This window comes from Streptomyces sp. NPDC030245 (assembly GCF_055572995.1).
In genome coordinates this window covers 227,476-342,818 of sequence record NZ_JBVICF010000005.1, presented here as the reverse complement: position 1 = coordinate 342,818, position 115,343 = coordinate 227,476, and the positions used below count along the sequence as shown (strand labels likewise).

Annotated in this window: 82 protein-coding genes (2 of these 82 only partly in view); 60 read left to right on the top strand and 22 right to left on the bottom strand. The window is 72.1% G+C overall.

The features are described from left to right. From ACZ4Z4_RS16180 to ACZ4Z4_RS16155, 6 genes are all read left to right on the top strand, one after another. Nucleotides 1–725, top strand: the 3' portion of a protein-coding gene (locus tag ACZ4Z4_RS16180; protein ID WP_468327325.1) for a glutamine synthetase family protein. The gene continues 646 nt to the left of window position 1, outside the view; only the last 725 of its 1,371 coding nucleotides appear in the window; its start codon lies off the left edge, out of view; the stop codon is at nt 723–725. 8 nt (nt 726–733) lie between these two features. Beyond that, complete coding sequence (locus ACZ4Z4_RS16175; protein WP_468327323.1) at nt 734–2,086, top strand: aldehyde dehydrogenase family protein; 1,353 nt, start codon at nt 734–736, stop codon at nt 2,084–2,086. Between the two features lie 3 nt (nt 2,087–2,089). Beyond that, a complete protein-coding gene (locus ACZ4Z4_RS16170) occupies nt 2,090–2,878 on the top strand; it encodes a 3-oxoacyl-ACP reductase (RefSeq protein WP_468327321.1) in 789 nt (262 codons plus the stop codon). A gap of 139 nt (nt 2,879–3,017) precedes the next feature. Next, nucleotides 3,018–4,337, top strand: a complete 1,320-nt coding sequence (locus tag ACZ4Z4_RS16165) for a haloacid dehalogenase-like hydrolase (protein WP_468327319.1) — start codon at nt 3,018–3,020, stop codon at nt 4,335–4,337. Between the two features lie 16 nt (nt 4,338–4,353). Further along, entirely contained in the window at nt 4,354–5,655 is a 1,302-nt protein-coding gene (locus tag ACZ4Z4_RS16160) for a haloacid dehalogenase-like hydrolase (RefSeq protein ID WP_468327317.1), read from the top strand. 28 nt (nt 5,656–5,683) lie between these two features. Further along, nucleotides 5,684–6,640, top strand: a complete 957-nt coding sequence (locus ACZ4Z4_RS16155; RefSeq protein ID WP_468327315.1) for a DUF2510 domain-containing protein — start codon at nt 5,684–5,686, stop codon at nt 6,638–6,640. 27 nt (nt 6,641–6,667) lie between these two features. Here the strand turns inward: ACZ4Z4_RS16155 and ACZ4Z4_RS16150 are convergent, their stop codons facing one another. Then, the gene (locus ACZ4Z4_RS16150) at nt 6,668–7,882 is read right to left on the bottom strand and encodes an amino acid deaminase/aldolase (protein ID WP_468327313.1); all 1,215 of its coding nucleotides are present in this window, start codon (nt 7,880–7,882) and stop codon (nt 6,668–6,670) included. Nucleotides 7,883–8,076: 194 nt separating this feature from the next. On the opposite strand from ACZ4Z4_RS16150, the gene ACZ4Z4_RS16145 reads away from it, so the two are divergent. The 3 genes from ACZ4Z4_RS16145 to ACZ4Z4_RS16135 all read left to right on the top strand — a co-directional run bounded on the left by ACZ4Z4_RS16145 (nt 8,077) and on the right by ACZ4Z4_RS16135 (nt 11,698). Then, nucleotides 8,077–9,729 (top strand): hypothetical protein, encoded by a 1,653-nt coding sequence (locus tag ACZ4Z4_RS16145; RefSeq protein ID WP_468327311.1) that lies wholly within the window; start codon nt 8,077–8,079, stop codon nt 9,727–9,729. Further along, nucleotides 9,726–10,895: a type VII secretion-associated serine protease mycosin gene (mycP, locus tag ACZ4Z4_RS16140; protein ID WP_468327309.1), complete on the top strand. Its 1,170-nt coding sequence runs from the start codon at nt 9,726–9,728 to the stop codon at nt 10,893–10,895. The genes ACZ4Z4_RS16145 and mycP overlap by 4 nt, the downstream gene beginning before the upstream one ends. Nucleotides 10,896–10,963: 68 nt before the next feature. Continuing rightward, entirely contained in the window at nt 10,964–11,698 is a 735-nt protein-coding gene (locus ACZ4Z4_RS16135; RefSeq protein ID WP_468327676.1) for an SseB family protein, read from the top strand. A gap of 44 nt (nt 11,699–11,742) precedes the next feature. Here the strand turns inward: ACZ4Z4_RS16135 and ACZ4Z4_RS16130 are convergent, their stop codons facing one another. After that, entirely contained in the window at nt 11,743–12,120 is a 378-nt protein-coding gene (locus ACZ4Z4_RS16130) for a DUF1844 domain-containing protein (protein WP_468327307.1), read from the bottom strand. Between the two features lie 472 nt (nt 12,121–12,592). On the opposite strand from ACZ4Z4_RS16130, the gene ACZ4Z4_RS16125 reads away from it, so the two are divergent. The 15 genes from ACZ4Z4_RS16125 to sbnB all read left to right on the top strand — a co-directional run bounded on the left by ACZ4Z4_RS16125 (nt 12,593) and on the right by sbnB (nt 48,388). Then, nucleotides 12,593–13,822, top strand: coding sequence for an ACP S-malonyltransferase (locus tag ACZ4Z4_RS16125; RefSeq protein ID WP_468327305.1), 1,230 nt, complete (start codon nt 12,593–12,595; stop codon nt 13,820–13,822). A 175-nt stretch (nt 13,823–13,997) separates the two neighbouring features. Beyond that, entirely contained in the window at nt 13,998–14,858 is an 861-nt protein-coding gene (locus ACZ4Z4_RS16120; protein ID WP_468327304.1) for a 3-hydroxyacyl-CoA dehydrogenase family protein, read from the top strand. A 15-nt stretch (nt 14,859–14,873) separates the two neighbouring features. Next, the gene (locus ACZ4Z4_RS16115; RefSeq protein ID WP_362993608.1) at nt 14,874–15,137 is read left to right on the top strand and encodes an acyl carrier protein; all 264 of its coding nucleotides are present in this window, start codon (nt 14,874–14,876) and stop codon (nt 15,135–15,137) included. A gap of 45 nt (nt 15,138–15,182) precedes the next feature. Continuing rightward, complete coding sequence (locus ACZ4Z4_RS16110; protein WP_468327301.1) at nt 15,183–16,331, top strand: acyl-CoA dehydrogenase family protein; 1,149 nt, start codon at nt 15,183–15,185, stop codon at nt 16,329–16,331. A 1-nt stretch (nt 16,332) separates the two neighbouring features. Continuing rightward, a complete protein-coding gene (locus tag ACZ4Z4_RS16105) occupies nt 16,333–18,462 on the top strand; it encodes a non-ribosomal peptide synthetase (protein ID WP_468327300.1) in 2,130 nt (709 codons plus the stop codon). Then, entirely contained in the window at nt 18,459–19,844 is a 1,386-nt protein-coding gene (locus ACZ4Z4_RS16100; RefSeq protein ID WP_468327298.1) for a class I adenylate-forming enzyme family protein, read from the top strand. Before ACZ4Z4_RS16105 ends, ACZ4Z4_RS16100 begins: the two co-directional genes overlap by 4 nt. Beyond that, entirely contained in the window at nt 19,841–20,599 is a 759-nt protein-coding gene (locus tag ACZ4Z4_RS16095; protein WP_468327296.1) for an SDR family NAD(P)-dependent oxidoreductase, read from the top strand. Before ACZ4Z4_RS16100 ends, ACZ4Z4_RS16095 begins: the two co-directional genes overlap by 4 nt. A 52-nt stretch (nt 20,600–20,651) precedes the next feature. Further along, entirely contained in the window at nt 20,652–21,041 is a 390-nt protein-coding gene (locus tag ACZ4Z4_RS16090; RefSeq protein ID WP_468327294.1) for a hypothetical protein, read from the top strand. Beyond that, nucleotides 21,038–26,620, top strand: coding sequence for a type I polyketide synthase (locus tag ACZ4Z4_RS16085; RefSeq protein ID WP_468327293.1), 5,583 nt, complete (start codon nt 21,038–21,040; stop codon nt 26,618–26,620). Before ACZ4Z4_RS16090 ends, ACZ4Z4_RS16085 begins: the two co-directional genes overlap by 4 nt. A 3-nt stretch (nt 26,621–26,623) precedes the next feature. Then, nucleotides 26,624–30,085: a non-ribosomal peptide synthetase gene (locus tag ACZ4Z4_RS16080; protein WP_468327292.1), complete on the top strand. Its 3,462-nt coding sequence runs from the start codon at nt 26,624–26,626 to the stop codon at nt 30,083–30,085. Further along, a complete protein-coding gene (locus ACZ4Z4_RS16075) occupies nt 30,078–34,496 on the top strand; it encodes a type I polyketide synthase (protein ID WP_468327291.1) in 4,419 nt (1,472 codons plus the stop codon). The genes ACZ4Z4_RS16080 and ACZ4Z4_RS16075 overlap by 8 nt, the downstream gene beginning before the upstream one ends. Beyond that, nucleotides 34,493–44,785 (top strand): amino acid adenylation domain-containing protein, encoded by a 10,293-nt coding sequence (locus tag ACZ4Z4_RS16070; RefSeq protein WP_468327290.1) that lies wholly within the window; start codon nt 34,493–34,495, stop codon nt 44,783–44,785. The genes ACZ4Z4_RS16075 and ACZ4Z4_RS16070 overlap by 4 nt, the downstream gene beginning before the upstream one ends. Next, entirely contained in the window at nt 44,785–46,320 is a 1,536-nt protein-coding gene (locus tag ACZ4Z4_RS16065; protein ID WP_468327288.1) for a condensation domain-containing protein, read from the top strand. Before ACZ4Z4_RS16070 ends, ACZ4Z4_RS16065 begins: the two co-directional genes overlap by 1 nt. Further along, entirely contained in the window at nt 46,317–47,354 is a 1,038-nt protein-coding gene (sbnA, locus tag ACZ4Z4_RS16060; RefSeq protein WP_468327287.1) for a 2,3-diaminopropionate biosynthesis protein SbnA, read from the top strand. Before ACZ4Z4_RS16065 ends, sbnA begins: the two co-directional genes overlap by 4 nt. Before the next feature lie 14 nt (nt 47,355–47,368). Next, nucleotides 47,369–48,388 (top strand): 2,3-diaminopropionate biosynthesis protein SbnB, encoded by a 1,020-nt coding sequence (gene sbnB, locus ACZ4Z4_RS16055; protein ID WP_468327285.1) that lies wholly within the window; start codon nt 47,369–47,371, stop codon nt 48,386–48,388. Between the two features lie 23 nt (nt 48,389–48,411). Here sbnB and ACZ4Z4_RS16050 read toward each other — a convergent pair whose 3' ends face one another. The 3 genes from ACZ4Z4_RS16050 to ACZ4Z4_RS16040 all read right to left on the bottom strand — a co-directional run bounded on the left by ACZ4Z4_RS16050 (nt 48,412) and on the right by ACZ4Z4_RS16040 (nt 52,120). Beyond that, complete coding sequence (locus tag ACZ4Z4_RS16050; protein ID WP_468327283.1) at nt 48,412–49,719, bottom strand: MFS transporter; 1,308 nt, start codon at nt 49,717–49,719, stop codon at nt 48,412–48,414. A 25-nt stretch (nt 49,720–49,744) separates the two neighbouring features. Then, nucleotides 49,745–51,769 carry a cytochrome P450 gene (locus tag ACZ4Z4_RS16045; protein WP_468327281.1) on the bottom strand — a complete coding sequence of 675 codons (2,025 nt, stop codon included), beginning with the start codon at nt 51,767–51,769 and terminating at the stop codon, nt 49,745–49,747. A gap of 108 nt (nt 51,770–51,877) precedes the next feature. Further along, complete coding sequence (locus ACZ4Z4_RS16040; RefSeq protein WP_468327279.1) at nt 51,878–52,120, bottom strand: phosphopantetheine-binding protein; 243 nt, start codon at nt 52,118–52,120, stop codon at nt 51,878–51,880. A 442-nt stretch (nt 52,121–52,562) separates the two neighbouring features. On the opposite strand from ACZ4Z4_RS16040, the gene ACZ4Z4_RS16035 reads away from it, so the two are divergent. Continuing rightward, nucleotides 52,563–53,588 carry a class-II aminoacyl-tRNA synthetase family protein gene (locus tag ACZ4Z4_RS16035; protein ID WP_468327277.1) on the top strand — a complete coding sequence of 342 codons (1,026 nt, stop codon included), beginning with the start codon at nt 52,563–52,565 and terminating at the stop codon, nt 53,586–53,588. Here ACZ4Z4_RS16035 and ACZ4Z4_RS16030 read toward each other — a convergent pair. Next, complete coding sequence (locus ACZ4Z4_RS16030) at nt 53,570–54,325, bottom strand: 4'-phosphopantetheinyl transferase family protein (RefSeq protein WP_468327275.1); 756 nt, start codon at nt 54,323–54,325, stop codon at nt 53,570–53,572. The genes ACZ4Z4_RS16035 and ACZ4Z4_RS16030 overlap by 19 nt on opposite strands. 302 nt (nt 54,326–54,627) lie before the next feature. On the opposite strand from ACZ4Z4_RS16030, the gene infC reads away from it, so the two are divergent. The 10 genes from infC to ACZ4Z4_RS15980 all read left to right on the top strand — a co-directional run bounded on the left by infC (nt 54,628) and on the right by ACZ4Z4_RS15980 (nt 65,690). After that, a complete protein-coding gene (infC, locus tag ACZ4Z4_RS16025) occupies nt 54,628–55,335 on the top strand; it encodes a translation initiation factor IF-3 (protein ID WP_468327674.1) in 708 nt (235 codons plus the stop codon). A 105-nt stretch (nt 55,336–55,440) separates the two neighbouring features. Then, nucleotides 55,441–55,635, top strand: a complete 195-nt coding sequence (rpmI, locus tag ACZ4Z4_RS16020; RefSeq protein ID WP_362993571.1) for a 50S ribosomal protein L35 — start codon at nt 55,441–55,443, stop codon at nt 55,633–55,635. A 95-nt stretch (nt 55,636–55,730) separates the two neighbouring features. Then, nucleotides 55,731–56,114: a 50S ribosomal protein L20 gene (gene rplT / locus ACZ4Z4_RS16015; protein ID WP_150165812.1), complete on the top strand. Its 384-nt coding sequence runs from the start codon at nt 55,731–55,733 to the stop codon at nt 56,112–56,114. Nucleotides 56,115–56,286: 172 nt separating this feature from the next. Next, nucleotides 56,287–57,132 carry a TrmH family RNA methyltransferase gene (locus tag ACZ4Z4_RS16010; RefSeq protein WP_468327273.1) on the top strand — a complete coding sequence of 282 codons (846 nt, stop codon included), beginning with the start codon at nt 56,287–56,289 and terminating at the stop codon, nt 57,130–57,132. Between the two features lie 51 nt (nt 57,133–57,183). Then, nucleotides 57,184–58,326 carry a sensor histidine kinase gene (locus ACZ4Z4_RS16005; protein ID WP_468327271.1) on the top strand — a complete coding sequence of 381 codons (1,143 nt, stop codon included), beginning with the start codon at nt 57,184–57,186 and terminating at the stop codon, nt 58,324–58,326. Between the two features lie 163 nt (nt 58,327–58,489). After that, nucleotides 58,490–59,620 (top strand): phenylalanine--tRNA ligase subunit alpha, encoded by a 1,131-nt coding sequence (gene pheS, locus ACZ4Z4_RS16000; protein WP_468327269.1) that lies wholly within the window; start codon nt 58,490–58,492, stop codon nt 59,618–59,620. After that, nucleotides 59,620–62,130 carry a phenylalanine--tRNA ligase subunit beta gene (pheT, locus tag ACZ4Z4_RS15995; RefSeq protein ID WP_468327267.1) on the top strand — a complete coding sequence of 837 codons (2,511 nt, stop codon included), beginning with the start codon at nt 59,620–59,622 and terminating at the stop codon, nt 62,128–62,130. Before pheS ends, pheT begins: the two co-directional genes overlap by 1 nt. Before the next feature lie 191 nt (nt 62,131–62,321). Continuing rightward, nucleotides 62,322–63,428, top strand: coding sequence for a PP2C family protein-serine/threonine phosphatase (locus ACZ4Z4_RS15990; protein WP_468327265.1), 1,107 nt, complete (start codon nt 62,322–62,324; stop codon nt 63,426–63,428). Between the two features lie 284 nt (nt 63,429–63,712). Further along, nucleotides 63,713–65,062 carry a transcriptional regulator gene (locus ACZ4Z4_RS15985; protein ID WP_468327263.1) on the top strand — a complete coding sequence of 450 codons (1,350 nt, stop codon included), beginning with the start codon at nt 63,713–63,715 and terminating at the stop codon, nt 65,060–65,062. Between the two features lie 85 nt (nt 65,063–65,147). Further along, nucleotides 65,148–65,690 carry an NUDIX hydrolase gene (locus ACZ4Z4_RS15980; protein WP_468327261.1) on the top strand — a complete coding sequence of 181 codons (543 nt, stop codon included), beginning with the start codon at nt 65,148–65,150 and terminating at the stop codon, nt 65,688–65,690. Here ACZ4Z4_RS15980 and ACZ4Z4_RS15975 read toward each other — a convergent pair whose 3' ends face one another. After that, the gene (locus ACZ4Z4_RS15975; protein ID WP_468327259.1) at nt 65,691–65,948 is read right to left on the bottom strand and encodes a hypothetical protein; all 258 of its coding nucleotides are present in this window, start codon (nt 65,946–65,948) and stop codon (nt 65,691–65,693) included. It lies immediately after the preceding gene. 226 nt (nt 65,949–66,174) lie between these two features. Then, nucleotides 66,175–67,035, bottom strand: a complete 861-nt coding sequence (locus ACZ4Z4_RS15970) for a 3-hydroxybutyryl-CoA dehydrogenase (protein WP_468327257.1) — start codon at nt 67,033–67,035, stop codon at nt 66,175–66,177. Nucleotides 67,036–67,217: 182 nt separating this feature from the next. On the opposite strand from ACZ4Z4_RS15970, the gene ACZ4Z4_RS15965 reads away from it, so the two are divergent. After that, nucleotides 67,218–68,462, top strand: coding sequence for a glycoside hydrolase family 10-like protein (locus tag ACZ4Z4_RS15965; RefSeq protein ID WP_468327255.1), 1,245 nt, complete (start codon nt 67,218–67,220; stop codon nt 68,460–68,462). A 35-nt stretch (nt 68,463–68,497) separates the two neighbouring features. Here ACZ4Z4_RS15965 and ACZ4Z4_RS15960 read toward each other — a convergent pair whose 3' ends face one another. Then, nucleotides 68,498–68,692, bottom strand: coding sequence for a DUF1918 domain-containing protein (locus ACZ4Z4_RS15960; RefSeq protein ID WP_468327253.1), 195 nt, complete (start codon nt 68,690–68,692; stop codon nt 68,498–68,500). 96 nt (nt 68,693–68,788) lie between these two features. After that, nucleotides 68,789–69,733, bottom strand: a complete 945-nt coding sequence (locus ACZ4Z4_RS15955; RefSeq protein ID WP_468327251.1) for a DMT family transporter — start codon at nt 69,731–69,733, stop codon at nt 68,789–68,791. Here ACZ4Z4_RS15955 and ACZ4Z4_RS15950 point away from each other — a divergent pair. Further along, nucleotides 69,732–71,168 carry an aminotransferase-like domain-containing protein gene (locus ACZ4Z4_RS15950; RefSeq protein ID WP_468327249.1) on the top strand — a complete coding sequence of 479 codons (1,437 nt, stop codon included), beginning with the start codon at nt 69,732–69,734 and terminating at the stop codon, nt 71,166–71,168. The two genes, ACZ4Z4_RS15955 and ACZ4Z4_RS15950, sit on opposite strands and share 2 nt — an antisense overlap. Nucleotides 71,169–71,238: 70 nt before the next feature. Continuing rightward, the gene (locus ACZ4Z4_RS15945) at nt 71,239–71,676 is read left to right on the top strand and encodes a GNAT family N-acetyltransferase (RefSeq protein WP_468327247.1); all 438 of its coding nucleotides are present in this window, start codon (nt 71,239–71,241) and stop codon (nt 71,674–71,676) included. A 30-nt stretch (nt 71,677–71,706) separates the two neighbouring features. On the opposite strand, the gene ACZ4Z4_RS15940 is transcribed toward ACZ4Z4_RS15945, so the two are convergent. Further along, nucleotides 71,707–72,213, bottom strand: a complete 507-nt coding sequence (locus ACZ4Z4_RS15940) for a DUF6314 family protein (protein WP_468327672.1) — start codon at nt 72,211–72,213, stop codon at nt 71,707–71,709. 151 nt (nt 72,214–72,364) lie between these two features. On the opposite strand from ACZ4Z4_RS15940, the gene ACZ4Z4_RS15935 reads away from it, so the two are divergent. Then, the gene (locus tag ACZ4Z4_RS15935; protein WP_468327245.1) at nt 72,365–73,942 is read left to right on the top strand and encodes an alpha/beta hydrolase; all 1,578 of its coding nucleotides are present in this window, start codon (nt 72,365–72,367) and stop codon (nt 73,940–73,942) included. Next, nucleotides 73,939–75,144, top strand: a complete 1,206-nt coding sequence (locus ACZ4Z4_RS15930; protein WP_468327244.1) for a serine hydrolase domain-containing protein — start codon at nt 73,939–73,941, stop codon at nt 75,142–75,144. Before ACZ4Z4_RS15935 ends, ACZ4Z4_RS15930 begins: the two co-directional genes overlap by 4 nt. Before the next feature lie 482 nt (nt 75,145–75,626). Here ACZ4Z4_RS15930 and ACZ4Z4_RS15925 read toward each other — a convergent pair whose 3' ends face one another. Further along, nucleotides 75,627–76,994 carry an MFS transporter gene (locus tag ACZ4Z4_RS15925; protein WP_468327243.1) on the bottom strand — a complete coding sequence of 456 codons (1,368 nt, stop codon included), beginning with the start codon at nt 76,992–76,994 and terminating at the stop codon, nt 75,627–75,629. Between the two features lie 221 nt (nt 76,995–77,215). After that, a complete protein-coding gene (locus tag ACZ4Z4_RS15920) occupies nt 77,216–77,803 on the bottom strand; it encodes a TetR/AcrR family transcriptional regulator (protein ID WP_468327242.1) in 588 nt (195 codons plus the stop codon). Between the two features lie 149 nt (nt 77,804–77,952). Between ACZ4Z4_RS15920 and ACZ4Z4_RS15915 the strand changes: the two genes are divergently transcribed. Next, nucleotides 77,953–80,172 (top strand): NADP-dependent isocitrate dehydrogenase, encoded by a 2,220-nt coding sequence (locus tag ACZ4Z4_RS15915; RefSeq protein ID WP_468327240.1) that lies wholly within the window; start codon nt 77,953–77,955, stop codon nt 80,170–80,172. Between the two features lie 98 nt (nt 80,173–80,270). On the opposite strand, the gene ACZ4Z4_RS15910 is transcribed toward ACZ4Z4_RS15915, so the two are convergent. Beyond that, nucleotides 80,271–81,050: a LysR substrate-binding domain-containing protein gene (locus tag ACZ4Z4_RS15910; RefSeq protein WP_468327238.1), complete on the bottom strand. Its 780-nt coding sequence runs from the start codon at nt 81,048–81,050 to the stop codon at nt 80,271–80,273. Nucleotides 81,051–81,107: 57 nt separating this feature from the next. Here ACZ4Z4_RS15910 and ACZ4Z4_RS15905 point away from each other — a divergent pair, with 57 nt between their 5' ends. Beyond that, nucleotides 81,108–81,515 carry a DUF5997 family protein gene (locus ACZ4Z4_RS15905; protein WP_468327237.1) on the top strand — a complete coding sequence of 136 codons (408 nt, stop codon included), beginning with the start codon at nt 81,108–81,110 and terminating at the stop codon, nt 81,513–81,515. A gap of 30 nt (nt 81,516–81,545) precedes the next feature. Here ACZ4Z4_RS15905 and ACZ4Z4_RS15900 read toward each other — a convergent pair whose 3' ends face one another. After that, the gene (locus ACZ4Z4_RS15900; protein WP_468327235.1) at nt 81,546–82,475 is read right to left on the bottom strand and encodes an RNA polymerase sigma-70 factor; all 930 of its coding nucleotides are present in this window, start codon (nt 82,473–82,475) and stop codon (nt 81,546–81,548) included. A 19-nt stretch (nt 82,476–82,494) separates the two neighbouring features. After that, the gene (locus ACZ4Z4_RS15895) at nt 82,495–82,965 is read right to left on the bottom strand and encodes a carboxymuconolactone decarboxylase family protein (protein ID WP_468327233.1); all 471 of its coding nucleotides are present in this window, start codon (nt 82,963–82,965) and stop codon (nt 82,495–82,497) included. Nucleotides 82,966–83,185: 220 nt separating this feature from the next. On the opposite strand from ACZ4Z4_RS15895, the gene ACZ4Z4_RS15890 reads away from it, so the two are divergent. The 7 genes from ACZ4Z4_RS15890 (at nt 83,186) to ACZ4Z4_RS15860 (ending at nt 90,594) form a co-directional block, all read left to right on the top strand. Then, entirely contained in the window at nt 83,186–83,647 is a 462-nt protein-coding gene (locus tag ACZ4Z4_RS15890; RefSeq protein ID WP_468327231.1) for a hypothetical protein, read from the top strand. Between the two features lie 54 nt (nt 83,648–83,701). Further along, complete coding sequence (locus ACZ4Z4_RS15885) at nt 83,702–85,636, top strand: YncE family protein (protein ID WP_468327229.1); 1,935 nt, start codon at nt 83,702–83,704, stop codon at nt 85,634–85,636. Nucleotides 85,637–85,742: 106 nt separating this feature from the next. Further along, nucleotides 85,743–86,771 carry an N-acetyl-gamma-glutamyl-phosphate reductase gene (argC, locus tag ACZ4Z4_RS15880; protein ID WP_468327228.1) on the top strand — a complete coding sequence of 343 codons (1,029 nt, stop codon included), beginning with the start codon at nt 85,743–85,745 and terminating at the stop codon, nt 86,769–86,771. Continuing rightward, entirely contained in the window at nt 86,768–87,919 is a 1,152-nt protein-coding gene (argJ, locus tag ACZ4Z4_RS15875) for a bifunctional glutamate N-acetyltransferase/amino-acid acetyltransferase ArgJ (RefSeq protein ID WP_468327226.1), read from the top strand. Before argC ends, argJ begins: the two co-directional genes overlap by 4 nt. Next, nucleotides 87,916–88,839, top strand: a complete 924-nt coding sequence (argB, locus tag ACZ4Z4_RS15870; protein WP_468327224.1) for an acetylglutamate kinase — start codon at nt 87,916–87,918, stop codon at nt 88,837–88,839. Before argJ ends, argB begins: the two co-directional genes overlap by 4 nt. Then, on the top strand, nt 88,836–90,041 hold the full coding sequence (locus ACZ4Z4_RS15865; RefSeq protein WP_468327222.1) for an acetylornithine transaminase: 1,206 nt from the start codon (nt 88,836–88,838) through the stop codon (nt 90,039–90,041). The genes argB and ACZ4Z4_RS15865 overlap by 4 nt, the downstream gene beginning before the upstream one ends. A 7-nt stretch (nt 90,042–90,048) precedes the next feature. Next, entirely contained in the window at nt 90,049–90,594 is a 546-nt protein-coding gene (locus ACZ4Z4_RS15860) for an arginine repressor (RefSeq protein WP_404755579.1), read from the top strand. Between the two features lie 54 nt (nt 90,595–90,648). Here ACZ4Z4_RS15860 and ACZ4Z4_RS15855 read toward each other — a convergent pair whose 3' ends face one another. The 5 genes from ACZ4Z4_RS15855 to ACZ4Z4_RS15835 form a co-directional block, all read right to left on the bottom strand. Next, on the bottom strand, nt 90,649–95,700 hold the full coding sequence (locus ACZ4Z4_RS15855; protein WP_468327220.1) for an HD domain-containing protein: 5,052 nt from the start codon (nt 95,698–95,700) through the stop codon (nt 90,649–90,651). Between the two features lie 47 nt (nt 95,701–95,747). After that, nucleotides 95,748–96,722, bottom strand: coding sequence for a bile acid:sodium symporter family protein (locus ACZ4Z4_RS15850; protein WP_468327219.1), 975 nt, complete (start codon nt 96,720–96,722; stop codon nt 95,748–95,750). An 87-nt stretch (nt 96,723–96,809) separates the two neighbouring features. Continuing rightward, complete coding sequence (locus ACZ4Z4_RS15845) at nt 96,810–97,424, bottom strand: hypothetical protein (protein ID WP_468327217.1); 615 nt, start codon at nt 97,422–97,424, stop codon at nt 96,810–96,812. Continuing rightward, nucleotides 97,421–97,825 carry a hypothetical protein gene (locus ACZ4Z4_RS15840; RefSeq protein WP_468327215.1) on the bottom strand — a complete coding sequence of 135 codons (405 nt, stop codon included), beginning with the start codon at nt 97,823–97,825 and terminating at the stop codon, nt 97,421–97,423. Before ACZ4Z4_RS15840 ends, ACZ4Z4_RS15845 begins: the two co-directional genes overlap by 4 nt. A gap of 19 nt (nt 97,826–97,844) precedes the next feature. After that, the gene (locus ACZ4Z4_RS15835) at nt 97,845–98,432 is read right to left on the bottom strand and encodes a pyridoxamine 5'-phosphate oxidase family protein (protein WP_468327214.1); all 588 of its coding nucleotides are present in this window, start codon (nt 98,430–98,432) and stop codon (nt 97,845–97,847) included. A 150-nt stretch (nt 98,433–98,582) separates the two neighbouring features. Between ACZ4Z4_RS15835 and ACZ4Z4_RS15830 the strand changes: the two genes are divergently transcribed. From ACZ4Z4_RS15830 to ACZ4Z4_RS15810, 5 genes are all read left to right on the top strand, one after another. Further along, the gene (locus ACZ4Z4_RS15830) at nt 98,583–99,776 is read left to right on the top strand and encodes an argininosuccinate synthase (protein WP_468327212.1); all 1,194 of its coding nucleotides are present in this window, start codon (nt 98,583–98,585) and stop codon (nt 99,774–99,776) included. 45 nt (nt 99,777–99,821) lie between these two features. Next, entirely contained in the window at nt 99,822–101,252 is a 1,431-nt protein-coding gene (gene argH / locus ACZ4Z4_RS15825) for an argininosuccinate lyase (protein WP_468327210.1), read from the top strand. Between the two features lie 56 nt (nt 101,253–101,308). Further along, nucleotides 101,309–102,283: an aldo/keto reductase gene (locus ACZ4Z4_RS15820; protein WP_468327209.1), complete on the top strand. Its 975-nt coding sequence runs from the start codon at nt 101,309–101,311 to the stop codon at nt 102,281–102,283. An 87-nt stretch (nt 102,284–102,370) separates the two neighbouring features. Then, entirely contained in the window at nt 102,371–102,922 is a 552-nt protein-coding gene (locus ACZ4Z4_RS15815) for a TetR/AcrR family transcriptional regulator (RefSeq protein WP_468327207.1), read from the top strand. After that, a complete protein-coding gene (locus ACZ4Z4_RS15810) occupies nt 102,919–104,466 on the top strand; it encodes an MFS transporter (protein WP_468327205.1) in 1,548 nt (515 codons plus the stop codon). Before ACZ4Z4_RS15815 ends, ACZ4Z4_RS15810 begins: the two co-directional genes overlap by 4 nt. 580 nt (nt 104,467–105,046) lie before the next feature. Here ACZ4Z4_RS15810 and ACZ4Z4_RS15805 read toward each other — a convergent pair. Continuing rightward, complete coding sequence (locus ACZ4Z4_RS15805) at nt 105,047–105,667, bottom strand: lysophospholipid acyltransferase family protein (RefSeq protein ID WP_223828252.1); 621 nt, start codon at nt 105,665–105,667, stop codon at nt 105,047–105,049. A gap of 436 nt (nt 105,668–106,103) precedes the next feature. On the opposite strand from ACZ4Z4_RS15805, the gene ACZ4Z4_RS15800 reads away from it, so the two are divergent. The 6 genes from ACZ4Z4_RS15800 to ACZ4Z4_RS15775 all read left to right on the top strand — a co-directional run. Next, nucleotides 106,104–107,285 (top strand): glycerophosphodiester phosphodiesterase, encoded by a 1,182-nt coding sequence (locus ACZ4Z4_RS15800; RefSeq protein WP_468327203.1) that lies wholly within the window; start codon nt 106,104–106,106, stop codon nt 107,283–107,285. A 74-nt stretch (nt 107,286–107,359) separates the two neighbouring features. After that, nucleotides 107,360–107,887, top strand: coding sequence for an RNA polymerase sigma factor (locus ACZ4Z4_RS15795; protein ID WP_468327201.1), 528 nt, complete (start codon nt 107,360–107,362; stop codon nt 107,885–107,887). Between the two features lie 37 nt (nt 107,888–107,924). Beyond that, nucleotides 107,925–108,431 carry a GNAT family N-acetyltransferase gene (locus ACZ4Z4_RS15790; RefSeq protein ID WP_468327199.1) on the top strand — a complete coding sequence of 169 codons (507 nt, stop codon included), beginning with the start codon at nt 107,925–107,927 and terminating at the stop codon, nt 108,429–108,431. Between the two features lie 509 nt (nt 108,432–108,940). Continuing rightward, a complete protein-coding gene (locus ACZ4Z4_RS15785; RefSeq protein WP_468327197.1) occupies nt 108,941–110,446 on the top strand; it encodes a VCBS repeat-containing protein in 1,506 nt (501 codons plus the stop codon). 89 nt (nt 110,447–110,535) lie between these two features. Then, nucleotides 110,536–114,204 (top strand): LamG-like jellyroll fold domain-containing protein, encoded by a 3,669-nt coding sequence (locus tag ACZ4Z4_RS15780; RefSeq protein WP_468327195.1) that lies wholly within the window; start codon nt 110,536–110,538, stop codon nt 114,202–114,204. A gap of 96 nt (nt 114,205–114,300) precedes the next feature. Beyond that, nucleotides 114,301–115,343, top strand: the 5' end (the start) of a protein-coding gene (locus ACZ4Z4_RS15775) for a polymorphic toxin-type HINT domain-containing protein (RefSeq protein ID WP_468327193.1). It continues 5,857 nt past the right edge of the window; the window shows 1,043 of its 6,900 coding nt (coding positions 1–1,043); its start codon is at nt 114,301–114,303; its stop codon lies off the right edge, out of view.

The window sequence follows — 115,343 nt, the reverse complement described above, 5'->3', positions numbered from 1 at the left end:
AGATCGTGTTCAAGTACGACGAGGCCCTCGTCACCTGCGACCAGCACGCCATCTACAAGACCGGCGCCAAGGAGATCGCGGCACAGGAAGGTGTCTCCCTCACCTTCATGGCCAAGTTCAACGAGCGCGAGGGCAACTCCTGTCACATCCACCTCTCGCTCCAGGACGCCGACGGCACCAACGTCATGGCCGGCACGGCGGACGACCCCGGCGGCATGTCACCGGTCATGCGGCACTTCCTCGCGGGCCAGCTCGCCGCCCTCCGCGACTTCTCCCTCCTCTACGCGCCCAACATCAACTCCTACAAGCGGTTCCAGCCCGGCACGTTCGCGCCGACCGCCGCCGCCTGGGGGTACGACAACCGCACCTGCGCGCTGCGCGTGGTCGGCCACGGCCGCTCGATGCGCTTCGAGAACCGGCTGCCCGGCGGAGACGTCAACCCGCACCTCGCGGTCGCCGGACTGATCGCCGCCGGCCTTTACGGCATAGAGCAGAAGCTCGAACTGCCCGAGGAGTGCACCGGCAACGCCTACACCGGCGAGTACGAACACGTCCCCACCACCCTGCGCGAGGCCGCCGAGCTCTGGGAGAACAGCCCCGTCGCCAAGGCCGCCTTCGGCGACGAGGTGGTCGCCCACTACCGCAACATGGCCCGGGTCGAGCTTCAGGCCTTCGACTCCGCGGTGACCGACTGGGAGCTCCGCCGCTCCTTCGAACGCATGTGAGGAACGACTTGCTTCAGGTACTCAACCCGGCGACCGAAGAGACCGTCGCGTCCGTCCCGGCTGCCACCGCCGCGGACGTCGACGCCGCCGTCGCACGCGCCGCACGCGCCCAGGAGAAGTGGGCGGCCACCGCCCCCGCCGACCGCGCACGCCTCCTGCGCCGCTTCGCCACCACCGTCGACGAACACATCGAGGAACTGGCGCGGTTGGAGGTCCGCGAGGCCGGTCACCTCATCGGCAACGCCCGCTGGGAAGCGGGCAACGTCCGCGACCTGTTCGACTACGCCGCCGGCGGCGCCGAACGCCTCAACGGCCGGCAGATCCCCGTCGCGGGCGGCCTCGACGTCACCGTCCTCGAACCCCTCGGCGTCGTCGGCGTCATCGCCCCCTGGAACTTCCCGATGCCGATCGCCGCGTGGGGCACCGCCCCCGCTCTCGCGGCAGGCAACGCGGTGCTCCTCAAGCCCGCCGAGACCACCCCGCTCACCGCGCTCCGCCTCGCCGAACTCGCCCTGGCGGCGGGCCTGCCCGAAGGCCTCTTCCAGGTGCTGCCCGGCGAGGGCGGCGTCGCGGGCAACGCCCTCGTCGAGCACCCCGGCGTCGCCAAGATCGTCTTCACCGGCTCCACCCGCGTCGGCAAGCAGATCATGGCCAGGTGCGCCGACCGCGTGAAGCGCCTGACCCTCGAACTCGGCGGCAAGAGCCCCAACATCGTCTTCGCCGACGCCGACGTGGAAGCGGCGGCCCTCGCCACCCCCATGTCGTACCTCGACAACTCGGGCCAGGACTGCTGCGCCCGCACCCGCGTCCTCGTACAGCGTTCGGTGTACGACCGCTTCCTGGACATCGTGGCCCCCGCGATCGAGTCGATCGTCGTGGGCGACCCGTCCGACGAGAAGACGCAGATGGGCCCGCTGATCTCCCGGACCCAGCTGGACCGGGTCCGCTCCTACGTCACCCCGGGCGACGGCATCCACGGCACGGCGCCCGAAGGCCCCGGCTTCTGGTTCCCGCCGACGCTGCTCACCGACGTCGACCCGGACTCGCCCGTCGCCACGGAAGAGGTCTTCGGACCCGTCGCCGTCGTCATCCCCTTCGACGACGAGGCCGACGCGGTCCGCCTCGCCAACGCCACCGACCACGGCCTGTCCGGCTCCATCTGGACGCGGGACATCGGCCGGGCCCTGCGCGTCTCGACGGCCGTCCGCGCGGGCAACCTCTCCGTCAACTCGCACTCCAGCGTCCGCTACTGGACACCCTTCGGCGGCTACAAACAGTCCGGACTCGGCCGCGAACTCGGCCCGGACGCCCTGCACGCCTTCACGGAAACCAAGAACGTCTTCATCAGCACGGAGGCCTGACCCATGTCGACCACGTCCGAGAACATCTGCCGCCGCCTCGTCGGCCGCACCGCCGTCATCACCGGCGCGGGCAGCGGCATCGGCCTCGCCACCGCCCGCCGCCTCGCCTCGGAGGGCGCCCACGTCGTCTGCGGCGACATCGACGAGAGCGCGGGCAAGAAGGCCGCCGAGGAGGTCGGCGGGACCTTCGTGAAGGTCGACGTCACCGACGCCGAGCAGGTCGAGGCGCTGTTCAAGACGGCCTTCGACACCTACGGCTCCGTCGACATCGCCTTCAACAACGCGGGCATCTCGCCGCCCGACGACGACTCCATCCTGGACACCGGCCTCGAAGCCTGGAAGCGCGTCCAGGAGGTCAACCTCACCTCCGTCTACCTCTGCTGCAAGGCCGCCATCCCCTACATGCGACGCCAGGGCAAGGGCTCGATCATCAACACCGCGTCGTTCGTGGCCCGGATGGGCGCGGCGACCTCACAGATCTCGTACACCGCCTCCAAGGGCGGCGTCCTCGCCATGTCGCGCGAGCTGGGCGTGCAGTTCGCCCGCGAGGGCATCCGCGTCAACGCGCTCTGCCCGGGGCCGGTCAACACCCCGCTCCTCCAGGAACTCTTCGCCAAGGACCCCGAGCGCGCCGCGCGCCGCCTCGTGCACATCCCCGTGGGTCGCTTCGCCGAGGCCGAGGAGATGGCGGCCGCGGTGGCGTTCCTCGCCAGCGACGACGCCTCGTTCGTGAACGCCACCGACTTCCTCGTCGACGGCGGCCTCACCGGGGCCTACGTCACACCCCTCTAGGGCCTGTGTCGGAAGTCCCGTCTGCTCGGCGGCGTCACAGGCCCTAGCCGCGCCCGTGCAGTTCACCCTCCGGCCACCCCACCGTCAGCCGGGCGTCGCACGACGCCCGGCTGACCTGCGTAAACACGGGAGCGTGTACATGAACCTCAAGCGCCGCTGCACCGCCGCGGCCGCCGTGCTCGCCGTCGCGGGCGCCGGCCTCGCCGGCGTCCAGGCCACCGCCGAAGCAACGCAGCACCCCGCACGGCCGCAGGCCGCGAAGTGCCCCATGCCGACCGTCTCCCAGGGCTGGTACGGCGACAACAGGGCCAGACTCCAGAGCATGGTGGACCGCTACGGCACCTGTGGCGACCGCCACGGCCGCGGCGCCGCGCCGGTCGCCGTCTTCGACTGGGACAACACCGTCATCAAGAACGACATCGGCGACGCCACCATGTACTGGCTGCTGCGCAACGGCAAGATACGCACGCCGAAGGACGGCGACTGGCACACCACCAGCCGCTACCTGACCCGCCCGGCCGCCCGCGCCCTGACGAAGGCCTGCCCCGCCACCGGCACCACCCTGCCCACCCACCGGAACACCGCCTGCGCCGACGAGATCCTCTCCGTCTACGCCGAGGGCACCACCACCGCCGGCCAGGCGGCCTTCGCCGGCTTCGACCACCGTCGCATGGAACCGCAGTACGCCTGGCTCGCCCAGCTCACCCGCGGCTGGACCACCCGCCAGGTCAAGCAGTTCGCGGCCGCCGCGCGCAAGGAGAACCTCGCCGCGCCGGTCGGCGGCGAACAGCGGGTCGGCACCGGCGAGGTCACCGGCTGGGTCCGCTACTACGACCAGCAGCGCGACCTGATCCGCACGCTCAAGAAGGCCGGGTTCGACGTCTACATCGTCTCCGCGTCGCCCGAGCCGGTCGCCGAGGTGTGGGCCAAGGGCGTGGGCATCGACGCCAGGCACACCATCGGCATCCGCAACGTCACCGCCCACGGCAAGCACACCGCGCACCTCAAGGGCTGCGGCACCGTCGAGGACGGCGACGACTCGATGATCACGTACATCGACGGCAAGCGCTGCTGGATTAACAAGGAGATCCTCGGCGTGCGCGGCGCCGCCGCCGAGAAGGTCCAACCGGCCGCGAAACGCCAGGTGTTCGCGGCGGGCGACTCCGACACGGACGTCTCCTTCCTGCGCGACGCCACCGGCCTGCGGCTCGTCCTGAACCGCAACAAGAACGAAGTGATGTGCCGCGCCTACGACAACGGCGACGGCCGCTGGCTGGTCAACCCCATGTTCATCGAGCCCAAGGGCGAGAAGGCCGACCCCTACCCCTGCGCCTCCACCGGCTACACCGAACGGGACGGCCGCGAGGGCCCGGTGCGCCGTACGGACGGCACGGTGATCCCCGATCAGCGGGACACGGTGCACGGGACGTCCGTGACATCGTCAGCCCCGCAGGACTGATGTACGGTCCACTCACATGCGTAACAGAAACCTTTCGGCGCTGACCCTGGCCGCGGCCGCCACCCTGGCGGCCGTGCCGGCAGCTCTCCCCGCGGCCGCCGCCACGGCCGCGAACTCCCGCACCGCACCAGCGGATTGCCCCCAGCTGTCGAAGAAGCTGACCTGGTACGGCAACAACCGCGCCAAGCTCCAGCGCACCATCGACGAGCGGGGCACCTGCGCGAACCCGGACCTCGGCCACGGCGGGAACAAGCGCCCGGTCGCCGCGTTCGACTGGGACAACACCATCACGAAGAACGACGTCACCGACGCGACCATCGCCTGGTCCCTGCGGCACGACAAGATCCTGCGCCCCAAGAGCTGGAAGTCCACGAGCAAGTGGCTGACCGACGACGCCGACCGCGCGCTCACCGAGGCGTGCGGCACGAAGGTCCCCGTCGGCAAGCCGCTGCCCACCTCCAGGGACAAGGACTGCGCCGACGAGATCTTCGAGGTCCGCGAGGACGGGAAGACGATGAGCGGCGCCGCCGCGTTCGCGGGGAAGTGGGACCACCGCCACACCGTCCCGCAGTACGCCTGGGTGCCGCAGCTCTTCGCCGGGCACACCGTCCGTGAGCTGGAGTCGTACGCCGCGAAGGCCCGCAAGGAGGCGCTCGCCGCCCCCGTCGGCGCCACGCAGACCGTCGGCACGCACGAGATCCCCGGCTACGTCCGCTACTACGATCAGCAGCGCGACCTGATCCGCACGCTGAAGAAGGCCGGCTTCGACGTCTACATCGTCTCGGCGGGCTCCGAGCCGGTGACGGAGGTCTGGTCGAAGGGCGTCGGCATCGACCGGGCGCACACCGTCGCCATCCGCTCCGTCCTGGACCGCGAGGGCCGCATCACCACCTGGAACCAGGGCTGCGGCGGCGTCCCCGCCAACAAGGGCGAGGCCATCCCCTACATCGACGGCAAGCGCTGCTGGGTCAACCAGGAGATCTTCGGGGTCAAGGGCAAGAAGGCCTGGCAGAAGCAGGACTTCAGGCACCGCATCGCGCTCGGCGGCGGTGACGCCGACACCGACGTGACGTTCGTCGGCGACGCGACGGGCGCGCACCTCGTGCTGAACCGCAACAAGAGCGAGTTCATGTGCCGCGCGTACGACGACGCGGACGGCCGCTGGGTCGTGAACCCCATGTTCATCGAGCCGATGCGGCAGAAGCAGGACCGCTACCCGTGCGCGACGAGCGCGTACAACGAGCACGACGGGGACAAGGGGCCCGTCCGGCGCGCGGACGGCACCGTGGTCGCCGACCAGCGGGACTCGGTGTACTGATCTTCGCGGCACGTCTTAGAGTGCCGCAATGAGCATGTCGACGCCGCCCGGCTGGTACCCGGACCCGCACCAGTCCTCCGTCGAGCGCTGGTGGGACGGGGCCGCCTGGACCGAGCACCGGCGGACGCCCGAGCACCCCCAAGTCGCCGCGGCGCCCCAGGGGTTCGGGCCGCCGCAGGACACGACGTCGGTCATGCCGGTGGCGGCGTCCCGGGGCGGCGGCCGGGCGAAGCTCGTCGCGCTGGGCGTCGCCGGGGCCGTGCTCGTCGCGGCGATCGTCACGGGCGCCGTCGCCCTCACCAAGGACAACGGCGACCCGCAAGGCGGCACCCCGGCGCCGAGCGCCACCGCCGGGAGCAGCCCGACGCCCACCGAGTCGGAGAAGGAGTCGGCGTCCCCGAGTACCGACCCCGACCCGGACACCCTCGTCGACGACCTCAACGGCATCACGCTCCCCGTGCCCGACGGCTGGGAGAAGGACGACGACTCCTTCGGCGGCGGCGCCACCATCCAGACCCCCGACATCGTCGACTGCCCGGGCGACTCCGGGCTCTGCCGCGAGGGCACCGTCACGTCGAGCACCGTGACGGGCACGGACGAGACGGACCCCAAGGCCCTCGCCCTCGGCGACATCGAGGACGCGGCGGACGCGGCCTACGACAAGGACAAGCTGGACAACAAGCCCTACGGCGGCATCACCGGCCACGAGAAGGTCAAAGAGGGCCAGGTGGCCGTCGCGGGGCGCAGCGGCTACTTCGTGCGCTGGCGCGTGCACACGGCGAAGGGCGACGGCGGATACGTCCAGTCGCTCGCCTTCGCGTCGAGCGTCGGCTCGGAGTCGATGGTCATGGTCCGGTTCAACGTCGGCGCGGGCAAGGGCGCCCCGCCCGTCTCCGTCATGGACGAGATCACCGACGGGATCCGCTCGGTCGAGGACAGCGCGACGGGCGGCGGCGTGGGCGACGACGTCGGCGCGACGCCTTAAGGGCCTGGCGGTCAGAGGAACTTACTGTCAGAGGAACGTACGGCCCTCGCCGCGGTACGTCGGGACGCTCCCCGTCACCTTGTCGCCCTCGACCAGGTGCAGGGTCTCGAACCGCTCGCACAGCTCCCCGGCCTTGGCGTGCCGGAACCACACCTTGTCGCCGATCCGCAGATCGTCCGCCGGAAGGCCGTGCAGCGGCGTCTGCACCTCACCGGCGCCCTCCTGCGGGTCGTATCGCAGCCCCTCGGGGAGATACGGCACCGGTGAGCGGTCCGGGCCCGCGACGCCCGACGCCGGATAGCCGCCGCCGAGCACCGTCACCGTCCCCGGGCCGGGCCGCCGCACCACGGGCTGCGCGAACAGCGCGGCGGGACGGCCGCTGAACGACGTGTAGTGGTCGAAGAGGCGCGGCACGAAGAGCCCCGACCCGGCGGCGATCTCGGTGATCGCGCGCTCGGCCGCGGTGTGCTGCACGCTGCCGGTGCCGCCGCCGTTCACGAACTCCAGGTCCGGCGCGACCGCCCGGACGGCGGCGATGGTCTTCGCCCGGCGTGCGGCCAGTTCCCTGCGGGCCGCGGCCTGCATCGTCCGGACCGCCCGGGAACGCGCCGGGCGGCCCTCCACCGCGTCACCCACACCCGCCACATGCCCCTCGTACGCCATGACACCCACGAGCCGGAACCCCGGCCGCCGGGCGATGGCGCGGGCCAGGGCGGCGACCTGTGCGGGGGAGTGCAGCGGGGAGCGCAGCGCGCCGATCCGCACCTTGCCGCCGAGCACCCTGAGGGAGGTGTCCAACTCCAGACAGACCCGCACCTCCTCGGTGCCGCCGTCCCTCGCCTCGTCGATCAGCCGCAGCTGGGCCGGGTCGTCGACCATCACGGTCACCGATCGTGCGAGCTTCGGATCGCCTGCCAGCTCGGCGAAACCGGCCCGGTCCGCCGAGGGGTACGCGAGCAGCACGTCGTCGAAGCCGGAGCGGGCCAACCACAGGGACTCCGCGAGCGTGAACGACATGATCCCGGCGAAACCGTCGCGGGCGAGGACCCGTTCGAGCAGGGCGCGACAGCGCACGGACTTGCTGGCGACCCGGATCGGCTTGCCCGCGGCCCGGCGTACGAGATCGTCGGCGTTGGCGTCGAAAGCGGCCAGGTCGACGAGGGCGAGGGGGGCGTCGAGGTGTGCGGTGGCGCGGTCGTAGCGGGCGCGGTCTGCGGCTCGGTCTGCGGCACGGGCTGTCATGGCCGAAGCCTGCCAGACGCGATTACCAGAGGGTAGGGGGATGATCCGGGCAGATCGCCCGGGGGCGCGGACTGAGTTCCCGTGCGCCGTGGGTCTGCCCGTAGAGTGACGCGCACGGAGCCTGGCCGAGCGGTGCGTACGGAGCCTCGCCGCCCGAGCGCTCCGGCCGGCCGAGCGCGAGGAGACGGGGGAGCATGAGCACGGAGGCGCCTCACAGCCCCATCCCGCCCCGCCCCGCGGCCCCGCCCCGCCCCGCAGCACCGCCGGCCCCGGCCCGCCCCGCAGCACCGCCGGCCCCGGCCCGCCCCGCAGCACCGCCGGCCCCGGTGGCCCCGGCCGACGAGCCGGCCGAGCCGCCGCCCGCGCCGTCCGCCCGCTTCCCGGACGTCCGCCCCCCGGTAGACCAGGACTGGCTCCTGAACCGCCCCCGCCCCACCCCCGACCACGACGCGGAGGACCCGGACCAGGCGGCCCGCATCCAGGCCCTCCTCTCCCCCTTCGAAGAGGCCCGCCCCCAACACAACACCCCACCGCCCCCGGCTCCTCTGCCCGACGCGCTGGCTCCCGTCGACGGTGCGTCGCGTACGCGGCGTGAGGTGGCCGCCGAGATGTCGCCCTCGTCGGCCGGCGCGGGCCGTGTGCTCGGCGGTCCGGCCATCGGTGACGGCCCGTCCGGCGCGTCGGGTGATGCCTCCGGCGACGTGGAGTCGTCTCCGCCGTCCTCGGCCTGCCTGCCCGCCGCGGCGGCCCCCGTCGACGGTGCGTCCCGTGCGCGGCGCGATGTCTCCGGCGAGAGGTCGCCCTCGTCGGCGGGCGTGGGCCGTGTGCTCGGCGGTCCGGTCGGCGTGCCGGACGATGCCTCCGGTGACGCGGAGGCTCCGCCCCCGCCGTCGTCGGCTCGTCTGCCCGACGTGCCGCCGGTGGGCGCGGGCAAGGGCTCCTCGGCGGGGTCGGTTCGGGGGGATGAGGGGGTGTCCGACGCCGGTGGCGTGGGCGCGGTGGTGCCGGGGGGTGGTTTTGGGCGGCCCCTGGTGTTCTTCGCGCGGCCCGCGATGGGGGACGACCGGCCCACCCGGGCGCGACCCGTCGCTGCCTGGGCGCGCCCCCGTGCGGCCGCCGCCGCGGCCTGTGTCGTGCTCGGGCTCGGGCTCATCGGCGGTGCGGTGACCGGGAGTTGGCTGACCGGGGAGTCCGCGGCGGGCGGTGCCGCCCGGAGCGCGTACACGGTCACCGGGGCCCTGTGGCACAGCGTCCCCGTCGACCGGCTCTTCCCGCCGGAGCTGAAGGGCGAGGGCGCGGGACCCGGCGGCGCCGACCGCGCCTGGACCCGCATAGCCGTCGCCCCGGACAGCGGCTGCCGGGGCGCGTTCGACCCGCTCCTGAAGAAGGCGCTCGACCCGGTCGGCTGTCTGCGGCTGCTCCGGGCCACGTACACGGACGCCACCCGCAGCCATGTCACCACCGTGGGCCTGCTGTTCACCAAGGCGGACGCCGACGCGATGCAGACCCTGCGGAACCGTTTCACGGAGGAGGGCCTCGACCGGCGGACCGACCTCATGCCGCGGCCGTACGCCGCCAAGGGCACCGCCTCCCAAGGGTTCGGGGAGGCGCAGCGGGCGGCCTGGACCGTCTCCGTACTCCCGGACGCGCCCGTCGTCGCGTACTCCGTCTCGGGCTTCGCCGACGGCCGCGCCGTCACCGACCCCGAGCCCGCCACCGAGGCCATGGGCAGCAACACCACGTCGGCGCCCGCCCAGGCGGGTCTCGGCCACGAGGCGAAGGGCATCGCCGACCGCGTCGAGCGGGGCCTCCGTAAAATCATCGCGGCGGCGGAGAAGGCGGCATGAGGGGCCGCGGGCGGATCGTCGCCGTCCTGGCCGCCGCCGCGCTGGCGCTCGCCCCGACCGCCACCGCGTACGCCGACGACGGCATCCGCGCCCAGCAGTGGGCTCTCGACGCGATGCACACCAGCCGGGCCTGGCAGATCAGCAAGGGCAACGGCATCACCGTCGCCGTCCTGGACACGGGTATAGACGCCGAGCACCCTGACCTCGCCGGGAGTGTCCTTGAAGGCAAGGACATGGTCGGCTTCGGGGCCCGCCGCGGCGACCGCCCCTGGGCGCGGCACGGCACCGCGATGGCCGGCATCATCGCGGGCCACGGACACGGCGCGGGCGGCCGCGACGGCGTGCTCGGCATCGCGCCGGAGGCGAAGATCCTGCCGGTCCGCGTGATCCTGGAGGACGGCGACCCCGCCCGCAAGAAGGCCCGCAACACCCGCGGCAACGCCCTCGCCGAAGGCATCCGCTGGGCCGCCGACCACGGCGCGGACGTCATCAACCTCTCCCTCGGCGACGACTCCGAGTCCGCCCACCCCGAACCGGCCGAGGACGCCGCCGTGCAGTACGCCCTGAAGAAGGGTGTCGCCGTCGTCGCCTCCGCGGGCAACGGCGGCGAGCGCGGCGACCACATCTCCTACCCGGCCGCCTATCCGGGCGTGATCGCCGCGACGGCCGTCGACGAGAACGGCGCCCGCGCCTCCTTCTCCACCCGCCGCTGGTACGCCACCGTCGCCGCGCCCGGCGACGACATCGTCATCGCCGACCCGGACCGCAAGTACTACGAGGGCTGGGGCACCAGCGCCGCCTCCGCCTTCGTCTCCGGCGCCGTCGCCCTCATCCGCGCGGCCCACCCCGAGCTGCGGCCCGCGCAGATCAAGGAGCTCCTGGAGGACACGGCCCGCGACGCCCCGTCCGGCGGCCGTGACGACTCCCGCGGCTTCGGCCTGATCGACCCGGCGGCGGCGCTCGCCCGCGCCGGCCGGATCAAGCCCGATGAGCCGCGCACGGCGACGTACGGCACGAAGTACTTCGGCCGGGGCCCGGACGCGACACCGGGCGACGAAGGACCCGCGGGCTGGGTCGGCCCGGTCGCCGGCGGCCTCGGTGTCGTCCTGCTCGCCCTCGCGGTCCACCTGTGGCGGACCAGGTCCGGGGCGCCGCGGCGCGACTGACGCCACTCTGTAGGGTCGACACCGTGGCGAACACGGCGAACACCCCGAACATGGTGAACAAGGCGGACATGGCGAACAAGAACATTCCCGACCCGGGGTTCTCCGACGACGACGGGACGGCCGACCCCCGGCTGGCCGCGGCGCTCGCCGCCTGGTCCGCGGACCGCACGGCCCACGGCCCGGTCCTCGAAGCCCTCGCGGGGGCCCGTCTCCTCGTGCCCGTCGTCGCCGTGCTCGGCGAGGTCGAGGAGGACGAGAACGGGATGAGGAGGGAGAAGACCAGCGACATGGCCGTGCCCACCCTCAAGGCGGGCGACCGCAAGGCACTGCCCGCGTTCACCTCCATCGAGGCCCTCGCCCTGTGGGACCCGGCCGCCCGTCCCGTCGCCGTCCCGCTCCACCAGGCCTTGCAGGCCGCCGCCCACGAGCGGGCCGACACCATCGTCCTCGACCTCGCGGGTCCCGTCCCCTACGAACTGGGCCGCTCCGCCCTGCTCGCCCTCGCCGAGGGGCGCGCGAGCGCCGACCCGCTCGCCGATCCGGCCGTCACCGGAGCGGTCCGCGCCGCCGTCGCCGCCGAACCCGTCGTGCTCCGCGCCCACCTCGGACCCGGCCGCGCGGACGGCACCCTCGCCCTCGTCCTGGACCCGGCCGCGGACCCGGCCGAGGCCGCCCAGCGCGTGGCCCGGCGGATCGCCGCCGACGAAACACTGAGGGCCCGCCTGGTGCGCGGTCTCGACCTGGCACTGCTGCCGGCCGAGGCGACGCCACCGGGCGAGCCCCTCTACGTACGTACGGTGTGAAGGCCCTGCCGTGCGACGGAGAGCCGGTCGTACGGCTGTACGGGTCAGCCGTAGACAGGGCCCGTGTACTTCTCGCCAGGACCCTGGCCCGGCTCGTCCTTCACGATTGACGCCTCGCGGAACGCCAGCTGGAGCGACTTCAGGCCGTCGCGCAGCGGCGCCGCGTGGAACGAACTGATCTCCGTGGCGCTCGCGTCCAGCAGGCCGGCCACCGAGTGGATCAGCTTGCGGGCCTCGTCCAGGTCCTTGTGGCCCTCGCCGCCCTCGGCCAGGCCGAGGTTGACGGCGGCGGCGCTCATCAGGTGGACCGCCACGGTGGTGATCACCTCGACCGCGGGGACGTCCGCGATGTCACGGGTCAGGGTGTCGAAGTCGGGGGAGTCGCCGGCGGGGGACTCGGGGGCGGGGGTCGCGTCGCTCATGCTCACATCTTCCTGAGGGCCGAAACGGTGTAAGCCTAGTTGATGGCGGTTTCCGGGCCCCGGGCGGCGCCGCCCGGGGCCCGCGGGCCCGCCGGCCTCCCCGGCACGGTCGCACAGGTAAACAGAAGGTAATGTCGCGGCCGCCCGGCGTCCGGAAGCCGCAGGTGCCTGCCCGACTATCGACCCCCCGGCAACCCCAGAGTGTTTGCCTGCGCAACTACAGGTCGGCGAATGATCGATTCGAGGCCTCTCGGCCGGTCCCTGTCGCTGCTCACTCCGCGCTACGGAACGTCGCAACGGGCGAAGTCAAGTGTTGACTTGCCGCTATCAGTACAAGAAGGTGGCTCCAGCGGGGGGAGAGGCCATAGCGGCCTGGGGGGCGTAATGACTTGTATTGCGTCGCACGTTCGTCATGGGTTCAACCTCCGAACTGATTCAAATTTGATGACCGATTTGAACGGGGGGGTTATTCGTGGCAACAGGGACGGTCGCACTTTTTCCCGGCATCGGTGCCCAGCGCACCGGCATGGGGGAGCGACTCCACGGTAACCACTCCGTATTCCGCGACACGTTTACCGAGGCCTCCGACCACCTCGGTGAGAACTTCTCCGCGCTCATATTCGACAAGGCCAACAAGTCGAGGCTGAAGCGTCAGGAAGAAGCGCAGCTGACCACCTTTCTGGTCAGTGTCGCCATGTATAGGACCTACGCCGCCGAGTGGGGCCACGAGTTCGACCACTGCGTCGGGTACAGCCTCGGCGAGTATTCCGCCCTCTGTGCCGCGGGCGCTCTTCGTTTCACGGACGCCCTCGATCTCGTGCGGCGCAGGGCGGAGATCATCCGTGCCGTGGCGGACCGGGTCGACGGCACCATGATGTGGGCTCTCGACCTCGACGCGGAAACCGTCGAGCGGGTGTGCAGGAGGGTCGCCGGTGCGGAAGGCGGCCTTTTCGTCTCGGCGGTCGACGCGCCGCGGCAGGTCGTCATGTCGGGCAGGGAGGAACTGGTCGGACGCGCGGCCGAGATGCTGGAGGCGCGCGGCGGCCGTGTCTATCCCCTGCGGATGGAGGGCCCGTACCACAGCCCGCTGATGGCGGGGGCGAAGGGCGAGATGGCCGCCGTGCTCGACGCGGTCGACATCGCGCCGCCGCGTACCACCGTCCTCTCCACGGTCAACGGCCGGCCGCACCCGGGCGGTGACGAGAGCCGGCGACTCCTCGCCGACCAGCTCGTCTCACCCGTCCAATGGCTGTCCGTGCAGCGCAGGTTCCTCGCGGAGAACATCGGGAGCGCCATCGAATTCGGCCCCGGGAACGTACTGAGTTTCCTGCTCGAAAAGGTCACCGACCGCATCAGGCCCTGGCCGGCGGAGCGGTACGGGAGCCCCGCCGAACTGCGGGCGGCGATGACGCTCGGCCCGCAGGACCACGCGGGTCTCGTCGGCCGCTGTCTCGCGGTGGCGGCGGGCACCGGCTGTCGCGAACAGCCGTCCGCCGCCCAGCGGGACCGGATGGACCAGGCCTACGCCGCACTGCTCGCGATGGCGGACGGCGCGGCACAGGAGCGGCCGGGAACACCGGCCGAGACGCGCCGCGCGCTCGACTGGATCGGGCAGATCCTGGAGTGCAAGGGCTGGCGGGGCGCGGACAAGGAGAGCCGGCTCCTGCGTGTCCTCGACGGCCGGCTCCTGCCCGCCCGGTAGCGGCCCGCACCTCCCTCGGACCCTGACCGCACCTCCCTCGAACCCTGACAACACCCTCCCTCGAAGTCTGACCGCGCAGCACGGCTGCCCGGGCGACGCTCGGCGTGCCCGAAGACCATTCCTTCCTCTTCCGACCCAGGGGTGACGCGTGTCGAAAAGAAGTGCCGCACGGACGATGGGCGTCATTGGCGCAGGGGGCATCGGGCTCGGTGTCGCCGCGGACTTTGTTCTGCACGGCTTCGACGTGGTCCTCGTGGACACCGACGAGTCCCGGCTGAAGCAGGCGAGGGACGAACTCGTCGACGCCGTCCGCTACGGGCCGATGATCCGGCGCGAACTGCCCCGCCTGGACACCGATGAGGCCCTGCGCCGCGTGGTGTTCACGACCCGCGTCGAGGAGGTAGCGGAGTGCGAGTTCGTGGTGGAGAACGTCACCGAGTCCTGGGAGGTGAAGCGCGTCCTCTACGGCCGTCTCGACGCCGTGCTGCCGCCGGACGTGGGGATCGGGGTGAACACGTCCAGCATCCCCATCGGCAGGCTCGCCGCCGAGACGTCACGCGCGGAACGTGTCATAGGCATCCATTTCATGAACCCGTCCTACCTCAAGGACGCGGTGGAGGTCATGCGCGGCGACGCGACCTCCGAGGAATGCCTGTCCTACGTCCTGGAACTGCTCGACCGGCTCGGCAAGAGCGCGGTGGTCGTGGGTGACTTCCCCGGCTTCGTGAGCAACCGGATCTCGCATCTCTTCTTCAACGAGGCCATTCGCGTGGTCGAGGAGCAGGGCGTCGAACCCGCCACCGTCGACGCCGTTTTCAAGAAGTGTTTCGGCCATTCCATGGGCCCGTTGGAGACCGCCGATCTCATCGGCCTCGACACGGTGGCGCTGACCCTGGACCACCTGCACGACTCCTATGGCGAGGACAAGTTCCGCTGTGCCGGCCTCCTGCGCGACATGGTCGCGGAAGGACGGCTCGGCCGTAAGGCGGGAGAAGGGTTCTACCGCTACCGCCCGCAGCAACGCTCGGAAGACTGAGAGGACCAATTCTCCATGAGCATCAACCGTGACGAAGTCACTCAGATTGTCCTGGACTACCTGGCGCAGTACGACACGAGTGGTACGCCCGATTTCGACGAGAACCTCTTCGAGACGGGCCGGGTCAATTCCCTCTTCGCGATACAGCTCGTCGGATTCCTGGAGAGCACCTTCCGCATCAAGATGTCCGTCGACGACCTCGATTTGCAGAACTTTTCGACCGTCAACTGCATTGCCGACCTGGTCCAGGCCAAGTCGGCGACGGTCGCCGGTGCCTGACCACCGCCGAAGTCGGCGGCGCCGACGAGAGAGGGAACGACGGGCGTGAACCACCTACTGACCGCGGACGAGCAGCGTCACCACGCGGACCTCGTGCACCGCGTCGAGTCGGCCTGGGCCGACACCGCGGCCGACTGGGAACGGCAAGGCACGCTGCCGGACGACGTCGTCCGCTGGTGCGCCGACGAGGGACTGATGGGCGCGGCCCTCCCCGCGGAGCTGGGCGGCGGAGGGGCGACGGCGGTGCAGGCGGGGCTGCTGTACGAGGCGCTCGGCCGGGTCAGCGCGTCGCTCGCCTCCTATGTGAACGTCCACGGGATGGCCGCCCAGACCGTGGCCAAGTGGGGCACCGAAGAGCAGTGGCGGGAGGTCATGCCGGGGCTGGCCACCGGGAAGCGGGCGGCCGCCATCTGCATGACCGAACCCGGCGCGGGCAGCGACCTCAGCACCATCGCCACCGAACTGACCGAGCAGGACGGGAAGTTGGTGCTCAATGGCGGCAAGGTCTTCATCACCTGCGGCGAACTGGCCGACGTCTTCCTCGTGTTCGCCCAGCGCGCGGGACACTCCACGGTCTGTCTCGTCGAGCGGGACAACCCGGGCCTGGAGACCCGCCCCATGGGCGACCTGCTCGGCCTGCGGGCCGCCGCGCTCGCCCGGGTCGACTTCCGCGACTGCGTCGTACCGGAGCGGCACGTCGTGGGCCGGGACGGGTTCGGGCTCAGCATCCTGATGCCGCACGCGCTCGAACACGGCAGGCACGCCGTCGCCTGGATGGCCCTCGGCATGCTCCAGTCCGTGGTCCGTGAAGCCGCCGCCTTCGTGGCGGGCCGCCGCTCCTTCGGGCGGCACCTCGTGGAGCACGGGCAGGTCCAGTCCCTGGTGACGCGGATGGGCACCGACCTGGAGGCCGCGAAGCTGATGTGCCTCGCGGCGTCCCGGGCCGTGGACGACGGCGCCGGGGACGCCTCCGACCGGATCCTCATGGCGAAGTACTTCACCTGCCGGGTCCTGGAGGAACACGCCGCCCAGGCCGTCCAGCTCCTCGCCTCCCGCGGCGTCCTGGAGGCGGGCAGGGCGGCGCGTGCGTACCGGGACAGCAAGGTCCTGAACATCATCGAGGGCACCACCCAGATCGTCGAACGGATGCTTGCGCCCGGCCTGCTGCGGACGCACGCGAAGAAGGAGCTCTGACATGGCACGGGCAGCCAGAGGACTCGACCGGCGGACCCGCGAGAGGCTCGCCGCGCTGACCGCGGACGCGACGGGGGAGACGCTCGCCCTGACCGCCGCGGCGGCCGCGGCCGCGTTCCACTACGCCGGCTTCGTCACGGAGCTGACCCTGTGCGTCGCCGTGCCCGGCGCCGACGGCGCACAGGGCGACAAGATCCTCGTGGTGGAGACCGGCATCGACCCGGAGCTCTCCCTCGCGGACCACGCCGAGCGGATCGCCAAGGACCTGCGGCCGCGGAGCGCCGAGGAGGCCACCGCCGCCGGGGGCCACTGGCTCGTCCTCGGCCCCGGCACGGCCGACGAGGGCGCCCGGCACCCGCACGAGAGCGCCGCGGACGGGCCGCTCCTGGCACTCGACCCCGTCGACGGCAGACTGGCGGCCCGGTCGGACAGCGCGCCCAGGGCGGAGTGCGACGTGCTCGCGGGGCTCTTCGCCACGCTCCTCGGCCACGCGCTCGACGAGCCCGGCCGGCCCCTCGCCGAGTGCCCGGTCCTCACCGGACCCGAGCGGTCCAAGGTCCTGACGGAGTTCAACGCCACGGCACGCGACTTCCCCGAAGACCTCACGCTGCACGAGGTGTTCCGCGGCCAGGCGGCCAGGACCCCGGACCGGGTGGCGGTCACGACGGACGACGCGCGGCTGACCTACGCCGAGTTGGACGAGCGGTCGGACCGGCTCGCCCACGCGCTGCGCGGGCGCCTGGGCGACGGCACCGACGTGGTGGTGGCCGTCCTCGCCGAGCGCGGCCTCGAACTGCCGGTCGCGCTGCTCGGCGTACTGAAGGCGGGGTACGCCTACACGCCGCTCGACCCGCACGCACCGGCGCTGCGGATCCAGGACATCCTGGAGCGGAGCGGCGCGCGGGCGGTGGTCGGCCAGGAGCACCTCCTCGCGGGCCGCGAACTGCCCGTGGAGACGCTCGTCCTGGAGGCGCCCGAACTGACCACCGGGCCCGTTCCGGAAGTCGTCCGGCACGGCTCACCGGACGATCTCGCGTACGTCATCTACACCTCCGGGTCCACCGGCCGCCCCAAGGGCGTCATGGTCGAGCACCGCTCGGTGGTCAACCGGCTCTGCTGGATGCAGCGCGACCACCCGCTGGGCCAGGACGACACCCTGATCCAGAAGACCCCCGTGATCTTCGACGTGTCCGTGTGGGAACTGTTCTGGTGGATGTTCGGCGGCAGCAGGATGTACCTGCCGGCCCCCGGCGCCGAGAGGTTCCCGCTGGCGCTCGCGGAAGGCGTGCGCAAACACGGCGTGACCGTGATCCACTTCGTGCCCTCGATGCTGAACGTCTTCCTCGACGAGGTGGAGCGCAGCGGACTCGCCGACTCCCTCAGCGGTCTCCAAGTCCTCTACTCCAGCGGGGAGATCCTGCCCCGGCAGGTCGTCGACCACTTCCACACCGTGCTCGGCGCCCCCAACGGAACCCGTCTCGTGAACCTCTACGGACCGACCGAGACGACCGTCGACGTGACCGCCCACACCTGCGCTCCCGGCGACACCGCACCCCGGGTGCCCATCGGCGGCCCCATCGACAACACCCGGCTGTACGTCCTGCGGCACGGCCGTCCGATGCCCGTCGGGGTCTTCGGCACCCTGCACGTCGCCGGCGTCGGCGTCGCCCGCGGCTACCTCGGCGACGAGGAGCTGACCCGGGAGAAGTTCGTCCCCGAGTACGAGCGGCCGCAAGAACGCATGTACGACACCGGTGACGTCGCCCGCTGGCTCCCCTCCGGCGACATCGAGTTCCTGGGCCGCCAGGACCAGCAGGTCAAGATCCGCGGCATCAGGATCGACCTCCAGGAGATCGAGAACGTACTCCTGGAAGCCCCCGGCGTCGTCGAGTGCGCGGTCCGCCTGGAGCAGACCAACGCCTTCATCGCCGTGCTGCGCGCCGCCGTCACCGGCGGCGACGAACTCGACAGGAACACGCTGCGCGGATACGTCGCCGACCGCCTGCCCGCCTACATGGTGCCGGCGACGTACGACCGCTTCGACCGGCTGCCCCGCACCCCCAGCGGCAAGATCGACCGCCGCGCGCTGACCGAGGACCCGGACCTCACGGCACGAGGAAAGCGACTGTGAACGAACCCCGACAGGACGTGGCGATGGACTGGCTGCTCGACCGGCTGCGCGGCTTCGCCGGCCGCGAGGCGATTACCGGCACCGGCGGCACGGCCGACTACGGACAGCTCGTCGAGGCGGTCCTCGGCTGGCGCGGCGAACTCACCGCCGCGGGCGTGCGCCCCGGCACCTCCGTGGCCGTGGTCGCCGACACCTCGGCCGCCTCCGTGGCGCTGGTCCTCGCCCTGATCCGCGAGGGCTGCACCGTCGTGCCGCTGGCGCCGAACGACCCGCCGCCGGACGCCCGCGGCGCCCGCTTCGACATCGCCGAGGTCGAGACCGTCCTCACCTTCTCGGGCCCGGACACCTGGCGGGCGGAGACCCTGCCGCCCCGCAGCGGCGACCGCCACCCGCTCCTGGCATCGCTGACGGACGGGCGGGAAGCCGGCCTGGTGCTCTTCTCCTCGGGCAGCACCGGCGAGGTGAAGGCGGCCCTGCACTCCTTCCCGCAGCTGCTCGACCGGTTCCGCACCGAGCCGGGCCGCCCCCTGCGCGCCCTCCAGTTCATGGCGATGGACCACATCGGCGGCATCAACACGCTGTTCCACACGCTCTGTTCGGGCGGCACCGTCATCGTGGAGACCCGGCGCACCGCCGAGCACATCTGCGCCGCCGTCGAACGGCACCGGGCGGAACTGCTCCCGACCACCCCCACGTTCCTCAACATGCTGCTGATCTCCGGGGCGTACCGCAGCCACGACCTGTCGTCGCTCCGGATCATCACGTACGGCACCGAGCCCATGCGTGACGTGACGCTGAAGCACCTGGCGGCCACGTTTCCCGAGGCACGCCTCAAGCAGACGTACGGCCTGACGGAGACGGGCATCCTGCCGACCCGCTCGGAGGCCAACGGCTCGCTCCTGATGCGGGTGGGCGGCGGCGGCTTCGAGACCAGGATCGTCGACGGCACCCTCTGGATCCGCTCACCCAGCAGCATGCGCGGCTACCTCAACAGCCCCGACCCGTTCGACGGCGACGGCTGGCTGGACACCGGGGACGCCGTGGAGGAGGCGGGAGACGGCCTGCTGCGCATCATCGGCAGGCGCTCGCACTGCATCAACATCGGCGGCGAGAAGGTCTTCCCCGCCCAGGTCGAGAACGCCCTGCTCCAGGCCGACAACGTCCAAGACGTGGTCGTCGAGGGCCGCGCCAACGCCGTCACCGGGCAGATCGTGGCCGCGCGCGTCCAGGTCGTCGAGCCCGAGGACCCCCGCGCCATGGCCCGGCGGCTGCGCAAGCACTGCACCACGCTGCTCGCACCCCACCAGGTGCCCGCAGTCATCACACAGACCGAGGAACAGCTGCACGGCAGTCGTTTCAAGCGACAGGGGTGGACAGGATGAGCCGGGCTACCAACCAGGACGGGCGCCGGGTCGCCGTGGTCAGCGGCGGCAGCCGCGGCCTCGGCCTCGCACTGATCGGGCACCTGCTCGAACAGGACTACCGCGTCGCGACCTTCAGCCGCACGGAGTCCGACGAACTGGCCAAGCTCCGCGCGGGCCTCGACGACCCGGACCGGCTGCACTGGAGCGCCCTGGACGGCGCCGACACCGGCACGGCACCGCAGGAGTTCGTCCGCGGGGTGATGCGGCGCTTCGGACGGGTCGACGTGCTCGTCAACAACGCCGGAATCGGCCTCGAAGGGCTGCTCTCGACCACCCCGCCCGCGGACATCGACCACTCCCTGCTGGTCAACATGGCCCTGCCGCTCCAGCTGAGCCGGGCCTGCCTCAAGCCGATGCTCGCCGCCGGCGGCGGCTGCATCGTCAACATCTCCTCCATCAACGGACTCCGCGGCCAGCCCGGCGTCTCCGTCTACAGCGCCGCCAAGGCCGGGCTCGACGGGTTCACCCGCAGCCTCGCCCGGGAGGTCGGTCCCGTCGGCATCCGCGTGGTCGGACTCGCCCCCGGCTACTTCGAGAGCGACATGACCGCGGGCATGTCCGAGAAGACCCGCGACCGGGTCGCCAGGCGCACCCCCCTCGGGCGCCTCGGCACCCTCGACGACCTCGTCGGCGTCTTCGCCTTCCTCATCTCCGACCAGGCCCGGTTCATCACCGGCCAGACCCTCACCGTCGACGGCGGGTTCACATGCTGAGCGCCCTCCCGTCGTCCCCGTCCAGCAGCTTCACGCGTTCCGGAGGCCAGAGTTGAGTCGCAGAGAAGCCATCAAGGCAGCCGTGCTCGAAATGATCGAGGAAGTGGCGGGCGAGGACCGCGACGGCGGGCCGCTCCCCGAGGTCAAGGACACCGACCTGCTCGTCGACCACCTCGGGCTGCGCTCCCTGCACCTGGCGCGGATCACCGCCATGCTGGAGGTGGAACTCGACCTGGACCCGTTCAGCGAACTCGTCCCGATCACCGGCATCCGCACGGTCGAGGACCTGTACCGGGCCTACGACATCGCCGCCGAGGGCGGCACCGCCGCCGACTTCGCGCCCGCCCCCGCCGACGCCCCGACCGCCGCCGGCATGGCCGCGGGCCGCAGCGCCGCGCAGCGGGTCCGCGCACTGCGTTCGAAGGCGCGGGGACAGGCATGAGCGACGAACTGGCCGACGACGCGGCCGCAGGGTTCATCGCGGTCGTCGGCATGGCCGGGAGATTCCCCGGAGCAGCCGGCATCGGCCAGTTCTGGGAGAACGTCGTGGCCGGGCGGCCCGCCATGCGCGACCTCTCCGACGACGAACTGCGCCGCGCGGGCGTCGCCGAGCAGTGGATCGGCCACCCCGACTACGTCAAGACGGCCGCCGTGCTCGACGACGCCGACCGCTTCGACGCGGGCCTCTTCGACATCGCCCCGCGCGAGGCCGCGCTCATGGACCCGCAGCAGCGCGTCTTCCTGGAGACGTGCTGGGCGGCGCTGGAGCACGCCGGGCGCCTCGCGCCGTACGCCGGCCAGTCGACCGGCGTGTTCGGCGGCGCCGGCGGCGTCCTCGCCGGCTACCTGCCCGAAGTGCTCGGCACCGGCGGCAGGTTCCTCGACAGCACGGCCTCACTGGAGCACCTGGGCAACGACAAGGACTTCCTCGCCACCCGGGTCTCGTACAAACTGGGCCTCACCGGCCCCGGCCTCACCGTGCAGACGGCCTGCTCCACCTCGCTCGTCGCCGTCCACCTGGCCTGCCAGAGCCTGCTTCTCGGCGAGTGCGACACGGCCGTCGCGGGCGGCGTGACCGTGCGCGTCCCCGACCTCGCCGGCTACCTCCACCAGGACCAGGGCATCCTCTCCCCGGACGGGCGCTGCCGGCCCTTCGACGCCCGCGCCCGCGGCACGGTCTTCGGCAGCGGCGCCGGAGCCGTCGTCCTGCGCCCCCTGGCCGACGCCCTGCGCGACCGCGACACCGTCTACGCCGTGATCCGGGGCACCGCCGTCAACAACGACGGCGGCGGCAAGACGAGTTACGGCGCCTCCACCGTCGACGGCCAGCTCGCCGCCATGCGGCAGGCGCTCACCGTCGCGCAGCTCGCCCCGGCCGGCCTCGGCTACGTCGAGGCGCACGGCACGGGCACCCTGCTCGGCGACCCGCTGGAGGTCTCCGCCATCCGCCGCGCCCTGGGCGACGACGCGGTGTGCGCGCTCGGCTCGGTCAAGGCCCTCGTCGGCCACCTGGAGGCCGCCGCGGGCATCGCCGGCCTCATCAAGACCGTCCTCGCCCTGCACCACGGCGTCGTCCCGCCCAGCCCGCACGTCGAGGAGCTCAACCCCCGGCTCCGCCTCGACGGCTGTGGCCTGTACATCAACAGCGAACCCCGGGCGTTCCCCACCGAGGTGCGCAGAGCCGCCGTCAACTCCCTCGGCATCGGCGGCACCAACGCCTTCGCCGTCCTCGAACAGGCACCGGACCGCACACCCGCCGCCCCCGTCCTGTTGCCCCGGGAACTCCTCACCGTCTCCGCGAAGACGGCCGACGGCCTCAAGGCGGCGGCGGAACGCTGGGCCCGGGAGCTGAGCGACCGTGACCTGCCCGGCGAGCGCGACGCCGAGGAACTCGCCGACCTGGCCCACACCAGCCAGGTCGGCAGGCGCAGACTGCCGCACAGGGTGAGCGTGCTCGCCTCCTCCACGGCCGACGCCGCCGAGCAGCTGACGGCCTGGCTCGAAGGCCGCCCGGACGGCACGGCGGTGCAGGCCCGCGAGACGGCCCGCCCACCCAAGGTCGCCTTCCTCTTCTCCGGACAGGGCGCCCAGTACGCGGCCATGGGCGCCGACCTCCACGAGCGGCACAGCGGATTCCGCGCCGCCCTGGCCCGCCACGCCGACCTGTTCGAAGAGCTCACGGGCGTCGGCATCGAGGCCGCCCTCGCGGACAGGGAGCGCTCCGGCGCCCTGCTGCGGCGCGCCGAGGTCCTGCAACCCGCGATGTTCCTCCTCCAGGTCGCGACGGCCGAGCTGTGGGCCTCCTGGGGCGTACGGCCGCAGGCGGTCGCCGGGCACAGCCTCGGCGAGTACGCCGCCGCCTGCGCGGCCGGGGTGCTGACCGCGGAGGACGGCCTGCGGCTCGTCGCCGAGCGCGGCGCCGCGATCGCCGAGGACGCCGAGCCCGGCGGCATGGTCGCCGTACGCTGCCCCGACCTGGAGCAGCTGCGGGAGCTCGTCCGCCCGTACGGCCGTGACCTCGCCGTCGCCGGGCACAACGCGCCCGGCCGCTACACGCTCTCCGGCACGGCGGACGCGCTCGCCGCGGTGCGGGCCGCGTGCCTGGAGCGCCGCTGGGCCGTCGTGGACCTCGACGTCACCCACGCCTTCCACTCCCCGCTCATGGCCCCCGCGGCCGAGCGCATCCGGCAGGCCGCCCGGGGCATCACCCACCGGCCCCCGCGCACCCCCCTCGTCACCAACCTCACCGGCGCCCTCGCCGCCCCCGACGAGCTGGGCGGCGACTACTGGGCGAGTCAGCTGGCCTCCCCGGTGCTGTTCAGCGAGACCGTCGACACGCTGCTCGCCGACGGCTTCACGCACTTCGTGGAGATGGGCCCCGGCCGCTCCCTGACCGGCTTCGGCAACGGCAGAAGGGAACCGGACACGCTCTGGCTCGCCGGCCTGACCTCCCGCGGCTCGGACTGGGACACCCTCCAGCGGACCCTCGCCGAACTCGACGCGGACGGCGTGCGCGTCGACTGGCCCGCCTTCCACGCCCCCTTCCTGCGGCGCCGCGTCGCCGCACCCACCTACCCCTTCGCCCGGCAGCGGCACTGGGTCGGCGAGGACGGCTCGCCCGCGCCGCGCGCCGGCACCCGGGCCGCCACCGCCGCCGCCCCGGCCGCCCCGCAGGCCGGCGCCGAACTCACCGGCCTGCGCAGGATGCCGCTCCCGCAGGCCTCCCAGCGCCGCTGGGAGAGCGGCGCGAACCAGCGCGAACCCGCGTTCCTCGGCGACCACGTGCTGTTGGGCCGGGTCGTCGTCCCCGGCGCCTACCACACCGCGTGCCTCCTGGAGGCGTTCGGCGGGCAGCGGCCCGTGCTCGTCGAGGACCTGGTGTTCCCCCGGGCGCTCGCCGTGGACGAGGAGCCCACCGCTCTCCAGATCGTCCTGGACGAGACCCGCGGCGCGGCCGCCGACGCCAGGGTGCTCGGCCAGCGCCCCGGCGCCGCCGCCCACCTCGACACCTCCTGGACCACCCACGCCCAGGCCCGCATCCGTACCGCGGCGGGCGACGCGGACCGGCGCACCCCGCCGCCCGCCGAGCGGGGCGAGTGGACCCGGACGCTGTCCGGCGACGCCCTGTACGCGCAACTGCACCGCCTCGGCTACGACCTCGGGCCGGCGTTCCGCTGGATGCGGGAGCTGCGGCTGCGGGACGGCCAGGCGGAGACGGACATCACCGTCCCCGAGTTCCTCGACCCCGCCGCACGCCCGGCGAAGACGGTGCTCATCGACGTCTGCGTCCAGACCGCCATCGGCCTCAACGTCCTGGACGAAGAGCGCCTGGACGGACTGCTGCTGCCCTTCCGGGTCGAACACGCGGTGTTCCACCCCGTCGACGAGGTGCCGCGCACCGCCCGCGTCCGGGCGACGGTCCACGCCACAGCGGACTTCGCCTCGGACACCCCGCGCGCACTCCTCGACGTCAGGATCGACGCCGAGGACGGCCGTCCCCTCGTCGAACTGACCGGCCTGGAGCTGCGCCTGGTCCCGCCGCACCTGGTGACGGGCACCGACGACCCGGGCACCGTCCACGTCCAGCGCTGGAAGACCCTCGACTCCGTGCGGCCCGGCACCGGGCTGCCGGACCACTGGCTCGTCCTCGCCGACCGGCAGGGCCACTGGGCGTCCGCGATCGCGGGTCCGGTCCAACAGGGCGCGCGCTGCCGGGTGTTGACGGACAGTCCGGACAGCGGCCGCTCGGACACGCTCCCCGCGGGCGTCACCGTGCGGCAGGTCGGCGACCTCGCCGACGCCGGACAGCTCGCAGCCGCGCTGGGCGAAGCCCAGTTCGCCGGGCCGTACGGCGTGCTGCACTGCGCCGCCCTGGACCTGCTCGCGGTGGAACCCGACGACGCGCTTCAACGGCGCGCCCTGGGCAGCCTCCCGGCCCTGGTGCGCGCCCTGGAGGACGCGGGCCGCCCGGCACCGTCCCGGCTGGCGCTGATCACCGGCGGCGCGCTGCACACCGGCGGCCCCGGGCCCGTCCTCCACCCGCAGCAGGCCACCCTGTGGGGCGCGGGCCGCAGCGCCGTGCACGAACTCCCCGACACCGACGTGCGGTTGGTCGACGTCGACCCGTACGACCTGCGCACCTGTCTGCGTACGGCACTCGTCGACGTACTGACCGGCGACGCCGACCAGGTGTCCGAGGCCGCCGTGCGCGACGGCACGGTGCGGGTGCCGCGCCTCGACCAGCGGCGCGCCACCGCCACCGGCGAGTTCCGGGCCAGGCCCGACGGCACCTACCTCATCACCGGCGGCCTCGGCGCCCTCGGCCTCGGCACGGCACGCTGGCTCGCCGACCACGGGGCACGGCACCTCGTGCTCACCGGACGCGGCGCGCCCGGCGAACCCGCCCGGCGGGCTCTCGCGGAGCTGGAGCGGAACGGCGTGCGCTGCACGGTCGTCGCCGCCGACGTCTCCGAACAGGCCGATGTGGAGCGGCTGATGGCGGGCATCCGCGCCGACGGAGTCCCCCTGCGGGGCGTCCTGCACGCGGCGGGTGTGGTGGAGGACGCGCTCCTCACCGGTCTGGGCTGGGACGCCTTCGCGCGGGTCCTCGCCCCGAAGGTCGCGGGCGGCTGGCATCTGCACCGGGCCACGCTGGACGAGGAGCTCGACCTGTTCGTGCTGTACTCGTCGACGTCCGGGCTGCTCGGAGCGGCGGGGCAGGCGCACTACGCCGCGGCCAACACCTATATGGACGCCCTCGCCCAGCACCGGCACGACCGCGGGCTGCCCGCACTCAGCCTCGGCTGGGGCCCGGTGACGGAGGGCATGACGGCCCGCCTCGACCAGCGCCACCGCGACCGCATGGCGGCGGCCGGGTTCACCCTCCTCGACCCGCGGCGGGTCTTCGCCGCCCTCGGCCCGCTCCTCGCGGGCGGCCACGACGCCGTGCACGGCGTCTTCGAACTGGACTGGGACACCCAGCTGTCCCGGTTCGCGCCGGGACACCGGCCCGGCAACCGGCCCGAGACGGCCACCGGACGGCCCGAACCGGCCGCGCCCGGCGCGGCACCCGGCAGCGACCTGCTGCGCGCCTGGGGCTCCGCGGGGCCCGAGCGGCGACAGGAGCTGGCCGCCGAGTACCTGGCGTACGTCCTGGCGCAGCGCGTCGGCGCCGAGGCCGGCGGCGCGGACCGGACGGCGTCGCTCACCGCCCTCGGCGTCGACTCGATGCTCGCCCTGGAGATCCGCAGCGACATCCGCGCGGACCTCGGGGTCGACCTGCCGCTCGGCCTGCTGCTTCAGGACGAGCCGGTGCACCGGCTCGAAACGGCCCTCCGCGAGGGACTGGACCGCGAGACGGCCGGCGGCCCGGCGGCCGACGCGGCCACGGCGCCGCGAGTGCCGGCGGAGCGGCTGACACCCCAGGCCGCCGGAGAACTCCTCATGTCGGTGCACCACTTGGACGACGCCGGACTCGAAGCCGTCGCGGCCCTGCTCGACGCGCAGGAACAGGAGAGCTGACCCATGTCGGACACCGCGAACACCGTGGAGACCGGGCAGGCCCGGGCCGGCACCCTGCGCCGGCGCGTCGAGGCGGAACTGCGCCGCCGGGCGGCTCCCGCCCGCGCCGAACACCCCCTGTCCTACGGGCAGCGCTCGATGTGGCTGCTGCACCGAGTGGACCCCGCCGGAGCCTCGTACCACATCTCCTTCGCCGCCCGGGTGCAGGGCGCCGTCGACGGCGGCGCGCTGCACGCCGCGCTGCGCTCCCTGGCCGGGCGGCACGAGGCGCTGCGCACCACCTTCGACGAGCGGGACGGCGACGTCCGGCAGATCGTGCACGGCTGGCTGGAGCCCGGCTGGCAGGAGACGGACGCCACCGGATGGGACGCGGACCGGCTCGACGCCGAGGTCCGCGCCGCCTACCGGCAGCCCTTCGACGCCGAACACGGCCCGCTGTTCCGCGCCGCCCTCTTCCGCACGGGCGCGGACGCCGCCGTCCTGCTGCTGGTCGTCCACCACCTGGTGGCGGACTTCTGGTCGCTGGAACTCCTCGTCGACGAACTGGGCACGCTGTACGCGGGGGAGCGCGACGGCACGGACACCCGGCTGCCCGAGGGCAACGCCCCGTACCGCTCCTTCGTGGCCTGGCAGGAGCGGTTCCTCGCCGGGGAGCAGGGCGCGCGTGCCGCCGCGTACTGGCACGACCGGCTCGCGGGGGAGCTCGGCATCGTCGACTGGCCCCGCTTCCGTGTCGCGCCCGACGCCGACCCGGCCGCCGGAGCCTCCGAGTTCTTCCGGCTCGACGACGAACTCGCCAAGCGCGTCTTCGCCTTCGCCCGGCAGGAGAACACCACCCCGTACATCGTGCAGCTCACCGCCTACCAGGCGCTGGTCGCGCGGTACACCGGGCAGGACGACGTGCTGGTCGGCATGCCGGTGTCGGGGCGCACCGACCCCGCCTTCCGCGGCAGCGTGGGATATCTGGCGGACCCCGTCGTGCTGCGCGGCGACCTCTCCGACGAGCCGTCGTTCATGGAGCTGATGCGGCGCACCCGGACCGCGGTCACCGAGGCACTGGAGCACCACTACCCCTTCGAGCGGCTCGTGGAGGAGCTCGCGCCGCGCCGGGTGCCCGGCGTGAACCCCGTCTTCCAGACGCTGTTCGTCTACCAGAAGCCGCAGCGTCTGCCGGGCCTCGCCGCCCTGCACTGGGGGGACGGGCCCGGCGCCGACGCGCCGGCCGTGCCCTGGGCGGGACTGACGCTGCGCCCCCACCGGCTGCCCCAGCAGGAGGGCCAGCTCGACCTGATGCTGGAGGTCGCGGAGGACGGCGAACGGCTGCTCGGGACGCTCAAGTACCGGCCCGCCGTCTTCTCGTCCGCCGCCGCCCGCGGGGTCATCGAGCACTACACCGCCCTGCTGCGGGCCGCCCTCGACGACCCGCGCGCCGCCGTCGCGAGCCTGCCGCTGGGCACCGGCTCCGGTGTCCCGCGGGCCGCGGGCGCGGCCCCCGAGCCGGTGCTCGACGCCGACGACAGCCTGCTGCGGCGCTTCACCACGGTGGCCAGGACATACGCCGACCGGCCGGCGGTCCGGCACGAGGGAACCGAACTGTCCTACCGTCAGCTCGACGGTCTCGGTGACCGCTGGGCGCGGGCCCTGCGCGCGAGCGGCACCCGGCACGGCGACCGGGTGGCGCACCTGCTCGCGCCCTCGCCGCAGACCGTGGTGGCCCTGGTGGCCACGGTCAAGGCGGGAGCGGCCGCGGTCTGCCTCGACCCGCACCACCCCCCGGCCAGGCTCCGGGCCATGCTCGCCGACTGCGGCGCCACGACGGTGCTCACCACCCGCGCCCTCGCCCCCCTGCTCGACGGAGCCGACGCACGGGTCCGGTTCCTCTACATGGACGAGTACGCGGACGAGTACGCGGACACCCACGAGGGCGAGCACGCGGATGAGGGCGCGCCGGAGCCGCCCGCCCTGACCCCGGACGACCTGCTCTACACCGTCTACACCTCCGGCTCCACGGGCACCCCCAAGGGAATCGACGTCGAGCACCGCAACGTCCTGAGCCTGCTGGAAGCCATGCGGGAACACGTCGAGCCGGAGCCGGAGGCGGTCTGGTGCCTCTTCCACTCCACCGCGTTCGACCTGTCCGTCTGGGAGCACTGGGGCAGCCTCCTCTCCGGGGCATGCCTCGTGGTGGTCGGCGCGGAGACCGCCCGCGCGCCCGACGCGCTGCGCCGGCTGCTCGTCGCGGAGGGCGTGACCCATCTGACGCACACCCCGTCCGCGCTGCACGGCCTCGCCGCCGAGGTCGCCGCCCACGGCGCCGACGGACTGCGGCTGCGCCACACCTTCAGCTGCGGCGAGCTGCTCTCCGCGGGGACGGCCGGGTCCGCCCTGGACTGGTGCGGCACGCTGTGGAACTGCTACGGCCCCGCCGAGACCACGGTCTGGGTCACCGCCCACCGGGTGTGCGCGCAGGACTGCCGCGGCGCCTCCGTGCCGGTCGGCGGCCCGCTCGCCAACGCGGCGCTGTACGTCCTGGACGCCCACGGCCAGTCCGTGCCGGCCGAGGTGACCGGGGAGCTGTACATCGGGGGACAGGCCGTCGCGCGCGGCTATGTGAACCGGCCGCAGCTGCTCGCGGAGCGCTATCTGCCCGACCCCTTCGCGGGCGGTGCCGCCCGCATGTACCGCTCGGGCGACCTCGCGCGGGTCGACGCCGACGGCCTGGTGGAGATCCTGGGCCGGGCCGACAACCAGGTGAAGGTCAGCGGCTACCGCATCGAGCTGGAGGAGATCGAGGCCGCCCTCGACCGGGTGCCGGGCGTGGACCGCTCCGTCGTCCTGGTCGAGGGGACGGGCCCCGACACCCGCAGCCTGACCGCGTGTGTCGTGCCGAAGCGCCCCGGCGCCGCGCCGGCGGAGGCGGAGCTGCGGGCCGCGCTCCAGGACGCGCTGCCCCCGTACATGGTGCCCACCTCCTTCGTCTTCCCGGACCGGCTGCCCCTCAACGTCAACCAGAAGACCGACCGGTCCGCGGTGGCCCGGCTGGTCGAGGCCGAGCGCGCCCGGCAGCTGCCCCGGCACTCCGCGGCCCCGGCCGCGGGCAACCGCATGGAACGGGCCGTGGCCGAGGTGTGGCGCCGCGTCCTGCGCCGCGACGGGATCGGCAGGAGCGACAACTTCTTCGAGGTCGGCGGCACCTCCATGCTCCTGCTCCAAGTGCACCAGCAACTGCGGGAGATACCCGGCGCGGCCCCGGTCGCCGTCTCGGAACTCTTCGCGTACCCGACCGTCGCCGCGCAGGCCCGCCGCCTCGCACCGGCCGCGGCGGCCCGGCCCGCCGCACCGGAGGGGCAGGGTGGCCGCCGCGCCGCACTGCGGAAAGCGGCCGCCCGCGGCGGCCCCCAAGCGGCACTGCGCCGTGGCCACCGGGCCCGGCGGGACGAGGCAGCCGGAGGCGACCATGAGTGACCCCTACGAGGCCCACGAGGCCCATGAGTACGACGGGCTCGAAGAGGGCGAAGGACAGGACGGGGGAGTGCGGCCCGGCGACATCGCCGTCATCGGCATGCACGGCCGCTTCCCCGGCGCGCGCGACTGCGACGAACTGTGGCAGCGGATCAGCGCGGGCGACGACTGCGTGGGCTTCTACTCCGACGACGAGCTGCGGGCCGCCGGAGTCACCGACGAACTGCTCGGCGACGGCCGCTACGTGAAGTCCCGCGGCGGCCTGGACGACCCGTTCGGCTTCGACCACACCTTCTTCGGCTACAGCGCCAGGGAGGGCGAGCTGCTCGACCCGCAGCAGCGGATCTTCCTGGAGACCGCCTCGGAGCTGCTCGACACCGTCGGGTACTCCGGCGGTCGGGCGGACGACCCGGACCAGCCCGTCGTCGGCGTCTTCGCGGGCGCCTCGATGAACACCTACCTGGTCAACGTACTGGCACGCGGCTGCGACCTGCTCTCCCTGGAGGGCACCGAGCTGATGCTGACGAACGACAAGGACTACCTGCCCACCCGGGTCTCCTACAAGCTGGGTCTCACCGGGCCGAGCGTCAACGTGCAGAGCGGCTGTTCGACGTCGCTGGTGGCCGTCCACGTCGCGGTGCAGAGCCTGTTGAGCGCCGAGTGCGACATCGCGCTGGCGGGCGGCGTCTCGGTGCACGTGCCGCCCCGGCCCGGTTACGTCCACCAAGAGGGCCTGATGTTCTCCCCGGACGGCCGGTGCAGGCCCTTCGACGAGCAGGCCAAGGGCGCGGCGTTCGGCGACGGCGTGGGCATCGTGGCGCTGAAGCGGCTGAGCGAGGCGCTCCTGGACGGCGACGAGGTCCTCGCCGTGATCAAGGGCACGGCGATCAACAACGACGGCGCCCGCAAGGTCGGCTTCGCCGCTCCCGGCGTCGCCGGACAGCGCGACGTGATCACCGAGGCGCACGCCGTCGCCGAGGTCCCCGGCCGGTCCATCGGCTACGTCGAGGCCCACGGCACCGGCACCGTGCTGGGCGACCCGGTGGAGGTCGCGGCGCTGCGCGAGGCGTTCGGCACGGAGACGGCCGACACCGGGTTCTGCGCGCTGGGCTCGGTCAAGGCCAACGTCGGGCACCTCGCGGGCGCGGCGGGCGTCACCGGCCTCATCAAGGCGGTGCTCGCCCTGCGGAACCGGCAGCTCCCGCCCCACCCCCACCTCACCCGCCCGCACCCCGAACTGCGGCTCGACGAGAGCCCGTTCTACCTCAACGACCAGCTGCGGCCCTGGCCGGCGCAGGACGCCCCGCGCCGGGCCGGCGTCAGCTCCTTCGGCGTCGGCGGCACCAACGCGCACGCCGTCCTGGAGGAGGCGCCGCCCGCGCCCGCCGCCGCGCCCGCCCCGGCAGGACCGCACCTGATCCCTGTCAGCGCGGCCTCGCCCAAGGCGCTCAGGACCGCCCTGGAGCGGCTGGCCGACCGCCTCGACACGGCCTCCGCCGACGCCCCCGCCCTGGCGGACGTCGCCCACACCCTGCTCGTCGGCCGGCGCGCCTTCCCGTACCGCGTCGCGGTGCGCGGACGGACGCACCGGGAGGTGGCCGAGCGGCTCCGCTCCGGCGCCGCGCTGCCGCACGACCGGGCCGTCGAGCTCGCGGCACCGGTCACCCTGTACCTGGGCCGTGGCCCGTACGGCCCCGCGCTCGCCGGACCCGTCGCCGGGTTCGCTTCCGTGCGTACGGTCCTGGAGCGCGCCCGGAGCCTGCTCGCCGACGCCGGAGTCGCTCCCGCACGGGCCGCCGACGTGCTCGCCGGGGCGCTGTCCGGACGGCCGGAGCCCGCCCTGCGTGAACTCGCCACGTTCCTCTCCCAGTACGCGATCGCCACGCTCTGGCTCGACGCCGGACTCGTGCCGGACGCCGTGGCCGGCGCGGGCGTCGGCGAGCTCGCCGCGGCCTGCGTCACCGAGGCGCTGCCCCTGGCCGACGCGCTGGCCCTGCTCGCGGGGCGGGCGGGACTCCTCACCGGGACGCCCGCGCCCCGGACCGGGCCCGGCACCCTGCCCCTGCTCTCGGCCGCCTTGGGAGGCCCCCTGGACCCGGCCATGGTCCCGGAGCGCCACTGGACCGAGGCGATATGGGCGCCGGGAGCCGGAACACCCGAGGGCGACCTCGCCGGGGCAGTCCAGGCCGCCGCCCCGGGTGACCTCACCGGAGCGGTCCTCGCCGTCGCCCCCGACGAGCGGAGCGCGCTGGCCTACCGCGCCGAGGACGTCTCCGAACTGTCCCTGCCCGCCACCGGCCACACCGGCGACCACGTCGAGGAGCACCTGCTCGACGTGGCGGCCGCCCTGTGGACCACTGGGCACGACGTGTCCTGGACCGAGTGGCGGGACGGCCCGAGGCGGCGCGTGGCCCTGCCGCCCCACCCCCTCGACCGCCGCACGCTCGTCCCGCTCCCCGGCCCCTCCGCCCAGCAGGCCACCGCGGCCGAGGACACTCCGGAGAGCACCGCGCCGCACCGGGCCGAACACCCCGAGCAGTGGCTCTACACCGAGTCCTGGGAGCGCGCGGGCCGACTCGGCCCGGCCGCGGAACCGCCCGCCGGCTCCCGCTGGCTCCTCTTCGAGGACGAGGGCGGCCTCGGCGCCCGGCTGCGCGCCGAGCTCGCGGCCCACGGGACCGAGGCGGTGAGCGTCCGGGTCGGGCCCCGCTTCGAACGGGTCGGCCCGCGCGCCTTCACCCTGGACCCGGGCGACCCGGACGGCTGCCGGTCGCTCTTCACGGCCCTCGCCGCCGACGGGACCGTGCCGGACCACGTCGTGCACCTGTGGTCGCTCGACGACCCGGACCACGGTGATGCCGGACTGCCCACCGCGGCGGAGACCGAAGAAGCACAGCAGCGCGGCCTCTACACCCTCCTCGACACGGCCGTCGCCCTCAGCGGCGCGGCCCGCGGCGGGAGCGCCCGGATCTCCGTCGTGGCCCGCCACGTCTTCGACGTGCTCGGCGGCGAACCGGTCGCCCCGGCCACCAGCACGGTGAGCGCGGCGGTCCGCGTCGTCCCGCAGGAGTTCGCCGGCCTCGACTGCCGGTGCGTCGACCCGGGACCCACCCCGCCGGCCGCCGCCGAACTGCTCGCCGAACTCACCGCGGAGCGGCCGGACGAGACCGCGGTGGCCCTGCGCAACGGCCACCGCTGGGTGCAGCGCTTCCGGCCCGCGCCCGCGCCCCGCCCGGCCGACGGGACGACGGCGCTCCGGCCCGGCGGCGTCTACCTGATCACCGGCGGCCTCGGCGTCATCGGCCTCACGCTCGCCGGCCACCTGGCGAAGGAGTACGGCGCCCGCCTCGTCCTCACCGGCCGCACCCCGCTGCCCGACCCCGCCTCGTACGCCGCGTGGCTGGACACGCACACCCCGGACCACCCCGCGTACGCCAAGGTGCACGCCCTGCGCGAACTGGCCGACGTCGCGGGCGGGTTGCTGACCGTGGCCGCGGACGTGACCGACCGCGCCGCCATGGCGGAGGCCGTCGCGGAGGCGGAGCGCAGGTTCGGCGCCGTCGACGGCTGGTTCCACGCGGCCGGTGTGCCGTTCGGGGACGCCGTCCAGTGGCTCGGCGCGACCGGCCGCGAGCAGTGGCGCGCCACGCTGGCCCCCAAGGTGCGGGGCGCCCTGGTCCTGGAGGACGTCTTCGCGGGCCGCAGGATCGACTTCGGCTGCCACGTCTCGTCGCTGGCCTCCGTGGTCGGCGGCATGGGGTACGCCGCGTACGCCGCCGCCAACACCTTCCTCGACAGCGTGGCCCTCGGACGCGAGCGGCGGCTGAGCGTCGACTGGGAGGGGTGGGCGGGCCCGAACGCGGAGCCGCCCACCGGGACGGCGTCGGACGCCTGGCGGGAACTGCGCTCGTACGCGCTGAGCCCCGAAGAGGGACTGCGCGCCTTCGACCTGGTCCTCGGACGCGTCGATGAGCGCAGGCTCGCCGTCTCCACCGTCGACCTGGAGACCCGCAGGCGGCGCTGGGCCAAGCCGGTGACAGGCGCCGCGCGCAAAGCCGCGGAGACGGCGGGCGCGCCCGACCTCGGCCCCGGCCTCGACCAGCGGCTCGCCGAGGTGTGGAGCGAGGTCCTGCACACCGAGATCGACCGCTACGACCAGAGCTTCTTCGACCTGGGCGGCGACTCGCTGCTCATCGTCGAACTGGTCCTGCGGATCGAGGAACGCCTGGGCATCCCGCTCCAGGCCGCCGACGTCCTCCAGGCCCCCACGGTGGACCACCTCACGGCACGGCTCAGGGGGGACACGGACGACCGGAACGAGACCGACGACGTCATGGCAAGGGCCGAACAACGGGCGGACCTGCGTTCCCGCAGGCGCGCGGCCCGGAACAACAGAAAGGACCGGGACGCGTGAGTGAGCATCCCAGTGTGGCGATCGTCGGCATGGCCGGACGGTTCCCGGGGGCCGACGGCGTGGACGAGCTGTGGCGCGTCCTCGACGAGGGACGGGAGACGGTCCGCGGCTACGTCGACGCCGAGCTGACCCGGGCCGGGGTCCCCGCCGAGACCCTGCGCCACCCCGACTACGTGAAGCGCGGCTCCCACCTGAAGGACGTCGAGTACTTCGACGCCGCCTTCTTCGGCTACACCGGCCGGGAAGCCGAGCTGACCGACCCGCAGCAGCGGATCTTCATGGAGGTCTGCCACGAGGCCATGGAGAACGCGGGCCACGGCCCCGGCACCTTCGACGGACCGGTCGGCATCATCGCCGGCACCCGCCGCAGCGGCTACCAGGACCTCCTCGACCGGCCCGAGTACGACAACGTCACGGACACCTACGTCAAGGCGGGCAACGAGCCCGACGCGCTGGCCACGAAGGTCGCGTACAAACTCGACCTCACCGGCCCCGCGCTGACGGTCCAGACGTTCTGCTCCACCTCACTGGTCGCCGTGCACCTGGCCTGCCAGCAACTCCTCGACGGCGAGTGCGACATGGCGCTCGCCGGAGGCGTCGCGCTGCGCCTGCCGCAGCACACCGGCTACCTCTACCGGCAGGGCGGCACGCTCTCCCGCGACGGACAGTGCCGCTCCTTCGACGCCGACGGCAGCGGACTGATCTTCGGGGACGGCGCCGCCGTCGTCGTGCTGCGCCGCCTGGAGGACGCCATCGAGGACGGCGACACCGTGCTCGCCGTCATCCGCGGCTCCGCGGTCAACAACGACGGCGCCCAGCGGGCCGGTTACACGGCGCCCGGCGTGGTGGGCCAGGCCCGTGCCGTACGGGAGGCGCTCGCCGCCGCCGACGTCACGGCCGACGAGATCGGCTACGTGGAGACCCACGGGGCCGGGACACCGCTCGGCGACGGCGTCGAGTTCAAGGCGCTGACCCAGGCGTTCGGCACGGACCGGCGCGGGGTGTGCGCCATCGGCTCGGTCAAGTCCAACCTCGGCCACCTGGACTCCGCGTCCGGTGTCACCGCGCTGATCAAGACGGTCCTCGCCCTGCGGCACCGCCGGATCCCGGCGAGCCTCCACTTCGACCGGCCCAACCCGGAGATCGACTTCCTGAACAGCCCGTTCTACGTGTGCGCCGAGGCGCTGGACTGGCAGCCCGTCGGAGGGCGGCGGCTCGCCGGGGTCAACTCGCTCGGCATCGGCGGCACCAACGCCCACGTCATCGTCGAGGAGGCGCCCGAGCCGCATCCGGCACCGGCGGGCGGCACCGGCGCCGGAGAACAGCTCCTCGTCTGGTCGGCGCGGAGCCCCGAGGCGCTGGAGCTGCACACCGAGAACCTGCGCCGCCACCTGGAGGACCGGCCCGGGCTCGACCTCGCGGACGTGGCCTGGACCCTGCAACGCGGCCGCCAGGCCCACCGGTACCGCCGGACGCTGGTGGCCGCCGACTGCGAGGCCGCCGTCGCGGCGCTCGCCGCGGGCCGCTGGACGGACGGTGAGGTCGCCCCCGGCCGGACCCGCGAGGTCCGGCCGCCCGAGGGGGCCGGCGCCCTCGAAGCGGTGGGCGCCCGCTGGCTCTCCGGCGAACAGGTCGACTGGGCCGCGCTCCACACCGGTGCGCGCCGCCGGCTTCCCCTGCCCACCCACCCCATGCTGCGCAAGCGTTACTGGCCCGACGAGACGGCCCCCGAGCCCGTATCCGCGCCCGAGCCCGAGCCCGAAGCCGTTCCCGAGCCCGTTGTCACCACTCACAAGGACGAGGCCATGAAAGACGCTCTTCTCGACGAACTCAGGACCGTCGTCGCCACCCGTTTCAAGATGGCGCCCGAGGACCTCGACGCCCATGTGCCTTTCCTGGAGATGGGCGCGGACTCGCTGCTCCTGCTGAGCATCCTCCAGCCCCTGGAGGAGCGGTACGGCTGCAAGCTCTCGATGCGGCAGTTCTTCGGTGAGTTCCAGACGCTGGATGAGCTCGCCGACTACCTGGTCGGGCACGCGGACGCGCAGCGGCTGCCCGGTGCGACGGTCGCGGCTCCGGCTCCGGCTCCGGTTGCGGCCGCGGCTCCGGCTCCGGTCACGGAGGCCGCACCGGTGCCCGCCCCCGCACCTGCCCCCGCTCCCGCCGCGCCGGATGTGCAGCTCTCGCCGGTGGTCGTTCCCGCACCTCAGGTCGCTCCCGCACCTCCGGTCACGGCACCCGCGATCCCCATGAGCCCCGTCGGTATGTCCGCGATCGAGCAGATCACCTCTGAGCAGCTGAAGCTGATGGGACGGCAGCTCGACGTCATCCAGAGCGCGTACGGCTCCGCAGCGCCCGCGGTCACCGCTCCGGCCCCGATCACGGTCCCGACCCCGGCCCCCGAGCCGGTCACCGCCCCCGAGCCGGTCACCGCCCCCGAGCCGGTCACCGCCGCACCCGCTCAGCTCCCCGTCCCCGCCGAACAGAACGGCGCGGGACCGAAGGTCCCGCTCGCCCCGCGCATGCGGTCCACCGCCGCTCTGCCGCCGGACACCGCGGCGCGCAAGCAGTACCTGGACGGCTTCATCGACCGCTTCTCGCGGCGCACCCGCAACTCCAAGGAGTACGCCCAGCGGTTCCGGCCGCTGATCGCCGACAGCCGCTCCACCATCGGCTTCCGGATGTCGACCAAGGAGCTGCTCTTCCCGATCGTCGCCGAGCAGGGCCGCGGCGCCCGCCTGTGGGACGTCGACGGCAACGAGTTCGTCGACCTGACGATGGGCTTCGGCGTCCACCTCTTCGGGCACCAGTACGAGCCGATCATCAACGCCGTGCGGGAACGCATGGACGTCGGGTTCGGCCTCGGGCCGCGCACCGAGCTGACCGAGGACGTGGCCGCCTCCATCCTGGAGCTGACCGGCATGGAGCGCGTCGCCTTCGTCAACACCGGCAGCGAGGCCGTGATGAACGCGGTCCGCCTCGCCCGCGCCGCCACCCGGCGCGACAAGATCGTCATCTTCTCGACGGGCTACCACGGCCACGCCGACGGCGTGCTCGCCGCCCCGACCTGGGTCGACGGCGACCTGCGCACGAAGCCGATCGCCACCGGCGTGACCTCCCGCAGCGTCCAGGACGTCTACGTCCTGGAGTTCGGCACCGAGGAGGCCCTCTCCTTCATCGACCGGCACGGCAGCGAACTGGCCGCCGTCATGGTCGAGCCGGTGACGACCCGTCACCCCGGGAACCAGCAGCCCGAGTTCCTGCGCCAGCTGCGCCGTCTGACGTACAAGCACGGCGCGAAGCTGATCTTCGACGAGATGGTCACCGGCTTCCGCGCCCACCCCGGCGGCATCCAGGGCCTGTGGGACATCCAGGCCGACATCGTCACCTACGGCAAGGTCATCGGCGGCGGCCTGCCGCTCGGCGTGGTGGCCGGCCGCGGCGGCGTGATGGACGCCATCGACGGCGGCGTCTGGCACTACGGCGACAACTCCTACCCGACGGTCGAATCGACCTTCTTCGGCGGCACCTTCTGCCAGCACCCGCTCTCCATGGTCGCGGCGAAGACCGTACTGGACGAGATGCGGGCCACGGGCCCCGCGCTCCAGGCGGACCTCGCCCGCCGGACGGAGCGGTTCACCGACGACCTGAACTCCGACTTCAAGGCCCTCGAAGTCCCCATCAGCGTCGACCGGTTCGCCTCGCTCTTCCGCTTCGAGCACGACGCGAACATGGACCTCTTCTACTACAACCTCCTCGACAAGGGCGTCTACGTCTGGGAGTGGCGCTGCTGCTTCCTCTCCACCGCCCACACCGACGACGACCTGACCACCACCCGCAGGGTGATCCGCGAGTCGATCGAGGAGCTGCGCGACAACAAGCTGCTGCCCCCGCTCTCCGGCGCGGCGAGCGCGCCCCCGGCGCTCCCCGCGGCAGCGGCACCCGTCACCACCCCTGCGTCCGCGGCGGCCACCGCCGGCGAGGGAGCCTCCTTTCCGGCAGGCCGCGCACACCAACAGCTCTGGGCGCTGGCCAACATCAGTGACGGCGGTTCCCTCGCCTACAACCTGAACGCCGACTTCTGGCTCCACGGCACCCTGGACGAGGCCGCGCTGCGCACCGCCGTGCGGGGGCTGATCGACCGGCACGAGTCGCTGCGCATGACCATGAGCGCGGACGGCAGCACCATCGAGGTCCGCGGCAGCGCCGACCTGCCGCTCGACTCCGTGCTGCGCACCGAGGCCGTCACGAGCGACGAGGAGCGCGACCGCCTCCTGGAGGAGCTGGCCGCGCGCCGCTACGACCTGGTGAACGGCCCCCTGTTCAAGGTGACCGTCATCCGCACCGCGCCGGACCGGCACCTGCTCCACCTCGGCGTGCACCACCTCGCCGCCGACGGCTGGTCGACCGTCCCGATCCTCGGCGACCTCGTCGCGCTCTACAACGAAGCGAGCACCGGCGTCTCCGCCGGCCTCGGCCCCATACCCCAGCTGCGCGACTTCCTCGCCTGGCAGCAGGAGAACGCGGCCTCGCCCGACGCCGCCACCCACCGGGCGTACTGGCAGAAGATCACCGAGGGGGCCCCGGAGCTCGACCTGCCCGGCGCGGCCCACCGGGTGCTCCCGACGTTCCTCAGCGAGCGCCGCACCCTGAAGCTCGACGGCGAGCTCCTCACCAAGCTGCGCAGGGCGGCCGCCGCACAGGGCGTCACCGTCTTCGCCTACCTGGTCTCGGCGTGGGGCACGCTGCTCCAGCGCCTCACCGACCAGCGCGAGCTGATGCTGCTCGTGCCGTCGGCGGCCCGCCCGCCGCACCTGGACAAGACCGTCGGCTACTGCACCAACCTGCTGCCGCTGCGCTTCGGCCCCGACGGCGGCGACCGGGTCGGCGCCTGCGTCGGCGCGGTCCAGGACCAGCTGCTCGACGCCATGGACCACGACACGTACCCGTTCGCCGAGACCGTGCACGCGCTCGACCGGGCCGCCACCGGCTCCGCGGGCCGCGTCTTCCGCACCGTCCTCGCCTTCGACCGCGAGGTGACGCTGCCCGAGATGCACGGGCTGCGCATCGAGGAGGCGGGTCTGACCCCGGTCCGGCACGCCATCTACCCGCTCTACGCGACCGTCACCGACACGGGGTCCGGCTACCGCTGCGACTTCGACACGCACCTCGACTCGTTCCCCCGGGCGGTCACCCGGCGGCTGCCCGAGCTCTTCCGCGACGTGCTCCTCGCGATGACCGAGGACAGCGACCGGCCGCTGGCCGCCATCGACCCGCGGCAGCGGGACGAGCGCGCCGAGCTGCTCGCCTGGGGGCGCGGCCCGGACGTCGAGCTCGGCTCGCGGACCGTCTGCGAACTCTTCGAGGAGCAGGCGGCCCGCACCCCCGACCGCACGGCCGTCGCCTGCGAGGACCGCACCCTGACCTACGCGGAGCTCGACGACCGCGCCGACCGGCTCGCGGACGTCCTGCACCGCAGGCTCGGCATCGGCCCGGAGTCCGTGGTCGGCATCAGGCTGCCGCGCTCCGAGAAGTTCCTGATCACCATCCTCGCCCTGTGGAAGTGCGGCGCCGCCTACGTCCCCCTGGAGCCCAAGCACCCCCTCCAGCGGCACCTGAAGGTGCTCCGGCTGAGCAACGCCGTGGCGGTCGTCTCCGAGGAGCAGTACGAGCCGGAGTCCGTGGCGGGCGACGTCACCTGGCTGCGCTACCCCGACCTCGTCGCCGAGGGCGCGGCCGGGGCGGGCGGACCGCTCGGCCTGCGCCGGCCGATGGACGCCGCCGCGTACATCATGTTCTCGTCGGGCTCGACCGGTGAGCCCAAGGGCATCGTGATCGAGCAGCGGGCCATGCTCAACCACGTCCTCGCGAAGATCGAGGACTACGAACTGGAGGGCCCCGACGAGGTCCTCGCGCAGAACGCCCCGAGCTCCTTCGACATCTCCGTGTGGCAGTTCGTCGCCCCGCTGCTCGGCGGCGGCCTGACCCGCGTCTACCCCGACGCGGTCGTCGAGGACCCGGCCGCCTTCGTCGACCAGGTCGACCGGCACGGCGTCACCGTCCTCGAACTCGTCCCGAGCTACCTCGCGATGATGCTCGACGAGCTCGACCTCTCCGACCGCACCGGCATCCTCACCGCCCTGCACCACGTCGTGCTCCAGGCCGAACCGCTGAAGCCGTCCCTGGTGGCCCGCTGGTACGCCCGCTTCCCCGACACCGTGATGTCCAACGCGTACGGCGCCACGGAGACCGCCGACGACGTCCTGCACCCGGTCACCACCGTCCCGGACGGCGACCTCACCCCGACCGGCAAGCCCATCCGCAACTGCTCCGTCTACATCGTCGACGAGGAGCTGCGGCCGGTCCCCGTCGGCGTCCGCGGCGAACTGCTCGTCGCCGGCGTCCCCATCGGCCGCGGCTACCTCACCGAGACCCCGGCCAACGCGCGGGCGTTCCTCGACCACAACCCCGTCGAGCCCGAGCGCCTCGGCCGGGTCTACCGCACGGGCGACATGGCCCGGTGGCGCGAGGACGGGCAGATCGAGATCCTCGGCCGCACCGACCACCAGGTGAAGGTCCGCGGCCAGCGCGTCGAACTCGGCGAGATCGAGCGGGTCCTCGACGGCCTCGACCAGGTGTCCGACGCGGTCGTGAAGCACTTCCCCGTGCCGGGCGGAGGCGGCTCCTACCTCGTCGGCTACGTGGTCGCAGCGCCCGGCACCACCCTCGACACCGACGCGCTGCGCGCCGCCCTGCGCGAGCAGCTGCCCGACTACATGGTCCCCGCGCACCTCGTGCCGCTCGACGCGCTGCCCCTCAACGACAGCGGGAAGGTCGACCGCAAGGCGCTGGAGGAGCCCCGGGTCTTCACCGGCCGCAAGCACGCCGTCACCCCGCCCCGGCACTCCGTGGACGACGTGGTGCTGCGCTCCGCCAGGACCCTCTTCGGCCACGACGACCTCGGCATCGACGACGACTTCTTCGAGCTCGGCGGCAACTCCATCTCGGCGATCCGCCTCACCCAGCTCGTCCGCGAGGCCTTCGGCATCGACCTGCCGGGCATCACCATCTTCGAGAACCCCGTCCTGCGCGACTTCGGCGACGTGGTGGCGGCCCAGGCCTTCGACCCGATGGCGCCCATCCAGGCCGCCCCGGACAAGGAGACCTACCGGGCGTCCGCGGCCGAGGAGCGCATGCACTTCCTGTGGACGCTCGACCCGGACAGCAACCTCTACAACATCCCCATGGCCTTCGTCGTACGGGGTCCTGTCGACCGCGAGCGGCTGCGGCGGGCGGTCGACGCGGTGGTGACCAAGCACGACATCCTGCGCACCACCTTCCACATGGAGGACGGCAGGCTCGTCCAGCGCGTCCTGTCCACCGTCGACGTGCCCGTCACCGACCTCGGCACCCGTGACGAGTCCCTGGAGGAGCTGGTGCGCGGCTGGGTGAAGCCGCACGACCTGCGGACCGGACCGCCGATGCGCACGGCCCTCGCCGCCCGCCCCGGCGGCGACGAGCACGTACTCCTCCTCGACCTGCCGCACATCGTCCTCGACGAGGGCTCCATGCCCGTCCTCTTCCGGGACCTCTCCACGGCCTACCGCGGCGAGCCGCTGGCACCGGCGGAGCTCACGTACAAGGACTTCGCGGAGTGGGAGCAGCTCTACCGCGGCTCCGACTCCTACGCCAAGGACCGCGCGTACTGGCTGGAGCGGTTCGAGAACCCGCCGCCCGCCCTCCAGTTCCCCTACCGGCCGCGCCCCGCGGTGCTCGACCTGACCGGACGCAGGCATTCCTTCGCCCTGGACGCCGAACTGACCCGGCGGCTGCGCGACTACTGCAAGAGCCACCGCGCCACCCCGTACATGGTGCTGCTCAGCACCTTCAACCTGCTGCTCTCGCAGTACACCGGTGAGCAGGACGTCGTCGTCGGCAGCCCCGTGGACGGCCGCTACCACCCGGCGTGCGCCGACATCATCGGCATGTTCGGCAACTCGCTGCCGCTGCGCACCGCCCCGGAGCGCACCAAGCCCTTCAGCCGTTACGTCAACGAGGTGCGCGCCACCGTCGTCGACGGACTCCAGCACCAGGCCTACCCGTTCGAGGAGCTCGTCAGGGAGCTGGACATCCCGCGCGACGCGAGCCGCAACCCGCTCTTCGACTTCATGTTCGTCTTCACCGACCTCGCCTCCTACGCCTTCGACATGGACGGCGTCACCGGCGTCCCCGAGTCGGTCAGCATCGGCGTGGCGAAGATGGACATGACGTTCTCCGCGTACGAGCGGGAGGACACCATCCAGGTCGTCCAGGAGTACGCCACCGACGTCTTCGACCTCGACACCGTCGAGCAGATGGGCCGCCACTTCGCCCGCCTCCTCGACCAGGTGCTCGCCGCCCCCGACGCGCCCATGGGGGAGGCCCGCCTCGTCACCGAGGAGGAGCGCGCACGCCTCATCGGCGCCCCGGTCGGCGACGGGGCCGACGGCGACACGCTGCACGCCCTGTTCGAGCAGGCGGCCGACCGCGCACCGGAGCACACCGCGCTGGTCGGCGACGGCGTCCGGCTCAGCTACGCGGAGCTCGACGAGCGCGCCAACCGGCTCGCCCGCAAGCTCAGGGACGAGCACGGGGTGCGCCGCGAGGAGCCCGTCGGCATCCTCACCGGCGCCTCGCACGACACCGTCACCGCGATGCTCGCCGTCCTCAAGGCGGGCGGCGCCTACGTGCCGTTCGACCGCGCCACGCCCACCGCGCGCGTCGGCGAACTCCTCACCGCGGCCGGCGCCACGGTGCTGGTCGGCGACCTCGCCGAGCAGGCCGCGCTGCCCGAAGGCATCCGCGTGATCGCACCCGACGCCGCGCTCGGGGACACCCCCGCCGAACGGCTCGAAGAGGTCAACGGCCCCAAGGACCTCGCCTACATCATGTTCACCTCCGGCTCCACCGGCCGCCCCAAGGGCGTCCTCGTGGAACACGCCGGGGTCAGGCGCCTCTCCCACCGGCCCGCCTACCTCTCCGCGGGCGCCGACGACCGGGTCCTCCAGGCCACCAGCTGGGGCTTCGACATGTCCGCGGCCAGCATGTACACCGCCCTGCTCAACGGCGCCACCCTGGTCTGCCCCTCCCACGAGGAGCTCCTCGACCGGACGGCGCTGCACCGCCTCGTGCGGGCGGAGGACATCAGCGTCGCCTTCTTCAGCACCGCCTACTTCCACCTGCTCGCCGACGTCTCCATGGAGTGCCTGGAGCCCATCGGAACGATCGTGACCGGCGGCGAACGGATGTCGGCCGAGCACGCCCGCCGCGTCGTCGAACACATGGGCCCCGGCCGCCTGATCAACGGCTACGGACCCACCGAGAGCACGGTGTTCGCCACCGCGCACCGCGTGGACAAGGTCGAGGACGACGCGGTGTCCGTCCCCATCGGCACCCCCGTCGACGAGACCCGCGTCTACATCCTCATGCCGCACGGCGAGCCCGCCCCCGACGGCATCGCGGGCGAACTCTGCGTCTCCGGTCCCGGCGTCGCCCGCGGCTACCTGGGCGCGGAGGACGACCAGGACGGACCGTTCAGGCCCGACCCGTTCGTCGAGGGCGCCCGCATGTACCGCACGGGCGACCTCGCCCGCCGGCTGCCGGACGGCACCGTCGAGTTCATGGGCCGCAACGACGACCAGCTCAAGATCCGCGGCTTCCGCGTCGAACCCGCCGAGACCGAGGCCGCACTGCGCGCCTGCCCCGGAGTCCTCGACGCCCGCGTGGTGCCCCTGAGCTCCGACGGCGAGACCTACCTCTGCGCCTACCTCGTCGCCGAGGACGAGTCAGTGGCCGACACGGCCCGCCGCGAACTCGACGACCGGCTCCCCTCCTACCTGCGGCCCGGCGCCTACGTGGTCCTGGACGAGCTGCCGCTCAACACGAGCGGCAAGGTCGACAGGAAGGCCCTGCCCCTGCCCGAGAAGGGCGGCCCCGCGGGGACCGGCGAGGCGGAGCCTGCCGAGGCCCGCAACGCCACCGAGAGCGAGGTGCTCCGCGTCTGGGCCAAGGTGCTCGGCGTCGACGCGCCCCGGCCGAACGACAACTTCTTCGAGGCGGGTGGCCACTCGCTGAAGGCGGTCGCCCTGATGGCCGAGATCCGCGAGTCCTTCGGCGTCGACATCCGGCTGATGGACTTCTTCCCGGTACCCACCGCCCGCGCGCTGGCGGAGCACATCGACAACGCGAAGTGGCTCGAATCGGGCGGCGACACCGCGGCGCCCACGGACCATGAGGAGTTCTACATCTGATGACGAGCATCACCGCCGCGGATGTGGCGGGTCTGCTGTCACGGTTGCGTACGGCGGGCGTCCAGCTGCGGGCCGAGAACGGCCGGCTCGTGCTGGACGCCCCCCGGGGCGCCGTCGACGACGACCTGCTCGCCCTCGTGCGCGCGTCCAAGGAAGAGCTCCTGCGCAGGCTCACCGCCGGCGGCGGGACCGGCCCGGCGGCGGCCCGCCTCCCGGCGGCCCCGCCCGCCCAGTGGTACCCGCTCTCCTTCGGACAGCAGCGCCTCTACTACACCCAGCTGCTCTACCCCGACTCGGTCACCTATCAGATCCTGGACGTCCTGCGCCTGGACGGACCCGTCGACGCCGAACACGTCGAGAACACCCTGCGCGCGCTCGTGCGGCGGCACGAAGGGCTGCGCACCGGGTTCGACCTGGTCGACGACGAGCCCCGGTTCACCGTCCACGACGAGGTCGACTTCCACCTCGAACGCGTCACGGACCCCGGCTTCACACCGCGGGACACCGGGGACTTCGTGCGGCCCTTCGACCTCACCGCGCCGCCGCTGCTGCGCGGCCGGCTCGTCGAGGTCCGCGACGACCTGCACTACCTGCTCCTCGACAAGCACCACCTGGTGTTCGACGCGGCCTCACGGGAGCCGTTCGCCCGTGACTTCGCCCGGATCCACCACGGCGGGACCCCGCCCCCGCAGACCCGCACGTACAAGGACTTCGCGGTCTGGCAGAACGACCTCGAAGGCGCCGAACTGAGCGCGGCGGCCGCCCACTGGGACACGGTGTTCTCCGCCGCGCCCCGCGGCGGCCCCGACCCCGTCAAGGCACACCCCGAACTGTTCGGCACCGACTCCCGCCGGGCGCACGTCGACCTCACCGGTCAGGAGCTGCGCGCGGTCGACGCGTACTGCCGCGCCCAGGGACTCACCACGGCGACGTTCCTCCAGGCCGCGTACCACGTCGCCCTGCACCGGTTCAGCGGCCGGGACGAAGTCGTCGTGGGCTTCCCCGTCGACCTGCGGGCGGGCGTCGGCCTCGACGACCAGCTCGGCCTGTTCGTCAACACCGTGCCCGTGCGCTCCTTCCCCGCGGACCGGCTGCTCTTCACCGAGTACGCCGCCACCGTCAGGGACGGCGTGCTCGCCGCGATCGACCACGGGCAGTACCCCTACGACGCCCTCGTCGACCGGGTGTCGGCGCGGCGGAACATGAGCGAGGACCCGCTGGTCGACGGGTTCTTCAACATGGCCACGGCCGACGCGGGCGCGAGCCCCTGGGCCGCGGCCGGCATGACCGAGGAAGTGGGGGACCCGAAGGCGGCCCTGCCCGAACTCCCCTGCCTGGCCTGCCGGTTCGACCTCACCCTGAGCGTCCTGGAAGGACCCGGCACGCTCCGCCTCGACCTGGAGTGCACCACCGCGCTGCTCGACCTGGCGACCGTCGGGCGGATCGTCCGGGACATGGCCGCGGTCGTCCGCCACGTCGTCGCCGACCCGGGGACGACCGTCGGCGCCCTGCCGGGCCCGGAGGCGGTCACGTGATCACGGCGAATCCGTTCGAGCTCCGCTTCCCCGAAATCTTCTTCGAGCTGACCGGCTTCACGCCGGCGGGCCGGACCCTGCTGAAGCTGGAGGGCTTCGGCGCCACCGGCTCCATCAAGCTGAAGCCCGCCCTGTTCATGGTCGACCGGCTGGAGCGGGAAGGGCGGCTGCACCCGGGCCGCTCCACCCTGGTCGAGTCCTCCTCGGGAAACCTGGGCCTCGCGCTCGCCATGGTCTGCCGCATGCGCGGCTACGGATTCATCTGCGTCACCGACCCCAACGTGTCACCCGCCAACCTGCGGGCCATCCGCGCCTACGGCGGCCAGATAGAGGCGGTGACCACCAAGGACGCCCAGGGCGGCTACCTTCAGACCCGCCTCGACCTGGTGCGCAGACTGGTCGCCGAGGCACCCGACCGGATCTGGCTGAACCAGTACGCGAACCCGGCGAACCTGGAGGCGCACGCCCGCTGGACCGCCGAGGAGATCCTGCGCTCCCTGCCCGACGTGACCCACCTCTACGTGGGGACCGGCACCACCGGCACCATGATGGGCATCGCCAGGCACTTCGCCGAGTTCTCCCCGAAGACCGAACTGGTGGCCGTGGAGCCCGAGGGCTCGGTCACCTTCGGCGGCGGCAGGCCGGGCCGCCGCCGGCTGCCGGGCGTCGGCACCAGCCGCCCGCCGGAGATCGCGGACGCCGACCAGGTGCACCGCATCACGTACGTGGCCGAGCGGGACGCCGTGCTCCGCTGTCACCAGGCGGTGAACGAGCACGGGCTGCTCGTCGGCTGCTCCACCGGCCACGTGCTGCACGCCATCGCCGCCGACGCCGACATGTTCGCGCCGGACAGCGTGGTCGTCGGCATCAGCGCGGACCTCGGCGACAAGTACCTGGACACGGTCTACGACCCGCAGTGGCTGCGGGACAACTTCGTGGAGCTCGACACGGAGGACGTCCTGTTCCCGACCGGCCCCGGCCGGCCCCTGTGCGGGCCGCTCAGCGACTACCTCACCGAGCACCCTGTCTCATGAACGGAGCCAGTACGTTGCCCCACTCCACGAACACCCCGACGTTCCAGGTGATCGGCGCCACCGCCGTCGCGGAGGTCCTCGACGGCCGCCACGAGGACGTCGTCGGCCTGGTGTCGGACATCTACCGGCTGCACGGCCGCGGCGGAACCACCAACCCCGACAGCTACTTCCTGCGCTTCCCCGAGCGCCCCGAGGCGCGGATCATCGCGCTGCCCTCCCGCATCCAGGACGAACAGGAGGTCGCCGGCATCAAGTGGATCGGGAGCTTCCCGGGCAACCACGCCGCCGGCACCCTGCCGCGCGCCTCGGCCGTCGTGGTCCTCAACGACATGGCGACCGGGTTCCCCTTCGCCTGCGTGGAGGGCTCGGCCATCAGCGCCCACCGCACCGCCGCGTCGGCGGCGCTCGCGGCCGGCCTGCTGCACCCGGACAAGTCCGCGTCCCGGGTGGCCGTGATCGGCTCCGGCCCCATCGCCCGGCGCATCCTGGAGTACCTGCGGGAGACCGGCTGGAAAGCGGGGCGCTATGTGATCCACGACCTCGTCCCGGCCCGCGCCGAACAGCTCAGGGACGACCTCCTGGCGCGCGGCGACAACGCCGAGGCCGTCACCACCGGCGCCGAGGACGCGATACGCGGCGCGGAGCTGGTCGTCCTCGCGACCACGGCGGGGGAGCCGTGGCTGCACGACGCCTCCCTGCTCACACCCGAACAGACGGTGCTCAACGTGTCGTTGCGCGACCTCGGGGTGCCCGTCGTCCTCGCGGCGCAGAACATCCTGGACGACGTCGACCACTGCCTGAAGGCGAACACCTCCCCGCACCTGGCGGAACAGGCCACCGGCAACCGCGACTTCGTCGCCGGCACGGTCTCCGACCTGATCGAGGGGCGGCTCGCGCCCGACCCCGGCCGCCCCCGCGTCTTCTCGCCGTTCGGCCTCGGCGTACTGGACCTGGCCGTCGCCCGCTTCATCCACGCGGAAGCGGTCCGCCGGGGCTCGGCGGTCACGATGGAGAACTTCTTCGGCCTGGAGTAGCCCGCGGGCCCCGTGCCCGCGGATCAGCTGTCCGCGGGCACGGCGGGCTCCCGCGGCGGCAGCAGGTCGTCCCCGTGGTCGTCCTGGTCGTCGACCGAACGCAGCGTGCGTACCGGAGTGAACAGGGGCCACGCCGCCGCGAGGATCAGCCCGGCCGTCGCCGTGACGAGCGCGCCGGAAAGACCGAGGGCCGTGGAGGCGACGGCACCGCCGGCCAGCGCGCCGAGCGGCTGCACCCCGAGCCCCATGAAACGCGCCGACGAGATGATCCGGCCCTGAAGATGCTCGGGGACCATCGTCTGCCGCATGGTGTTCACGCAGACGTGCATGACCACGATGCCGAAGACCCAGGAGAACTGCGCGATCCCGATGAGGACGAGCGCGACCGGCCGGTCGAAGTGGTGCACGAGCCCCACGGGAAACCCCGTCAGGCCCGGCAGCGCCAGCCCGATGATCGCCGTCGGACCGATGCCGAACCGGGCGATCATCCGCTGGTTGACCATCGCCGCCGTCAGCCCCGCGACACCGCCCAGCATCGTCATCACGCCGAGGAGTGCCGGGCTCAGCCCGACCACGCGCAGCGCGTAGAGCATGTACGTGGCGGCGAAGACGGACGAGAAGAAGTTGAAGAACACCGAGGTGACCGCAAGCGGCCACTGGTACCGGTCCCGGCGCAGCACCCGCAGCCCGCTCAGGATGGCCCGGAAGTGCGACTCCTCGGGCTCTTCCGTCCGGCGCTCCTTGGCGGGGTGCGCCTTCGGCAGCCCGATCAGGGCCGCGCTGCTGACGACGTAGGAGCAGGCGTCGATCACCACGGCTATCGGCGCCCCGAACGACTGCACCAGGATGCCCGCGAGGCCGGGGCCGCCCACGTCGCCGACGGCCTCGCTCGCCTCCAGCCAGGAGTTCGCGGGCCCCACCTTGTCCCGCCCCACCAGCCGCGGGACGTAGGGCGTCATCGCGCTCTCGAAGAGCAGCGAGAGGGCGGCGATCAGGTACGTCACCAGGGCGAGCAGCCACACGCTGAGCGCGTCGGCCCAGTACAGGAACGGCACGGACATCAGGACGGCGAGGCGCGCGAAGTTCGCGACGTGCATCACCGCGGTCCGCTCGTACTTGTCGGCCATCACCCCGGCGGAGAGCCCCAGCGTCAGACTCGCCATGCCGGCCGCGGCGACGAGCAGACTCATCTCCCACGGGGACGCGTCGAGGTTGACCGCGGCCACCAGCGGCAGCGCGAACGTGGTGATCTGGGCGCCGGTCAGGGAGATCGACTCGGCGGCCCAGACACGGAAGAAGCCCGTCGAGGCCAGTACCGATTTCTTGCGCATGGCAGTATGCGTCCTTCTGGCCTGATCAGCCGATGGTCACGGGCAGGCTTGAGTAGCCGCGCGGGTTGAGGACGGGCCGCCGCACGGGCTCCCCGGCCAGGGCCAGGCGCGGGAAGCGGCGGAAGAGCGCACGGAAGACGATCTCGCCCTCGAGGCGGGCGAGCGCCGAGCCGACGCAGTAGTGGATGCCGCCGCCGAACCCCATGTGCTTCGCTCCCGTACGCCCGAGCCTGAACCGGTCCGGCTCGGGGAAGCGCTCCGGGTCGCGGTGGGCGGCACCGATGAAGACGACGACGGGCGCCCCGGACGGGACGTCCACGCCGGCCAGCGTGGTGCGGCGCAGCGCGCGCCGCACGGTCGCCTGGATCGGGGACTCGTACCGCATGGTCTCCTCGACCGCGGCGGCCGCGAGGCCCGGGTCGGCCCGCAGCAGGTCCAGCTGAGCGGGGTGGCGCAGCAGGGCGTGCACGCCGTTGGTGAGGAGGTTGACGGTCGTCTCGAAGCCCGCGATGAACAGGAGCAGCACGAGCTGGAGCAGCTCCTCCCGGGTGAAGGCGTCCGTTCCGTCGTGCGAGGCGAGGAGCGCGGAGATCATGTCGTCCCGCGGGGACCTGCGGCGCTGCTCGATCAGCTCCTCCAGGTAGGGGCTGAGCGTGCCCAGTGCCTCGTCGGAGAGCGACCGGTCGCTCTCCGAGGTGAAGATGTCGAAGACCACCGAGATCGCCGCCGTCGGTCCGCGCAGCCACTCGCGGTCGGACGCGGGGATCCCGAGCATGTCCGCGATGACGGCCACGGGCAGGGGATGGGCCAGCAGCTCGTGCAGATCCACCGTCCCGCCCCCGGCCCCCTGCTCGGCCACGGCGTCGAGCCGCTCCTCGACCATCTTCTCGACCCTGCCGCTCAGGGCGTGGATGTGCCGTTGCACGAAGGCGCCGCCCACCAGTCGCCGGAGCCGGGTGTGCTCCGGCGGGTTGCGGTTCAGCAGGGACTGCCCCATGACCAGCTCGGTCGGGCTGGAGCGCCAGCCCGGTTCGTGGACGTCCATCCAGGCGGCGTCGTCGACGCCGAGGTCGGCGGAGCGCAGGGCCTGACCGGCGGCCGCGTATCCGGTGACGAGGACGGGACCGTACGAGGTGGGATGCACGGGGGCGGTGCGGCGCAGCACGTCGTAGCTGGGGTAGGGGTTCTCGATGCCCGCGGGGGTCCGCAGTTCGAGGAAGGCGATGTCGGCGGGGGAGGGCCCGGAGCGGGGGCGGGGCGCGGGCCGGGGAGGCGCGTCGGCGCTCAGGTGCCCGCGGATCAGTCCGGCGACCTCGTCGACCGCGCCCGGGCCGAGAACGTCGTAGTGCGTGCCGGTGACGGTACGGACGGTGAGGTCGCCGCGGAGGAGGGGCCGCCACTGCTGTGGCCGCAGCCCGGAGGAGGCGCCGACGAGCAGGACGTCGGCGTTGAGCGGGCCGGGCCGGTAGCCGAAGGCGGCGATCATGTTGCTGCGGAACACGGCCAGGCGCAGCCGGAAGTCGTCGATGAGTGCGGCACTCGGTGGCAGGCCGAGCAGTGTCACCAGGCGGGCCAGCCCCTCGTCCGCGCTTGCCACGGGCTCCCAGGGGCCGGTCTCGGCGCCGACGGATCCAAGGATGTCCTCGGCGAACCATTGCAGGAAGTCCGCGTCGTCCGGAGTGCTCTCGAACGGCCGGGGGAACTGCGTGTCGACCATCACGAGGCGGACGCGGTGCCCGAGCGCGACCAGTTGCCGTCCCATCTCCCAGCCGATGGTGCCGCCCATGGACCAGCCGGCGATATTGACCACCGGAGGCAACGGCCCCTTCCGCCCCAGCGCGTCGAGATAGGCGTCGGCCATCTGTGCGATGGAGGTGTGCGGTGCGACTTCGGGGTGCAGTCCGGCCGACTGGAACCCGGACAGCGCGACATCACCTTTGAGCTTGGCCGCGAGCAGACCGTAGACGGAGGCGCTGCCGCTGACCGCGTGGGGACAGAAAAGAGAAGGGAGCGATACGCCTTTGGCTGCCTTCTCCTTCGTATTCCCCACCGCGTTCGAGGACAGTGGAACGATGAGCGGAGGCTCGGATACTGCCCGCAATGCTCGGCCCTTTCCATGCATGCTTGTTCAATTCTCTGTTTCAGGAGAATCGGACGGTCAGCGCGCGGCCTCGACGGCTTCGGCGCACTGGCGCAGGGTCGAGTTCTTGAAGAAGACGGGGGCGGGCAGATCGACCCCGAGCTCACGGCGTACGCGCAGCAGGAACTTGACGGCTTGCAGCGACTTTCCGCCGATGGTGAAGAAATCATCGTCCGGCTGTACGTTCTCGACGCCGAGCAGCTCGCTCCAGAAGCGGCCGAGGGTCTCCTGCACAGACGTCGGCTCGGATGTCGATTTCATGAACGTCCCCCACCCCGTATTTCGGGGTGAGCCGAACGGATCCCCCGCTGTGAAAGTCTCACTGTCGGCCCAAAGGCCCGCCCCGCAAGGAAACTATCAGCCGCCGTCAGAGTAGGCCAAGGGTCCGGGAGAGTCCATGTGTGGCGTACATCACGTCAGGGAATTCGCTATTCCGGTTGTGTGCACTCCCGTACTGAACTTTGCGCAAAAGGGGCGAAAGGCATCCCTGGTCAGCCCTGTGTCCTTCGGGTAGTGTCGCGCTCGGTCAGCTAATCAAATGTGCTGAGGAGAAGAGATGCCGCGATATTCCATACCCCTTTCTCCGGAAGTCCCCGCATCTCTGGCAGACGAACTGGCGAAGCGTATCTACTACACATCGTCGGAGATTCAGGAATTCAATCTCGTCCGTGCCGACGGCGGTGCCGTCTCCGCGGTCGACATCGTGACCGGACGGGACATCGACCCGGCGGACTTCGGCCGCAAGCTCGGCGTCATGGTCGGGCGCGACGTGCTGCCGCAGGAGGAGATACCGGAGCCGACCGTCATCTGGCGCTCCGCCGAGGGTCCGCGGGAATCCCGGGTGGAATTCGCCGAGCTGGAGAAGCTCGGCGTGGTGACGCGCATGGGCGCCGGCTTCTTCGCCGTCTCGGAGCTCCTCGCCGACCTCCTGGAGCGGCTCGACGCCCGCGTCAAGAAGATCGCCGTGGACCGCTTCGGCGCCGAGAGCTACCGGTATCCGACGCTGGTCTCCACCGACGTGCTCCGCAAGGCCGGGTACCTGGACGCGTTCCCGCAGTTCCTGATGACCGCCAGCCGCTTCCACTCCGACGTCGACGCCTACCGGACGTTCGCGACGGGCTTCGGGGCCGCGGCGGACAAGGCGGAGTTCATCGACGCGTGCAGCGAACACTCCGGCTACTGCCTGCAACCCGCGGTCTGCTACCAGGCCTACCAGCAGCTCTCCGGGCAGACGCTGCCCGAGGGCGGCGTCGTCGTCACGGCGCGCGGCAAGGTGTTCCGCTTCGAGTCGCGCTACCACCACTCCCTGGAGCGGCTCTGGGACTTCACGCTGCGGGAGGTCATCTTCCTCGGGGACCGCGAGACCGTGCTCGACCGCCGTCAGCAGCTGATGGACGCGGCGTTCGAGCTGGTGGACGAGCTCGGCCTGGCCGGCCACGCGGAGGTCGCCAACGACCCGTTCTTCGCCAATGACACGACCGCCGAGCAGGTCATGGTCCAGCGTGTCCTCGAAATGAAGTACGAGCTACAGCTCCCCGTGGCGGAGGGCCGCACCGTCGCGGCGGGTTCCTTCAACATCCACGGCGAGAAGTTCGGCGAGGGGTTCGACATCAGGCTGCCGGACGGCGGCCCCGCGTACTCGGGGTGTGTGGGCTTCGGCCTGGAGCGCCTCGCCTACGCGTTCCTCTGCCGGCACGGAGCGGACCCGGCTCACTGGCCCGCCTTCTGAGGGGCTCCCGCCTGCCCGGGCGGCCACGCGAGCAGCGTCAGCCCGTCCTCGGCGACGGCCCCGGCGGGCCGGGCGACCGCCACCGTCGTCCCGGGGGCCGACGCCGGGTTCTCCACGACCCAGTGCCGCGGCGGTGACACCGTGTCGTCCCGGACCGGCGCCCGGTCGAGCCACGGCCGCGTGTTCCAGCGCCGCGGATCACCGGCCAGACCGATGCCGATGGCCTTCAGCACCGCCTCCTTGCGGGTCCAGCACCGGTAGAACCCCCGGATCCGGTCGTCCCGGTCCGCGAAGCCCTCCACCCAGGCCGCCTCCGCGGGATCCAGCGTCGTACGCGTGAGAGTGGACAGGTCCACCTGCCGGTGCGCCTCCACGTCGACGCCCACCGGCGCCGGGCTCACCGCGAGCACGCCCCCGGTGCCCGAGTGGCTGAGACTGATCCACAGGGGCACGTCCGGCCGCGCGACGCGGGGCGGCCCGTGCGCGGCGGAGCCGCAGCCGGGGCAGGGGTGCCGGGCGAGCACTATCTCGTGCCCCGGCGTGTCCAGCAGGCCGGCGAGGATCGAGCGCACCGCCACCCGCCCCGCGACGAAGGCGGCCGCCGGTCCCGGGCGCATCCCCTCGGCCCTGCGCAGCTCCTCCTCGCCCAGCAGGCGCAGGGCCGGACCCGACAGGTCGCTCTCCACCTCACCGGCCGCCCAGGACCACACATGTGTCGTGGCGATCGGAGGCGGCATGGCGGGGACCATACCGGCTGGGGCGTGCACTCCCCGAAGTGCTGGTATTCTGGACAGCGACCGGTTGGCTCCCTAGTGAGTCAACCCGCAAGTGGAGGCTCCGAAACTCCCACCTGGCCGCCCTGAGGGCGGCGGGTCACCGGTCAGACGGTCTCCATCGTTCCGTACGGACGATGGAATTGTCAGACGCGCCCCGCGGTACACCGTGGTGGTGCTCCGGTTTGTGAGGAGCCCCGCCTGTGTTCCGGCCGGGGCATTTTTTGTGCGCCGCATCGGTTAGGTCCAACGAAAACAGACGTTACGTGGCTGTCCGCCAGACGGCCGCGTGGTGCTACCGAGGAGGATCCATCAGCGCCGAGCCCCGCATCAACGACCGGATTCGCGTTCCCGAGGTGCGACTTGTCGGTCCCAGCGGCGAGCAGGTCGGGATTGTTCCGCTTGCCAAGGCCCTGGAGCTTGCGCAGGAGTACGACCTTGACCTGGTCGAGGTCGCGGCGAACGCCCGTCCGCCCGTGTGCAAGCTCATGGACTACGGGAAGTTCAAGTACGAGTCGGCCATGAAGGCCCGTGAAGCGCGCAAGAACCAGGCGCACACGGTCATCAAGGAGATGAAGCTCCGGCCGAAGATCGACCCGCACGACTATGACACCAAGAAGGGTCATGTCGTCCGGTTCCTCAAGCAGGGCGACAAGGTCAAGATCACGATCATGTTCCGTGGTCGCGAGCAGTCCCGCCCCGAGCTGGGTTTCCGACTGTTGCAGCGCCTCGCTTCGGACGTCGAGGACCTTGGGTTCATCGAGTCGAACCCGAAGCAGGACGGCCGAAACATGATCATGGTTCTCGGTCCGCACAAGAAGAAGACCGAGGCGATGGCCGAGGCCCGTGAGGCCCAGGCGGCTCGCAAGGCGGACGCGAAGGCCAATCCGGGCCGCTCGCAGAACTCCGCCGAGGGAGAGGAGCCCGACGAGGCTCCCGCCGAGGCCCCGGCCGAGGCCAACGCCGAGGCCTGATCCCCGGACGCGAGTCCAGGGGATGCCAATCGATACATATGGCTCCCGGATGCCCGGTTTCGCGACCGGGCATCGGAGTGCCACTGACGAGGAGAGAACGGCGCTATGCCGAAGAACAAGACGCACAGCGGTGCCAAGAAGCGTTTCCGGGTCACCGGCTCGGGCAAGGTGCTCCGGCAGCGTGCCAACCGCCGCCACTACCTCGAGCACAAGTCCTCGACCCTGACCCGCCGCCTCGCCGGCACCGTCGAGCTGTCGTCGGCGGACTCCGCCAAGGTCAAGAAGCTCCTCGGTATGTGACGGCGCGCCCCGCACCCACGGGGCGCAGCCGACCGACCATCGGGACCAAGCCGTTCTCGGGTCACGCACGTGACCCAGCTACAAGGAGTTAACAAGTGGCACGCGTCAAGCGGGCAGTCAACGCCCACAAGAAGCGTCGGGCGATCCTCGAGCAGGCCAGCGGCTACCGCGGCCAGCGGTCGCGCCTGTACCGCAAGGCCAAGGAGCAGGTCACCCACTCCCTGGTCTACAACTACAACGACCGCAAGAAGCGCAAGGGCGACTTCCGTCAGCTGTGGATCCAGCGCATCAACGCCGCTGCCCGCGCCAACGGCATCACCTACAACCGCTTCATCCAGGGTCTGAAGGCCGCCAACATCGAGGTGGACCGCAAGATCCTCGCGGAGCTGGCCGTCAACGACGAGAACGCGTTCGCCGCGCTCGTCGAGGTCGCGCAGAAGGCGCTGCCGTCGGACGTCAACGCGCCCAAGGCGGCCTGACGCCCGCGCATTGCCGAGCTCGACATCGGACCCGCAGGCCGCTGGCTTGCGGGTCCGATGTCGTTCGGGTCCCCGTCTGCCCTGTGCTGTCTCCTGCCGTCCGCGGGTCTGTTCTCGGCTGGTCGCGCAGTTCCCCGCGCCCCTATCGGGGCGCCGTCCCGAGGTGAGTTGAATGGTTGCCGCCCCCGAATTGATCTCCCCCAAGTCGCCGCGTGTCAGTGCCGCGCGGCGGTTGGCCAAGCGGAACTTCCGGGGCAAGGAGCGGCTGTTCCTCGCCGAGGGACCGCAGGCCGTGCGGGAGGCCGCCGGGCACGGGCGGACGCTCGTCGAGCTCTTCGCCACCGTCGAGGCCGCCGAGCGGTACGCCGACATCGTGGGGGAGGCGCGCGCCGCCGGGGCCCGGGTGCACCTCGCCGACGAGGACGTCATCGCCGACATCTCGACGACCGTCACCCCGCAGGGCCTCGTCGGGGTCTGCCGGTTCATGGACGTGCCCTTCGAGGAGATCCTCGCCGCCCGCCCCCGGCTCGTCGCCGTCCTCGCGCACGTCCGGGACCCCGGGAACGCCGGGACCGTGCTGCGCTGCGCGGACGCCGCGGGCGCCGACGCCGTGATCCTCACGGACGGCTCCGTGGACCTCTACAACCCCAAGTCGGTGCGCGCGTCGGTCGGCTCGCACTTCCATCTGCCGGTCGCCGTCGGCGTACCCGTCGAACAGGCCGTACGAGGGCTCAAGGACGCGGGAGTGCGCATCCTCGCCGCCGACGGGGCCGGCGCGGACGACCTCGACACGGAGCTCGACAAGGGCACCATGGGCACCCCCACCGCCTGGATCTTCGGCAACGAGGCGTGGGGACTGCCGGAGGAGACCCGCGCACTCGCCGACGCGGTGGTGCGTGTTCCGATCCACGGCAGAGCCGAGAGCCTCAACCTCGCGACCGCGGCGGCCGTGTGCCTCTATGCCTCAGCACGTGCACAGCGCGCCGCCGGAGGGTGCCGCTCCGTCACATCGAGCTAGTAGTGTGACGGGCTCGGGGCCCCGACAGGTCCGAGAGGTGGGGTACGGGGAATGAGTGTGGGCACGAGCAGAGCACCGGGGGTACAGGACCTCGTCCGTGCTCGCGCGGACCACGGCGGTCCCGGTGACCTCGGCGGCCTCGGACTCGACCCCGACGAGCTGCCCGACGGGCTCGTCGTCGCGGACGAGACGGGCCACGTCATCTGCTTCAACGCGGCGGCGGCGCGGATCACCGCGGTCCCCGCGGCCGACGTCCTCGGCACGCCCCTGGACCACGCGCTCCCCTTAGAGGACCTCGAAGGCCGCCGCTGGTGGCAGCTGACCGATCCCTACGGCGGCCTCGCCATCCGCGTCGGCCAGCCCGAGCGCAACCTCCTCCTGCCCGGCGGCCGCGAAGTCCTCGTCTCTGCGCGCTACGTCCGCACCACCCGCACCGGGCCCGTCCGCCGCGTCGTCGTCTGTCTCCGCGACACCGAGGCCCGCCGCCGCACCGAGCGCAGCCACGCCGAGCTGATCGCCACGGTCGCCCACGAGCTCCGCTCCCCGCTCACCTCCGTCAAGGGCTTCACCGCGACGCTGCTCGCCAAGTGGGAGCGGTTCACCGACGACCAGAAGAAACTGATGCTGGAGACCGTTGACGCCGACGCCAACCGCGTCACCCGGCTGATCGCCGAGCTCCTGGACATCTCCCGCATCGACTCCGGACGTCTTGAGCTGCGCCGCCAGCCCGTCGACATCGGGGTGGCCGTCGGCCGGCACATCCAGGCGCACGTCGCCGCCGGACAGGACGCGGACCGCTTCCTCGTCCGGGTCCAGCAGCCGCTGCCCGACTGCTGGGCGGACCCCGACAAGGTCGACCAGGTGCTCAGCAACCTGCTGGAAAATGCCGTGCGGCACGGCGAGGGAACCGTCACCATCGAGGTGGCGCCCTCCTCCTCGCCGCGCGAGCGGGGCGGCGCCGAGACCGCCGTGACCGTGAGCGACGAAGGTCCCGGCATTCCGGAGGAGTCGATGGGCCGCGTCTTCACCCGCTTCTGGCGGGGCAGCAAACGCGGCGGGACGGGACTGGGGCTGTACATCGTGAAGGGCATCGTGGAGGCACACGGCGGGACGATCACCGTCGGCCGCGCGACCGGCGGCGGCGCCCAGTTCCGATTTACGTTGCCCGTGGGCGCCCCGGCGTATCTCCAGTGACTCACGTGAGTCACTGAGGCCGCGAGCAGCCCGCGGGCGCATTCGTTCACCGCACCCCCGTTAGACTCGGTCGTTGGCACTTTGTGTCCCCACACCTGGGACAGCTTGTCTCCGAGTCGTTGACGGGGACCCATCCGCCAGCCAACCGGAAGCACGGGAAGAGATGTCGGCACCGAACAAGTCGTACGACCCTGTTGAGGTCGAGGCACTGAAACCTGAAGAGATCGAGCGCATGCGGGACGAGGCGCTCGCCGCCTTCGCGGTCGCGGACTCCCTCGACGCGCTCCAGGAGGCCAAGGTCGCGCACACCGGCGGCACCTCGCCGCTGGCGCTCGCCAACCGCGAGATCGGCGCGCTGCCCCCGCAGGCCAAGGCCGAGGCGGGCAAGCGCGTCGGCATGGCGCGCGGCGCCGTGAGCAAGGCCCTGGCCGCCCGCCAGGCCGAGCTCGAGGCCGAGCGCGACGCCCGCGTCCTGGTCGAGGAGGCGGTGGACGTCACGCTGCCGTACGACCGCACGCCCGCCGGCGCCCGGCACCCGCTGACCACGATGATGGAGCGCGTCGCCGACGTCTTCGTCTCGATGGGGTACGAGGTCGCCGAGGGCCCCGAGGTCGAGGCGGAGTGGTTCAACTTCGACGCGCTCAACTTCACGCCCGACCACCCGGCCCGGCAGATGCAGGACACCTTCTTCGTCCAGGGGCCCAAGGGGACCGAGGGCGACGAGAGCGGGGTCGTGCTGCGGACGCACACCTCGCCCGTGCAGGCGCGCGCGCTCCTCGAGCGCCGCGAGCCGCCGGTCTACATCGTCTGCCCCGGCCGGGTGTACCGCACGGACGAGCTCGACGCGACGCACACCCCGGTCTTCCACCAGATCGAGCTGCTCGCCGTCGACGAGGGCCTCACCATGGCCGACCTGAAGGGCACCCTCGACCACATGGTCCAGGCGCTCTTCGGCCCGGACATGAAGACCCGCCTGCGGCCGAACTACTTCCCGTTCACCGAGCCGTCCGCCGAGATGGACATGGTCTGCTACGTGTGCCGCGGCGAGTCCGTCGGCAACCCCGACCGCCCCTGCCGCACCTGCGGCAGCGAGGGCTGGATCGAGCTCGGCGGCTGCGGCATGGTCAACCCGAAGGTCCTCACGGCCTGCGGCGTCGACCCCAAGAAGTACAGCGGATTCGCCTTCGGGTTCGGCATCGAACGGATGCTGATGTTCCGCCACAACGTCGAAGACATGCGAGACATGGTCGAGGGTGACATCCGGTTCACCCGGCCGTTCGGGATGGAGATCTGATGCGGGTCCCGCTTTCCTGGCTGCGGGAGTACGTCGACCTCCCCGCCACCGAGACCGGCCGTGACGTGCAGGCCAAGCTCATCGAGGTCGGCCTGGAGGTCGAGACCGTCGAGCAGCTCGGCGCAGGGCTCAAGGGCCCGCTCGTCGTGGGCAAGGTCCTCACCATCGAGGAGCTGGAGGGCTTCAAGAAGCCCATCCGCTTCTGCACCGTCGACGTCGGCCAGGCCAACGGAACCGGCGAGCCGCAGGAGATCGTCTGCGGCGCCCGGAACTTCGCCGTCGGCGACAAGGTCGTCGTGGTCCTGCCCGGCGCCGTCCTGCCCGGCGACTTCGCCATCGCCGCCCGCAAGACGTACGGCAAGGTCTCGCACGGCATGATCTGCTCCGGCGACGAGCTCGGCATGGGCGACGACGGCAGCGGCGGCATCATCGTCCTGCCGCCCGAGCACGAGGCCGGCACCGACGCCATCGAGCTCCTCGAACTCGTCGACGAGGTCCTGGACATCGCCGTCACGCCCGACCGCGGTTACGCGCTCTCGATGCGCGGCGTCGCCCGCGAGGCCGCCATCGCGTACGGCCTGCCGCTGCGCGACCCGGCGCTCCTCGACGTGCCCGCGCCGAACTCCTTCGGCTACCCCGTCAAGATCAGCGACCCGCTCGGCTGCGACCGCTTCACCGCGCGCACCGTCACCGGCCTGCGGCCCGAGGCCCGCTCCCCGATCTGGCTCCAGCGCCGCCTCCAGAAGGTCGGCATGCGCCCGATCTCGCTCACCGTCGACATCGCCAACTACGTGATGATGGAGCTCGGCCAGCCCCTGCACACGTACGACCGCGCCCGCGTCCAGGGCACGATCGGCGTGCGCCGGGCCGAGCAGGGCGAGAAGCTCACCACGCTCGACGGCGCCAAGCGCGTCCTCGACGCCGGGGACCTGGTCATCACCGACGACCGCGGCCCCATCGGCCTCGCGGGCGTCATGGGCGGCGCCAACACCGAGATCGCCGACTCCGACGAGGCCGCCGGGACCACCGACGTCGTCATCGAGGCCGCGCACTTCGACGCGATCTCCATCGCCCGCACCGCGCGCCGCCACAAGCTGGCCTCCGAGGCGTCCAAGCGCTTTGAGCGCGGCGTCGACCCGCAGGCCGCGGCCGCCGCCGCGCAGCGCACCGTCGACCTGCTGGTGCTGCTCGCGGGCGGCACCGCCGAGGCCGGCGTCACCGAGGTCATCGCGCCGACCGCGCCGCGCACGATCACGATGCCCGCCGACCACCCGGACAAGGTCGCCGGCGTGGCCTACGGCCGCGAGACCGTCGTACGCCGCCTCCAGCAGGTGGGCTGCGACGTCTACGGCCAGGACGACCTGACCGTCACCGTCCCGTCGTGGCGCCCCGACCTCGCCGAGCCGAACGACCTCGCCGAAGAGGTCATCCGCCTGGAGGGGTACGAGAACCTGCCCTCGACCCTGCCGAAGCCCCCCGCGGGCCGCGGCCTGACCGAGCGGCAGCGGCTGCACCGCCGCGTCGGCCGCGCGCTGGCCGGCGCCGGTTACGTCGAGTCGCTGAGCTACCCCTTCATCGCGGAGGGCGTCTTCGACCAGCTGAGCCTGGACGCGGACGACCCGAACCGCCGCGTGGTCAAGCTCGTCAACCCGCTCTCCGACGAGGAGCCCGCGCTCCGCACGACGCTGCTGCCGGGTCTGCTCTCGGCCCTGCGCCGCAACGACGGACGCGGCTCGCACGACCTGGCCCTCTTCGAGACCGGCCTCGTCTTCAAGCCGCAGGACGAGCTCAAGGTCGCGACGCGGCTGCCCGTCGACCGGCGGCCCACCGACGAGGAGATCGCGTCGCTCACCGCGGCGCTGCCCGTCCAGCCCCGGCACGCCGCCGTCGTCCTCGCGGGCGCCCGCGAGCAGGCCGGCTGGTGGGGCAAGGGCCGCCCGGCGGACTGGGCCGACGCCGTCGAGGCGGCGCGGACCGTCGCCCGTGAGGCCGGCGTCGAGCTGATCGTCGACAAGGGGCAGTACGGACCGTGGCACCCGGGCCGCTGCGCCGAGCTGAAGGTCGTGGTCGACGGCGAGATCGTCTCCGTCGGACACGCCGGTGAGCTGCACCCGCGCGTCGTCAAGGCGCTCGGCGTGCCCGCGCGCACCTGCGCGATGGAGCTCGACCTGGACCGCCTGGAGCAGGCCCGTGAAGGCGTGCTGCGCGCGCCGCGGATCTCCACCTTCCCGGTGGCCACGCAGGACGTCGCGCTCGTCGTCGACAAGGAGGTGCCGGCCGCCGTGGTCGAGTACTTCCTGCGCGGCGGGGCGGGTGAACTCCTGGAGTCCATCCGGCTGTTCGACGTCTTCGAGGGCGAGCAGCTCGGCGAGGGCAAGAAGTCCCTCGCGTACGCGCTGCGCTTCCGGGCCGCCGACCGCACGCTGACCGTCGACGAGGCCTCCGCGGCCCGCGACGCGGCCGTCGCGCTGGCGGCCGAGCGGACGGGCGCGGTGCTGCGCGGAGCGTAGTCACTGCCCGTAGCCGCCGACAGGCGCACAAGGGGCGCAAAGAGGGACTTACCCGGACCACCGGGTAGGTCCCTCACTCATTTGGGTGACAAGTGGCGTCACTTGGCCCGATCGGTTCACCCGGTAGACAGAATCGATCCGGTCGTAAGGGCCGGTCTGTGCGCGGAACAGGGCCAAGGGGGGCCATCGGCATGATCCGTATCAAGACCAGAGCCCCCTGCCGGGCGGAGCGGCAGGGTGCCCGGCGGGTGCTCACGCTGGGCCTGCCCACGGTATGGGGCGCCGTTGCCATCACGTACAAACTGGCCTGCCCGCTCGCCACGCAGGACAGCATGGGAGCCCGCATCGTCAGCAGTGCCGTCTTCTTCGCCGTCGGCACCGGGCTCATACTGCATGTCCGGCGGGCGCTGGTGCGGGAGTTGCGGCAGGTCCGCGAGGTCGCGGGCGCCGCACAGAACGTACTCGTGCGGCCCCTGCCACCCCGCGTCGAAGGGCTCACGCTCGCCGCGGGGCGGCTCTCCGCCTCCCGCGGCGCCTCCGTCGGCGGCGATCTGTACGAGGTCGCCGCCACCGACCACGGCGTCCGTGTCGTGATGGGCGACGTGCGGGGCCACGGCCTCGCCGCCATGGGGACCGTCGCCGCGGTGCTCGGCAGCTTCCGGGAAGCCGCGCACGACGAACCGGAACTGCCGCTGGTCCTGCGCCGCCTGGAGCGGACACTCGCCCGGCACCTGCACGAGCGCTCGCGGACCGGGGACACCCCGGGCGGCGCTCCGGCGCCGGAGAGCGCGCTCGGCGAGGAGTTCGTCACCGTACTGCTCCTGGAGATCGCCAGGGACGGCGGGATCTCCGCGCTCAACTGCGGTCACCCCTGGCCGCATCTGCTCAGCGGCACCGCGCGGCACCTGACGGACGGGGTGCCGCTGCCGCCGCTCGGGTCCTTCCCGCTCCCCGCCGACCTGCCGGTGCTCCACTGCGGTCGGCTGCTGCCCGGCGAAATGCTCGTCCTGCACACGGACGGCATGGAGGACGCGCGCGACGCGGCGGGGACGTTCTTCCCGCTGCGGGCCGTGCTCGCCGAGGCGGCCCGCGTCCCGCCGGTCTCCCCGCAGGGCCTCATCCGCGCGGTCTACGCCGAACTCCTGCGCCATTCCGAGGGCTTGCCGTCCGACGACACGGCGCTGCTCGTGCTGCGCAACGACCGCAAGAGGGTCCCTCTGCGGCAGCCCGAGGAGGAGCCCGAGCCGGAACCGGAACACGAGCCGGAGCGGCACGTCCGCTCCATGACCGGCAGGTGACCGCTCCGGGCAGACGGGCAGACGGGCAGCGGCATGCGCCATCCGCCCCGCCATGGAGTTGTCGGGCAGACGGCGGGACGGACGACGCGAGTGAGGGCCGCCGCACTGTTCGAGGGGGGAGCCGACGGCCCGGCCGGCCTCCTTAACTGATGAGGCATCTCAGTCAAGCGATCCCACACACCGTGCGGCAGAGCGCACACCCCCCGGATCCGAGCACTCCGTTCACACCCCGTGTGAAGCGACCTCCACTAATGTGAGGAGCACCGAGCCACCGGAGGGCATCCATGCAGCCCAACACCCTGCTCGACGCGATCCTCGACGAAGCCGGCATCTCCCACGCGGGACTCGCCGCACATGTGAACCAGGCCGGCAGAGCCAGAGGTCTCGCGTTGCGGTACGAACACACCGCCGTGTCCCGCTGGTTGAAGGGCCAGCGCCCGCGCGGCCAGGTGCCCGACCTGATCTGCGAGGTGCTCGCCGCCCGGCTGCAACGGCCCGTCACCCTGGACGACATCGGCCTCGGGCTGCCCGGGGTCCCCGCCGCCAGGGTCGGCTCGGCCGCCTCCACGCTCTCCGGCTTCGTGGAACGGGCCACCGCCCTGTGGCGCTCGGACGAACAGCAGCGCCCGCACCTGCTCGGCGCGCCCGCCGTCACCGGCACGCCCGCCGTGATGCCCGTCTGGGAGTGGGAGAACCCGCCCGACGACGTCGACGTCTCCCGCGGCGGACGCCACCCCGTCAGCACCGCCGACATCGAGATGATGCGCGCCGCCCGCGCCCACTACGAGCAGATGTACCGCAAGACCGGGGGCATCGCGACCCGCACCCGCATCGTCGGCTTCCTCAACGCGGAGGCCGCGCCCCTGCTGCGCGGCAGCTACACCGACGAGATGGGCCGCCAACTGCACCGATCCACGGGCGGGTTGGTCGCCATCGCGGGGATCTGCGCCTACGACTCGGACGCGCACGGTCTCGCCCAGCGCTACTTCCACCAGGCGCTGCGCCTCGCCAAGGCGAGCGGCGACACGGGGCTCGGGGCCTATGTGATCGCGCTGCTGGTCAACCAGTCGCTGTTCATGCGCGAGTACCGGCAGGCCGTCGCGTTCGCCGAGGCGGCGCTGCGGGCCGCGGGCCGTGACCTCACCCCGGCGCTCGCCTCCGACCTGTACGCGATGCAGGCCAAGGCGTACGCACACCTGGGCGACGGCAGGAGCGCGCTGTCCTGCATCCGGCGTGCGGAGGCCGCGGCCGACCGGATCCTGCGCGGCCGTGAGCCGGACGAGACCGGCTATGTCCAGCCCGGCCTGGTGAACGTGCAAGTGGCGGAGGCGCTGCTCAGCCTCGGCGATCTGGCCAGCGCCAGGGAGCACGCCGCGGCGGCCGTGGACACGCCGGCGCACGACCGCGGGCGGGTGCACCGGCTCGCCATGCTGAGCCAGATCGAGCTGCGCCAGGGCAACACCGACGAGGCGGTGGCCACGGCGGTGGAGATGGCGGAACAGGCGCGGGGCATGGAGTCGCAGAGACTCCGCGACCGGCTGCGCGCCGTGCGTGAGCACCTGGTCCGCAGCGACTGCGCGGGCACGGCCGAGGCGGCCGAGCTGATCGCCGGGGCGCTGCGCGTCCCCCTGTGACGCACAGTCCCGAGGCGCACACACGCTGCTGCAAAGATTCGTCTGCTGCGATATTGCCATCTACCAGTCGGAAGGTGGCAGAACCGTGCAGTGGACGAAACAGAGCGAACAAACTGTGTATGGAAACAGGTGGTTCACGGTCAATCTGGCCGATGTCGAGCTGCCCGACGGTCGGCATCTGGACCACTTCCTGATCCGGCTGCGGCCCGTCGCCGTGGCCACCGTCGTCAACGACGCCAACGAAGTGCTCCTGCTGTGGCGGCACCGCTTCATCACCGACAGCTGGGGCTGGGAGCTCGCGGCCGGCGTCGTCGAGGACGGTGAGGACATCGCGTACGCGGCGGCACGCGAGATGGAGGAGGAGACCGGGTGGCGGCCGGGCCCGCTGCGGCACCTCATGAGCGTGGAGCCGTCCAACGGCCTCACCGACGCCCGGCACCACATCTACTGGTCCGACGAAGGGACGTACATCGGGCACCCCCAGGACGACTTCGAGTCGGACCGCCGCGAGTGGGTCCCGCTCAAGCTGGTCCCCGACATGGTGTCCCGCGGGGAGGTGCCGGCCGCCAACATGGCCGCCGCCCTGCTCCTCCTCCACCATCTGCGTCTCGGTCAGGACGCGCGCTAGTCAGCGACCGATGGCCTGCCAGACCGCCACGGCGATCGCCGCGACCGCCGCGAGGGCGACGATGGTCGGCAGTGGCCAGCGTGTGTTCTCCAGCGCGGCGACCCGGGCCTCCATGGTCTCCACGTTCTTGGCGGTCTGTTCATCGTGCTGAGTGAGCAACGCCAGCCGTCCGTCGACGCGGGCGAGGCCCACGTCCAGGCTGCGTCGGAGCTCCGCGAGTTCTTCCGGGACCACGGCACTCTCGCCGTCGGTGGTCACGAGACCACTCCTCTCTGTAATGGCGCTTCCCCCCTTCCTCCCAACAGAGAGTGAACTAGCGCGGTGGGCAGGGCGGGAGCGTGTGCGATGGGCATATGCGAGCCCCCGGCGCACACGGTGTGTGAACGCCACGGGCCCGGCACTCGCAGGAGTGCCGGGCCCGTCGGGTACGGAGAGTGTTCGTACGGGGAGTGAGACCGTCGAGGCGGCGGTGGAGTGCGACCCGTCAGGCGTACGTGTAGAAGCCCGAGCCGGACTTCCGGCCGAGCCGCCCGGCGTCCACCATCCGCTGGAGCAGCGGGGGAGCGGCGTACAGCGGCTCCTTGTACTCGGCGTACATGGAGTCGGCGACCGAGGCGACCGTGTCCAGGCCGATCAGGTCGGAGAGCTTGAGCGGGCCCATCGGGTGGGCGCAGCCCATCTCCATGCCGTTGTCGATGTCCTCACGGCTCGCGATGCCCGACTCGAACATCCGGATCGCGGAGAGCAGATACGGGATGAGCAGCGCGTTGACCACGAAGCCCGAGCGGTCCTGGGCGCGGATCGCGTGCTTGCCGAGGACCTTCTCGACCATGGCCTGGGCCCGGCTGATGGTGCCCTCGGAGGTGGTCAGCGCGGGGATCAGCTCGACGAGCTGCTGCACCGGCGCCGGGTTGAAGAAGTGGATGCCGATGACCTGGTCGGGGCGCGTGGTCGCGACGGCCAGCTTCACCAGCGGGATGGACGAGGTGTTGGAGGCGAGGATCGCGTCCTGCCGGGTCACCACCTGGTCGAGAACCTGGAAGATCTCCGTCTTGACCTGCTCGTTCTCCACCACGGCCTCGATGACCAGGTCACGGTCGGCGAACTCGCCGAGGTCGGTGGTGAAGCTGAGGCGGTCGAGCGTCGCGTCGCGCTCCTCGTCGGAGATCTTGCCGCGCTCGGCTGCCTTGGAGAGCGAGTTGTAGAGCCGCGTACGCCCGATTTCCAGGGCCTCGCCGGTGGTCTCCGCGACCTTCACGTCCAGTCCGGAGCGGGCGCAGACCTCTGCGATTCCGGCGCCCATCTGGCCACAGCCCACCACTCCGACGCGTGCGATATCGGTCATGGAGTCGGTCACCTCGTGCCTTTCGCTGATCAACGGGGCCGGCAGGTCCCCCGTATGGATGCGGTGCCTGCCTCGGCCGTGAACGTTACTCCGCAATGAGGGGTCCATGGCGGGCCGGGTCGGGCATGCTGTGCGCATCCGGCAAGGGGTGCCGGTCCACAGCGAGCTCAGGGGGCACGCAGATGAGGCGTATGTCACGTCGGGGTTTCTCGGTGGTGGCCGCCGCGGCGGTGGCCGGCCTGGCGACGGCGGGTGACGCCGCCGCCGCTCCCGACCGGCGGCGGAAGAAGAAGCGGGAACTGCGGGGCATGTGGCTGGCGAGCGTCGTCAACCGCGACTGGCCCTCCAAGCCGGGGCTCCCGGCGGCCCAGCAGCGCAGCGAGCTGCTCGCCTTCCTGGACTCGGCCGTGAGCCGCAGACTCAACGCGGTGGTCTTCCAGGTGCGGCCCACGGCCGACGCCCTGTGGCCCTCGCCGTACGAGCCGTGGTCGGAGTACCTCACCGGGACGCAGGGCAAGGACCCGGGCTGGGACCCGCTGGGCACCGCCGTGCGGGAGGCGCACAGCAGAGGCCTGGAGCTGCACGCGTGGTTCAACCCCTTCCGGATCGCCAACCACACCGACCCGTCGCGCCTGGTCCCCACGCATCCCGCGCGGGTGCACCCCGACTGGGTCGTGCCGTACGGCGGGAAGCTGTACTACAACCCGGGCCTGCCCGCGGTGCGGCGCTTCGTCCAGGACGCGATGCTGGACGCCGTCCGCAAGTACCCGATCGACGCGGTGCACTGGGACGACTACTTCTACCCGTATCCCGTCGCGGGCCAGGTCTTCGACGACGACGCGGCCTTCGAGGAGTACGGCGGCGGCTTCCCGGACCGGGCCTCCTGGCGGCGGGACAACATCGACCGGCTGGTGCGGGAGATGGCGGGCCGGGTGAAGAAGGCGCGGCGGCAGACCCAGTTCGGGATCAGCCCCTTCGCGGTCTGGCGGAACATCGCGACCGACCCGACCGGCTCGGACACCCGGGCCGGGGTGCAGACCTACGACGACCTGTACGCCGACACGCGCGGCTGGGTGAAGAAGGGCTGGCTCGACTACATCGTCCCGCAGGTGTACTGGAACATCGGCTTCCCCGCCGCGGACTACGCCAAGCTCATCCCCTGGTGGAACGAGGTCGTGCGCGGCACGGGCGTGCGCCTGTACATCGGCGAGGCCCTCTACAAGGCCGGTGACCCGGCGCAGCCCGCGGCCTGGCAGGACCCGGCGGAGCTGTCCCGGCACCTCACGTACGCCAAGGGGTACGACGAGGTGCGCGGGCACATCTATTTCTCGGCCAAGGAGGTCGGCGTCGACAGGATCGGCGCGATGGCGCGGGTGGTCGCCGACCACTACCAGGAGCCGGCGAAGCCCCCGCGTTTGACCGAGTGACCTGCCGGGCCCCGTGACCCGGGAGACCCCGTGACCTAGGAGGCCGGGTCCTGGTGCCGCACGACGGTGTCGGGGCCCGGCGAGATCACGGTCTCGTGGCCGTCCTCGAAGCGGGCGCGGTACGGCGGGCCGCCGTCCGCGCCGAGCACCTCGACGATCCGCGCGACCCGGTCGCGCTGCCCGACGACCCGGCCGTGCACCACCAGCTCGTCGCCTACGGTTGCACGCATCTCCAGTGCCCCCTCGTCCCGCTCTGCGGTAGCGATCTGTGGCCGCAAGTGTACGACGGGTGGCGGGAGTTGGGGCCCCGTCGGACGGCCAACCGGTCAGCCGCGGGCCCGTTGGGTGACCGCGATGCAGACGAGGACGGCGGCGGCCGTGAGCGGTGCGGCGACGGTGAGGTGCTCGCCGAGCAGGAAGACGGACCAGACCAGGGTCAGCAGCGGCTGGGCGAGCTGTAGCTGGCTGGCCTTGGGGACGCCGATCGCCGCCATGCCCCGGTACCAGACGACCAGGCCGAGGAACTGCGAGCCGATCGCGGCGTACAGCAGCCCCGCCGTGCTGTGCCCGGTGAGGTGGAAGGACTCGTGGGGCAGGGCGAGGAGCGCGCCCACGACGTTGAGCGGCAGGCAGAGGATGAGCGCCCAGCCGATGACCTGCCAGCCGGGCATCTCACGGGCCAGCCGGCCGCCCTCGGTGTAGCCGGCCGCGCAGATCAGCAGCGCGCCGAAGAGGTAGAGGTCGGCGGTGGTCAGGGCGCCGCCGCTCTGCTGCACGGTGAACGCGATGACGGCGGTGGCCCCGGCGAGCGCCGCCGCCCAGAACGCGCGCGACGGGCGCGCCCCGGTCCGCAGCGCCGAGAGGACGGCGGTCGTCAGGGGGAGCAGGCCGACGACCACGGCAGCGTGCGCGGTGGTGGAGGTCTGGAGGGCGAGCGTGGTGAGCAGCGGGAACCCGACGACGACGCCCGCGCCCACCACCGCGAGCCCCGCCCAGTGGCGGCGGTGCGGGACCGCGACGCGCAGGGCGAGCAGACAGCCGCCCGCGATGAGCGCGCTGAGCACACCGCGCAGGGTGACGAAGCTCCACGGCCCGATGCCTTCGAGGCCCCAGGCGGTCGAGGGGAAGGTGAGGGAGAAGGCGGTGACGCCGAGGGCGGCCATGACGGTGCCGGCGCGGCGGGAGCCGGCGGGGCGGGGCGGCCGGGGAGTCTCCGCGGGGGCCGTGACCGCTATCCGGGTCGGACGAGTAGCGCTATCCTGTGCTGTCATGCATGACAGTAGCAGCGTGGCTGAACTGGCGAAAAGCCTGCGGAATGAGCTCGACCGCTACTCCCCGGGTGGAAAGCTGCCGTCGAGCCGCTCGCTCGTCGAGCGGTTCAGGGTGAGCCCGGTGACCGTGTCCAGGGCCCTGGGGCAGCTGGCCGCCGAAGGGCTCGTCGTCACCCGGCCCGGCGCGGGCGTCTTCCGTGCCCAGGCGCCGGCGCCCGCCGCGCCCGCCGGGGACACCTCGTGGCAGGAGGTGACGCTCAGCGCCGACGCCGCGGCCGAGCTCGTGCCGCGCTCGGTCGACGCGTCCGGGGTGCTCGCCACGCTCGCCGCGCCGGCGCCGGGCATCATCGAGTTCAACGGCGGCTATCTGAACCCCGCGCTGCAACCCGAGCGCGCGATGGCGGCGGCCCTCGCGCGGGCGGGGCGGCGGCCCGGCGCGTGGGGGCGGCCGCCGGTCGACGGCCTGCCCGAGCTGCGCGAGTGGTTCGCCCGGGGGATCGGCGGCGCGATCACGGCCGCCGAAGTGCTCATCACCGCGGGCGGCCAGAGCGCCCTGACGACGGCCCTGCGGGCGCTCGCCCCGCCCGGCGCGCCGGTCCTCGTCGAGTCCCCGACGTATCCGGGCATGCTGGCGATCGCGCGGGCCGCGGGGCTGCGGCCGGTGCCGGTGCCGGTCGACACCGACGGGGTGCGGCCCCAGCTCCTCGCGGCCGCCTTCCGGGCGACGGGGGCACGGGTGTTCGTCTGCCAGCCGCTGTTCCAGAATCCGACCGGCGCCGTCCTCTCCGCCGAGCGACGCCCCGAGGTCCTGCGGATCGCCCGCGAGGCGGGCGCCTTCGTCATCGAGGACGACTTCGTGCGCCGCCTCGTCCACGAGGACGCCGGCCCGCTGCCGCGCCCGCTCTCCTCCGACGACCACGACGGCGTCGTCGTCCACGTCTGCTCGCTCACCAAGGCCACCGCGCCGAGCTTCCGCGTCAGCGCGCTCGCCGCCCGCGGACCGGTCCTCGAACGGCTGCGCGCCATCCAGGTCGTCGACCACTTCTTCGTGCCGCGGCCGCTCCAGGAGGCGGCGCTCGAACTGGTGGGCACCCCGGCCTGGCCGCGCCATCTGCGCGCGGTGGCGGGGGAGTTGAAGGAGCGCAGGGACGCGATGGCGGCGGCGCTGCGGCTGCGGCTGCCCGGGTTCACGGTGCCGCACATCCCGGCGGGCGGCTACAACCTGTGGCTGCGGCTGCCCGACGGCGCGGACGAGTCCGCGTTCGCCTCGGCGGCCCTGCGCGCGGGTGTGGCCGTGGCCCCCGGCCGGCCGTACTTCGCGGCCGAGCCCCCGGCCGGTCACGTCCGGCTGAGCTTCGCGGCGGTCGCCGGGGTGGGGGAGATCACGGAAGGGGTGCGCAGGCTGCGGGTGGCGTGCGACGAGGTGCTGGCGTAACCGCGGACCACCCGTCCCGCCCGGCGGAATCCACTCGACTCCGGCCCGCGCAGGCTGCGAGGCTCGCCCCATGAACAACCGTGTCACCGTGCCCGACGGCTACGAGATATCCGCCGACCCCGCCCGCATCGACGCCGCGCGCGTCCACCGCTGGCTCTCCACCGACGCGTACTGGGCGCTCGGGCGCCCCCGCGAGAAGCAGGACGCGGCGATCGCCGGATCGGTCAACTTCGGGGCATACGAGGCGGCTTCGGGGGAGCAGGTCGCGTACGCCCGCGTGGTGACCGACCGGGCCACCTTCGCCTGGCTCTGCGACGTGTACGTCGCGCCGGACGCGCGCGGCAAGGGCCTCGGCGTCGCGCTCGTCGACGCGGTCTGCGCGCACCTGGAGCCGTACGGCGTGCGGCGGACCCTGCTCGCCACGGGGGACGCGCACGGCGTCTACGAGAAGCTCGGCTTCAAGGCCCTTGAGGCGCCGGAGAACTGGATGGCGCGCGGCAGCCAGTGAGGACGCACTCCGAGGCCGCCCGCGACCCGGTCACTCCTGCTCCTGCCGCCGGTACTCCGTGACGAGCAGCAGGTCCTTCGCGGGCCCGCCGACCCGCCACCGGGCCCGCCAGCGGTCCGCGTCGACCACCTCGAACTCGCCGCGGTAGAGGTCGCGCGCGTAGGGGTGGTCCGCCGTCCAGCGGCCCGTGCGCAGGTCGAGGTCGTGGAAGAAGCGGCCGTCGGCGAACTCCACGCGGGCCGTGCCCGCCGCCCCGCCGGGCAGGGAGCGCAGCGTGCGCTCGGCGGGGCGTGCGACGCCGTGCCAGGTGAAGGTGCCGGACTCGTGGTGGAGGAGGCCGCCGGTGTCCGGGGCGGGCAGCGGCGAGAAGCGTGTCGTACCGGTGAAGCGGCCCTCGGAGCCGTCGGCGAGGTCGCGGACCGTGCGCTCGACGTGCCACGCGCCCGCGAGGTGGGCGAGGACGTCCGGTACGCGTACATCCTTGTCGTGCGCGTCCTTGTCGTGCGCGTTCTCCTCGTGTGCGTTCTCCTCGCGCATGGGCATACCCGCAGGTTACGCCCCTGCTTGTCCACGGCCGCGGCAAGGCCGGGGGGATTTCCCCCGGGTGGTCCGGCCCGGTAGCCCGATGGTCCGGCGGTGCGCGCATTCCTAACGTGGAGATCACTTCCCCACCGGACCAAGGAGCACGATGCGCGTCGTGTCAGCAGTCACCGCGGGCCTGGGCCTCGTCGGATTGTTCGCCGGCCCCGGAGCCGCCACCGACCTCCCCGGAGTCGACAGTACGTCCAAGGCGCCACGGCAGACTGTCAGTTGGGGCCCTTGCTCCGCGGACCAGAAAGAGCTGAACGAGGCGGGCGCGCAGTGCGCGAAGGTGGCCGTACCCCTCGACTACGCGGACCCCCGCGGCCGTACGATCGACATCGCCGTCTCCCGCATCAGGGCGAAGTCGCCGGGGGAGCGGCGCGGCATCCTGCTCTCCAACCCCGGCGGGCCCGGCGGCACGGGACTCGCCAACACCCTTACGCTGCGCCCCGCGTTGAAGGACGCGGCCGACCGCTACGACCTCATCGGCTTCGACCCGCGCTTCCTCGGTGAGAGCACCCCTGTCACCTGCGGCGAGGCCCCGCAACCCACGCCGCCCGCCCCGACCACCACCCCGCGCCGGGACTTCGAGAAGTCGGTGCGGTCCGCGCAGGACACCGCGCGCAGGTGCCTGGAGCACGGCGGCAACGCCGCGTTGCTGCCGCACGCCTCGACCAGGAACGTCGCCCGCGACATGGACGCCATCCGTGCGGCGCTCGGCGAGCGCCGGCTGTCGTACTACGGCATCTCGTACGGCGCCGACCTGGGCGCCGTCTACACGCAGCTGTTCCCGCACCGGAGCGACCGCATCGTCCTGGACTCCTCGACCGACCCGGCGGCCACGCAGTACGAGCTGTTCCAGCGGTCGGGCGCGCCCGCGGAGGCGGCGCTCGACGGGCTCGGCGGCGGCCACGTGCGCGACGACGTCCTGAAGCTCCTCGCGCGGGCGGAGCGTCGCCCCATCCCGGTGAAGGACGTGCGCCTCGACGCCCCGCTGCTGCGGATTCTCCTCAAGCAGCTCGTGCAGCACGAGGAGTACGACCCGCAACTCGTCAGCGTCGTCGACGACTTGAAGAAGGCCGCCGCGGGCGAGGAGTTCGAGCCGGGGCCCGCGCTGAGCGGACTCCTCGACCTCCTCTCGTCGCCCGAGCTGGCGGACAGCATGACGGGCGGCGCGGTCTTCATGTGCGGCGACGGGGGCTGGCCCGCGGGCGGCTGGCCGAAGAACCCCGAGACGTACTGGAAGAACATGCAGCGCAGCCGCGCCGCCCAGCCGGTCTTCGGGCCGTACGTCAACGGGATGATCGCCCCCTGTGCGTTCTGGGGGACCGAGCCCCGCGAACCCGGCACGAAGATCCGCAACGGCGTGCCCGTCCTGATGCTCCAGGCCAAGCACGACAACAACGTCCCGTACGAGGGCGCTCTGGCGCTGCACAAGAAGCTCAAGGGATCCCGCCTCGTCACGGCGGACATCCGCTCGCACGGCGTCTACGGACGCGGCATCGGCGGCCTCACCCCGGTCCCGTGCGCCGACGACGCCGTGAACACCTACCTGCGCGACGGCGAGCTGCCCACGGCGGACGTCACCTGCGCGAAGCCGTCCCCGAAGCCGACGGGGACGACGGGGACGACGGGAACGACGGGGACGACGGGGACGACGGAGAAGACGGAGAAGACCCAGTGAACGAGATCAGCAGGCGAACCGGCCTCACGGCGGCCGCCGCGGCACTTCTCGCGGGGACGGCGGCGCCCCCGGCGTCGGCCGCTCCGCGTGCCCCGCGCGGCCCGCGTGGACGCGCCCTCCAGCGCGGCGTCGACGCCCTGTGCGCCACCGGCGCGAGCGGCGTCCTCGCCGAGGTGCAGGACGCGCGCGGCCGCACCACGGCACGCGCCGGGGTCGCCGACCTCGACGCCCCCGCGCAGGGCCCGGTGCCGTGGGGCTCGTACTACCGCATCGGCAGCGACACCAAGACGTACACGGCGACCGTCGTCCTCCAGCTGGTCGGCGAGGGACGGCTGAGACTGACGGACACCGTGGAGCGCTGGCTGCCCGGCGCGATCCGCGGCCACGGCAACGACGGCCGCCGGATCACCGTCACCTACCTGCTGCGGCAGACCAGCGGCCTCAACGAGTACATCACCGCGGAGAGCGGCGACTTCACCCCCGACGCGTACCGGCGCAACCGCTTCCGTTCGCAGTCCCCGAAGGAACAGCTCGCGGTGGCCCTCGGCAGACCCCCGCAGTGGCTGCCCGACGCGGACGACCCGGCACAGGAGCGGCGCTGGGGGTACTCCAACACGAACTACATCGTCGCCGGGATGCTCGTCGAGGCGGTCACCGGGAACCCGTGGGCCCAGGAGGTCCACGACCGCATCATCGGACCGCTCGGCCTGCGCCACACGATCGTGCCCGGCTCCTCGGCGTACGTGCCGCAGCCGACGGCGACCGGCTACACGTACTTCCCGGACGAGACGCGCCCCACCGAGACCACGCTCGGCTACGGCGGGGGAGCGGACGGCTGCCTCATCTCGACGACACACGACCACGGCGTCTTCCTGCGCGCGCTGCTCGGCGGCCGGCTGCTGCGCCCGGCTCAGCTGGCGGCGATGAAGTCGACGGTGCCGGTCCGGGACTGGATCCCGGCCGACGGCGTCCGCTACGGCCTGGGCATCGCCTCCCGCCCCCTCGCCGGCCGCGAGGACGGCGTCTGGTTCCACGGCGGTACGAGCCTCGGCTTCGTCAGCGAGGGCGGCGTGACCCCGGACGGCGCGACGGCGGTGACCGGCGCGGCGTTCACGCTCCGCCTCGACGACGCGAAGACACACGAGCGACAGGCACGGGCGGCGCTGCGGATGGTGGACGAGACGCTGCTCGCCGGGGCGTGACGCGCCATCTTCCACCGAGGCCCCTACCTGGCTTGGCCTCCGGGCTCCTGGCCTCCGGCCCCCGGCCCCTGGCCGCCGGGTCCCCCCCCGGGCCCTGACCCCCGGCCGCCCGGCCGCCGGGCCCCCGGGCCCCCGGGCTCCGGACCCCCGGCCCCCGGCCCCTGGCCTCGGGGCTCCGGGCCCCCGGGCCCCGGCCTCCGGCCCCCGGCCCCGGCATCTGGCCCCCGACCTCCGGGCTCCGGGCCCTGGCCTCCGGCCCCGGCCCCGGGCCCGGGCCCTGACCCCCGGCCGCCGGGCCCCCGGGCCCCCGGGCTCCGGACCCCCGGCCCCCGGCCTCGGGGCTCCGGGCCCCGGCCACTGACCCCCGGTGGCCGGGCCGGCGGGCCCTTGGGCCCCTGGCGCCCCCCGGGCCCCGGCCCTCGACCCCCGCCCCTTCGGGCCCCCGTCCCCGACCCGGGCCCCCCGGGCCCTCGACCCCGCCCCTACGCCCCGAACCCCGCACGCTCGGGGCGTGCCATGTCGCGGCCCGGGAGTCGCGTCGCCGTCAGGGCGCCCAGCGCCGCCACTGCCGCGAGCGTCGTGAGCGTGGGCGTCATCGCGGAGAGGAAACCGGCGTCCGGCCACTGGGGGCCGCGTTCCCCCGTGCGGGGCGCGAGAGCCGTCATGAGGGTCGTCGCCGCGGCGATCCCCACCGTGGGCCCCACGTTCATCGCCGTCTGCTGGAGGCCGCCCGCCACCCCGGCGTCGGCCATCGGCGCATGGCGTACGACGGCCGCGGTCGCCGCGACCATCACCGTCCCGAACCCGGCCCCCACCAGCAGGAACCCCGCACCGGTCGCCACCGGCCCCGACCCCGCGTCGAGGCGCGACAGGGCGAGGATCCCCGCGGCGAGCACCGTCATCGCCGCCGTGATCGTCCGCCGCGGCCCCTGCCCGCGCAGCACCACGGCGGCGAGCGGCGCGCTCACCACCATCATCACGGCGAGCGGCAGCGCCCTCAGCGCACAGTCCAGCGGGTCGAGGCCGAGGACGTCCTGGAGGAAGTACGTACCGACGAAGAGGGCCCCGAACATCGCCGCGGACGCCGCGACGAGGATGCCGAGCGCGGCACCGACCCCGGCCGAGCGGAGCAGGCGCGGCGGCACCAGCGGGCGTACGGCACGTCCCTCGTGCCGTACGAACGCGCCTCTCGCGAGCGCCGCCCCCGCGAGGCCCGCCACGGCCGTCGCCGTCCACCCCTGCTCCGGCACGGCGACGAGGGTGTGCACCAGGCAGGCCAGCGTCACCGCGAGCAGCCCGGCGCCGGGCAGGTCGAGCCCGAGCGCGGGAGTCGCCCGGGGTGCCGCCGGTACACGTACCACGAGCGCGAGTACGCCGATCACCACCGCGGGCACCACGCTGAGGAAGAACACCGAGCGCCAGCCCAGATGCGTGGCGAGCGCCCCGCCGACCAGCGGCCCCGTGGCCGCCGCCAGACCGATCGCGCTCATCCGCAGGGCGATCGGCATCCCGAGCCGGTCGGGCGGGAACGCGGCCCGCAGCATCCCGAGCGTCGCGGGTTGCAGCAGCGCTCCGAAGATCCCCTGGGCGACGCGGAGCGCGATCACCCAGCCGATGCCGGACGCGAGGCCCACCCCCGCCGACGCGGCGGCGAAGCCGAGCGTTCCGACGGCGAAGAGCCGCCCGTGCCCGTACCGGTCGCCGAGCCGCCCGGCGAAGACGAGCAGGCTCGCCACGGCGATCAGATAGCCGGTGCTCGTCCACTGCACCTGGGCGAAGGAGGCGTCGAGGTCGCGTTGCAGGGCGGGCTGGACGACGGTCAGCGCGGTGCCGTCCAGCGCGACGACCATCGCGCCGACGACACTGCTGGCGAGGGTGAGGTGCTGCTGGACCGCGGAGGCGCGGGGCGGTGCGGGTATCGCGGCTCCGGCTGCTCCGGCTGCTCCGGCTGCTCCGGCTGCTTCGGGTGCTCCGGCTGCTTCGGGTGCTCCGGCTGCTTCGGGTGCTTCGGGTGCTCCGGCTACCCCGGCTGCCCCGGGTGACCTGGGCGCCGGCGTCTCCGCTGCCGGCATCACACGTCCTCCGGCCCGAGATGCGCCTCCAGCGCCGCGTCCAGCAGCGCCTCCACGTCCTCGGCGCCCGTGGCGAGGCGCAGGCTGCCCCACCCCCACAGCTGGGCGATGCCGTGCAGGTTCGCCCAGAGCGCGCCCGCGACGACCCGCGCTCCCGCGCCGGAGGCGGGGCGGGCCTCGGCGACGAGTCCGGCCAGCGTTTCGAAGAGCGGCAGGCTGGTCTCCCGCAGGCCCAGCTGATTGCTCTCGAGGAGATCGTGGCGGAACATCAGCTCGAACATCCCGCGGTGGTCCGCGGCGAACCCGAGGTAGGCCCGGCTCAGCGTCTTCAGCCGCGCCCGCGCGTCCCCTTCCGCCCCGTCCGCCAGGGCCCGCCCCGCCTCGGCCGCCAGCTCCTCGAAGCCGCGCCGCGCGATCGCGGAGAGCAGCGACATATGCGTGGGGAAGTACCGCCGGGGCGCCCCGTGCGAGACCCCGGCCCCGCGCGCGATCTCCCGCAGCGACAGCGCCTGGACGCCCCGCGCCGCCACCAGCTCGACGCCCACGTCGACCAGCCGGGCCCGCAGCCCGGCGTCCTGTTCAGTCATAGACACTGTCTACTACGTCGAGTAGACAGTGTCTACTGCCCGGCGCGAGCGGGGTGCCGGAGATCGGGCCCCTAGGCCCTGTCCTTCAGGGGGGAGGTAGGAGATATCTTGATGTCGAGCAATGTTGCAGACGCGGAGCGGAGCACCCGGTGACTGACTCGACCATCATCTACACCCACACTGACGAGGCCCCGGCCCTGGCGACCCATTCGTTCTTGCCGGTGGTCCAGGCCTACGCCTCGACGGCCGGTGTCGGCGTGGAGACCCGCGACATCTCGCTCGCGGGGCGCATCATCGCGAGCTTCCCGGAGCGTCTGGAGGAGAGCCAGCGCATCTCCGACGCCCTCGCCGAGCTCGGTGAGCTGGCCAAGACGCCCGGCGCGAACATCATCAAGCTGCCCAACATCTCGGCCTCGATCCCGCAGCTGAAGGCCGCGATCGCCGAGCTCCAGGGCCAGGGCTACGCGCTCCCGGACTACCCGGACGACCCGAAGACCGACGAGGAGCGCGACATCCGCGCCCGCTACGACAAGGTCAAGGGCAGCGCCGTCAACCCGGTCCTGCGCGAGGGCAACTCCGACCGCCGCGCCCCCGCGTCGGTCAAGAACTACGCCAAGGCCCACCCGCACCGCATGGGTGCCTGGACGGCCGACTCGAAGACGAACGTCGCCACCATGGGCGAGAACGACTTCCGCTCGACCGAGAAGTCCGCGGTCATCACCGAAGCCGGTGCGCTGCGCATCGAGCTCGTCGGTGACGACGGCTCCACCACCGTCCTGCGCGAGTCCGTGCCGGTCCTCGCCGGCGAGGTCGTCGACGCCTCCGTGATGCGCGTCGCGGCGCTGCGCGAGTTCCTGAAGCAGCAGGTCGCCCGCGCCAAGTCGCAGGGCGTGCTCTTCTCCGTGCACCTCAAGGCCACGATGATGAAGGTCTCCGACCCGATCGTCTTCGGCCACGTGGTCCGCGCCTTCTTCCCGAAGACCTTCGCCGCGCACGGCGAGACCCTCGCCGCCGCGGGCCTGACCCCGAACGACGGCCTGGGCGGCATCTTCAAGGGCCTGGAGTCGCTGCCCGAGGGCGACAAGATCAAGGCGTCCTTCGAGGCCGAGCTGGCCGAGGGCCCCGAGCTCGCCATGGTCGACTCCGACAAGGGCATCTCGAACCTGCACGTCCCCAGCGACGTCATCGTCGACGCCTCCATGCCGGCCATGATCCGCACCTCCGGCCACATGTGGGGCCCGGACGGCGAGGAGCACGACACCCTCGCGGTCCTCCCCGACAGCAGCTACGCCGGCATCTACCAGGTCGTCATCGACGACTGCCGCGCCAACGGCGCCTTCGACCCGGCCACGATGGGCTCGGTCCCGAACGTCGGCCTGATGGCGCAGAAGGCCGAGGAGTACGGCAGCCACGACAAGACCTTCGAGGTCGCGACCACCGGCACCGTGCGGGTCGTCGACGGCGCGGGCAACGTCGTCCTGGAGCAGGCCGTCGCCGTCGGCGACATCTTCCGCATGTGCCAGACCAAGGACGCGCCGATCCAGGACTGGGTCAAGCTCGCCGTCACCCGCGCCCGCGCCACCGGCAGCCCGGCCGTCTTCTGGCTGGACGAGACCCGCGCCCACGACGCCGTGCTCATCGGCAAGGTGCGGCAGTACCTCGCGGACCACGACACCGAGGGCCTGGACATCCGCATCATGTCCCCGGTCGAGGCCACCGCGTTCTCCCTGGAGCGCATCCGCCGCGGCGAGGACACCATCTCCGTCACCGGCAACGTCCTGCGCGACTACCTCACAGACCTCTTCCCCATCCTGGAGCTGGGCACCAGCGCCAAGATGCTGTCGGTCGTCCCGCTGATGAACGGTGGCGGCCTCTTCGAGACGGGCGCCGGCGGCTCCGCCCCGAAGCACGTCCAGCAGCTGGTCAAGGAGAACTACCTGCGCTGGGACAGCCTGGGTGAGTTCCTCGCCCTCGCGGTGAGCTTCGAGCACCTCGCCACCACGACGGGCAATGCCCGCGCGCAGATCCTCGCCGACACCCTGGACCGCGCCACCGCCACGTTCCTGGAGAACGACAAGTCGCCGAGCCGTCGCCTCGGTGGCATCGACAACCGCGGCAGCCACTTCTACCTCGCCCTGTACTGGGCGCAGGAGCTGGCCAAGCAGACCGAGGACACGCAGCTCGCCGAGGCGTTCGCGCCCCTGGCCAAGACGCTGGCCGAGCAGGAGCAGACCATCGTCGACGAGCTGATCGCGGTGCAGGGCTCGCCGGCCGACATCGGCGGCTACTACCAGCCCGACCCGGCCAAGGCCTCCGCGGTCATGCGCCCGTCCGCGACGTTCAACCAGGCGCTGTCGATCCTGGCCTGACGCTCGCACGCAGCACTACAGAAGGGGCTCCCGCCACTCGGCGGGGGCCCCTCCTGCTGTGTCCCGTGTGTGCTGCTGTCTCCTGCTGTGCGCGGGCGCTACGAGCGGCGCCGCGGCCTGCCGCGCTTGGCGGGCTTCGCGCTCTTCGCCTGCCGGGCGGGCGCCCCGCGGCGCCCCTTGTCGGCCGCGGGCTTCCGCTTCGGCTGCGCCGCGGCCTTGGCCGCGGACCTGTCCTTCGCCGGAGCCCTGTCCTTCGCCGCGGTCTGCGCGCGGCCCCGCGAGCTGTTGACCGTACGGCCGCGGACGATCCCGATGAAGTCCTCGACCAGGTCGGTGGTCTCCGCCTCCGGCCACGACAGGGCGACGCGCGACTCGGGGGCGCCCGTCACCGTGCGGTAGGTGAGGTCCTTGCGGTGGTGCAGCCGGGCCAGCGACTGCGGTACGACGAGGAGACCCACCCCCGCCGCGACCAGGTCGACGGCGTCCGCGGTCGTCGCCGGACGCTCGTACGCGGGCAGGCCGGGCCGGGTCTCCCACTCCAGGGTCTCGTCGAGCGGGTGGAACACCACCTCGTCGGCGAGGTCGTCGGGGGACACCTCCTCGACCGCCGCCACGACGTGGTCCTTGGGGACGACGACGACCGTCGTCTCGGTGTAGAGGGGGATCGCGCTGAGATCCGTACGGTCGATGGGGAGCCGTACGAAACCGGCGTCGGCGCCGCCCGCGCGCAGCAGGCCGGGCGCCTCGGCGGCGGCCACCGGGAGGAGGGTCAGCGGGATGTCGGGCAGTCGCTCGTGCCAGATCCGCACCCATTTGGCGGGCGTCACTCCGGGAACGTAGGCGAGCCGGAACGACGGGGGTACTTCCGAGCCTGTCACCTCGCCAGGCTACCCGGCGTGGTCAGGAGTAGCGCACATGCTCGATACCCTGGACCCATGACGTCGCACCAGACCACCCAGACCATGAAGCCCGCGACCGCGGCGAAGAAGCTGGGTGTGTACCTCCAGGCCACGCCCGCCGAGTTCCAGGAGGGCGTCGTCTCGCGCAGCGAGCTGAACGCGTTGCAGGCCGACCCGCCCGAGTGGCTCCAGGAACTGCGGCGCAACGGCCCGCACCCCCGCCCCGTGGTCGCCGCCAGGCTCGGCGTCTCCATCGCGGGACTCGCGCGCGGCGGAGTGACCGAGCCGCTCACCACCGAGCAGATCGACGCGCTCAAGGAGGAGCAGCCCGGCTGGCTGCGCCAGGAGCGCGCCGTGCAGGCCGAGGTGCGCAAGGAGACGGCGCGCATTAAGGAGAAGCAGGCGGAGCAGGCGGAGAAGCGCGCGGCGCGCGCGCAGGACTAGGGACTTCCGACACCGGCCCGGGCGCGGGCGCTACGCCTGCCGCAGGCTCCGCATCGCGTGCCGGGTCTCGCGGTCGACGGCCCAGACGTCCGCCACGGGACCCAGGTGCCCGAGCTTGTCGGGGTTGATCATCAGGCGGACCGCCCGGATCCGGCCGTCGGCCACGTCGAGCGAGAGCGTGGTGAGCACCCTGCCGTCCCGGGCGCGGAAGACCGCGCCCGGCCCGGCGTTGAGCTCGTGCACCTCGTGCGTCACGCCGATCGTGGTCAGCGCCGCGAAGCTGGTGGCCAGCAGCTGGGCCACCCGCTCGGTGCCCGCCACGGCCCTGGACAGCTGCGGGCCCTTGCCGCCGCCGTCGCCGACCATCGTCACGTCGGCGGCGAGCAGTTCCCGCAGACCGGCGACGTCACCGTCGCTGAGGGCGTCGAAGAACCGCGACGCCAGCTTCTCCCGCTCGGCACGAGCCGCCCGGAAGCGCGGCTGAGCCGCCTCCATGTGCCGCCGGGCCCGCACCAGCAGCTGCCGGCACGCCGCCTCCGACCGCTCCACCGCCGCGGCGACCTCGTCGAATCCGAAGCCGAACACCTCCCGCAGCACGAACACGGCCCGTTCCAGCGGACTGAGCCGCTCAAGCAGCAGGAGCGCCGCCACCGACACGGATTCGGCCAGCTCCACCGAGCGCACCGGGTCCTGATACGGATCGTTCAGCAGCGGCTCGGGGAACCACGGGCCCACGTACTGCTCGCGTCGCACCCGCGCGGAACGCAGCACGTCGATCGAGATACGGGTCACCGCGGCCGACAGATAGGCCTTGGTCGACGTGGGCAGGGTCGTCGTGGCGTCGAAGCGCAGCCACGTCTCCTGCACCGCGTCCTCGGCCTCGCTCACGCTGCCCAATATCCGGTAGGCGATCGAGAACAGCAGCGGCCGCAGCTCCTCGAACTCCTCAACCTTGCCCACGTCGACCCCCACCTTGCTGTCAGTGCATCTGCCCGGGCTCGTAGTCGCCCGCCGGCTGCTGAGTGATGATGTTCAGCCGGTTCACCATATTCATGACGGAGACGTGCACCACCAGGGCGGTGAGCTCTTCCTCGTCGTAGTGCTCGGCGGCGCGTGCCCACACCTCGTCGCTCACCCCGACGGCCGCGTCGGCGACCCGGGTGCCTTCCTCCGCCAGTTCCAGCGCGGCACGCTCGGCCTCGGTGAAGACCGTGGCCTCCCGCCAGGTCGCCACGAGGTGCAGCCGCAGCGCGCTCTCGCCCGCGGCGGCGGCTTCCTTGACGTGCATGTCGGTGCAGGCGGCGCAGCCGTTGATCTGGCTGACCCGGAGCGCCACGAGCTCCCGGGTCGTGGCCGGCAGCGCCTCCTGAAGCGTCCGCGCGCCCGAGACGAAGTACTTGATCGCCTTGGCGGCGTTGGGCTGGGCGATGTAGTTCAGTCGCGCGTTCATGGGGTGCTCCTCCGTGCTCGTCGGTGGCTTGCACCCCCTGAGACGAGACAGCCTCCCGCCCTGTGACACGACTCCTCGGTGACGGGTTGGATACACCGCGTATCGGAGGGGTAGGCAAACGCCCGGAGAAAGCGCACGGAGTCCGTGCGTTCGTTGAATCGCCACGGCCGATCGGCCGAGATGGGCGAGCCATTCAACAGCATCTTGCGGAGGGCAGCTCATGTCTTTCAAAAACATTTTCGAGAGCGGCGGCGGCGAGGCCAGGTCCGCCGAAGAGGCCGCTCAAAAGGTCCATGAAGACATTCCCGGCGCCCGGCCCGAGGAGGAAGGGGTCGATCCGGAGCTCTACGACGGCATTGCACCGGTCGAGCGTGACCCGAAGCTCGTGCGCGAGACGTCGCCCGAGGCGCTCAATATCGTGCACAACTTCATCGCGCCACTGTTCGGGAACACCCGGACGGCAGCCGCCGCACAGCACGCGGCCAGCGAAGACCCCGCGTCGACATCCGGCATGGCGTCCTCGGCCAAGGATGAGGCGTCCAAGAAGGTGAGGGTGGAGATCAGGGACGAAGACCGGCCGAAAATCGCCGAAGAGGACCAGCCGAAACTCAGCGACGAGGAGCGGGAAGAGCTGCGGAAGCGCAATGCCGAATCGGCCAAGAACACGAAGCGGACCGAATAGGGCCGAGCTCGCTCACGTGCCGTCGAATCCCGCACCGCAAGGAGGCTGAAAGTCATGAGTGGCCCCATCAAGAACCATGTGAGCACCACCCACATCGGTGAGAGGTTTCTACGCCACCCGTTGACAGGGCGGAACCTGAAAGAGCTGAAAATCGCCGAAAGGGCCGCCGCCATCCTGGAGCGGGACAAGGAGAGGCTGAAAAGGAAGGCCGAGAAGAAGACGCCGGACGGGGAGGTCCGATATGTGTCCCCCACCGGGTTCTCGCTGAACAAGGGGCGCTTCGGCCGGTTTCCCGACGGGACGGACGGCGTGGACGCGGAGGACACCGCACACGAGCGCGGCTGGCGCGCCTACATGACGGTGGGCGTACCGCTCATCGAGGAACGGGGCGACATCGCCCAGCCGCCACCTGACGTGATCTCCAAGCAGACGTACGTCAATCGCACCGACCCCACCCCCACCAAGTGGTCGCACACCGTCGAATTCTCGATCTCGAACACGATCAGCTGGTCGCTCCAGGGGCAGATGCAGCTCACATTCGGGGCGAAGGCCACCGCGTCGCTGCAACAGCAACTACAGAAGGCCATGTCGACGAAGAAGCATCAGAAGAACACCCAGCTCGCCAGCAAGGACCGCCAGGGCAGTGACTCCGAGTCCCAGTCGGAAGCGGCCACCACGACCACGGCCACGAGTACCGCCACGGGCACCGGAGAGCTGTCGGCGAGTCTCATGCTGGGGATCACCGCGTCGGTCAGCGGTTCGCTGACCACCGGGTTCAAGACGTCGTCCACGCTGAGCGGTGAGGTCGGCAGCCGCGTCGACGTCCTGGCGACGCAGCGCCGCCAGGTGCGGAGGTTCGACTACGAGTTCCCGGTCTCCTTCGGTGGCTGGGTCGCCCTCTATTACCCCGAGCCGGTGGAGGTCAAGGAGACCCGTCCGGAGGGCCCGCAGGCACGGGAGCCGAAGTACGCCCAGGTGATCGCCTGGAAGCTCGGCGAGACCGGGGCGCCCGCCGAGACCTTCGACCTGACCGACGAGGGCAAGCCCTTCCTGCAAAAAGGGGAGGCCGAAGTCGTCTCCACCCTCGCCGGAGTGCACGAGGTCTTCGAGCTCGAAAACCTCGAATTCGACTTGAAGGACCACCCTCTGCACAAGGGCGAGGCCCGGGAGAGCCCGAAGCAGGCGGCCGTCGAGCTCGCCACGGGCTTCGGGACGGCCGACGGCCTCGCGCTGGACCCGGCGAACCAGAAGGCGTACATCGCCGAGCGGTACAACGGCGGCAAGCTGCACGAGGTGGATCTCACCGACGGCGGCACGGAACGGGTCTGGGAGAAGCTCGGTCAGGTCAACGACGTGGCGCTGGACCTTCCTTCGAACAAGGCCTACGTCACCGACTACGGCGGCAGGCGCCTGTTCACGCTGGACCTGTCCGACCACGCCGCGGACCCGGTCGTCGTCGCCGACGGCGTCTACGCGTACGGCGTCGCGCTGGACCTGCCGGGCCGCAAGGCCTATGTCGCCGACGTCGAGAAGGGGAAGCTGATCGAGTTCGCCCTGGGCGAGGGCGGACCGGCGGAACGGCAGCGCACCTGGGACGTGCCGAGGGCCGCCGGGGTGGCGCTCGCCGGGGGGAAGGCGTACGTCGGTCAGTACGACGGCGGCCGGCTGTACGAGATCGACCTGGCGGCGGACGGCGCCGGGCCGCAGCAGGTGGCCGGTGCGCTGGGGAACAGCGTGCGCCTGGCACCGGACGCCGCGGCTCACGCATATGTCGCCGACTCGGCCGGCGGCAGACTCCATGAAGTCGTCGTGACCGACGGCGAGGCCAAGGGCCGACAGCGCGTGGTCGCCAACAACCTCGGCTCGGTCTGCGGCGTCGAACTGGACCCCGGCCGCGGCTCGGTCTACGTCACCAACCGCCAGGGCAAGCTGTTGCGCGTCCCGGGCGTACTGCCCGACGACGGGCGGCCCGCCACCCCGGCGACGTAGCGAAGCGCCGGTCTCCATGCCCCGGCCCGGACGGCCCGCCTCCAGGAACCGCATTGCATAAAACTGCGGCGGAACGTATAGTCATGCCATCCAGGAGGAGGGTTCCATGAGGGTACGCGCAGCAGTGGCAGGGGCGAGTGGGTACGCGGGCGGCGAGCTGCTGCGTCTGCTGCTCGGGCACCCCGGGGTCGAGATCGGCGCCCTCACCGGCAACTCGAACGCGGGCCGGCCGCTGGGCGGCCTCCAGCCGCAGCTGGCGCCGCTCGCCGACCGCGTCCTGGAGCCGACCACCGCGGACGTCCTCGCGGGGCACGATGTCGTCTTCCTCGCTCTGCCCCACGGCGAGTCCGCCGCCGTCGCCGAGCGGCTAGGGCCGGACGTCCTCGTCATCGACATGGGCGCTGACTTCCGGTTGAGGGACGCGGGCGACTGGGAGAAATTCTACGGGAGCCTGCACGCCGGCACCTGGCCGTACGGCCTGCCCGAACTGCCCGGTGCCCGTGCCGCGTTGGCGGGCGCCAAGCGGATCGCGGTGCCCGGCTGCTACCCCACCGCCGTCTCCCTCGCCCTCTTCCCCGCGTACGCCGCGGACCTCGTCGAGCCCGAAGCGGTGATCGTCGCCGCGTCCGGCACCTCCGGCGCGGGCAAGGCGGCCAAGCCGCACCTCCTCGGCTCGGAGGTCATGGGCAGCATGTCGCCGTACGGGGTGGGCGGCGGACACCGGCACACCCCCGAGATGATCCAGAACCTCAGCTCCGCCGCGGGCACCCCCGTCTCCGTCTCCTTCACGCCGACCCTCGCCCCGATGCCCCGCGGCATCCTCGCCACGTGCAGCGCGAAGGCCAAGCCGGGCGTCACCGCCGAGTCCGTACGGGACACGTACGCGAAGGCGTTCGCCGACGAGCCGTTCGTGCGGCTGCTCCCCGAGGGGCAGTGGCCCGCCACCGCCTCCGTGTACGGCTCGAACGCCGTGCAGATCCAGGTCGCGTACGACGAGGCGGCCGGGCGCGTGATCGTCATCGGCGCCATCGACAACCTGACCAAGGGCACCGCGGGCGGCGCCCTTCAGAGCATGAACATCGCCCTCGGCCTCGACGAGGCCACCGGGCTCACTACGATCGGAGTAGCGCCGTGAGTGTGACGGCAGCCAAGGGATTCACGGCCGCGGGCATCGCCGCCGGGATCAAGGAGAACGGCAACCCGGACCTGGCCCTCGTGGTCAACACCGGGCCCCGCCTGGCCGCCGCGGGCGTCTTCACCTCCAACCGCGTCAAAGCCGCCCCCGTCCTCTGGTCGGAGCAGGTCCTCAAGGGCGGCCTCGTCTCCGCCGTCGTCCTCAACTCCGGTGGCGCCAACGCCTGTACGGGACCCCAGGGCTTCCAGGACACGCACGCCACCGCCGAGAAGGTCGCCGACGTGCTCTCGGTGAACGCGGGCGAGGTGGCCGTCGCGTCGACCGGGCTCATCGGCGTGAACCTCCCCATGGACAAGCTGCTGCCGGGCGTCGAGAAGGCCGCGGGTGAGCTCTCCGCCCACGGCGGCGAGAAGGCCGCCATCGCCATCAAGACCACCGACAGCGTGCACAAGACGTCCGTGGTGACGAAGGACGGCTGGACCGTCGGCGGCATGGCCAAGGGCGCGGGCATGCTCGCCCCCGGCCTCGCCACCATGCTCGTCGTGCTCACCACCGACGCCGACGCCGAAGCCGACGTCCTGGACCGTGCCCTGCGCGACGCCACCCGGCTCACCTTCGACCGCGTCGACTCCGACGGCTGCATGTCGACCAACGACACCGTGCTGCTCCTTGCCTCCGGAGCGGCCGGAGTCACCCCCGAGTACGCCGAGTTCGCCGACGCCGTCCGCGAGGTCTGCGCCGACCTCGGACGGCAGCTCATCGGCGACGCCGAGGGCGCCAGCAAGGACATCAGGGTCGACGTCGTGGGCGCCGCCAGTGAGGCCGACGCCGTCGAGGTGGGCCGCTCCATCGCCCGCAACAACCTCCTCAAGTGCGCCCTGCACGGCGAGGACCCCAACTGGGGCCGGGTGCTCTCCGCCATCGGCACCACCTCCGCCGCCTTCGACCCGAACCAGCTCAACGTCGCCATCAACGGCGTCTGGGTCTGCAAGAACGGCTCGGTGGGCGAGGACCGCGACCTCGTCGACATGCGCTACCGGGAGGTCGTCATCACCGCCGACCTGGCGGCAGGCACCGAGTCCGCGACGATCTGGACCAACGACCTCACCGCGGACTACGTCCACGAGAACAGCGCGTACAGCTCATGAGCAATCCGACCGCGAGGAAGCACACCGCGCTCCCCAAGGCCCAGATCCTCATCGAGGCGCTGCCCTGGCTGACCCGGCACCGCGGCAGGACCGTCGTCATCAAGTTCGGCGGCAACGCCATGATCGACGACGAGCTCAAGGCCGCCTTCGCGCAGGACGTCGTCTTCCTGCACCACGCGGGCCTCAAGCCCGTCGTCGTGCACGGCGGCGGACCGCAGATCAGCAAGGCCCTCGACCAGCACGGCATCGTCAGCGAGTTCAAGGCGGGCCTGCGCGTCACCACCGAGGACGCCATGGACGTCGTCCGCATGGTGCTCGCCGGACAGGTGCAGCGCGAGCTCGTCGGCCTGCTCAACCAGCACGGCCCGCTCGCCGTCGGCCTCACCGGCGAGGACGCGCACACCATCACCGCCACCAAGCACCGGCCCCGCATCGAGGGCGAGCTGGTCGACATCGGCCGGGTCGGCGAGATCACCGAGATCGACACGGGCGCCATCGAGGCGCTGCTCGCCGACGGCCGCATCCCGGTCGTCTCCTCGATCGCCCGCTCCCAGGACGATCACCATGTCTACAACGTCAATGCTGATACGGCGGCTTCGGCACTCGCTGCGGCGCTTGATGCCGAGACCCTGATGGTCCTCACCGACGTCGAGGGACTCTACGAGGACTGGCCCAACAGCGACGAGGTGATCAGCCGCCTCACCGCGAGCGAGCTGGAGAAGCTCCTGCCCGAGCTGGCCAGCGGCATGGTCCCCAAGATGGAGGGCTGCCTGCACGCCGTCCGCAACGGCGTCGAGACGGCCCGCGTCATCGACGGCCGCGTCCAGCACTCGATCCTGCTGGAGATCTTCACCGACGAAGGCATCGGCACCATGGTCGTGCCCGACGACGAGAGCACCGGCACCGAGGGGGAGTCGTGAGCAACCAGGAGCTGACCGCGCGCTGGCAGGGCGCGCTCATGGACAACTACGGCACGCCCCGGCTGCCCCTCGTGCGCGGCGCGGGCACCAGGCTGTGGGACGCCGACGGCAAGGAGTACCTCGACTTCGTCGGCGGTATCGCGGTCAACGCGCTCGGCCACGCCCACCCGGCGCTCGTCGAGGCCGTGAGCACCCAGATCGGCGCCCTCGGCCATGTGTCGAACCTCTTCGTCGCCGAGCCGCCCGTCGCGCTCGCCGAGAAGCTGCTCGGACTCTTCGGGCGCGAGGGCCGGGTGTACTTCTGCAACTCCGGCGCCGAGGCCAACGAAGGCGCCTTCAAGCTCGGCAGGCTGACCGGCCGCCCGCACATGGTCGCCACCCAGGGCGGCTTCCACGGCCGCACGATGGGGGCGCTCGCCCTCACCGGCCAGCCCGGCAAGCAGGAGCCCTTCCTGCCGCTGCCCGGCGACGTCACCCACGTCCCGTACGGCGACGTGGAGGCCCTCCGCGCGGCCGTCACCACCGACACCGCGCTCCTCGTCATCGAGCCCATCCAGGGTGAGAACGGCGTCGTCGTGCCGCCCGCGGGCTACCTCAAGGCGGCCCGGGAGATCACCGAGGCCACCGGCACGCTCCTCGTCCTCGACGAGGTGCAGACCGGAATCGGTCGCACCGGGCAGTGGTTCGAGTACCTGGCGCACGACGGCGTACAGCCGGATGTCGTCACGCTCGCGAAGGGTCTGGGCGGCGGGCTGCCGCTCGGCGCGACCGTCGCGTTCGGCGCCGCCGCGGAGCTCTTCAAGCCCGGTCACCACGGCACGACGTTCGGCGGCAACCCCGTCGCGTGCGCCGCGGGCCTCGCCGTCCTGCACACCATCGAGACCGAGGGCCTGCTCGCCAACACCAAGCGCGCGGGCGAGAAGCTGCGCGACGGAATCGAGTCACAGGGACACCCGCTGGTACGGCATGTCAGGGGCGCGGGCCTGCTCCTGGGTATCGTGCTCACCGAGCCGCTCGCGCCGAAGGTGCAGCAGGCGGCTCAGGACGCCGGCTTCCTGGTGAACGCGCCCGCCCCCGATGTCGTACGGCTGATGCCGCCGTTGAACGTGCGCGACGACGAGGTGGAGGCGTTCCTGGAGGCACTGCCCGGCATCCTGCACGAGGCCGCCGAGGCCGACGGGGACGGACGATCCGGAGAATGAGACGACGATGAGCCAGGCGCAAGGCAACGAGCACGGCGACCACGCGGGCCCCGCCGTGCCGCAGACCCGCACCGCACGCCACCGCCGGATCGTGGACATCCTCAACCGGCAGCCGGTGCGCTCCCAGAGCCAGCTGGCGAAGCTGCTCGCCGACGACGGTCTGACCGTCACCCAGGCGACGCTCTCCCGGGACCTGGACGAACTGAACGCGGTCAAGATCCGCAACGCCGAGGGCGACCTCATCTACGCGGTACCGAGCGAGGGCGGCTTCCGCACCCCGCGCGCACCGCTGGGCGAGTCGGCCAAGGAGGAGCGGATGCGCCGCCTCTCCGCGGAACTCCTGATCTCCGCGGAGGCCTCGGCCAACCTCGTCGTCCTGCGCACCCCGCCGGGCGCGGCCCAGTTCCTGGCCTCCGCGATCGACCAGGCCGAACTGCACGACATCCTCGGCACGATCGCGGGCGACGACACGCTGATGCTGATCAGCAGGGAGCCGGCGGGGGGCCAGGCACTGGCGGACCATCTGCTGCGGCTGGCTTCGAACGAGCACTGAATCCGCTCCCCGCACCATGGGCGCCGTTGAGCACCGGCTCCGCCGAATTCGTCCTCAAACGCCGGACGACCTGATGTCTCCCGTCAGGTCCAGGCCGAAGAGGACTGCGTACAGGCGTAGCCGGTCCTTGACCCATTCCTCGCTCTCGTCCACGGCCCGTGCGGCGAAGAGGACCTGGGACGCTGTCACGGGTCCGCGCAGCGTCGGCAGCATGCCGTCCGCGTGGACCGAGAGCAGGATCAGGTCCTGCCAGAGCGGGACCACATCGGGTATGTCGTCCAGGGCTGGTGACGGCCCAGGCGGCAGACCAGGCGCCGTTTCCAGCGGGAGATAGGGGACGATCCGCTGCCAGGTACGGCGGACCGGCTCACCCAGCCGTCCCGCGAGGCTGACCAGGTCCATGGGGCCGAGCGGCGCTCCCGGAGCCGAGACACGGTGCTCGGCCGAGAGCGCGACGACGTCCCAGACGTCGGGCTGGTCGGCAGGCAGGGCCTCGACCTCGGCGGGGCTGAGTTCGGGAACGAGGGCACCCAGCTCCCTGAGCGGTGCCAGCTTCTGGTACGCGGCGCGGGTGCCGATCCGCTGCTCGAATGCGTAGGCCGTGAGCCGTTCCGTGGTGAGCAGGGCCCACTTGGGGGACTCGTCCCATTCGTCGTAGTCCTCGTCGTCGCCCCAATTGATCAGCGCACTGGTTTCTTCGTGGCCAGGACGGAAATCAGCGAGTCCGGCGGGCAGGGCCGGCACGCTGAGACCCACCTGTGCCGCCTCCTGCCGGGCCGTCTCCCACACCGCCCCCAAAGTGTTCTTCAGGAAGTGGCTCGCAACGAACAGGATGTCCGAGGTCGGCAGAACCGGATAGCCAGCCGAGCCGAACGAGGGGTCGATGCCGGAGAAGATGTAGCGGCTGGGAACCGGCAGGTCCTCCCAGGCCCGCAGCAGGTCGCCCGCCGCCGGGACCTCGACACCTGACTTCCGCAACTCATCGACCACGTAGGCCATGTCGTCCCATCCGATCAGGTGTGTCTTGGCGAATGCCAGGTCCCGGAGTGTGAGTCCGTCCTCCAGCCGAGTCCCTTGGACATGGGCCACTCCCACGATGCTGCATGTCTCCGGACCGGGGTTGACTCGGCCCGCTCCCGTCTTCCCTCGATAACGCCGCGTGTGCGTCAGGCCGAGCGTGGCTGTCCAGCCGACGAGCGCCTTCTCCGCCTTGCGCAGTGTGCAGCCCCACCGCTTCGCCACGGCGAACGTGGCCGCCCACGGCAGCGCGAGGCCGCCGGACGGCTCGGGTAGGCAGTAGTCCCGCAGCACCGCGCGGATGTCCCGCGGCACGGCCCCCCACCGCTCCACGGACTCCGCGTCGGGGACGGTCCAGCCGAGCCAGGCGAAGGCCAAGAGGCGCTCCCGTACCTCCTGCGGCGCGATCTCCATGGCGTGGGCCGTCTCGTGAATGTCCCAAGGCCACTGGACGGGGCGCCAGCCCCGGACCTCGTCGTTGACGTAGAGCAGCGAGAGATCGGACTCATCGCACACGTGGTCCCGGTGGTGATCGGGCGCCGTCGGCGGCGGGGTCGGCAGGAAGGGCCCGAACCGGGCGCAGCGCTCGGCCAGTTCACCGAGCGGCCGACGCCCTGCGACCGAGGCGCGGACCAGGCCGCCGAGGTCGTCCGGCGCGTGCAGATAGTCGTTCTCCTTCTGGTGCGCATAGGCCCCGCGGGCGTGCGGGCGGCTGAGGAGCTCTTCCACGATCAGTGCGTCGTACCCGCCCGGTGTCCAGTCCAGGTCCCCCTCTCCAATGGGGGGCGGCTTCAGTGCGGGATGGGAGACGCGCAGGGCGCGTGCGGCACGGATGACGGCCCGGACGGTCGTCCCCTGGCTGTGGGCGATCGCGACGGCCGAACGCCAGTCGCGGGGCGGTACTTTTTCGCCCGGGTATGGTTCGCGCCAGGACTGAGGTCTCCCTGTCGCGACTTCGGCCCAGCCCGGTTCGGGCACGGGGTAACCGGTCGTCGAAGTGGGGCCCGCCTTACGGAGCGCGAGTTGTTGGTTACCCAGGACCACGGCACGCCAAGGGCCTGGCGGCGTCTCCAACCACTCCACCTGACGGCGCTGGCCGACCGATGGGGGCCTAATCTGCGCGTCTTGGTGGAACCAACCGACAGCGTCCAGATTCAGCTCCGGGAGCGACGCCTTCGCTGGTACCCGCACACCCTTGCCGCGCCACGCCTCCCAGACGGTGCGCGCCGCAGGCAGGTTGCGCCGCTCCAGCTCCCACAGCCAGTCCATGCTCAGCTCCGGCCAGGTGGCCAGCACGGGCGCGCCACCGGCCCACTGTTCCGCTTCCCATGCCCCGTCGTACCGCTCGAGCTTCTTGCGGTTGAGGCTGAGTGTCCCCGCGTGCGCACCGGTCAGATTCAGGACGTAGCCGAAGGGCTCCTGGTCCGTGCCGATGCCGTCGCACAGGACAGCGCCCTTGCCTTCGAGCCACCACAGCACACCGGGGACGGCCTCCACCGCTCCGGGAGTGAGGTTGTTCCCCGGCCCGCTCTGGAGCTCGCCGGGATGCCACCGGTGCCGCCTCCCCGAGGCGTCCCGCACCTCCAGCGCGAACTCGCTCACCAGGACGAGACGGCAGAGCGTGGACACCGGCGAGAGCTCGGAGGACGAGACCGTGTCGCGCAGATACAGACGTACCCGCGTGCCGCCTTCCAGGAGGCCGTCCCCCGCGGCGTCGTCGTGTTCCTGGATCCGGAACAGGCTCCCGCTGCCGGGGATGTCGACGCGCAGCGCCTTCTTCGCGGGGATGCCGTCGACGCCGACCGACCGGGTGACGACGGTCATCTCGTCGGCGAGCATGAAGTAGCTGAACACGCCGATGCCGAAACGGCTGTTGGGGTACAGGCGCAGCGACGGGTCCTGCCGGTGCCAGTCCGCCTGTTCCCGGCGGAACGCGCGGGACTGCTCGAAGCGGCGGCCCGCCTTGGTGAAGGTGTTCTTGAGCTGGTCGAAACCCATGCCCACGCCGTTGTCCCGGCATTCGACGTAGCGCCCGCGGTCGTCCTCCCCCTCGACGAAGGTGATCTGCCCGGTCCAGGGGGCCGGCGCACCGCCCCTGGACACCACGTACCGGCGCCGCATCGCGCGGTAGCGGCACGCGTCCATCGCGTTCTGGTACAACTCGCGCAGCGCCAACTCCGGTTCGCCGTCGTAGATGCGCTCGCCCATGAACAGGTCGCGCACCTCCGTCTGCGCCAGCTGGAAGCGGAGAAGGGGTACGTCGTAGGCACGGCGGCCCCGGTCTTCGGCAGGGCGCAGCGCCCCGTCGGTCACGCGGGCGGGCACCCCGCCGAGCAGCGCCGCGCGGGGCGCGGGTAGCCGGCGCGCCGCGTCCCGCAGCGAGCAGGCGATCTCGTCGGCCTGCTCCGCGACGCCTGCGAGCGCCGCGTGGACAGCGGGATGGGGGCATGCCGCGTCCAGGCGCAATGCACCGTCCACGGGATGCCAGTCCGCGTCGCGTACCGCGTTGACGGCGTCCTGGGGGAGGACCGGATCGGAGACGGCCAGGTGTTCGGCGAGCACGTCGGGCAGCGTGCGGACATCCAGGGCCAGCACCGATGCCAGGTGCAACAGGGCGGCCGACTCGGCCGTCCGCAGCGCCTGGCGTCCACCGCCGGGCACCGGGAAGGCGGCCTCCGGCAGCGCACCGGACTCCGGGGCCGGAGCGCCCAGCGCGATGGCGGAGGCGAGGCGGGAGAGCTCCGCCGACAATTGGGACGCCCGGTTCCCCCGGGTGGCCGGAGCGCCCAGCAGCGCGGCCGCCAGGGTCCCGGACTCCACCTGCGGGACGGGTTCCTCATCGGTTTCGAAGCGTTCGGTGATCCACCGGTGCACCAGCCACAGGGCGACGCCGCGGGCGTCTTCCGGGCGCCCGCTCAGCCAGCACTCGGAGAGCTTCTCCCTGATGTGCGGGTGGTGGTCGGCCACTTGCTCGTAGTGCCTGCGCCACGCGTCGCCGTCCTCCTGGGGCCAGGCGGTGTACGCGGAGATGTCACGTGCGTGGCTGAGCCGCCGCGCCCAGGCCGCTTCGTGCAGGAACGGGGAGGCGACGAGGGCCGCGGCCTCGACGGCGGAGAGCGTCACCGTCTTGGGGATCAGGCTCGGCAACCGGTCGCGCAGTATCCGTACCGGGAAGTCGTCGTCGGCCCACGGGTCGGGCATGCGCTTCTGCGCGAGATGGACCACCGTGGCGCACTCTTCGACGAGCGCTGCGAGACAGTCCCGGAAGTGGGGCACACAGGAGGCGTCCGAGTCGGCCACTCGCTCCCACAGGGCCGTGTCCCATGCGGCCTCGCGCCAGGCCTCCAGAAGCCTGCGTCCCTCGCAGACCTCCGTGGAGCGGGCCTCGGCCTCCAGCTCGGCGCCGTACCGGATCTGCGGCTCCTGCTCCTCGCCCAGCTGCCGGCGGGCCACTCGCAGGGTGTGCCGCCGCGCCGTCTCGTACACTTCCTGCACGGTCCGGGCCTCGGTCAACGGCCGAAAGGCCTCAGCGAGTCCCTGGGTGAAGAAGCTGCCCTCGGCGGTGAAGCCCGAGCGCTGCCCGGCGGCACAGGCCGTCATCAGCGCGAACCTGCCGGACGGCTGTCCTTTGACGATGCTGCTGCCGAACACGCCCGCGCCACCGGACGGCTCGTCGCGGCAGGCGTCGATCAGCCACAGGACGGTGCCCGCCCCGCAATCCGTCAGGTAAGGGCTGATGTCGGCGGGGAGCAGGGTGTCGCGGTACGAAGTGCGCCAGTGGCCGTCGTGCGGGGCCCGCGCGTCGGAGGGGACGAGGTAGTCGGTGTCGCCGATGCGGACGCCGTGCCCGGAGTAGTGCAACAGCAGCGTGCCGTCGGCGGGAACGCTCCGCGCGACCTCGTCGATCGCCGTGGTGATCTCGGCCCGGCTGCCGCCCCGCACTGTCTCCACCCGGTATCCCGCGGCTTTGAGCGAGGCGCCCAGGGCACGCTGGTCCGCGGCGACAGGTTCTTCCAGCGCGGCGAAATGATGCGCGGCGTCGGGCGTCGCCGCGACTCCGATCAGCAATGCGGTACGTATCTGTGCCATGCCCTCTCCCGGGTACGAACGCCCATCGTCGCACCCCGGGGGCAGTCTCAGGAGGCCCGCTCCTGCCGCCGCGCCCGGTGCGACATCCAGGCGGCGACCAGCGCCCCCGATACGTTGTGCCACACGGAGAAGACAGCGGCGGGCAGTGCGGCCAAGGGACTGAAGTGGGCGGTGGCCAGCGATGCCGCGAGGCCCGAGTTCTGCATACCCACCTCAAAGGCCATCGCCCGCGAGGCGGGCGGGCCGAGCCGGGCCAGCTTGCCCGCTCCGTAACCCAGCGCGAGGCCGAGCCCGTTGTGCAGGAACACCGCGAGGAACACCAGTGCCGCGGCGGACTTGATGGCCGCGGCACTGCCCGAGACGACGATCGCCACGATGGCGGCGATGGTCAGCGCCGACAGCCATGGCAGCGCGCCGAGGACGCGGTCGACGTACCGCCCGAAGAGCAGCCGCACGACGAGGCCCGCGAGCACCGGCAGCAGCACGGTCTTCAGGATGTCGGTCACCATCGAGCCGGCGTCGACGGGCAGGTACTCGCCCGCGAGCAGCAGCGTCAGCGGTGGTGTGATCAGCGGCGCGAGGACGGTCGAGACGGTGGCCACCGACACGGAGAGCGCCACGTCGCCGCGGGCCAGATAGGTCACGACGTTGGACGCGGTGCCGCTCGGCGCGCAGCCCACCAGGATCACACCGGCCGCCAACTGCGGCGAGAGACCCAGCGCATGGGCGATCAGCCAGCCGAGCCCCGGCATGATGACGTAGTGCGCCACGAGCCCGAGCGCGACTGCCCAGGGCCGCCTGACCACGCCCTGGAAGTCGAGCGGGGTCATCGTGAGCCCCATGCAGAACATCACGAGGCCGAGGAGGTAAGGGACGTTGGTTCCCCAGCCCTCGAAGGCGCCCGGAGCGGCAAGGCCGAGAGCGCCGGCGGCCAGGACGAGGACGGGGAAGACCGTGACGGCGAGCCGGGCCGCCTTGTCGGCGTCACGTGCCCCGGCGGGGGTCGTCTGTTGGGTCTGCACCCGGTGATGCAACGCCGCCGTGGCGCACGGTCGCAACCGCGTCTCGATATGTGGTCGCTACATGTAGGCGGCGGAAGGGTGTCGGAGTCAGCCCGACGCGCCGCAGGTGGCGACCGGGGTGACCGAATTAACCGTGCGGATGGGCAAGGTGACGTGCCGGGGCCCGTCTCCGTCGTCCACCCGGATCACGAGCCCGCCGCGGCCCGCGCGGATGAATTCTCCGCACAGTTCTCCCGTCGCCGTGCCGATCCTGACCACGTGATCTTTGGGGGAAGCGGTGGTCGTCCAGGCGATGCCGATGGCCGCTGCCGCGAGGAGGACTCCGGCCAGGCAGCACAGTGAGGCGTGGCGGAGGGCCCGCGTGATCCGGACGACCTCCTTGCCGGTCCACTCGCGCAGGGCCTGGCCGGCGTGCAGGATCCGGTCGCCGGGCCGACCGTGCGCGGCCCGTACGGCGAGCACGGACCCGATCACGAGCAACAGGAAGGCCGTGGCGAGCAGTGCGGTCGCCCAGTGCCGGGCGGTGTCGGGGAGGTTGGCGAGGTCGTCGCGGCCCTTGAGGACGACCAGGACCGCGAGCAGCGCGGTGAGCCCCGTGAGCCCCGCCCGCCAGCCCTCGGCCTGCCGCCTCAACTCGGCGAGCTGGGTGAACTCGAGTTCACGGGCGAGCACGGCCCAGCGGCGCTCGGATTGATCGCTCATCCAGCGGTCACCTGGGGTCCGTCGGTGTCCCCGGGCAGCAGCGTGGTGACCCGCCAACTGGCGCCGCATCCCACGAAGGGAGCGTCGGCGGGCAGTTGAGGGTGCGGGTGCCCGCACTCGCAGAAGTACCGCTCCCGGGTCAGCGCCGCGGCATCAGCGGCGGGCACCGGCTGCGAGGGTCTGCCGTTCAACCAGTCCCAGAGCCCTTTGGTCCCGGTCCCGGGCAGGCCCCGACGGATCTCGGTGGCCGTTCTGCCGTGGCAGCGCGGACAGTTGCCTTCGAGCACCACGCCCTCGCCGTCACGCGAGGCACGTCGCACGAAGGGGGCGGCTGCTTCCCCCGCGTCCTGCTCGGCGTACTCGGCCTGGAGGTCGTGGGGCGGGGCGGGCGGTTCGGTCATCCTCGGTCGCCTCCCCGGCTCAGGCCACGCTCGGCGGCAGCGGAAGAGGAAGCCCCGGCAGCCCGTCGATGCTCTGCGCGATCCACTCCTTCTTGGTGAAGTACGCGTCGAGTGAGGCGTCGTCCTCGCGCGCGAAGCGCTTGGCGTGCAGGTCGCGGTCCTCGTCGTACGTCATGAAGGGCACCGCGTAACCGCAGGTGTCGCGGATGAGTTCGGCCGTCACGACGATGACGGCGCGCAGGCCGTGCGGCGTCGGGTCGATGCCGGGGAAGTGGCCGAGCAGCTCGGCGAAGCGCGGGTCGTCACGGAAGACGGGCTCGCCGCGGCCGTGCACCCGCACGATGTTGGGCGGCCCCTGGAAGGCGCACCACATGAGCGTGATGCGGCCGTTCTCCCGGAGGTGCGCGACGGTTTCGGCGTTGCTCCCCGCGAAGTCGAGGTAGGCCACGGTGCGTTCGTCGATGACCGCGAGGGAGCCCTTGAGGCCCTTGGGGGAGAGGTTGATCGTGCCGTCGTCGGCGAGGGGCGCGGTCGCCGTGAAGAACATCGGCTGCTCCTCGATGAAGGTGCGCAGCCTGCCGTCTATGCGTGCGTGAGTCTTTCCCATGCGGGGATTATCGGCGCCAAGTACTTCGCCTGTCTAACGAAATTTCTCCCGGCGTGCGGTCTCGCCGCCCCCGATTGACGAAACATACGGTGCACTGCATACTCATGCATAACGCAGAACAGCGCATGCACGTACCGCAAGGAGGGCCCCGTGACCGAGCGCGTCGTACTCGCCTACTCGGGCGGCCTGGACACGTCCGTCGCCATCGGCTGGATCGCCGAGGAGACGGGGGCCGAGGTCATCGCCGTCGCCGTCGACGTCGGCCAGGGCGGTGAGGACCTGGACGTCATCCGCAAGCGCGCCCTCGCCTGCGGCGCCGTGGAGGCCGAGGTCGCCGACGCCAAGGACGAGTTCGCCGAGGAGTACTGCCTCCCGGCGATCAAGGCCAACGCCCTCTACATGGACCGCTATCCGCTGGTCTCCGCCCTCTCGCGGCCCACGATCGTCAAGCACCTGGTGGCCGCCGCCGAGAAGCACGGCGCGGGCACGGTCGCCCACGGCTGCACCGGCAAGGGCAACGACCAGGTGCGCTTCGAGGCCGGCATCGTCGCCCTCGCCCCCGGGCTCAAGTGCATCGCCCCCGTCCGGGACTACGCGATGACCCGGGACAAGGCGATCGCCTTCTGCGAGGAGAAGCAGCTCCCGATCGCCACGACCAAGAAGTCGCCGTACTCCATCGACCAGAACGTCTTCGGACGGGCCGTCGAGACGGGCTTCCTGGAGGACATCTGGAACGCGCCGATCGAGGACATCTACGAGTACACCGCGAACCCGGCGGAGCCCCGCGAGGCCGACGAGGTCGTCATCTCCTTCGAGGCCGGCGTCCCGGTCGCCCTCGACGGCGAGCCCGTCACCGTCCTCCAGGCGATCCAGCGGCTCAACGAGCGCGCGGGCGCCCAGGGCATCGGCCGGATCGACATGGTCGAGGACCGCCTCGTCGGCATCAAGTCCCGCGAGGTGTACGAGGCGCCGGGCGCCCTCGCCCTCATCACCGCCCACCAGGAGCTGGAGAACGTCACCGTCGAGCGCGAACTGGCGCGCTACAAGCGGCAGGTCGAGCAGCGCTGGGGCGAACTGGTCTACGACGGCCTGTGGTTCTCCCCGCTCAAGCGGGCCCTCGACGGCTTCATCGACGAGGCGAACCAGTATGTGACGGGCGACATCCGGATGACTCTGCACGGCGGCCGCGCCGTCGTCACCGGGCGCAGGTCCAGCGAGTCGCTCTACGATTTCCACCTCGCCACTTACGATTCGGGCGACACGTTCGACCAGTCCAAGGCGCAGGGCTTCATCGAGATCTTCGGTCTCTCGTCGAAGATCGCCGCCAAGCGGGACCTCGCGTAAGCGCGCGGCCCGTCGTACCAGCAACAGCCTTGAGGAGTACGTGCAGTGAGCAGCAACAACGGCGGTGACGTCCGGCTCTGGGGCGGACGGTTCGCGGACGGGCCGGCGGAGGCCCTCGCGAAGCTGTCGGCATCGGTCCACTTCGACTGGCGCCTGGCGCCGTACGACATCGCGGGCTCCCGCGCCCACGCGCGCGTGCTCCACACGGCGGGCCTGCTCACCGAGGACGAGCTGACCGGCATGCTGGACGGGCTCGACCGGCTGGAGGCCGACGTGGCCGACGGCTCGTTCGTCGGCACCATCGCCGACGAGGACGTGCACACCGCCCTGGAGCGCGGCCTGCTGGAGCGGCTCGGCCCCGACCTCGGCGGCAAGCTGCGGGCCGGACGGTCCCGCAACGACCAGGTGGCGACGCTCTTCCGGATGTACCTGCGCGACCACGCCCGGATCATCGGCGGCCTGCTCGCCGACCTCCAGGGCGCGCTCGTGGGCCTCGCCGAGGCTCATCCCGACGTCGCCATGCCGGGCCGCACGCACCTCCAGCACGCCCAGCCGGTCCTCTTCGCGCACCACGTCCTCGCGCACGTCCAGGCGCTGTCCCGGGACGCGGAGCGGCTGCGGCAGTGGGACTCGCGGACGGCCGTGTCGCCGTACGGCTCGGGCGCGCTGGCCGGGTCCTCGCTCGGCCTCGACCCGGAGGCGGTCGCGCGGGACCTCGGCTTCGAGCACGGGTCGTCCGCCAACTCCATCGACGGCACGGCGTCGCGCGACTTCGTCGCCGAGTTCGCCTTCATCACCGCGATGATCGGCGTGAACCTCTCCCGGATCGCCGAGGAGGTCATCATCTGGAACACGAAGGAGTTCTCCTTCGTCACCCTCCACGACGCCTTCTCGACCGGCTCGTCGATCATGCCGCAGAAGAAGAACCCGGACATCGCCGAGCTGGCGCGCGGCAAGTCCGGCCGCCTCATCGGCAATCTGACGGGCCTGCTGGCGACGCTCAAGGCCCTCCCGCTCGCGTACAACCGCGACCTCCAGGAGGACAAGGAGCCGGTCTTCGACTCCTGCGACCAGCTGGAGATCCTGCTGCCCGCCTTCACCGGCATGATGGCGACGCTCACCGTCCACCGCGAGCGCATGGAGGAGCTGGCCCCGGCCGGCTTCTCGCTCGCCACCGACATCGCCGAGTGGCTGGTCAAGCAGGGCGTGCCGTTCCGCGTCGCGCACGAGGTCGCGGGGGAGTGCGTGAAGGTCGCCGAGGCCGAGGGCAAGGAGCTCGACGACCTCACCGACGACCAGTTCGCTGCCATCTCCGAGCACCTCACCCCCGAGGTGCGCACCGTCCTGAACGTGCCGGGCGCGCTGGCCTCCCGCAGCGGCCGCGGCGGCACCGCGCCCTCCGCCGTCGCCGACCAGCTCGCCGACGTCAAGGCGGACCTGTCGGTGCAGAAGGAATGGGTGAACGCCCGCAGGTGACGCGGGGGCGTCGCGGGTTACGTTGACGGGGAGATCCCTACGACAAGGAGCCCGCGATGCCCTTCGCCCGGCTGGCCGAAGCCACCTCCCCGACCGCGCACATAGGGCTCGGTCTCGCCGCCGTCGGCAGGCCCGGCTACATCACGCTCGGCCGCGACACCGACCTGCCGCCGTCCCGCAGCGTCGAGGCCCTGCGCGAACGCACCTTCGAACTCCTCGACGCCGCCCACGCCTCGGGCGTCCGCTACCTCGACGTGGCGCGGTCGTACGGCCGCGCCGAGGAGTTCCTCGCCGACTGGCTGCGCGCCAGGCCCGATATTCGCGACGTCGTCGTCGGCAGCAAGTGGGGCTACACCTACACGGCCGACTGGCGCACCGAGGCCGAGGGCCCGCACGAGGTCAAGGACCACAGCCCGGCGGCGTACGCCCGCCAGCGCGCCGAGACCGCCGCACTCCTCGGCGACCGGCTCGACCTCTACCAGATCCACTCCGTGACGCCCGAGAGCCCGGCGCTCACCGACAAGGAACTCCACGCCCGCCTCGCCGAGCTCGCGGCCGAGGGCGTGACCGTCGGCCTCTCCGTGAGCGGCCCCGGACAGGCGGCCGCGATCCGCGCCGCCCTCGCCGTGACCGTCGACGGTGAGCCGCTCTTCCGCACCGTGCAGGCGACGTACAACATCCTGGAGACCTCCGCGGGCCCCGCGCTCGCCGAGGCGCACGCCGCGGGGCTCACCGTGATCGTCAAGGAGGGCCTGGCCAACGGCCGCCTCGCGGGGCCGTACGCGCCGCCCGCGCTGCGCGAGGTCGCCGAGGAGACGGGGCTCGGCTGCGACGCGGTGGCGCTGGCCGTCCTGCTGGCCGAGCCCTGGGCCGGCGTGGTCCTGTCCGGCGCGGCCACCTCGGTCCAGCTCGTCTCCAATCTGCACGCCGCCGCCGTCGACCTGGACGCCGGGCAGGTGGAGCGGCTGGTGGGGCTCACGCAGGACCCCGCCGCGTACTGGGAGGGGCGCGCGCGGCTGCCCTGGAACTGACGGCACGCATGCCGGGCGGCGCATGAGACGTCGCTGCCCACGCGGGGGTGTGAGACGTTACTGTCTCAGTAGGCTTATGGTTGTCTCATGTCAGTCGATCGCGATCAGGTCCTGCGCACCGCCGCGGCCCTGCTCACCCGCAAGGCCACCGCCACCATGGACGAGGTCGCCCGCGCCGCGGGCATCAGCAGGGCGACCCTCCACCGCCACTTCGCCGGCCGCGACGCGCTCGTGCTCGCCCTGGAGGAGCTGGGCCTCCAGGAGTGCGAGGCCGCCCTCGGGCGCGCCGGGCTCGACGAGGGAGGCGCGGGCGACGCCCTGCGGCGCCTGGTGAAGGAGATCGAGCCGGCCGCCGGCCTGCTCGCGTTCCTCTACACCGAGAACCAGCTCTTCGAGGGCGACGCGCAGCACGAGGGCTGGTCCCGCATCGACGAGCGGCTCGCCGCGCTCTTCCGGCGCGGCCAGGAGAGCGGCGAGTTCCGCATCGACCTGACCCCCGCCTGGCTGACCGAGGCGCTCTACGGCCTCATCGGCTCGGGCGCCTGGGCCGTACAGGACGGCCGAGTGGCCGCCAACGACGTCTCGTACATGATCGCCGAGCTGCTGATCGGCGGCGTACAGCGGAGAGTGGAATCATGACCAGCATTCACCGGCCGACAGCGGCACCGGAGGCGGAGCGCAGCCCCGGCCGCTGGCTGGCGCTCGCCGTGCTCGCGCTGGCCGTGCTCCTGGTCGCCGTCGACGCGACCGTGCTCGGCCTGGCGACGCCGTACATCAGCGAAGACCTCAAGCCCTCCGGCACCCAGCTCCTGTGGATCGGTGACGTCTACTCGTTCGTCATCGCGGGCCTGCTCGTCTCCATGGGCAGCCTCGGCGACCGCATCGGCCGCAAGAAGCTGCTGCTCACCGGAGCCGTCGCCTTCGGCGCGGTGTCGGTCCTCAACTCCTACGCGACCAGTCCCGAGCTGATGATCCTGGCCCGCGCGCTGCTCGGCGTGGCGGGCGCCACGCTGATGCCGTCGACGCTGGCCCTGATCCGCAACATCTTCCACGACCCGCGCGAGCGCAGCCTCGCGGTCGGCATCTGGGGCGCCATGGCCTCCGCGGGCGCGGCCGTCGGGCCCGTCGTCGGCGGCTTCCTGCTCGAACACTTCTGGTGGGGCTCGGTCTTCCTCATCAACCTGCCGGTGATGGCCGTGCTCGTCCTCGTCGGCATCAAGTTCCTGCCCGAGTCCAAGAACCCGGCGCCGGGCCCCTGGGACCTGCTCAGTGTCGCGCTCTCCCTCATCGGCATGATCGCGGTGGTGTACGCCATCAAGGAGGCGGCCGCGCACGGGCTGCGCTGGGACGCCGTGACGGCCGCCGTCGTCGGCGTCGCCGCGCTCTTCTGGTTCGTACGCCGCCAGCTCACGCTGCCCGCGCCGCTCCTGGACATGCGGCTCTTCCGCAACCGCGGGTTCTCCGGCGCGGTCCTCGCCGACCTGCTCACCGTCCTCGGCCTGTCCGGCCTGGTCTTCTTCCTCTCCCAGTTCCTCCAACTCGTCCAGGGCAGGCGCCCCTTCGAGGCGGGCCTCGCCGAACTGCCCGCCGCGGTGGGCGCGGTCGGGGCGGGCCTCATCGCGGGCATGGTGGCCCGGCGGTTCTCGGTACGGATCGTGGTCGCCGGCGGCCTCGCGGCGGTCGGCCTCTCGCTCGCCGCGCTCACGGCGCTGAGCCAGCACACCGGCTATCCGCTGCTCGGCGCGTCGCTCCTGGTCGTCGGTGTCGGCGCGGGCTTCTCGTTCACGGTGACCGCCGACGTCATCCTCTCCAGCGTCCCCAAGGAACAGGCGGGCGCGGCCTCCGCGGTCTCCGAGACGGCGTACGAACTGGGCGCGGCCCTCGGCATCGCGCTGCTCGGCTCCATCGTCACCGGCGTCTACCGCGACTTCACGGCCCCGCCGGGCACGCCGCCCGACGTGGCGTCCGCCGCGCACGAATCGCTCGGCGGTGCGGTGGAGTCGGCGTCGGAGCTTCCGCCCGCGCAGGCGGACGTGCTCCTCTCGGCGGCCCAGACGGCCTTCGTCGACGGATTGCGCCTGGCGGCGGGCGTCGGAGCGGGGGTTCTCCTCGTGACCGCGGCGGTCGCCTGGTTCCTCCTGAAGAACCAGGCACTGGAGGACGGCCCGGGCCCGGACCACTGACCGTGGCGGGGACGGGTTTTCACCTGCGGGCCGGTGGGGGCCGCCCGCGCAGTTCCCCGCGCCCCTGGTGGATGGAGCCTGCTCGCCGCCGTCAGCTGCGGGTCGCGTGTGGCCGGTCGCGCAGTTCCCCACGCCCCTGGGGGGTCGGGCCTGCTCGCTGTTGTTTGCTGCGGGTTGTGTGTGGCCGGTCGCGCAGTTCCCCGCGCCCCTGGGGGGTGGGGCCTGCTCGCTGTTGTTTGCTGCGGGTTGTGTGTGGCTGGTCGCGCAGTTCCCCGCGCCCCTTGGTGGGCGGGGGCTGCTCGGCGTTTCCGGTGCCGGGGATGTGGGCTTTTAAGGGGCGCGGGGAACTGCGCGACCAGCCACAGCGGACCCGCAGCCGACGAACGCCTCACCCCCCGGTGCCGGGCACGCCGGCTTGTCAGGGGCGCGGGGAACTGCGCGACCAGCCCCCACCGGCCAGCAGGCGAAGAACGACCCCCCCGGTGCCGGGCATCAGTAATGCAGAACGCCCGCCCCGGCGCCGGGGAAAGACCCTCGGCACCGGCGCGGGCGCACCGGTATCCGCTCAAGCCCCGCAGGGCTACGCCGCCTTCGCCTTAGTCGCATACATATCCACATACTCCTGCCCCGACAGCAACATGACCTCCGTCATCACGGAGTCCGTCACCGCCCGCAGCACATAGCGGTCGCGGTCCATCCCGTCGTACCGGGAGAACTCCATCGCCTCGCCGAAGCGCACCGTCACCTTGCCGGGCCGCGGCAGCCCCTTGCCGCCGGGCTGGAGCTTGTCCGTGCCGATCATCGCGAACGGCACGACCGGCGCCCCCGTCATCAGCGTCAGCCGAGCGATGCCCGTACGGCCCCGGTACAGCCGCCCGTCGGGCGACCGCGTCCCCTCGGGGTAGATGCCGAAGACCTTGCCGTCGTCGAGGATGCGGCGCCCGGTCATCAGCGCCGCGACACCGCCGCGCCCGCCGTCCCGGTCGACCGGGATCATGCCGACGCCCGTGAAGAACCACGCCATGAGGCGGCCCTTGAGGCCCTTGCCGGTGACGTACTCGTCCTTGCCGATGAAGAACACCGGCCGGTTGGTCACCAGCGGCAGGATCATCGAGTCGATGAACGTGAGGTGGTTTCCGGCCAGGATGACGGGACCGGTCCCCGGGATGTTCTCGGCACCTTCTACCCGTGGGCGGAACATCAGGCGCAAGAACGGTCCGAGCACTGCCTTGATGAGCGCTAGACGGGACAACGGGCCCTCCGGTGTCAACGGGTCGACGACGAGTAAGTGCAGGTGAGTACGGTACTCGCGGGCCACCGCCCTTTGCACATCGGGTTCATGGACCCGATACGCAGAGTTGACCTGAATCCGTGCGGTGCCCCCCAGGGCCGTCGCCTGTGGGACGACCGTATCCCCGCGGGAGCGCTGTGGCCCGAATCAGTGGTTCTTGTCACGCACACCGTTGGCTCTGCGTGGCGGTCGCGCGGCACGCACCACCGACCCCCATGGTGCGCCCACTCGCCACGCCGCGTCACCCCGCCGTTCCTTCAGGGGTCTCCCACAGGTCACTTGCGGCCACCTACGATCAGTCCCGCTTTGTCAGGTGCAAGGCAGGGGTACATCGGGAGGAGCGCCAATGGCGACGCAGGAGTCGGGTCAGCAGCAGCCGGGGACCAACCGGGGGCGTCGAGCGGTACTGGGGGCGGCGATCCTCGGTGCGGGCACCGCCGCGGTGGGACTGCCCGGCGTGGCGAGAGCCGACGAGCGGCACGGCGGCGGCCACGGCAGACATGGCGGATACAAGTCGCTGCCGGTGCCGACGGTCGTGGCCCACCGGGGAGCGAGCGGATATCGGCCGGAACACACGCTCGGCTCGTACCAGCTCGCCCTCGACATGGGCGCGCACGTCATCGAGCAGGACGTCGTGCCCACCAAGGACGGGCATCTCGTATGCCGTCACGAGAACGACATCACGGGGACGACGGATGTCGCCGCGCACCCCGAGTTCGCGTCCCGCAGGACGACCAAGTCCGTGGACGGCACCTCGCTCACCGGCTGGTTCACCGAGGACTTCACGCTCGCCGAGCTGAAGACGCTGCGCGCCAAGGAGCGCATCCCCGGCACCCGCCAGCGCAACACCCTCTACGACGGCCGCTGGGCCGTCCCCACCCTCGAAGAGGTCTTCCGCTGGGCCGAGAAGGAGGGCCGCAAGCGGGGGAAGCCGGTCTGGCTGCACATCGAGACCAAGCACCCCACGTACTTCCGCAAGCTCGGCCTCGGCCTCGAAGAGCCGCTCGCCAAGCTCCTGCGCCGCTACGGCCGCCACACGAAGAACTCGCCGACCTTCCTCCAGTCCTTCGAGCCCAGCAGCATCCAGCGCCTGGCCAAGCTGGTCTCGGCGCCGCGCGTCGTGCTCCTGTCGAGTGCGGCCTCCCGCCCCTGGGACTTCGTCGAGGCGAACGACCCGCGCACCGTCGCCGACCTGATCAAGCCCGACGGCCTGCGGTGGATGTCGGGCTTCGCCCAGGGCATCGGCCCGACCCTGGACCTGATCATCCCGCGCAAGGCCGACGGCAGCCTCGGCACGCCGACCACCCTGGTCGAGGACGCGCACGCGGCGGGCCTGATCCTCCACCCGTACACGATGCGCAACGAGAACACCTTCCTGCCCGCGAACTTCAGGAAGGGCACCGACCCGGCCGCCTACGGGGACGCCTTCGGCGCCTTCAAGGCCTACTTCGAGACGGGCATAGACGGCATCTTCTCCGACAACCCGGACACCGCCCTGCTCGCGGCCGCAGACTTCGTCAACCGGTGAGGTCCCGGCCCCGGTTGGGGTGAGAGACGGCCGCTCCGGAAACCCGGCACCGGAGCGGCCGCGTCCCGCCCTGCATGACGTACGACCTCATCCCCGCGCTCATCCCCACCCTGCGCCCCCTGCTCGCCGCCGAGGCGTCCGCGGAGGCGCTGGGCTCGGACACCGACCCCGGCGACCTCGAACAGGCCGTCTGGCTCCGCCTGCTGGAGCGGATGGATTCCGAAGGCCTGCCCGCCGACCCGGCGCTGTGGCTGCGCGGCGCCGTCCGGGCCGAGGCGCGCCGCACCCGGCGCACGAGCCGCCGGGAAGCGGCATACGTCACCGAACCCGCGGACGACACCGAGCGCGGCCCCGAGGAGCGCGCCCTGTCCGCCGACCGGGACCGCACCCTGCACGCCGCGGTGCGCAGACTGCCCGGCCGCTGCCCCCGTCTCATGGCCGCACTGCTGTCCCCCGAAGACCTCACCTACCGAGAAATCGCAGGAGAGTTGGGAATGTCACAGGGGAGTCTGGGGCCGGAACGTTCCCGTTGCCTGGGATGCCTGCGCAGAATGCTGGCGGCGGAGGTTGCGGCTCCAACCTCGTGGGGAATGGAGCGTTAGACAACCGGTGGAGCAGGTGAGCGGGAGGCATGCACACATGGGCATGAGCGTGACCATCTCGGCGGCGGCGGCCGACGACCAGGACGCCGCCGAACAGATCCTCAAACTGCAGTACCTCTGCTACCAGAGCGAGGCCGAGCTCTACGGCGACTACTCGATCGAACCACTGACCCAGACCCTCGACTCCCTCAGGGCGGAACTGGCCGAGGGCACCGTCCTGGTGGCCCGGCTCGGCGACGAGGTGGTGGCCTCCGTGCGCGGCACGGTCGACGCCGAAGGCACGGCGCGGATCGGCAAGCTCATCGTCCACCCGAGGATGCAGCGCCACGGCCTGGGCGGCCGCCTCCTCGACGCGATCGAGCGCCACCTCGGCTCCACGGCCAAGTCCTTCCAACTCTTCACGGGCCACCGCAGCGAACAGAACCTCCAGCTCTACCGCAAGCACGGGTACGCCCTCGTCGACACCCAACGGATCAACGACCGACTCACCGTCGTGACCCTCGCCAAGGACTCCGACACGCGCGCGTACGTGACGAGCGCCTAGCGGGGCCGCTTGCCCACGACATCTGCCGGCCGACGCGAACACCCTCGATCGAAGGGCGTTCGTGTCGGCCGGCGGCATGTGCGCGGAGGGTCGAAGCGATTTCGGCGTAGTGCCGCGAGGACATTTCCCCCAACGGACCCGCCCATTTTCCCGTGCGTTTTTCTCGCGTTCCGTAATGGCCTCCAGTTCCCCTGGCGTACGGCATGGCTGATTCATGCAGCGCCGAGCCACCCAGTGGAAGGCCCACACCCCCATCGCGCGGCACTTTCGACTCCTGTATCGCGGGCGTCACACGAATGGCCGGGAGTCGCCGTGACGGAACACGGTGAGTCACCACTTGTGGCGTGACGTCAGATGCGTGTGGTCTGCATCACGTTGACGGCCCGACTGGGCGGAGCATTAACTCGCCCCGCTGTGAACGTCCTGTGACGATGTTCCGTGAATCTGGGGTGGGGACTGTGGAGTTGTTCCGGGGCGTATGCGGGTGTGCGCGGGTGACCGGGTGGGGGGTGGCCGCAGCCCTTGTCGTGGCGGCCACGACATCGCTCTCGTTCGGGGCGTCGCCCGCGGCCGCCGTCTCGTGCACCGCCGGCGTGGGCTCGGACTTCAACGGCGACGGCATCCGCGACATGGCCGTCGCCGACCCGGAGGCCACGGTCGCGGGCAAGGTGAACGCGGGCCTCGTCCGAGTCGTGCTCGGCGGGGGCAAGGGCGTCACCGAGATCTCCCAGTCCTTGAGCGGCATGGCCGCCGATCCCGAGACGGGCGACAAGTTCGGCGCCTCGATCGCCACGTACGACGCCGACCAGGACGGCTGCGACGACCTCGTCGTCGGCGCCCCCTACGAGGACGTCACCACGACCGACGGGGCCCAGGCGGACGCCGGAGCGGTCTACGTCATCCACGGCCGACCGGCGGGGTTGGGCGCGGGCTCCACGATCAGGAGCTACACCCAGGCCGGTCTCGACGGGAGCACCGTCACCGAAGCCGGAGACCTGTTCGGCTATGCCCTGGCCGCCGGCGCCAAGTCGGGGGGCAAGCCGTACCTGGCCATCGGCGTGCCGGGCGAGGCCATCGGCGATGTCTCGGACGCCGGATGCGTCCACTACGTCCAGGGCACGACCGAGACCACGGTCAACCAGGACGACCCGGACGTGCCGGGGGTGTCGGAGGCCAACGACCGGTTCGGACGTTCCCTCGCCGCCACGAGCCGCTTCATCGCGGTCGGCGCGCCCGGTGAGGCGATCGGCGACGAATCGTTCGCCGGGGCGGTGACGCTGTTCAACCACACCATCGAGGACGGGCGTCCGACATCCCTGGACGGGGTGGACGAGAACCACCCGGCTCTGGCCTCGGGTGCGTCCGCCAAGGACGACCGTTTCGGCACGGCGCTGTCGATGGTCCCCTACCGGCCCTCGGGCGCGGAGTCCGAAACGGACGCGCTGCTGGCCGTCGGTACACCCAACGAGAACGTGGGCACGGTCGCGGACGCCGGGGCGGTCACGGTCCTGCGGATCAAACCGTCCGGGGCGCTCACCGAAGTGGCCTTCATCGACCGGCTGGCGTCCGGCGGCGACGAGCGGCCGACGGCGGCGGACTTCTTCGGCCAGCGGGTCGCCCTGGCCAACACCGACCCGGGCGCCATCGGCACCGCCGAGACGATCAGGCTGGCCGTCAGTGTCCCCAACCAGGAGGCGCAGGGCATGGAGAACGCGGGCGCCGTGCACGTCGTCGCGCCCCTCGGCCCGTCGGGGAGAGCCAAGGTCCTCACGCGGGGCCATGGCCTGCCGGGTACGGCCGAGGCGCGTGACTTCACGGGGCTCGGGCTGTGGGCCACGTACAAGGACCTGTACGTCGGAGTGCCCTACAGCAAGACGCCGGCCGACCGGAAGGGCCTGGTGTACGCGATGTCCTGGAAGCACATCGACGATGGCACCGGGTCGGTGCGCACGGTGAAGCCGGGCGCCGACGGCATCCCGGACGAGGGCAAGGCATTCGGCTCGGACATTCGATAGGCACCGTCGGGCGGCGCGTCCGCCACGGCACGCCTGCCCGCACACCGACCGCAGTGCAGGCAGCTCTCGACGCAGGGGGACCAGGGGACATGGGGAAGAGCGGGGCAGTGTGGCGTGCGCGCAGAGCGGCCGTCACGGTGGGGCTGATCACTTCCGTGCTGGCGGCCGGAGCCACCGGAGTGCCCGAGGCGACCGCGGTGCCGTCCGAACGGGCGCCCGCCGCCGGAAGTACCGCGTCGGACACCGAGCCGACGAGCGACGCGGCCGCCCGGCGTGCGGGCGCATCGGGGAAACGGGTCGAAGTCCTCGGCCGGCGCACCGAACGCGGCCAGACCTTCGCGAACCCGGACGGCACCTTCACCGCCAAGGAGTACGCGCACCCGGTCCGTACCCGGAAGGGTGACCGCTGGACCGACATCGACACGACTCTGGTCAAGCAGCCGAACGGCGGCTTCGCCCCCAAGGCGACGCCCACCGCTGTGACGCTGTCCGGCGGCGGTGCCGGACCGTTCGCCACGATGGCGCGCGACGGCAAGACGCTCTCCCTGTCCTGGCCCTCCCGGCTCCCCGAGCCCGAGGTCGAGGGCGCCACGGCCACGTACCGCGCGGTCCTGCCGGACGTCGACCTGGTGGTGCGCGCCGAGCCGGAGGGGTTCGCGCACCTGCTGGTCGTCAAGTCCGCGAAGGCGGCCGCCGACCCGAAACTTTCCGGTATCGAGCTGCCCATCGCCTCCCGCGGCCTCGACGTGCACGAGACGGCCGGTGGCGGGCTCGTCGCGAAGGACGCGGGTACGGGCGGCACGGTCTTCGAGGCCCCCCAGCCCGTCATGTGGGACTCCAGCGGCGACAGTACCGCCGGGGTGCGGCACAAGCGCGCATCGGCGGTGGCGCAGGCCGCGCCCGGCGACGGCGCCCGGGTCGCGGACGTCTCCCTCGACCTGCGGCGCGACACCATGATTCTGAAACCCGACCTGAGCCTGCTCAGAGCGAAGACCACCCGCTACCCGGTGATCATCGATCCGGTCGCGAGGACGAAGAGCCGCACCTCGTGGACCTGGGTGTCGTCCGCGAAGCCGAGCCTCGAAGGCTGGAAGTTCCCCAACTCCGACGACGGCATCGAGTCCGGCAAGGGCGTCGGACGCTGCCCCGCGAACTACTCCGTGCGCTGCACCGGCAGCGACGACGTGCAACGCCAGTACTACGCGCTGCCGACGGGGACTTTCGAGGGCAAGAGGATCCTCAAGGCCGAATTCGCGATCACGCTGGTCCACACGTACAACAGCGAAGCGCGCTCGGTGCAGCTGCACCGCGTCAACAGCTCCGGCGGCAGCGCCATCAACTCTCGTACGAACTGGTCCAATCGCCCGTCGAGCAAGGATCACATCGCGTCCGAGTCACCGACCAACCCGACCGGATCCTGCTCGACGACCAACCAGAACGTGCGCTTCAACGTGAAGGGCACGGTGCAGAAGGCCGCATCCAGCGGCTGGGACACCACCACGTTCGGGCTCCAGGCCGCCACCGAGGACTCGTACGTGTCATGGAAGCGGTTCTGCAACAACGCGGCCCTGGAAGTGACGTACAACAGGCCGCCCTACCAGCCGAAACTGGACGAACTGTCCATGGACCCCGGCGGCAAGTGTGCCTACGGAGAAGCCACCAAGCACTACACGAAGAAGGCGCCGACGCTCTCCGCGATCGTGTGGGACCCGGACCACGGCGACGTGAAGGGCAACACGGAGAAGCTCCGGGCGCAGTTCGAGATCTTCTGGACGGACAAGGACGGCCGCGAGAAGAAGTACGTCGTCACGACCGGCTACCAGCAGTCGAACACCGACCGGAGCCGTGACAGCGGATTCGAGGAGTTCACCTACAAGGTGGGCGAGGACATCCGGGGTGATGGCACGGCGTCCTTCACGCTGCCGCAGAACACCGTGATCGGCTGGTGGGTGCGCGGCGGCGACGACATCGGGGGATCGGACGAGTCCTGGGGCCCGTGGAGTCATGAAGGAAGCGGCACGCGCTGCGAGTTCATCCTCGACTCGACGAAGCCCGACGCGCCGGAGGTGAAGTCCGAGAAGTACCCCAACGACGAGAAGTGGCACGCGGGCGTCGGTGAGTACGGCACCTTCGAGCTGCACTCCGAGGGCACCGACGTGGTCAAGTACCGCTACCAGTTCACGGGCGAGGCGGAGCGGACCGTGGCACCGAGTGCTCCGGGCAGGCCGGCCCTCGTGCGGTGGATGCCGCTACGGGAGCGCCCCGTGACGCTGTATGTCGAGGCGGAGGACCGGGCGGGCAACAACCGCGAGATCACCAAGTCCTACCGCTTCCGGGTCGCCAAGGGACGCTCCGCGAAGGCGTCCTGGGCGCTGGCCGACCCCCTGGGCAGCCGGCAGGCGGCGGGAGGTGACGGAACCCAGGCGGCGACCGCGGGCTCCGGCGTGACCTTCGGCGACGACGGCCCGCACGGCTCGGTGCGCACGGCAGCGACACTGAACGGCACCAGCGGCGCCTACCTCGACACCGGTCAGCACGCGGTCGACACGGACCAGACCTTCTCGGTCGCGGGCTGGGTGCTGCTCCCCGAACTGCCGAGGACGTCGATGAGCGTGCTCAGCCAGGACGGGTCGGCGCAGTCGGGCTTCTCACTCGGGTACGACGCCACCTCCCGGCGCTGGTCCTTCATGGCGCCCGACAGCGAGATCGATTCGACGGTCTCCTGGGAGGTGCAGGGGCCGAAGGCGGTGCCCGGCGAATGGACGCATCTGGTCGGGGTCTACGACAAGGACGAGGGCGAGGCCGGCAGCTCGGGCACGATGCGGATGTACGTCAACGGCATGCTCGTGCACGGCGACATCCAGGAACGCTCGACGACGTGGAACGCCACCGGCTCCCTGCAAATCGGGCGGGCACTGGAACCCGCCGGATACACGGCGAACCTCAAGGGGACCGTGGCGGACATCCAGGTCTTCGACCGTGTCCTGACCGCGTCCGAGACGCAGAGCCTCGGCGGCATCCCGCCGTACCAGCGTGCCTACTGGGACATGGACGAGTCCGACGGCGGGACCGTACCGGACCGCACGGACGGCGCGGGAATGACACTGCGCGGTGGTGCGTCCGTCCACCAGGCGGAGGACACCTGCGATGTGCTCGACCCGAACTGCAAGCCGGCCGAGGAGCCGGTATGGGGTGACGGCCACCTCGCCCTGAACGGCAAGGACGGATATGCGAGCCGCGCGCCCGGACTGTTGAAGGCCAAGGCCAGCTTCACGGTCACGGCACGGGCCAGGCTCGGGTCACCGGATGCCACGGCGACCCAGGCGGTGTTCTCGCTCCCCGGCACCAAGGGGTCCGTGGCCAGTGTCCGGTTCGACAAGGACAGCAAGCACTGGAAGCTCAGGCTGACCGAGAAGGACGCCTCCGACGCGACGGTCACAGAGGCCGAGGCCGGTGCCGTCCAGCCCAGCAGCGAGGGGCGCGGCGACCACCTCGCCCTGTCGTACAACGCCCTGTTCGAAGAAGTCCGCCTGTACGTCAACGGTGAGTGGACGGGCCAGGTCGTGCGGTGGTCCAACGACTGGGACTTCTCCACGGCGGGCCTCCAGGTGGGGCGCGCGGGCCTGACCTCCGGGTCGCAGTACTTCTCCGGAGCCGTCGACGAGGTACGCGTCTTCGACGGCGCGCTCGACGAGCCGCTCGTGGCCACCGTCGCGAACCTCAAGTCCGGCGTGAATCTGGACGGCACGGTGACCTAGCCGCCGGGAGGCGGGGTGGGCCGACAGCCACACGGGTCGCCCATCCCGCTCCGTACCTCCGAAACCCCCCCCTTCTCAGTTTCCCGGAGACGACACGTGTCTACGTTGCACTGGTTCCGCCTGCCTTCTTGGTCCGCCCGCTCCCGCCTGCGCCACCAGGTCGTAATCACGCTGGGTGTCTCGCTCGCCGTGGGGCTCCTGCCGCAGTACGTCCCGCAGGCAACGGCCGACGACAAGGGCCGTACCCGCCCGGGCGTCCAGCAGGATCTCGGCGCACCCGTGCCCGGCACCGAGCTGAAGGCCGGCAAGAGCCGTGCCAACCCGGCGGAGAAGGCGAGGGCGAAGGGACCGGCCGACGTCACCTGGCCCAAGGCGACGACCGACACCGTGTCGCTGGGCGGCAAGGGCACGCGGGCGATCCGGGCCAAGGGCCTCCCCGTCGAAGTCGGCCCGCCACGTAAACGCGCCCGGCACGGCCCCACGGCCCCTGAAGCGGTGAAGGTCGCCGTCGCCGGACGGGAGGAGACGCGGGCGGTAGGCGTCGACGGAGTCCTGCTCACGCTCGCCGACGCGGGCAAGGGTGCCGGGGCGGACGGCACCGAGAGCCGGACGGAGACGACACCGAAGGCCGGTACGGCCCGCCTGACCCTTGACTACTCCGCGTTCGCCGAGGCGTACGGCGCGGGGTACGGCTCCCGCCTGCGCCTCGTGGAGCTCCCGGAGTGCGCACTGAGCACCCCGGACAAGAAGAGCTGCACGACCTCGCGTGAGCTGCCCGCCACCAACGACGCCGACGCCCGGACGCTGAGCGCCGACGTCCCGGTGCGGAACCGCGGCGACCGGGCCGCCGGGCCCGTCACCGTGCTCGCCGCGACCGCCGGCGCCTCCGGCGACCAGGGCAGCTTCGGCGCCACTCCGCTCGCGCCGTCCGCCGAATGGAGCGTCTCCAACTCCTCGGGCGCGTTCAACTGGAACTACCCCTTGCGCACGCCGCCCGCCCCGGGCGGACTGGTGCCCTCGGTCGGCCTCTCCTACAACTCGCAATCGGTGGACGGCCAGACCGCCGCCACCAACAACCAGGGCTCCTGGATCGGACAGGGCTTCGGCTACGAGCCCGGCTTCATCGAGCGACGGTACAA

Excerpts from the sequence above, each read along its gene's own strand:
- ACZ4Z4_RS16170 (WP_468327321.1), top strand. The coding sequence starts at position 2,090 with ATGTCGACCACGTCCGAGAACATCTGCCGCCGCCTCGTCGGCCGCACC.
- ACZ4Z4_RS16165 (WP_468327319.1), top strand. The coding sequence starts at position 3,018 with ATGAACCTCAAGCGCCGCTGCACCGCCGCGGCCGCCGTGCTCGCCGTC.
- ACZ4Z4_RS16160 (WP_468327317.1), top strand. The coding sequence starts at position 4,354 with ATGCGTAACAGAAACCTTTCGGCGCTGACCCTGGCCGCGGCCGCCACC.
- ACZ4Z4_RS16155 (WP_468327315.1), top strand. The coding sequence starts at position 5,684 with ATGAGCATGTCGACGCCGCCCGGCTGGTACCCGGACCCGCACCAGTCC.
- ACZ4Z4_RS16150 (WP_468327313.1), bottom strand. The coding sequence starts at position 7,882 with ATGACAGCCCGTGCCGCAGACCGAGCCGCAGACCGCGCCCGCTACGAC.
- ACZ4Z4_RS16145 (WP_468327311.1), top strand. The coding sequence starts at position 8,077 with ATGAGCACGGAGGCGCCTCACAGCCCCATCCCGCCCCGCCCCGCGGCC.
- mycP (WP_468327309.1), top strand. The coding sequence starts at position 9,726 with ATGAGGGGCCGCGGGCGGATCGTCGCCGTCCTGGCCGCCGCCGCGCTG.
- ACZ4Z4_RS16135 (WP_468327676.1), top strand. The coding sequence starts at position 10,964 with ATGGCGAACAAGAACATTCCCGACCCGGGGTTCTCCGACGACGACGGG.
- ACZ4Z4_RS16130 (WP_468327307.1), bottom strand. The coding sequence starts at position 12,120 with ATGAGCGACGCGACCCCCGCCCCCGAGTCCCCCGCCGGCGACTCCCCC.
- ACZ4Z4_RS16120 (WP_468327304.1), top strand. The coding sequence starts at position 13,998 with ATGGGCGTCATTGGCGCAGGGGGCATCGGGCTCGGTGTCGCCGCGGAC.
- ACZ4Z4_RS16115 (WP_362993608.1), top strand. The coding sequence starts at position 14,874 with ATGAGCATCAACCGTGACGAAGTCACTCAGATTGTCCTGGACTACCTG.
- ACZ4Z4_RS16105 (WP_468327300.1), top strand. The coding sequence starts at position 16,333 with ATGGCACGGGCAGCCAGAGGACTCGACCGGCGGACCCGCGAGAGGCTC.
- ACZ4Z4_RS16095 (WP_468327296.1), top strand. The coding sequence starts at position 19,841 with ATGAGCCGGGCTACCAACCAGGACGGGCGCCGGGTCGCCGTGGTCAGC.
- ACZ4Z4_RS16085 (WP_468327293.1), top strand. The coding sequence starts at position 21,038 with ATGAGCGACGAACTGGCCGACGACGCGGCCGCAGGGTTCATCGCGGTC.
- ACZ4Z4_RS16080 (WP_468327292.1), top strand. The coding sequence starts at position 26,624 with ATGTCGGACACCGCGAACACCGTGGAGACCGGGCAGGCCCGGGCCGGC.
- ACZ4Z4_RS16075 (WP_468327291.1), top strand. The coding sequence starts at position 30,078 with ATGAGTGACCCCTACGAGGCCCACGAGGCCCATGAGTACGACGGGCTC.
- ACZ4Z4_RS16065 (WP_468327288.1), top strand. The coding sequence starts at position 44,785 with ATGACGAGCATCACCGCCGCGGATGTGGCGGGTCTGCTGTCACGGTTG.
- ACZ4Z4_RS16050 (WP_468327283.1), bottom strand. The coding sequence starts at position 49,719 with ATGCGCAAGAAATCGGTACTGGCCTCGACGGGCTTCTTCCGTGTCTGG.
- ACZ4Z4_RS16040 (WP_468327279.1), bottom strand. The coding sequence starts at position 52,120 with ATGAAATCGACATCCGAGCCGACGTCTGTGCAGGAGACCCTCGGCCGC.
- ACZ4Z4_RS16030 (WP_468327275.1), bottom strand. The coding sequence starts at position 54,325 with ATGCCGCCTCCGATCGCCACGACACATGTGTGGTCCTGGGCGGCCGGT.
- rpmI (WP_362993571.1), top strand. The coding sequence starts at position 55,441 with ATGCCGAAGAACAAGACGCACAGCGGTGCCAAGAAGCGTTTCCGGGTC.
- ACZ4Z4_RS16010 (WP_468327273.1), top strand. The coding sequence starts at position 56,287 with ATGGTTGCCGCCCCCGAATTGATCTCCCCCAAGTCGCCGCGTGTCAGT.
- ACZ4Z4_RS16005 (WP_468327271.1), top strand. The coding sequence starts at position 57,184 with ATGAGTGTGGGCACGAGCAGAGCACCGGGGGTACAGGACCTCGTCCGT.
- pheS (WP_468327269.1), top strand. The coding sequence starts at position 58,490 with ATGTCGGCACCGAACAAGTCGTACGACCCTGTTGAGGTCGAGGCACTG.
- pheT (WP_468327267.1), top strand. The coding sequence starts at position 59,620 with ATGCGGGTCCCGCTTTCCTGGCTGCGGGAGTACGTCGACCTCCCCGCC.
- ACZ4Z4_RS15990 (WP_468327265.1), top strand. The coding sequence starts at position 62,322 with ATGATCCGTATCAAGACCAGAGCCCCCTGCCGGGCGGAGCGGCAGGGT.
- ACZ4Z4_RS15985 (WP_468327263.1), top strand. The coding sequence starts at position 63,713 with ATGCAGCCCAACACCCTGCTCGACGCGATCCTCGACGAAGCCGGCATC.
- ACZ4Z4_RS15970 (WP_468327257.1), bottom strand. The coding sequence starts at position 67,035 with ATGACCGATATCGCACGCGTCGGAGTGGTGGGCTGTGGCCAGATGGGC.
- ACZ4Z4_RS15965 (WP_468327255.1), top strand. The coding sequence starts at position 67,218 with ATGAGGCGTATGTCACGTCGGGGTTTCTCGGTGGTGGCCGCCGCGGCG.
- ACZ4Z4_RS15960 (WP_468327253.1), bottom strand. The coding sequence starts at position 68,692 with ATGCGTGCAACCGTAGGCGACGAGCTGGTGGTGCACGGCCGGGTCGTC.
- ACZ4Z4_RS15950 (WP_468327249.1), top strand. The coding sequence starts at position 69,732 with ATGCATGACAGTAGCAGCGTGGCTGAACTGGCGAAAAGCCTGCGGAAT.
- ACZ4Z4_RS15955 (WP_468327251.1), bottom strand. The coding sequence starts at position 69,733 with ATGACAGCACAGGATAGCGCTACTCGTCCGACCCGGATAGCGGTCACG.
- ACZ4Z4_RS15945 (WP_468327247.1), top strand. The coding sequence starts at position 71,239 with ATGAACAACCGTGTCACCGTGCCCGACGGCTACGAGATATCCGCCGAC.
- ACZ4Z4_RS15940 (WP_468327672.1), bottom strand. The coding sequence starts at position 72,213 with ATGCGCGAGGAGAACGCACACGAGGAGAACGCGCACGACAAGGACGCG.
- ACZ4Z4_RS15935 (WP_468327245.1), top strand. The coding sequence starts at position 72,365 with ATGCGCGTCGTGTCAGCAGTCACCGCGGGCCTGGGCCTCGTCGGATTG.
- ACZ4Z4_RS15925 (WP_468327243.1), bottom strand. The coding sequence starts at position 76,994 with ATGGTCGTCGCGCTGGACGGCACCGCGCTGACCGTCGTCCAGCCCGCC.
- ACZ4Z4_RS15920 (WP_468327242.1), bottom strand. The coding sequence starts at position 77,803 with ATGACTGAACAGGACGCCGGGCTGCGGGCCCGGCTGGTCGACGTGGGC.
- ACZ4Z4_RS15905 (WP_468327237.1), top strand. The coding sequence starts at position 81,108 with ATGACGTCGCACCAGACCACCCAGACCATGAAGCCCGCGACCGCGGCG.
- ACZ4Z4_RS15895 (WP_468327233.1), bottom strand. The coding sequence starts at position 82,965 with ATGAACGCGCGACTGAACTACATCGCCCAGCCCAACGCCGCCAAGGCG.
- ACZ4Z4_RS15890 (WP_468327231.1), top strand. The coding sequence starts at position 83,186 with ATGTCTTTCAAAAACATTTTCGAGAGCGGCGGCGGCGAGGCCAGGTCC.
- ACZ4Z4_RS15885 (WP_468327229.1), top strand. The coding sequence starts at position 83,702 with ATGAGTGGCCCCATCAAGAACCATGTGAGCACCACCCACATCGGTGAG.
- argC (WP_468327228.1), top strand. The coding sequence starts at position 85,743 with ATGAGGGTACGCGCAGCAGTGGCAGGGGCGAGTGGGTACGCGGGCGGC.
- argB (WP_468327224.1), top strand. The coding sequence starts at position 87,916 with ATGAGCAATCCGACCGCGAGGAAGCACACCGCGCTCCCCAAGGCCCAG.
- ACZ4Z4_RS15860 (WP_404755579.1), top strand. The coding sequence starts at position 90,049 with ATGAGCCAGGCGCAAGGCAACGAGCACGGCGACCACGCGGGCCCCGCC.
- ACZ4Z4_RS15855 (WP_468327220.1), bottom strand. The coding sequence starts at position 95,700 with ATGGCACAGATACGTACCGCATTGCTGATCGGAGTCGCGGCGACGCCC.
- ACZ4Z4_RS15845 (WP_468327217.1), bottom strand. The coding sequence starts at position 97,424 with ATGAGCGATCAATCCGAGCGCCGCTGGGCCGTGCTCGCCCGTGAACTC.
- ACZ4Z4_RS15840 (WP_468327215.1), bottom strand. The coding sequence starts at position 97,825 with ATGACCGAACCGCCCGCCCCGCCCCACGACCTCCAGGCCGAGTACGCC.
- ACZ4Z4_RS15835 (WP_468327214.1), bottom strand. The coding sequence starts at position 98,432 with ATGGGAAAGACTCACGCACGCATAGACGGCAGGCTGCGCACCTTCATC.
- ACZ4Z4_RS15820 (WP_468327209.1), top strand. The coding sequence starts at position 101,309 with ATGCCCTTCGCCCGGCTGGCCGAAGCCACCTCCCCGACCGCGCACATA.
- ACZ4Z4_RS15815 (WP_468327207.1), top strand. The coding sequence starts at position 102,371 with ATGTCAGTCGATCGCGATCAGGTCCTGCGCACCGCCGCGGCCCTGCTC.
- ACZ4Z4_RS15810 (WP_468327205.1), top strand. The coding sequence starts at position 102,919 with ATGACCAGCATTCACCGGCCGACAGCGGCACCGGAGGCGGAGCGCAGC.
- ACZ4Z4_RS15805 (WP_223828252.1), bottom strand. The coding sequence starts at position 105,667 with ATGTTCCGCCCACGGGTAGAAGGTGCCGAGAACATCCCGGGGACCGGT.
- ACZ4Z4_RS15800 (WP_468327203.1), top strand. The coding sequence starts at position 106,104 with ATGGCGACGCAGGAGTCGGGTCAGCAGCAGCCGGGGACCAACCGGGGG.
- ACZ4Z4_RS15795 (WP_468327201.1), top strand. The coding sequence starts at position 107,360 with ATGACGTACGACCTCATCCCCGCGCTCATCCCCACCCTGCGCCCCCTG.
- ACZ4Z4_RS15790 (WP_468327199.1), top strand. The coding sequence starts at position 107,925 with ATGGGCATGAGCGTGACCATCTCGGCGGCGGCGGCCGACGACCAGGAC.
- ACZ4Z4_RS15780 (WP_468327195.1), top strand. The coding sequence starts at position 110,536 with ATGGGGAAGAGCGGGGCAGTGTGGCGTGCGCGCAGAGCGGCCGTCACG.